The sequence below is a fragment of the Brucella sp. NBRC 14130 genome, from assembly GCF_040371715.1.
GTDB classification, from domain to species: Bacteria; Pseudomonadota; Alphaproteobacteria; order Rhizobiales; family Rhizobiaceae; genus Brucella; species Brucella intermedia.
On sequence record NZ_BAABTE010000001.1, the window covers coordinates 228,450 to 338,764 of the forward strand.

A 110,315-nucleotide genomic window follows, 5' to 3' on the forward strand; every position below is an offset into this window, starting at 1 on the left:
AGCTATCGGCCAACATTGCCGGCGAACATCCTCCGCCTGCTGTCCGATGCACAGCTCGAGACGGTGATCTATGCCGGTGAGGCGCACAGCGATCATCTCACCGGATCATGGACGGTCGATAAGACCTTTGACGTCGTGAAGGCCGCGCCCGCCGACGTGCCCGACACCGTTCGCTTCCGCCGTGGTTTCATGCTCGGCGACGGCACCGGCGCCGGGAAAGGCCGCCAGGCGGCCGGCGTAATCCTCGATAACTGGCTCCAGGGACGGCGCAAGGCCGTCTGGATCTCTAAGTCCGACAAACTGATCGAGGACGCGCAGCGCGACTGGTCAGCGCTCGGCATGGAGCGCCTGCTGGTCACGCCGCTGTCACGGTTCCCGCAGGGCAAGGCCATCACGCTCTCGGAGGGCGTCTTATTTGCAACCTACGCCACGCTGCGCTCCGACGACAAGGCTGAGAAGGTTTCGCGCGTCCGACAGATCGTCGATTGGTTGGGCTCCGATTTCGACGGAGTGATCATTTTCGACGAGAGCCACGCGATGCAGAACGCCGGCGGCGGCAAGGGAGAACGGGGCGACGTTGCCGCCTCACAGCAAGGACGCGCGGGCCTGCGGCTTCAGCACGCCCTCCCGAATGCCCGCGTCGTCTACGTCTCTGCCACCGGCGCGACCACCGTCCACAATCTCGCCTATGCCCAGCGGCTTGGCCTCTGGGGTGGCGAGGACTTCCCCTTCGCCACCCGCGCGGAATTCGTGGAGGCGATCGAGGATGGCGGCGTCGCGGCGATGGAGGTGCTGGCCCGCGACCTGCGTTCGCTCGGCCTCTACACCGCCCGCTCGCTCTCCTATGACGGCGTGGAATACGAGCTGGTCGAGCACGCGCTGACCGATGAGCAGCGCCGCATTTACGACGCCTATGCCGGCGCCTTCGCCATCATCCACAATCATCTCGATGCGGCGATGGAGGCCGCCAACATCACCGGCTCGACGGGGACGTTGAACCGGCAGGCGAAGTCCGCGGCCCGCTCAGCCTTCGAGAGCGCCAAGCAGCGTTTCTTCGGGCATCTGCTGACGTCGATGAAGACGCCAACCCTGATCGCCTCGATCGACCGTGATCTGGCGGCTGGCCATGCCGCCGTCGTGCAGATCGTATCGACGGGCGAAGCCCTGATGGAACGACGCCTGGCCGAGATCCCGACCGACGAATGGAACGACGTGCGCGTCGACATCACGCCGCGCGAATACGTTCTCGACTATCTCGCCCATTCCTTCCCGGTGCAGCTCTACGAACCCTACACGACAAGCGATAGCAATCTGTCGTCACGCCCGGTCTATCGCGATGGCCAGCCTGTCGAAAGCCGCGAAGCTGTCGCGCGCCGCGACGAACTGATCGAACGGCTCGCATCGCTCCCGCCGGTGCCCGGCGCCCTCGATCAGATCGTGCAGCGGTTTGGCACCGACATGGTGGCCGAGGTGACGGGCCGCTCGCGGCGGATCGTCCGCAAAGGCGATCGCCTGACTGTCGAGAACCGCGCGCCGTCGGCGAATCTCGCCGAGACGGCCGCCTTCATGGACGACGTGAAGCGCGTGCTCGTGTTCAGCGATGCGGGCGGCACCGGCCGCAGCTACCATGCGGAGCTGTCGGCGAAGAATCAGCGGCTGCGCGTCCATTACCTGCTCGAACCAGGCTGGAAGGCAGACGCTGCGATCCAGGGGCTTGGCCGCACCAATCGGACGAACCAGGCACAGCCGCCGCTATTCCGTCCGATCGCGACCAATGTGAAAGCGGAGAAGCGCTTCCTCTCAACGATTGCCCGACGCCTCGATACGCTCGGCGCAATCACGCGCGGGCAGCGCCAGACCGGCGGTCAGGGCCTGTTCCGGCCCGAGGACAATCTGGAATCCTGCTATGCTCGCGACGCGTTGCGCCAGCTCTATGTCCTGATTGTGCGGGGCAAGATCGAGGGCTGCTCGCTCCATCGCTTCGAGACCGCCACCGGCCTCAAGCTGATGGACGACAACGGCATCAAAGACGAGCTGCCGCCGATCACGACCTTCCTCAATCGGCTGCTGGCGCTCACCATCGAGTTGCAGGGCATTCTATTCAGCGCGTTCGAACAGCTTCTCGATGCAAAGGTATCGAGCGCGATCGCGAGCGGCGTCTATGACGTAGGCCTCGAAACCCTGACGGCGGAAAGCTTCGTCGTTACCGATCGCACGACGATCTACACCCATCCGGCCTCGGGTGCGCAGACCCGGCTACTGACCATCGCCCAGCGGACCCGCAATCTTCCGCTCTCGCTCGACGACGCGCTCGGCTGGCTTGATGATTGTGGCGCGAAGCTGCTGGTGAACGAACGATCCGGGCGCGCTGCCGTGCAGATTTCCGCACCGTCGCTCATGCTCGACGATGGCGAGATCGAACGTCGCGTTCGCCTGATCCGGCCGATGGAGCATCACCATGCCTCGTTGAAGTCGATGGTAGAGAGCCATTGGCAGGAGGCCGACCGCGACACCTTCGCCGCGGCTTGGTCTCGCGAACTCGCCGATGTGCCCGCCTTCAGCGACAGCACAATTCACATCGTCGCCGGATTGTTGCTGCCGGTGTGGAAACGTCTGCCGAACGAGTCCACCCGCGTTTACCGGCTTCAGACCGACGATGGCGAGCGCATCATCGGCCGCCGCGTCTCGCCAGCCTGGGCCGCGAACGCCGCTTCGACCGGCACGACCAATCTATCGGCCAACGACGCCTATGCGGCTTTGATCGACGGGCGGACGATCCTCGACCTGGCGGAAGGGCTTCAGCTTCGCCGCGTGCGCGTCATGGGCGCGAACCGCATCGAGCTTTCCGGCTTCACCGAAGCCATGCGCGAGCGCCTTCGCGCCTATGGCCTCTTCACGGAGATTATCTCGTGGAAGCTGCGGTTCTTCATGCCGATCGACAGCACGGGACCGGCGGTGCTCGGCAAGCTGCTCGACACCTATCCGGTGGCGCGCATCGGCGAGCGGGAGGCCCCGTGATGGCCCGCCGCGACGCTTCCGATCTCGCATACCGTCTCGGCCGGCAGGCTGAGGCGGTATGCAAACGCTATCTCCCTGCCGGTCGCCGACAGGGCAACTATTGGCAGGTTGGCGATGTTCGTAACACGCCCGGCCGATCCATGTTCGTGCGCCTCAAGGACACCGCCAAAGGCCCCGCTGGCAAATGGACCGACGCCGCGACTGGCGAGCATGGCGACCTGCTCGACGTGATCCGTGATTCGCTGGGCCTCATCGACTTCGCCGACGTTGCCGAAGAGGCCCGTCTGTTCCTCAGCATGCCGCCGCCCGATCCCGAATCGGCGCCGAAACAGCACGCTCGCACGTCAGCACCATCGGGGTCCGCCGAGGCCGCACGTCGGCTCATCGCGATGTGTCAGCCGATCGGCGGCACGCTCGTAGAAGCGTATTTGCGCAGACGCGGAATTACGGCTTTGCACGGATGCGGAAGCCTCCGCTTCCATCCCCGGTGCTACTATCGGCCCGACGAGCACAGCCCGACCGAGACCTGGCCGGCCATGGTCGCCACCGTCACCAATCTCGCCGACAGGATCACCGGCGCGCATCGGACCTGGCTCGCGCCCGACGGTTCAGGTAAGGCGCCGATCGACATCCAGCGCAAAGCGATGGGCGACCTTCTTGGGCACGCGGTCCGCTTCGGGCTCTCAGGCGACGTGCTGGCGGCCGGCGAAGGGATCGAAAGCGTGCTATCTGTCCGTGAGGTCATGCCCGGCATATCGGCGGCGGCCGCGCTCTCCGCGGCGCACCTTGCTGCCATCCAGTTCTACGATGCGCTGCGCCGGCTCTATATCGTCCGCGACAATGATCGCGCCGGAGACGGTGCGAGGAACACGCTGGTCGAACGGGCGAAGGCGGTCGGGATCGAGACGATTGCCCTGTCGCCCATACTCGGGGACTTCAATGAGGATCTCCGCACCTATGGCCGTGATGCCCTGTTGGCGCATATCCGAGTGCAGCTTGCCCCGCAGGACGTCGCCCGCTTCATGGCGTTGGCGGGATAGATCGGGGACTGAACGGTGGCGGCGGGCGTCCGCCGTCATGCTCGCATGTATGTCCGGTCCTTTGCAGAGGACCGCGCCTCGGCCTTCTAGAGGGCGATCGGCCCACAAGCGGTTCGGACAGGCAATGCCTGCGGCCGACTATTTTCCGGCGGCGCGTGCCGCGCCTTTCCATCGCGAAACAAAATAGCCGGCCTCCGGCATCCTCCGCGTTCGCTCCGGCCCGGCGCGCGCGCCGGGTGCAGGTCCGCTCCGCCCGTGGGCTCCGTCGCCATGAAGGCCGCGACGGTCGCGGTCCAGCCAAGGGAGCATCCCATGAACGAGCACGACGACTACGAACCCCACCATGAATCGTCACCCACCGATCACGTCCTCAACGAACTCCAGCTCCACGGCTACCGCCCCTTCGCCGACGAGCCGGATCAGCGTCTCCTGCCAGACGGCAATCAGGTCGCAGGCGCTGTCGCAGACATCTTCGATGCCCTGATCTCGACCCTGGAGGACACGCGCCTCGAACCCGACCTCGACGATCTCCTCTGGTCGACCGTCAACGTCTTCCACCGCGCCACCGAGCGGATCGCCCGCGAACTCGACGACAACGAGCAGGCTCAGAAACGCTCGCAGCGGCAGCAGGACGGCAGCGAGGTGAACTCGGTCGAACTCGAGCGCCAGATCGCCGAGGGCAAGACGCTCATCGAACGGCTGAACGCTTTCGAACTGATGCGCGATCAGGCCGCCGAACACTACGAGCGCCATGTCGGCAAGCCTTGGCTCCCTCGCACCGGCTCAAAGGTCAACCATCGCAACCTGACCTCCGCGATGATCGACAGCCGCGACTTCCTCATGGCGAAGAAGCGCGCCGAGCAAGAAGTCCTTCTCCCTCCCGGCCCAAAGATCGTTGTCACCGGTGGCCTCGACTTCAATGACCACCGGCTGATCTGGGCCAAGCTCGATCAGGTCCACGAGAAGCACCCAGACATGGTACTGATCCACGGCAAATCCCCGAAAGGCGCCGAAAAGATCGCCACGCTCTGGGCGAATAATCGCAACGTACCGCAGATCGGCTTCGCACCCGACTGGACGAAGCATGGTCGCGCCGCCCCCTTCAAGCGCAACGACGAGATGCTCGACATCGTGCCGAAGGGCGTGATGCACTTCCCAGGCACCGGCATCAACGACAACCTCGCCGACAAGGCCAGGAAGCTCGGCATCCCGGTCTGGAGGTTCGGCGGCGCGTGAGCGCCGCCTATCTCAGGTCGATCTTCCAGAACCTCAGCACTTCCTCAACTTCCGCTTTCGGGTAGTGGAGGTAATCGGCATTGGCCAAATCAGACCGCACCTTCGATTTTCGTTTCGCGATCTCGCGTTCGATACGCGATGTGAAGGGAGCAGTGCCCGGTGGCAGAATGCCCGGTCGGTCGGGTGCGGGCCAACTCTTCGGATAATCTGACGGTATCCAGCCCGACCGAACTTGTTCCGCCTGCGTCCCCACAGATTCATGCTCGCATGCCCATCCGTAAAGATGGAACGAACAAACCCGCAGCATTGCCTTGATCTCGGGAAGCGTGTCGGTGAAGCCCTTCAGCGAAGTGGGCAGCCAGACCATGTTCGCAACACATGAGAAGTAGCGCGGGTCCTGCACGACGCTACTGCGCTGCGCGAAGGACGGATCGTCATATCCCCAGATGTGGCAGACGGTCCAATTCTTCGGCTTAGGCGACGCGACGTCGAGAGCGGCCACAAGCGCGTTCAGTGCCGCCACGTTTCCCTCGAACTTCTCGGCAGTCACGCCTGTCGCCTTCCGAGTGTTCGTGTATCGGCGAGACCAACCGGCATCGTAGAGTGGGCGGCCTCGCGCCGTGTGCGGCGCCCAGACCGGCAGCGCGTGGAAAGTGTGCGGATGAACCCACCGTGCCGTTCGCTCGATCAATTCAACGATTGCTGGGATGTCGGCACGAAGCGCCTCGTTGCCGTCGGGCACATGAAATCCACTCGCCACTGTTCCCCCGCCATGATTATCGCCTCCGCTGCGCGAGACGTCCGCTGAAGTCTTGGCACTTGGGCTGTTGAGATATTCATCGACTACCATTTCGGACCGGCTGACGCACCCCCCGCTTTTCTGCGCTGATCCTTGGTCCGACTGATCGCTTGATGCCATCAACCCGTAAAGGGTCGGCTATGCGGGCATGCCGCCGCTGCGGTTTCACCTTCGCGGTGATTGCAGCACTCAGTCCGACACATCGGGCGCCTGTCAGCGGGGGATGGTCCTCCGCTTCAAGCAGGAGCCGGATCAATGTCCCTCAACGACGCTCAAGCCTTCGCCTTCAGCCTCGCCGCAACGCTCATGGCCGCCATCGTCATCTTCCGTGCCGGCGACGGCACGCTCTCGGTCACCCCCGCAGCCGAATACGACGGCGATGCCGCCGAAATCGTCAGCGAGATCGATCCTTTCGCCCCATGACGGGGCGAAGATCGTCATGGCCGAGACGAGAACCTTGCCGGTTTCCGCTCCCGCTGACGGTTATCTTTTGCTATTCTTTGTTTCGTGCCGTGGTGGTGGTGGAGGCGCGACCGTCAGAGCTTTCCTCACGGAGACACCACCATGATCTTTCTCGGCATTCTTCTTTCCATCGCAGCCATCGGCTTCTTCTGCTGGCTTCTGTTCACACTCGCCGTCTTCGCGCTTCCTTTCTTCGCAGGGCTGAGCGTCGGAACCTGGGCTTGGCACACCGGCGCGGGTTGGCTCGGAGCGATCATCATCGGCATTGTCGCCGCGGGGCTCACGCTCAGCATCGGCCAGGTCCTGTTCGTGATCGTCCGTCCCATGTGGGCGCGGCTGCTGATCGCACTGGTCTTTGTCGCGCCCGCAGTGATGGCGGGCTATCACGCCACGCATGGCATCGTGAAACACACCGTGCCGTCGGAGACCTGGCAGATCGCTTTTTCCGTCATCGGCGCGATCGCCGTCGGCATCACCGCACTCACGCGGGTCACGGGCATGGCGGCCGCCGCCCCGGCCGGTCAAGGCACGATGAAGGCCTGATCGTTTCTCCATGCGATGGTTCGCCAGACCAAACGGCTGATCCGCGCCCGCCTCGTCGGCAAAGACGTGGCAAGGTGGCGATGGCAGCGTGGCGGCAAGAGGCCCAGAATCTGCAATCCTGCTGATACGCCTGGACCAACGGCGGCAACGGCCCGACGCAACCAACCATGACGTGATGGCGGGCGCTCATGACGCGGAAGAGCGTGGCGGTGGAGAAGCACATCCGGTCAGCCGGTAGGGAGGGATGAGCCGGTGAGAGATCGAACAATCTCCGTGCCGGTCGTGTCAGGTCGCCATCATCTCCGTGAGACATCCGTCCGCCGACCGCTCCAAACGGCCTCTCCAATGGGCTGATCTGGCCGAAGAACAGCTTCGCCTCGACCGCCTATGCCGCAACGGCGCGTCCCGACTTTCTTCCCCTGTCGGCCAAGGCCGTCATTCCTCGCGAGGCAAGAAACTCTTGCCTGCGCCATCCTCCGCTTCGCTCCGGTCGCAAGCGATGCGTCGTCGGTCGTCTCCGGCCAACCGATCGCCATCGAGGCCGCATGGTGCGGGCTCGAAAACGGAAAACGGAGATTTGAACATGGCAACCATCGGCACCTTCAAGAAGACCGGCTCGAACGAATTCACCGGCGAAATCGTCACCCTCAGCGTCCAGGCCAAGGGCGTGCGCATCGTCCCCGACCAGCGCGCCACCGGCGAGAACGCCCCCAGCCACCGGGTCCTGGTTGGCCGCGCCGAGATCGGCGCCGCCTGGACGAAGCGCTCGGGCGAAGGCCGCGACTATCTGGGCCTCAAGCTCGACGATCCGAGCTTCAACGCCCCGATCTACGCCAACCTCTTCGACGACGAGGAAGGCGACACCCACTCGCTGATCTGGTCCCGCCCCAACCGCCGCAACGGCGACTGAGGCCCGCAGCCGCCCCGCCCGGACAATCCGGGCGGGGCCGAAGCGCTGCTGCCGCAACCGAATCAGTTAAGCCGAAACGACGGCTGAAGCTGGCCAATCAGCAGAAATAGCTTGGCTTGCGGCCTCAAGAACGACTATTATAGTCGTAGTTCTGGCGTGCGTGCCAGCGTGAGTGGGAAGTGATCATGCATGATCACCGCCCGACAATCACGGGCCGCACGCGCGTTGCTGGGTTGGACACAGGAGACGCTCGCTGACAAGGCCCAAGTATCACTGACCGCATTGAAGCGCCTCGAATCCGAAAACGGCCTCGAGGTGTATGAAACGACACGCGATCAGGTTCGTCGGGCCTTTGAAGGCAACGGCATCGTTCTCCTCACATCCGACCAGGGTGAAGGTGTTATGCTCGTCCGTGCGAAAATCGACAGTCGCAAGTCTTCGTGATTTCTGCCCGTTTGAACTGACAGGCGATACAGGCGGCGCATCGCCTGATGTGTGGCGATGCTCGCTGCTTCGCATCCAAATCCAATGGTTAACACCGGGATTTAGAACGGCTATAAATGGGTACTGGGGCACAATATGACGGACATAGATTTTCTCGACGAACCGCCGGAAAGCGCGGTGCTCACGGCATATGACCGTAAGCACATGGTTCTCTATCTGCGCCTGCTCGACGCGGCGACGGACGGCGCCGACTGGCGCGAAGCCGTCATGATCCTGTTCGGCCTCGACCCCACGAACGAGCCAGAACGTGCGCGCCATGTCCATGATACCCATCTGGCCCGCGCGCGCTGGATGACGGAGCACGGCTATCGCTTGTTGGTGCGCGAAGGCCATCTTCATTGATTAATTGCGATGCAGTCACGGCATCGCATGTTGCAACCCTCAGGGCTTCAGACCGGTATTACAATCGGGAATCATCACAGGCCGCGATACGCACGAACGATGCGAGCCTGGAGGTAACATGACTCCCGATATATCGAACTGGAGAGCATCACCGAACTATGACTATATTGATCGCCTTGTGGCGCCCGACCTCGCCTGGGAATGGTTGCGGCGCAACAGCGAGTATCAGCATGACTATTCCAAGGTCGAAGGTCAGACGGATGAGTCCGAACTGCTGGTGAACGCGGTCCGGCGACGCTGGGGCCTGCAATTTCCTTGTCCACCCTATTTTCACCGCCGTTGAGACCCCCGTCTTCTGGTCGCCAGAGGAAGACAGCAGCGTCGTCATCCTGACGGATGTTCCCTCGCTCCTTCCCTCCGACAACATTTTCATCGACGCACTTGATCCGAACGCGCCCCGCCGCGACGAAACCGGCGAGCATTTTCTCCATGATCTCGGCAACGGGCAGTCGCTGCACCTGGTCCGCCTGATTGGCGTCGATGGAGCCCGGCCGCTGGCGGCTCTTGTGCCCCTCGACGCGGACGGCCTTGATCGTGTCGAAGCGGTCAGCCGCCTCGTCAAGGCGCTTCATGGGCGCGCGGTGCCACAAGATGCCCGATTGACCGATCAGCAATTGCGCCGTGCACGCCATATGCTGCAAGCCGTCGATGGCCGGACCAGCGGCGCAAGCTACCGCGAAATTGCCGAGGCCCTCTTCGGCGTGCGTCGCGTCGCCGATCAGCCGTGGAAAACCTCCGCGCTGCGAGACACCGTCAGGGATCTCGTCCGCGACGGCCTTGCCATGATCCAGGGCGGGTATCGTCAGCTTCTTCGTCATCGCCGCCGATCCTAGCGAATTCTCCCTTTTCGGGAGGGGGGAGAATTTAGCCCTTCCATCTTCGCCCTCCCTCCTGCCGGGCCTTCTTCGCCACCGTGCTTTTCGTCCGCCGCCGATCCTCGACGGCTCTAACGAACCCCACGGAGGCTCGATCCATGCGACCCGATCTCGCCGTTTTGCCGCCGCGCTTTCTGCGCACCAAAGAGGCGGCCGAATTTCTCAGCCTGTCAGCCCGAACCCTCGAAAAACACCGGACCTATGGGACTGGCCCGGCCTACCGCAAACTCGGCGGCCGGGTCGTCTACGCGGTCGATGACCTGCAGGCCTGGGCTGAGCGGGGCGCCGTCACCTCGACCTCCGATCCGCGCGGCGCAGTGCTGCCCGCCAAGCGGCAAGAGCCGACGCAGCCGGCCCATGCCGGCCGTTACGCCCGCTGAGCGGTCGGCCATGACGTTTCACCGTCACAGCAACGAGCGCGATCAGCTCGACCTCTTCCGGACGCTGCCGGGCGATCTTGCTCCGCGCGACGCCCAGGATCTCATGGCCTATCCTTTCTTCTCGCTCGCCAAGTCGAAACGCCTGGCGCCGATCGACTTCAAGGCCGGGTCGATCGTCATCCGGGTCGAAGCGGTGGCCGAGCACGGCATGGCAACGATCTGGGATGCCGATGTCCTGATCTGGGCGGCGTCCCAGATCGTGGAAGCGCGCGACCTGGGCCTGCGCCCGTCGCGCCTGATGGCTACGACGCCCTACGAAATCCTGACCTTCATTGGCCGCGGCGTCAGCCTGCGTGATTATGACCGCCTTAAAGCGGCCCTCGATCGCCTTCAGTCGACCACCGTGGCGACATCGATCCGCCAGCCAACCGAGCGGCGGATGCATCGCTTCTCCTGGATCAACGAGTGGAAGGAGAAGGCCGACCATCGCGGCCGTCCGCTCGGGCTCGAACTGATCCTGCCCGACTGGTTCTACGCCGCCGTGCTCGACGACGCGCTCGTACTGACCATCGACCAGGCCTATTTTGATTTGACGGGCGGGCTCGAACGCTGGCTCTACCGGCTTGTGCGCAAGCATGGCGGCCGCCAGGAATATGGCTGGAGTTTCGATCTCCTCCATCTGCACGCCAAGTCGGGGTCGCTCTCGCCCCTGAAGCATTTCGCCTACGACCTGCGAGACATCGTCCGGCGCCAGCCGCTGCCCGGCTACCGGCTCGTGATCGAGCAGCCGTCAGGTCTTCCCGAACGACTTTCCTTCGCTCCGACCGATCCGGTGCCCTTCGGCGTGCCCCGGCTTCGCCGTCGCCGTGCAACCTCTCGCTCTGGGGATAAGCTGTGAATAGTCTCGTGCTATCAGGGACCGCGCCTATCGTGCCATCGGGGACCCGATCCTCGTGCTATCGGGGACCGGAATCGTCGATTCCTTGCCTTGAATCAAAAGCTTGTGGCGCCCGTAACTTATCTAACCAGAATTCCTATGGAATTCTTCTAACGCACTCCGCCGTTTCTACGATTGCGGAAAACCGCTCGCCGACGATCGGGAGCGCGTCATGATCGTCGCGCTGCTCAATCAGAAGGGCGGTGTCGGCAAGACGACGCTGGCGCTGAATCTCGCCGGGGAACTGGCCCGTCGCGGTCAGCGCGTCACCCTGATCGATGCGGACCCGCAAGGCTCGGCGTTGGACTGGTCGCAGCAGCGCAGCCATGAAGGCCTTCCGCGCCTGTTCGGCGTCGTTGGTCTCGCCCGCGACACGCTGCACCGGGAAGCGCCGGAACTGGCCCGCGACGTCGATCATATCGTCATCGACGGTCCGCCGCGTGTCGCCGCGCTGATGCGCTCGGCGCTGCTTGCCGCCGACCTGGTCCTGATCCCCGTGCAGCCGTCGCCACTCGACGGCTGGGCTTCGGCCGAAATGCTGGCGCTCGTCACCGAGGCGCGCATCTACCGCCCCGACCTTGCCACCCGCTTCGTGCTGAACCGTTGCGGCGCGCGCACCGTGCTAGCGCGCGAGACAGCCGAGACGCTGGCCGATCACGATCCGCCGGTGCTCTCCAGCACCATCGGCCAGCGCATCGCTTTCGCAGTCGCCGCGCAGTCCGGCCGCCTCGTCTCCGAACTCGACGACGACACGCCTGCCGCACGCGAGATCGCAGCATTGGCGGACGAGCTCGACCGGCTTGGCATCGGGAGGGCCGCGCGATGAGCGAGCATCCGACGCGCCGTGGCTTCGCTGCCCGTCCAGCCGATCCCGAAGATTGGATCAAGGCGGCCGAAACTCCGCCACGCGACGGTGAGGCCAGCGGTTTCACCGCACGGCTCACGATCGACGTAACGCCAGAGCTGCGCGGGCGGATCAAGATCGCCGCCTTCCGTCGGGGCGTCACGGTCGCTGACATGCTGCGCGACCTGCTCGCGCGCGAATTCCCCCAAACCGAAGGAGACCATCCATGACCAGCGCCGCGGTTCCCTCCGCGCGCGGCGGCCCGGTGCCGCGCGCGCATTCCGCCGACAGCCTTACCCATGTCGAACTGACGCATATCGAGAAGCGGATCGAGAACTGGATCAGGTTCGGCCGCGAGGTGAACGAACAGGTGCTCGACCGCAGGCGGCGCGTCTTCTCCTACCGGCCGGGCAGCATCTTCGCCTTTGTCCGCTGGGCGGCCAACGACTTCGGCACGATCATCTCCCGCATCGACATCGTTCGCGCCGTTGAGCCGGGCGAGCCCTACCAGACGCTCCCCTTCGTGCGTCCCGGCGGCGACATCCTGCTCAAGATCGAGGGCTGGCCCAAGGTCGAACAGGTGCTCCGTCACATCGACGCGGTGGAGACCGCCGGCATCGACGCCTGCGACGTCGCTACCGATCACTGGCGGCATGTCGCCAACCGGATGACCGCCGGTCAGGAGCCTCGCCCCTACACGCTAGAACGCCATCAGGCGTGGCTCAAGCGGCGGGAGATAGAGCAATGACCCGCTTCGGTTATGTCTTGGCGACGTATTTTTCCGTCATGGGCGTCGCCATCGCCGCGTTCATTCCGACGCCGCTGCGCCTCGTCTGGAACGCCTCGGCCAGCGTGCCGATCGGCCTCTATGATCTCGATCTGCCACGTCATCTGGAAATTGGCGATCTGGTCGCCGTCATGCCCGACAAGCCACTCGCCGACTTCATGGTCGACCGCGGCTATATCGGTCGCGGCGTGCCGCTGATGAAGCGTGTCATGGGGCTTCCCGGTCAACGGGTTTGCCGTACCGGCAACGCCGTGACCGTCGATGCCGTGCCGCTCGGCGATGCCCTCGGCCGCGACAGCCAAGGCCGAGAACTACCCGTCTGGCAGGGCTGCCGCCACATCGCGGACGGCGACATCTTCCTGATGAATCCTGACGTGCGCGACAGCCTGGACGGCCGCTACTTCGGCCCGATCCCTGCGCGCACCGTTATCGGCAAGGCGGCGCCGATCTACACCGACGAGGCCGGTGACGGTCGCTACGTCTGGCGTGCCGCCACGCACTGATCGCCTCCCCATCGGCGGAAGCGGTGTCTGCCGATGGGTCTCCCAACGCCACCGCCAAGGAACCCACCATGCCCCAGATCGGCCAATTTACACGCGAGACCTCCGGCTTTGTCGGGCGCATCGAGACGTTCACGCTCTTCCGCGACATCGTCATCGTTTCGGCAGAGCCGTCCGATGCCGAGGACGCGCCGGACTTCCGCATCCATGCCAGCGACGACGGCAAAGCGGAGGCCGGCCCGGAAGTCGGAGCGGGCTGGAAGCGTACCGGCGAACGCGCAGGCGAATATATCGCCTTGCTGATCGACGATCCCGCTTTGAAGCAGCCGATCCGCGCCAACCTGTTCCGCGACGACGATGCCGGCAACGCATGGTCACTGCACTGGAGCCGCCCGCAGGCGCGCGGCGGGAAGGACTGACACCATGCGCCGTCCCGCCCTCCTTCTTCTTTCCGGCCTGATCTTTGCCGCCCCATGGACGGCCTCCGCACTGGCGCAGGCGGAGCCGGTGCGGCGTCCGGCGCCTGCAGACCCCTATGCCGCCCATATCGCGGAGGCCTCGCAGCGCTTCGGCATCCCGACGGCATGGATCAGGGCCGTCATGCGGGTAGAAAGCGCGGGCGACCGCCAGGCAGTCTCGTCGGCCGGCGCGATGGGGCTGATGCAGATCATGCCCGACACCTGGGCGGAACTGCGCGTCCGGCATCGGCTCGGCAGCGATCCCTATGACCCGCGCGACAACATCCTGGCGGGCACGGCTTACCTGCGCGAACTGTACGACCGTTACGGCTCCCCAGGGTTTCTCGCGGCGTACAATGCCGGTCCCGGCCGCTACGAAGCATCGCTTTCCGGTCGCCCGCTGCCCGCCGAAACCCGCGCCTATGTCGCAACCATCGCGCCGATCATCAACGGCAGCGAAACCGCCGAACCTGTCATGGTCGCCTCGGTTGAGCCGCTCGCCTGGACGCGCGCGCCGCTGTTTGTAGCGCAGCGGATAAGCGCTACAGCTGCCTATCCCGTGTCGGCGGATCGTCCACCGACCGACGCGCCGGCAGCAGTTACCGTGCGCGATGTCTCTGCCATCGCGCCGCAGTCCGGCGGATTGTTCGTGCCGCGCCCTACGGAAAGGCCGGTCCCATGACTGCATTGCCTCCCATTCGCATCCTGTCGGGCTCTGGCGCAGCATGGAGGGTGCTGGGGGTGGAGGCAGGCACCACGACCGAAGGAGGGCAGGATAAAAGGGCGCACATTGCGCTTCGGTCGGTTGGTTGTTTTTGCTGGGTTTTCTTGAAGGTTCCGCACCTTGCGGCCTTTATCGGCAATGTGCGCTACACGCCCAAACCGCTGTTTTCCCTAGAGCTTTCGCACATTGCAGAGCCGCGCCATGTCCGATGAGCGCGAATTCCGTGTCCGCCCGGGCCGCATCCGCTCCTCAGGCGCGCAGCGGGCCAAGCCCTTCATCGCGCAGGCATTGGCAGCGGCGAAGAAGGCCGGTGGCGGCGTGTCGCGCTCGGGTCGCATCGTGCCGGGCAATCGCTCGCGCTTCGGACATGGCCAGCGCGAGAGCATCCAGGCGAACCGCCTCATCACTTCGCGCTCGCGCGGAGCCGTCATCAAGGCGCGCGTCGTGCGCCATACGGCCCGGGCCGCACCACTGGCGCAGCACCTCAACTATCTGCGCCGAGAGGGCGTGACCCGCGACGGGGAGAAGGCCCGCCTGTTCGGGCCGGAAACCGAGAATGCCGACGCCAGTGTCTTTGCCGAGCGCTGCCAGGACGACCGGCACCACTTCCGCTTCATCGTCTCGCCCGACGACGCGCTGGAGATGGCCGACCTCAGATCCTTCACCCGCGATCTCGTCGGGCAAATGGAAAAGGATCTCGACACTCAGCTCGATTGGGTGGCGGTCGATCATTGGAACACCGAACACCCGCATGTCCATCTGATCGTCCGCGGCATTCGTGGCGACGGCCAGGACCTCGTCATCGCGCGCGACTACATCAAGGAAGGGATGCGCGACCGGGCGCGCGATCTCATCACCCAGGAACTGGGGCCACGCACCGATCTCGACATCCGCCGCACCCTCGAGCGACAGATCGAAACGGAACGCTGGACCCAACTCGACCGTCAGCTTGCCCGCGACGGGCGCGATACCGGCATCATCGACCTTGCGCCGGTTCCCAGCCAGCAGCCCGACGAGTTCCACGCCCTGAAGGTCGGGCGCCTGCGCAAGCTAGAATCCCTCGGCCTCGCCAGCCAGGTCGGCAACGCGCAATGGTTCATCAAACCCGAGGCCGAGAAGACGCTGCGCGAGCTGGGCGAACGTGGCGACATCATCAAGCGGATGCACAAGGCGCTGACCGAGCGCGGTATCGACCGCGGCTCCACCAACTATGTCCTGGCGGCCGAAAGCCTTGATCTGCCCGTCGTCGGGCGGCTGGTCGAACGCGGTCTCGATGACGAGCTGAACGGCACGGCCTACGCCGTGGTCGATGGCGTGGATGGGCGCACCCATCATATCAAGCTGCCCGACCTCAATGCGGCCGGCGACAGTGCGCCGGGCTCGATCGTCGAACTTAGGAAGTTCGATGACGCGCGTGGCCTGCGCCGCGTCGCGCTCGCCGTGCGCTCCGATCTCGACGTTGATGCTCAGGTCACGGCGTCGGGCGCCACCTGGCTCGATCGGCAGAACATTGCGCGCGAGCCGGTCGCTCTCTCCGAAGGCGGCTTCGGCGCCGAGGTGCGGCAAGCGATGTCTGCCCGCGCTGAGCATCTGATCGAACAGGGTCTTGCCGAGCGGCAGGGCCAGCGCATCAGTTTCGGCCGCAACCTGATCGACACGTTACGCCGCCGGGAACTGGAGGCGGCTGGCGACAAGCTCGCCACCGAGACCGGCCAGCCCTTTAACCGGTCAGGCAGCGGCGAATATGTCGCCGGCACCTATCGCCGACGCCTCACGCTCGCCTCCGGCCGCTTCGCCATGATCGACGACGGACTCGGTTTCCAACTCGTGCCCTGGACGCCCTCGCTCGAAAAGCAGCTCGGCCGCCATGTCTCCGGCGTCGCCCGCGACGATGGCGGCGTCGATTGGAGTCTTGGCCGCAAACGGGGGCTCGGCCTCTAACCCTCATTCCCAAGAAAGGACCGTCGCCATGTCGGCCACCAAAATACTCTGGGGTCAGATCCTCACTGTCTTCCTGATCGTTCTCGCCACCACCTGGGGCGCCACCGAATATGTCGCATGGAAGCTGGGCTTCCAGGCACAGCTCGGGCCGCCGTGGTTCACGGTCTTCGGCTTCCCCTTCTACCTGCCGCCCGCCTTCTTCTGGTGGTGGTACTTCTACGACGCCTATGCGCCTGGCATCTTCACCCAAGGCGCATTCATCGCCGCATCAGGCGGCTTCATCGCCGTGGGCGTCGCCATCGGCATGTCGGTCTGGCGGGCGCGTGAGGCCAAGAAGGTCGAGACCTATGGTTCCGCTCGCTGGGCCGAGACGGAAGAAGTCAAAGCCGCCGGGCTTCTCGACCCGGATGGCGTGGTGCTCGGCAAGCTCGATCGTGACTATCTTCGCCATGACGGGCCGGAGCATGTGCTGTGCTTCGCGCCGACGAGAAGCGGCAAGGGCGTGGGTCTGGTCGTGCCATCGCTGCTGACCTGGCCGGGCTCGGCCATCGTTCACGACATCAAGGGTGAGAACTGGCAGCTTACGGCCGGCTTTCGCGCGCGGCATGGCCGTGTGCTGCTGTTTGATCCGACCAACGCAAAGTCTTCGGCCTACAATCCACTGCTGGAGGTCCGCCGGGGTGAGTGGGAAGTGCGCGACGTCCAGAACATCGCGGACATCCTGGTCGACCCAGAAGGCTCGCTCGAAAAACGGAACCATTGGGAGAAGACCAGTCATGCGCTACTGGTCGGCGCCATCCTCCATGTCCTCTATGCCGAAGAGGACAAAACGCTTGCCGGTGTCGGCGCCTTCCTCTCCGATCCCAAGCGACCGATCGAGTCGACGCTCGCCGCTATGATGAAGACGGCGCATCTCGGCGAAGTCGGACCGCATCCCGTCATCGCCAGCGCCGCGCGCGAGCTGCTGAACAAATCCGACAACGAGCGGTCGGGCGTGCTATCCACTGCGATGTCCTTCCTCGGCCTCTATCGTGATCCCGTGGTCGCCGAGGTGACGCGCCGCTGCGACTGGCGCATCACTGACATCGTGACAGCCAAACAGCCGACGACGCTCTATCTCGTCGTGCCCCCGTCCGACATCAACCGGACCAAGCCGCTGATCCGCCTGATCCTCAATCAGGTCGGCCGCCGCCTGACCGAGGATCTGCAGGCCAAAGCCGGGCGGCACCGGTTGCTCCTGATGCTGGACGAGTTCCCGGCCCTAGGGCGGCTGGACTTCTTCGAATCGGCGTTGGCCTTCATGGCCGGCTATGGGCTGAAAAGCTTCCTGATCGCGCAGTCGCTGAACCAGATCGAAAAGGCCTACGGGGCGAACAACTCCATCCTCGACAACTGCCACGTCCGCGTGAGTTTCGCGACCAACGATGAGCGTACCGCCAAGCGCGTTTCGGATGCTCTGGGCACCGCGACCGAGATGAAGGCGATGAAGAACTATGCCGGACATCGGCTCTCGCCCTGGCTCGGGCATCTGATGGTCTCGCGCTCGGAGACGGCGCGCCCGCTGTTGACTCCCGGCGAAATCATGCAGCTTCCGCCGAGCGACGAGATCGTCATGGTCGCGGGCACGCCGCCGATCCGGGCGAAGAAGGCGCGCTATTACGAGGACATCAGGTTCAAGGAGCGTCTTCTGCCGCCTCCCGCCCTCGCCACACCGAAGCAGGGGCGCCCCGACGATTGGACCTCGCTGCCGCTTCCGCGACCTCCCCAGCTCGCCGAGGCGAAACCGGTCGACGCCACCCAGGATGAAGACCCGACCGAATCCGAGCGCCGCCACCAACCGGAGCTTAATCGTCTGCAGCCGGTCGAGAAAACGCCGCCGATCGAAAACGAGTTCGAGATCGATGCTGATCGCGATGACGAGATGAAGGAAGCCGCCACCCGCAACAGGCGGATGAGCGGGATCATGCAGGGCGTGGCGCGACAGGTCTCGCTCGATCCGAACGACGGCATGGAGCTGTGACCGTCATGGAGACCCGTAAGAAGAAGTCCCAGATATCGGTCTATCTCGATCCGGCGATCATGACGATGCTTGCCGACCATGCCGCGCGCCGGGATCAGTCACAGTCGATGATCGCCGAGGCCGCGATCGCCTCCTTCCTGTCACCGGATGCGGCTGAGCGCCGGGAAGCAGTGATCGCCAAGCGTCTCGATCAGCTCGATCGACGCATGACCCGGCTTGAGCGCGATAGCGGCATCGCGGTGGAGAGCCTGGCCGTGTTCATCAAGTTCTGGCTCGCGACCACGCCTGCGTTACCAGAGCCCGCCGCGCAGGCAGCACGCGCCAAGGCCGGCGAGCGATACGATCAGTTCGTCACTGCGCTCGGTCGGCGTCTCGCCAAGGGACCGAAGCTCAGGCAGGAGATTTCGGAGGATATTGTTCCCCGAACCGATGACGATTTGTGACTGTCAACCGGCTGTCATATTAGCCAAAAAAACTGCCTGGCTGAGCCGTATGGACGATTTCACCCGCAATGCTTTCGAGAAAATGCTCTGGGAGGACGCGTTCCCAGACACTGAGGGAAGCCTTGATCAATGCGAGATATTGATCGTCATCGCCTCCTTCAATGCGCCGCCATGCACTAGGCATGTAACGAGCCATTATCGACAGGGCATATAAGGTTACTGCTACGATTGTCCTATAATCTCTCAGCCCCCCGACAGTCGGCAACAAGAGGGTGCTTCTTGTCCCGAATGGAGACGAATGTGTTGGCAGAACACTCCACCAAACATCATGCCCAGCATGATCGACACGTGCCCTGAATAGGGTTCCCGGTCCGACAAAGTCTTCGACCCGTTGGATCTCTGCGAGGGGCCAGCCTGCTTTGCTCAAGCGCTCGACAGAGATTTCACCCGAGCGGTCATGAAACAAACCATAGGTACTATCGTACTTTTTCTCCGCCATACCATGGACTGAAAACCGCATATTAGTTTTGTCGTCGTAGCGAACAGATAGCCAATTGACCGCCCCGTTGAAAACCTCAGAGAAAAGATCGTCGATCTCCGGCACTGATGAGAATAGGTCGCGGAGCGAGCATACGGTGCCTTGCGGCTGCTTTTCTATATCGCCGAAGGAACGCGCCTTCCGTGTAGGATAATTTGTGATGTCGTAGCCAAGAAAGCTGGCCCATTGCGGAAGGAAGCCGGTTGCCAAGACACCGATGCGAAGGTCTGAGAATACCCCGTTCGGACCGGCGAGCGTGTACAGACCGTGTCCCTGCTTGGTCATTCCTTCGACTTCGTCCAAGTCGATAGGCCCAGAGGGCGATGCGAGCATTTCCGCCTGTGCGAAGGCCATCGTTCCATAGTAGAGCCCCAGAACGCGCTTATTAAGGCGGTCAACCGGCGTTGAAACGATGTAATCAAGCGCACTTCGCAGTGAGAAAGCGATGCCGGTTGATTTGCTGGCAACAACCTCCGGAGTCAGGGCCAAGTCTGCATCCGCCGCGCGGCGTTTAACAAGCTTTGCCGCTAAGTTGACACTTGTGAATTGCTGGAGCCGAGCAAAAACAGCATCGATCGGCTGCTCTGCTGTCAGACGTTTGACGGTCTTCGGGCGTTGAATCGGCAGTTGTGGCGATCGGTCTGGTTCAATTCTCTTATTTAGTGCCACCAAGAACGGGAAAAAGCTACTGAGTGGTACTACCGGGATGGTTACGCCTGCGGCAAACGATTCCAACATATAAGGTTGACCATGAAAAAATATGTGATCGACCTCGTTCCCCAACGCTCTGTATCGTAGATTGGAGATGCCGCTGCTGCTGTAGAGGATAGCAATCCGAACCTTTTCCATTCCGCGTTGTGCAGTAATCTTAATGAGATCTTCATGCGCATATTCGCTGGTGTCCGAGATTGACCAGCCGTGGGTGCGGAAAGGCTTCAGCACACTCTGTTCAACTTCTCGCCGAAGTAAGTCGAGTCTCGGGCTTGATATATCCGATTGATGGGCCATCCGTAGAATCCGTCGTTCTCCTGTATTTACACGCTACACTACTACGCCTCTGATTTCTTGTTGAACGGGCCTAATTTATGGCTCTTTTAATCATCCCCGTCCGGGGACCGCCTGATGTCTCCCCGGCGGACACGGGGATCAGATGGCAGTTTCTCACCACAATTCGGAAGGCTTGGCACGCGGCGCGCGGATGCTGCGCACCGCGCTCGGCCCGGCCATCGCCCGGCTTCTCGAAGACGCCGCGATCGTCGAGGTGATGCTGAACCCGGACGGTCGCATCTGGATCGATCGCCTCTCCGAAGGGCTGTCCGACACCGGCGAACGCCTGTCGCCAGCCGATGGCGAGCGCATCGTGCGTCTGGTCGCGCACCATGTCGGCGCCGAGGTCCATGCCGGCGCCCCGCGCGTCTCGGCAGAACTCCCGGAAACGGGGGAGCGGTTCGAGGGGCTGTTGCCGCCCGTCGTGTCGGCTCCGGCTTTTGCCATCCGCAAGCCCGCCGTCGCTGTCTTCACCCTCAACGACTATGTGGCCGCCGGGATCATGTCCGCCGCACAGGCCGAGGCGCTCCGCCAAGGTGTTGCGTCGCGCGCCAACATCCTCGTCGCGGGCGGCACCTCCACCGGCAAAACGACGCTGACGAATGCGCTCCTGGCCGAGGTCGCAAAGACCTCCGAGCGCGTCGTCATCATCGAAGACACACGCGAACTGCAATGCGCAGCACCCAACCTCGTTGCCATGCGAACGAAGGACGGCGTCGCGTCTCTCTCCGATCTCGTTCGTTCGTCGCTCCGCCTGCGCCCCGACCGCATCCCGGTCGGTGAGGTGCGCGGCTCGGAAGCACTCGACCTGCTCAAAGCCTGGGGCACCGGCCATCCGGGCGGCGTTGGCACCATCCACGCGGGCAGCGCCATCGGCGCGCTTCGCCGAATGGAACAGCTCATCCAGGAAGCCGTCGTCACCGTCCCGCGCGCGCTGATCGCCGAGACGATCGACCTCGTGGCCGTGCTCTCCGGCCGCGGCTCCGCGCGTCGGCTTTCCGAACTCGCCCGTGTCGAGGGCCTCGGCCCGGATGGCGACTACCGCGTCACGCCCGCCGTCACGGCCTTGGCTGTCGAGGGCGACGGCGGTGCGACCTCTCTCACCCCCAGCCCCGAAGGAGAAAACCTGTGATCCAAGCCTCGCGTTCAATGCGCCATCGCCTCGCCATGGTGCTGTCCGTCACCACGCTCAGCGTCGTGATGGCAGCGCCCGCCCACGCATCCGGCTCGTCCATGCCGTGGGAAGCGCCGCTGCAATCCATCCTCCAGTCGATCGAAGGCCCGGTCGCCAAGATCATCGCTGTGATCGTCATCATCTCGACCGGCCTGGCGCTGGCCTTCGGCGACACCTCGGGCGGCTTCCGCCGTCTGATCCAGATCGTGTTCGGCCTGTCGATCGCCTTTGCCGCCAGCTCGTTCTTTCTCAGCTTCTTCAGCTTCGGCGGCGGAGCGCTGGTCTGATGGCGGGCGTCGTCGATCAGGGTGGCGAGGTTCCGGGCTTAACCGTTCCCGTCCACCGGGCGCTGACCGAGCCGATCCTGCTCGGCGGCGCACCGCGCGCTATCGCGATCATGAACGGCACGCTGGCCGGCGCGGTCGGGCTCGGCCTTCGCCTCTGGCTGGTCGGCCTCGCCATTTGGGCGATCGGCCATTTCGCGACGGTGTGGGCGGCCAAGCGCGATCCGCTGTTTGTCGAGGTCGGCCGCCGCCATCTGCGCATCCCCGCGCATCTTTCGGTCTGAGGAGCGCGCAGCGATGATGAACCTCGCCGAATACCGCAATCGCAACAGCCGGCTCGCCGACTTCCTGCCCTGGGCCGCGCTGGTCGGCACGGGCATCGTGCTCAACAAGGACGGCAGCTTCCAGCGCACCGCCCGGTTTCGTGGCCCCGATCTGGATTCCGCCGTGCCTGCCGAGCTGGTTGCAGTCGCAGGACGATTGAACAACGCCTTCCGGCGTCTCGGCTCCGGCTGGGCGATCTTCGTGGAGGCGCAGCGCCATGCCGCAGCGATCTACCCGACGAGTAGATTCCCTGACGCCGCGTCAGCGCTGGTCGATGCCGAACGTAAGGCCGATTTCGAAGAAGCTGGGGCGCATTTCGAGTCCAGCTATTTTCTGACCTTCACCTATCTGCCACCGGCCGAGGATGCCGCCCGCGCCGAGACCTGGCTCTATGAGGGCCGCGAGAAGACCGGAATCGACCCCAACGAGGTGCTGACCGCCTTCGCCGACCGCACCGAACGCCTGCTGCGGTTGATCGAAGCCTTCATGTCGGAATGCCGATGGCTCGATGACGGCGAGACGCTGACCTATCTGCACGGCTGCGTCTCCACGCACCGGCACCGCGTCCGCGTCCCCGAGACGCCGATCTATCTCGACGCGCTGCTCGCCGATCAGCCACTCACCGGCGGGCTGGAGCCGCGACTGGGCACGTCGCATCTGCGTGTGCTGACCATCACCGGATTTCCGACCGCGACCACGCCGGGTCTGCTCGACGAGCTGAACCGGCTGGCCTTTCCCTATCGCTGGTCTACCCGCGCGATCCTGCTCGACAAGACGGACGCCACCAAGCTGCTCACCAAGATCAGGCGGCAATGGTTCGCCAAGCGCAAGTCCATCGCCGCGATCCTCAAGGAGGTGATGACCAACGAGGCCTCCGTACTGGTCGATACCGATGCGGCGAACAAGGCGGCGGATGCCGACCTCGCTTTGCAGGAGCTGGGCGCCGACTATGCCGGAATTGCCTATGTCACCGCGACGGTGACGGTATGGGACGCCGATCCGCGCATCGCCGACGAGAAGCTGCGGCTGGTCGAAAAGGTCGTCCAGGGCCGCGACTTCACGGCGATGGCCGAGACCATCAACGCCGTGGACGCCTGGCTCGGCAGCCTGCCGGGCCATGTCTACGCCAATGTCCGGCAACCACCAATCTCCACGCTCAATCTCGCCCACATGATCCCGCTTTCGGCGGTGTGGGCGGGGCCGGAACGGGACGAGCACTTTGCAGCGCCCCCACTGCTCTTCGGCAAGACCGAAGGCTCGACCCCGTTCCGGTTTTCCCTTCATGTCGGCGATGTCGGTCACACCCTCGTCGTCGGCCCGACCGGCGCGGGCAAGTCCGTGCTGCTGGCGCTGATGGCGCTGCAGTTCCGGCGCTACGCCGGCGCACAGGTCTTCGCCTTCGACTTCGGCGGCTCGATCCGCGCCGCAGCACTCGCCATGCGCGGAGACTGGCACGATCTCGGCGGCGGCCTGACGGACGGCTCGGACACGTCTGTCAGCCTCCAGCCGCTCGCCCGTATCGAGGAGACGAGCGAACGCGCGTGGGCGGGGGACTGGATTGCCGCCATCCTGACACGGGAGGGCGTCGCCATCTCGCCTGATGTGAAGGAGCATATCTGGACGGCACTAACCTCGCTGGCTTCGGCGCCGGTGGGCGAGCGCACCATCACTGGCCTGTGCGTTCTGCTCCAGTCCAATGACCTGAAGCAGGCGCTCCGGCCCTATTGCGTCGGCGGGGCCTGGGGGCGGTTGCTCGATGCCGAAAGCGAGCATCTCGGCACGGCCACCGTTCAGGTGTTTGAAACCGAGGGGCTGATTGGCACGGACGCTGCGCCTGCCGTTCTGGCGTATCTGTTCCACCGCATTGAAGATCGGCTCGACGGGTCGCCGACCCTCATCATCGTTGATGAAGGTTGGCTCGCCCTCGACGATGAGGGCTTCGCCGGCCAGCTCCGTGAATGGCTGAAGACGCTTAGGAAGAAGAACGCCTCCGTCATCTTCGCCACGCAGAGCCTGTCGGACATCGACGGCAGCACCATCGCACCCGCCATCATCGAGAGCTGCCAGACCCGGCTCCTTCTGCCGAACGAACGGGCGATCGAGCCGCAGATCACCGCCATCTATCGCCGGTTCGGTCTCAACGATCGCCAGATCGAGATCCTCGCGCGGGCCATGCCCAAGCGCGATTACTACTGCCAGTCCCGACGCGGCAACCGGCTGTTCGAGCTCGGCCTGTCGGAGGTGGCGCTGGCGCTCTGCGCCGCATCCTCCAAGACCGATCAGGCCGCCATCGCCCGCATCACTGCCGAGCACGGCCCGGATGGCTTCCTCGGCGCATGGCTGCGCCTGCGCGGCGCTGACTGGGCCGCCGACCTCATTCCCAACCTCACCGACCTGGAGAAACTGCCATGAAACTGCGCCGTTCACGCGCGGCATTGCTTGCCGCGTCCATCCTGTCTGTCCCGCTGTCCCTGTCGCCGATCATCACGACGCCGGCCCACGCCATCATCGTGTTCGATCCCACCAACTACGCGCAGAACGTCCTTCAGGCCGCCCGCGCGCTCCAGCAAATCACCAACCAGATCACCTCGCTTCAGAACGAAGCGCAGATGCTCATCAACCAGGCCCGCAACCTTGCGAATCTACCGTATTCCTCGTTGCAACAGCTCCAGCAGTCGGTGAGCCGCACGCAACAGCTTCTGAGCCAGGCGCAGAACATCGCCTACGACGTCCAGCAGATCAACCAGGCATTCCAGCAGAAATACGGGAGTGCCTCACTCTCCGCCTCGGACGCGCAACTCGTCGCCGACGCCAAATCGCGCTGGCAGAACACGGTCGGTGGCTTGCAGGACGCCATGAAGGTACAGGCCGGCGTCGTCGGCAATATCGACACCAACCGCGCCCAGATGTCAGCGCTTGTCGACCAGAGCCAGGGCGCCACCGGCGCGCTTCAGGCAACCCAGGCCGGCAACCAGCTCCTCGCCCTTCAGGCCCAGCAACTCGCCGACCTCACCGCCGTCGTCGCAGCGAACGGTCGCGCACAGGCGCTGCAATCGGCCGAGCAGGCGGCGGCGGCCGAACAGGGCCGCGAACAGCGTCGCCGTTTCCTGACGCCAGGCACGGGCTACCAGCCGGGCAACGCCCGGATGTTCCCCGGCAGCAACTGAACGGGGAGATCGCCATGGACGGCAAGATGCTCGCCCGGCTCGGCGCCGTCGTCTTCGTCGGCGTCGCCATCACCGCCACGGTCATAGAAGTGACCCGCAAGCCCGAGGAGCCGCAGGTCCGCACGCTCGTCCTCGAGCGCGACGACACCGATGCGCTTCGCCAAGTCCTGCGCCGGTGCCGCGACATGGGCGAAGCGGGGACCCGCGATCCCGCCTGCCTCGATGTCTGGGCCAAGGCCCGTGACCGATTTCTGGGTCAAAGCCCGAAACCTTCCCAACCGGGCGGAACGAGGACGCCCGCATCGGAGGCGCCGGTGACGCTCTTCCCAACCGAAGATACGGCCATCAAGGAAAGCGCGCCCACGCCCAAGGACATCGCGCCGGTCGCGCAACCCGAACCCGTCCGGCCGGGAGCGCACTGATATGGGCGGCACCGGCGTCATCGATCATTTCCTCGAGGTCTTCACCCGCTACATCGATGGCGGCTTCGGCCTGCTCGGCGGTGAGGTCGCCTTCATCGCCACCACGCTGATCGTCATCGATGTGTTGCTGGCAGCCCTCTTCTGGTCGTGGGGCGCCGATGAGGACATCATCGCGCGCCTGGTCAAGAAGACGCTCTTCGTCGGCGTCTTCGCCTACATCATCGGCAACTGGAACAATCTTGCCCGCATCGTCTTCGAGAGTTTTGCCGGCCTCGGCCTGAAGGCATCCGGCACGGGCTTTACCGTCACTGACTTTCTTCGCCCCGGCAAGGTGGCGCAGACCGGCCTTGATGCCGGCCGCCCGCTGCTCGACTCGATCTCGAACCTGATGGGCTATTGGTCCTTCTTCGAGAACTTCATCCAGATCGCCTGCATGCTGTTTGCCTGGATGCTGGTGCTGCTCGCCTTCTTCGTCCTCGCCGTCCAGCTCTTCGTGACGCTGATCGAGTTCAAGCTGACGACGCTCGCAGGTTTCGTGCTGATCCCTTTCGGCCTGTTCGGCAAATCCGCCTTCATGGGCGAACGCGTGCTCGGCAACGTGATTTCGTCCGGCATCAAGGTGCTGGTGCTCGCCGTCATTATCGGCATCGGCTCGACGCTGTTCTCCGAGTTCACCGCCGGATTCGGCGGTGCTACCCCTTCTATCGACGACGCCATGGCGATCGTGCTCGCCGCTTTGTCGCTGCTCGGCCTCGGCATCTTCGGTCCCGGCATCGCCAATGGCCTGGTCTCCGGCGGCCCGCAGCTTGGCGCTGGTGCCGCTGTCGGCACGGGTCTCGCCGCTGGTGGCATGGTCGCGGCGGGTGCGGCCACGGTAGGCGCCGTCGCATCTGGTGGCGCTGCCCTTGCCGGCGGCGCTGCTGCCGCTGCCCGTGGCGGGGCTGCGCTCGCGGGCGGCGCCTCGACCGCCTACAGCCTGGGCGCTGCCGGCCAATCCGGCGCATCAGCTGTGGCGTCGGGTCTCGGCAATGTCGCCAGCGCCGGCGCCCAAGCCGCCACCTCGCCGTTGAAACGCGCAGCAACCCAAACCGCTGATGGCCTCAAGTCCAGTTACCAGTCCGGGGCACGCGCAGCCTTCGAAATGACCGGCGGATCGTCCACCGCTGGCACGATCGACGGCGAAGCCGACGCCGCTTCGGCGTCCGCCGCATCCCCATCTCCCGCCACCGACGGCCCACCCGCCTGGGCGAAGCGCATGAAGCGTTCGCAGCAGATGTCCCACGGCGTCCAGGCCGCAGCTCACGCGGTCAAGTCGGGCGACAGCCATGGCGGCGGCTCTTCCGTCAACCTCTCCGAAAGCGACTGACCATGTTCAAACGACCCGCCACTCACTACGGTAAATCACCACAACCCGAGACGCCCTACCAGCGCGCCGCCCAGGTCTGGGACGACCGCATCGGTTCCGCCCGCGTGCAGGCCCGCAACTGGCGCTTCATGGCCTTCGGATCACTGGCGCTCTCAGCCGGATTGTCGGCCGCACTGGTCTGGCATTCGATGAGCGGCTCGATCGTTCCCTGGGTGGTTCAGGTCGACAAGCTCGGCCAAGCGCAAGCCGTGGCACCGGCCGTCGCCGACTATCGCCCGACCGATCCGCAGATCGCCTTTCATCTCGCCCGCTTCATCGAAGAGGTCCGCTCGATCCCGGCCGACGCGATCATCGTCCGGCAAAACTGGCTTCGGGCCTACGACTTCACCACGCAGGCCGGGGCGCTCGCGCTCAACGATTATGCCCGCGCCAACGATCCCTTCACCAAGGTTGGCAAGCAGCAGATCGCCATCGAGGTCTCCAGCGTGATCCGGGCCTCACCAGACTCGTTCCGCGTCGCCTGGATCGAGCGCCGCTATCAGGACGGCTCGCTCGCCTCCACCGAACGGTGGTCCGCCATCCTCACCGTCGCCGTGCAGATACCACGCGACCCCGAAAAACTCCGGGCCAATCCGCTTGGAATCTACGTCAACGCCATCAACTGGTCGAAGGAGCTTGGACAATGACACCGACCTTCCGCGCCGCCGGGAGGCCGGCTTTCCGTAAACCCGCTTTCTTAGCTCTCCTCGTTTGCACCTCGGCGCTTGCCGGCTGCGCAACGATGCAGAAGCCCCCGGAAATCTCCTATGACGATGCCGCGCCCGCCGTGCAGGTAGTCGATCCGCCCGCACCCGTCACGGTGGTCGAACTGCCAAAGCCCCTGCCGCTTCCCGGCCAGATGAAGCCGGTCGAAGCCTCCCGTCGGACGCCGGAGCCGACTGATCCCGCCGCCCGCGTCAATCAGGCAAACGCCGCCGCCCGCATCCAGCCCGTCCGTGACGGCTTCATCAATTCCATGCAGGTCTATCCCTTCACCCAAGGCGCGCTCTATCAGGTCTACACCGCCGTCGGGCAGATCACCGACATCGCGCTACAGCCCGGCGAGACCCTCGTTGGCTCCGGCCCGGTCGCCGCCGGCGATACAGTGCGCTGGATCATCGGTGACACCGAGAGCGGCACAGGCGCGACCAAGCAGATCCACATCCTGGTGAAGCCCACGCGCACGGAGCTGATGACCAACCTGGTCATCAACACCAATATGCGCACCTACCATATGGAGCTGCGCTCGACCGAGAAGACCTACATGGCCTCGGTCTCCTGGCAGTATCCGCAGAACCAGCTCATCGCTCTGCGTCGCCAGAATACAGAGGCGCAGGCCGCACAGCCGGTTGCCAGTGGCGTCGATCTGTCCCGCGTCAATTTCCGATACGAGGTAACAGGCGATCGTGCGCCTTGGCGGCCGCTACGCGCCTTCGACGACGGCAAACAGGTCTTCATCGAATTCCCGCGCGGCATCGGCCAGGGAGAGATGCCGCCGCTCTTCGTCGTCGGCCCCGAAGGCGACACGTCCGAGCTGGTGAACTACCGGGTGCGCGGCAACTACATGGTCATCGACCGGCTGTTCGCCGCCGCCGAGCTACGCTTCGGCGCAGCCAAGAACCAGAAGCGCGTGCGCATCTCCCGGACTGACGGGAGGCCTGCGTCATGAACGAGATCGATCCCGATAAGGAGGAAGGCCGCAAGTCCGGGCTGGAACCCCAGCCGAAGTCCGACGATGATGCCCGGCCGCTGACCGGAGAACCGGCCGCGCCGATGCGGCTGCGTCCCGAGCCGCCACGCATCACCCGGCTCTCGCGCAAGGTGCTGACCGGCCTCGGCCTGATCGCCGGCGTCGGTATCGGCGGCGCGCTGATCTATGCGCTCCAGACCCAGCACGGCGGCCGGTCGAACGAGGAGCTGTATTCGACCGACAACCGGACGACACCCGATGGCCTAAACACGCTTCCGAAGGACTATACCGGTCCGGTCCTCGGCCCACCGCTGCCAGGCGATCTCGGCCGCCCGATCCTCGATGCGCAGAACCGCGGCCAGCCTGTGACGCCGTCACGGATCGGCACCCCCGCCGTGCAGCCCGGCCTCAGCGCCGAGGAACAGCGCCGATTGCAGGAGTTGGAGGCCGCGAGGACCGCGCGTCTCTTCACTTCGACCGAGACGCGCAACGTGGCGTCGCCCGCCACCACGACAACAACCACAACGACGCCCTTGCCGGATCTGACCGGTCTCGGCCTCGCGCCGCAGCCAGCGACGCCTTCAGCGCAGGATCGGCAGCTCGCCTTCCTCAACCAGGCACCCGACAAACGCACCGTCTCGACCGATCGCGTTGCCGCTCCGGCATCGGCAAACATCCTTCAGGCCGGCGCGGTTATTTCCGCCGCGCTCATCACCGGCATTCGTTCCGACCTGCCCGGCCAGATCACGGCGCAGGTGACGGAGAACATCTATGACAGCCCGACTGGGCGCATCCTTCTCATCCCGCAGGGCACGCGCGTCATCGGACAGTATGACAACGGCGTCGGTTTCGGTCAGCGCCGTATCCTGCTCGTCTGGAACCGGCTGATTTTCCCGAACGGCCGTTCGATCGTGCTGGAACGCCAGCCGGGCGCGGATACGCAAGGCTATGCCGGCCTGGAGGATGGCGTCGATTATCACTGGGGAGAACTGTTCAAGGCCGCCGCGCTCTCGACGCTGCTCAGCATCGGTTCGCAAGCCGGTTCGTCGGACGAGGAAAGCGAAATCGTCCGTGCCCTGCGCCAGGGCGCTGGCGATAGTATCAGTCAGACCGGCCAGCAGATCGTTAGCCGCCAGCTCAACATCGCGCCGACGTTGACGATCCGACCGGGTTTCCCCGTTCGCGTCATCGTCACCCACGATCTCGTGCTCGAACCCTATGGAGGCTGACATGGCGAAGTTGAAACTTGGTCCGATCGCAGATGACAAGCCGGTCAAAGTCACGGTGGAACTGCCTGCGAGTCTCCATCGCGACCTCGCCGCCTATGCCGAAATTCTCGGCAGGGAGGGAGGGCACGCGCCCGCCGATCCCGTCCGCTTGATCGTGCCCATGCTGGAGCGGTTCATTGCGACAGACCGAGGTTTTGCGAAGGCCAAGCGCCAACGGTCGTCTGCCTAGAGATTCTTGATTTCGATAGATGCTTGGCCAAGCTCAACAACCTGCGAAAAGCTGGATTGTCGTTCCGAGGGGACCACACCGCACAAAATGGCAGACGTTCTCCTTCAATAGGGCGATAGGCAACGCCAGGAAAGCAGGCAGCTGTCGTGGATTCGCTTGTAACCGTGAGTCCGCGGCCGAATGCCACCAAAGGTAATAGATTATCCCGCCCTACACATTGGGGCTCGATTTGCGGATGATGTCCTAGTTCGGCCAATCGCATCACGAGAAAATCGTGAATTTCCTGGCCTGGCGGCGCGTCACTGACAATAAACGTTGAATCAGCCAGATCAGTCCATTTTACTTCGGTTTTGGCAGTCAAGTGATGATGCTCGGGCAAAGCGACAAACACCTTCTCCGACCACAACTCTGCGGAGTCGTAATCCGGACGTTTGGAAGTTCCAGTTAAAAAGGCCACGTCAATTTCAAGGCGGCGGATAGCTGATAAGTGATCCGCGGGGCTGCCATCAATGAAGTCCATCCGAACCTGAACGTGATTGGTTCCATATGCTTGGAACAAGTCTGCAAGAAATCCCGATGCCAGCGAAGAAAATATGCCGATCCTTACCGATCCCAGGTCGCCTCGCGCGATGACTTGGATGTCTCTAGTTCCCTCCGTCAAGGTTCTGAGAGCCTTACGGGCGGCAGGAAGAAAGCGTTCACCAGCTACGGTAAGAGCTACGCCGGAGCAGTGGCGGTGAAAGAGCGAAGCGCCGATTTGATCCTCGAGATTACGAATTCGTCTACTGACGGAAGACTCCTGCACCGATAAGGATAGCGCCGCTTTGCGGAAGCTCCCTTCCTCCGTTGCGGCAACAAAGTATCGTAGGTGACGTAGCGCGATGGCATTCGGCATCTGTGTCAAGGAGGGACAAAGGGGTACTTCACACACAACTCGCTCCTTTCAGGCCCTGCGTCTACACACAATGCAACCAGCTATTTGGGGTTAGCGTGCGACAGCGAATCCCGGCGGCCCATCATGCAAATGAGCGTTTGCTGACCAATTGCTACGAGCGTTCGGCCATCAGCAGAGTCGGCAAACACTTCCAGTTGACAGATTGTGAGCGTCTTTCCGGCCTTGATCACTTTGCCTAGCGCTTCGAGTTTATCGCCTAGAGCCGGGTTCAGCAGATTGATCTTGAATTCCACGGTGAGAACCGAGCTGAACTCTGGGAAAAGCGTAAAAGCGGCATAGCCGCCGGCAGAATCCGCGATTGCGGAAGTTCCTCCTGCATGGAAATAACCGTGCTGCTGCGAAAGCTCAGGCCGGAAAGGCATCTGGACAGATACCAGTCCCTGGCGAATTTCGGACAGTGTCGCGCCCAAATGGCTCATCAGCCCCTGGCGACGAAAGCTGTCACGAACCCGCTGCTCAACGCTTGCGTCTACGGCACTGCCAATAACCCTTTTCATGACACCTCCGGAGCAATGACCCTTGATGCCAAAACTACCGGGAGGTGACGACATACTGGAGTGAAAAGCCCTGACAGGATGCTGAGAAAAACTCAGGTTCTTTCCGTCCACCATCGTCGTTGAAAGTTCTACTGGAGAGGGAAACCTGCCAGAATTTCGACTGGCGGAAACTGCACAAGCTCGATCGCCGTAATATGACCGTCGTGATGGTCGAAATTGCGCATCGCCGCTTCCAAAGCCATCTCCGGCTTTCCTTTGAGCGTTGCGACCGTGACATGAGGTACCCAACTACCAACCAAATGATGTTCGTGTATTTGCTGCCCTCGAACGGCTTCCGCGATATTCTCATGAAGTGCAAGGAGCGATTGAGTTACGACAGGTGCCAGAAAAACATAGGATGGGATCCCTGAAAATATTCCAAAGTGACTCATTTTTATTTTGAGCTGGCCAGTATTTTGGCAAGCTGCGGCGAGTTGCTGAATCATGGGATCAACGCGTTCACCGTCCTCTATCACTGCCAAGGTGATGTGTGGTGGATAGTCCAGCTGCTTTTCTGCGTTCGGAGCCCGAACGAGGAGATCTTGCCTTAACCGGTCTATTGTCTTGGAAAGGTGATCGTCCAATCGTGCAGCTATAGCCAATGGCATGGGTCCATCTGATCCTTGAAAGCGCTGGAAATTCATTGTGTTCCCGACATCGTGCATTTGGTTGGCCGGTAAGCGAGAGAGAAAGGCTCATCTTTGCATGATGAATTCTCAGCAGCGTCTCTCTCCATTCAATGACAGGTATGTATGGCCATTTTTCAGTATCGAGATGGCCTGCAAACGGATCTCTGGATGGAAACCGCAACACTTACCGGCCTCGCACTTTATGCTTTCGTGATGACGATCACGCCGGGGCCGAACAACCTGATGCTCACCACATCAGGCCTTGTCTTTGGCATGGCACGAACATGGCCACATATTCTCGGAATTCCTTTTGGTGTTGCCGTTCAATTGATGTCGGTCGGAGCTGGCCTTGGGGCTGTCTTTGCACTTGAGCCCCGTATCCAGATTTTTTTGAAAATTATTGGCACGGCTTACCTGCTCTGGCTTGCTTACAAACTCTGGCGTGCCGCCGAGATGCCCGATGCCTCTTTGGCAAAGCCGGTTTCTTTTTTCCAGGCTGCCGCATTCCAGTTCGTAAACCCCAAGGCCTGGCTGATTGCGGTAACCGTCATCGCGGCCTTTATTTCTCCAGATAACGGCTATCTGATCCAGCTTGTCTTTGCCTCAGCGATTTTCACCGTTGTCGGCATTCCATGCTTGGCGGTGTGGGCGGCCTTCGGGGCTGGACTGCGACAAGTGCTTCAAGATCCATCGAAACTTCTTCTCATAAATCGCAGCATGTCCGCGCTCGCGGCACTGACAGCAGGATTGTTTTGGCTATGAATTTTCTTTCACGCAAAGATCTCGAAAATCATGCAACTACATGGATCGAAGCATGGAACCGCCACGACGTCGATGCGGTGATCACACCATTTTCCAAGTCGGTTGTATTCGTTAGCCCGAGGGCGGCAATCGTGACCGGAGACGCAACGGTGCGAGGCCGAGATGCGCTTTATGACTACTGGACGAAAGCCCTCGCCGCCGTTCCCGACCTGGAATTTAGACTTGAATCCATCGCCTGTGACGAGAACGCGCAAACCGTTCTGGTCCACTACGTGTCGCATGCCGGTGGAAAGACTCTTCGAGCATGCGAACTCATGCGGTTCGAGAATGGACTGCAAGTTTATGGCGAGGCGTTTTATGGCGCGGATGTTTCGGAGCCGTCGCAATGAGACCCGTCGAACCTTCAAGCGAGAATTTCTATCGTTGGGGAAACGGCTGTTCGGGCTGGCGCCTGCTCGACCTCGAGCACCTTCAGGTGAGGCAGGAAACAATGCCGCCGGCGACGGCTGAAGAGCCCCATGTACATCGTGAGGCGCATCAATTCTTTTATGTGCTGGATGGGCAAATGACGATCCTCACCCCCATCGGCGTCACTCTCATTGGTCCGGGCCAAGGAATGCATATACCGGCCGGGCAACCGCACTGGGTCAGAAACGACGACGTTTCCGATCTTATATTCCTGCTCTCATCCAGCCCAAGTACATCCGGTGACCGCTACCCCGCCGACCCAACGAATTGGGGGGCTTGAGCTTGGATCGACGGCTATCGTCACGCAAAATTGCCTCTGGTGGTCAGGTTGTGCGATCAGCGACACTGTAAAACGGTCAGCAGCCCCATTTCGATATGCCCTTCGCTGAATTCGTGCACAACCTCGCCTTGTTCAAGAAGCTTGAAGCCTGAGCGCTCGGCAATCGCCTCAATATAGGCGGAGCCGTGGGAAAAACAGCCCGACCTGGCGAGTTCCGGGTTGATGCAGGGACCAAAGTCGAGACGGTCTCCTTTGTCATTTGGATAGACTGTGAAGGCAAACAGGCCTCCGGGATCCATGATATTGGCGACGCTCGGGAGGATTGTGGCCAGGTCTCCGAAATGGATCAGGACGGCCGCAGCCGCGACCGCATTAAACCGAAGCGAGGTGGCGGAGAGAAACGACGCCAGATCGTCACGGACAAGCGTGTCGTAAAGCGATTTTTGTCTCGCGACTGACAGCATCGCCCCGGACAGATCAATGCCCGCCAGATGCGCGGCCCGATCTCGCAGCAGGCCACCGACCAGTCCGGTTCCGCATCCCATGTCGAGGATCCGGTTGCCGTGTCGGGGCAACAGCCGGGCGAGGGCGTCGCCGACATGGCGATGCGCCAGATAACCGTCCGCCCGATCCCAATCGCGCGCCCTGGATGAATAGAGTTGGTCGAGCTGCGCCGCGGAAGCTCTTGAGGGGACCGGCCCCCTGTTCATCTGAGCCAGACGCATCCGGGCGCCATCAACGTCGTCCGGATTTTCGCCCAGATATCTCTCCAGATGGGCGGTGGCCTCTTCATGATCGCCGGCATCGACCAGCAGATCCCCGAGCAGGAAGCGGGCGCCGGCATGGCCGGGCGCGTGTGACAGGCACCGGCGCAAGGGTTCGATTGCCGAGCCTCTGTTGCCCGTATCGGTCAATGCGACAGCCAGGTTGTAAAGAGCGTTCGGATAAGTCGGGCGGCAGGCGACGGCGTTCTCGAACGCGGCGATCGCTTCCGGCAATCTGCCGTGCTTCCGCAGCGCAATGCCGAGATTGTTCCGGGCCGTTGCGTCGTCGGGTTGAAATTTGGTCACCGCTGTCAGCGTTTTGATTGCTGCCGCAGGCCTGCCTTGCGCCATTTCGATCGGGCCGAGAAGGTGCATCGCGTCGACTGGCGACGGGTCTTGCGCACAGATAGTGCGGCAGATGCTTTCGGCCTCGCCGAGGCGACCGGCGCCATACGCCTCCAGCGCAAGGCTCAGATCAAAGATGGCGGCTGCATGGGTCATGGGTGGTTCTCGCCATTGGCAACCCTCAGCTAGCCAGCTCGATCTGGTAGGTCGCCATCGGCCTCAGCGTCGCCACGCGGTCATACAAGTGCCGGGCGGCCGCGTTGTCCTCGGCCGTTTCCCAGTAGAGACGCCGCCAGCCCTCCTGCCTGCCCAGAACCTCCAGATGTTCGATGAGCCTCGTTGCAATGCCCCGGCCCCTGTGCAGGGGAGAAACCCAAAGGTCTTCGAGATAACAGACGAGGCATAGCGAGAATGTGTGGGGATGGAGAATTGTGTGCGCCAACCCGACCGGTTCCCCGGCCCGAAACGCGAGCCAGGCATTCATCGGTGAGGAGGGATCGAGAACGCGCTGCCACAGCCCGGCGATGACCGCTTCCTTCATGTCCCCGGCGCCGAAATGCACGCGGTTTTCTGCCCAGAGTTTTTCCCAGTCGCTTCTGTCTGCGTGGCTTGCGGCCTTGATCGTTATCGTCATGTCGTTGTCCCTGGAGTTGCTTCATCGAGCAGAAGGCCGGGCGCGTCGGCCGGGATCTCGCCCGCGCGCAGCCAGCCAAGCGCGAGTGGCCACAGGCTGTCCCTGAACCGGTCATGGAAAAAGGCGAAGTGTCCGATGGATGATACGCCGATGTCGGCTGGGGCAATGCGCCAATGATGTCGGTGGCTGGACGTGAAATAGGCGAGCAGCCGGTCGAGGGCTGCCGGGGTGCCGTGCGGATCGTCTTCAAGGCCAATCGCGAGTATGGGTGCCGTCACCCTGGCGAAGCGTCTTTGCAGGATGACAGATTCCCGCTCCCCACCGACGAAAAGATCCTGCCGCACGGCGTGCTCGAACCGGGCCTTCATCCGGCTCCAGTCCCGGACCACGCCTGCGGGCGTGTCCTCCATCCAGCCAAGCCGTTCGGCCGGAAAGTAGCCGAACATCCGGGTCAGCAGCGGCATGACGATGTGCCACTTGATATACATGCGCCGGCGTTCGGCCTCGCCGTAATCCCGCCAATAGGCGAATTGGGATCCGACGGTAAGAATGCGTCCTATCCGCCGGCTCGAGGGCGCAAGCCCGATGGCAAAGCCGCCGATCGAATGGCCGACGACATGGATTTCGCGCCCCGGAAAAGTGCGTTCAGCGTATGCGAGCGCTGCCTCCAGATCGTGCGCGCCCCAATCCACCCAGTCGGCACGGAATCCACGCAGGGATTTCGGCCGGGATTCGCCGATCCCCCGGTAATCGAAGGTGAGCACATCGAATCCGTTGAGAAACAGGTAGTCGGCGAAGCGCGAGTAGTAGCGGCACTTTACAGACGTCGCGGCGCTGATGATCACGATCGGCCGCGCGGCCGCAACATCGCTGTGTCGCCATAAAAACCCGCCGAGAAGCCGACCATCGTCCGTTTCCAGGCGCAGAGGCGAGGCCTGGCCTGCCACCTCCCGGACGCTGGCGATTTCTGTCTCATGTCCGGGGTTGATCACGCTCGCGCCCCTCGATTGTTGCTTTCAGGTATCTGTTTTTTCTTCGCCCGGATGGAGATTGTCGAATGAGCATCCCTCCATATGGCGTGAGAAGCACTCATTTGTTTTCGTTCTCGATTGCAGGTTCTTTTGCTGAAAAGCTTGAAATCAGCCAGGGAAAGTCGATGTATCCAATCGTTAGTCTCCGAGAACTGCCGCTTAAGACACAATCGCATGGTGGAGCTTATGAAGCGCACATGGCTGCCGTCGCGGCACCGTTTGGCGCTAAGCGACTTGGCGCTCGCTACGTTGAAATTCCCCCGGGCAAAAAGGCTTGGCCCTTTCATTGTCACCACGCGAATGACGAGCTCTTTGTCATTCTGGCCGGGGCCGGCGTGCTGCGATATGGCGAGGAAGAACACGACGTAAGCGCTGGTGATGTCGTCGTTTGCCCCGCCGGTGGCGTTGAAACAGCTCATCAACTGCGGGCAGGAGGCTCCAAACCGCTGCGCTACCTAGCGGTCAGCACAATGAATGAGCCCGACGTCCTGGAATATCCCGATAGTGGCAAGGTGGCGGTTTTCGCGGGATCCGCGCCGGGTGGTGAAAAAGCAGCCCGAAGCCTGGAACTAACCGTGAAGAAAAATGCTGCTGTCGGATATTGGGAGGGGGAGGAATGAAGCGGAGTCAGAACAAGAGAAGTGCACTTTTCGCCATACCTGCGAGTTGGATGCAGACACTTCTCATTGCGGCCGCTTTGTTGCCGACATCAGCGCTCGCAATGGAAATGACGAGTTCGTCCTTCGAGAATGGAGGAATAATACCTCTGCGCCATGCGCTTAACAGTTTGGGTTGCGAAGGGCAGAATATTTCTCCTGCTTTGCAATGGCGTGACGCTCCTCCAGAAACGAAGAGCTTCGCTGTCACAATGTTTGATCCGGACGCGCCTACAGAAAGCGGTTGGTGGCACTGGATTCTCGTAAACATCCCCGCGGATGTCACCAGCTTGCCGGAGCGATCCCAACCCAGAGAAGCGCTCTCGACAAACACCGACTTTGGCATCTCCGGGTATCGTGGCCCATGCCCACCAGTTGGTGCCCAGCCGCATCGTTACGTGGTTACGGTGTATGCGCTTGATGTCAGCACACTGCCATTGGCGGTTACCTCTTCTGGCGCAATGGCCAGTTACATGATCAATAGCCACGTGCTCGCGAAAGCAAGCATTGCCGGTTATTTTGGACGCTGAGACAATAACCGTTTGAAAAAGGCTGAAGACAGACCGGTGGCGGACTCGCAAGGCGCAACGGCAGGACGTCTGGTCATTCGCCAGCTTTCCAGCCAAGACACGGCGCATCTGGCGCCGCTCCTTAACGCTTATCGCGCAGAGATGTACCCCGCCTCAGAGACAGAGAACCTCCGTCAGGACGCTGCCACCGCCTTGCTGTCGAGCCAGACGGCCGAGGTGATAGGCGGTTTCCTGGACGGCAAACTGTCGGCATTCGCCGTTTTCTTCGATCTGCCGGAAGCAATTTCAAACGGACGCGCCGGACAGCTCGACGACCTCTACGTGGCTGCTGGCGCTCGCGGCCAGCGTCTGGCGCAAGAAATGGTCCAGGCGGTAGCATTGATCGGCAGAGCGCGCGGTTGGGTTCATCTGAGATGGCTTGTGCCAGAGGACAATGCAGCTGCGCTTCGGACCTATGAGCGCTTTGCCAAAGCAGCATCCTGGAAAAGCTACGTGTTGTGGTTGGGCGATGGCGGCTCTTGGTGAGGCAGAGCATCCTCAATCTCCTAGTCACCAGGTTTGCGAGCATCCACCTCATCGGGGCCGTTCGTTTTCACCCCTGCTGAAGGGTCATGATCTTCGCGACAGATAGAACGCCATGGCGGCCGAACTTGCGCCGAAAACACATGTGCCGGTCCAACCCCAGGCGGCATACGCAGCGCCTCCAACGCCGGCGCCGACCGCCCCCCCAGCGAGCATGGTCGCCATGAACACCGTGTTAAGCCGGCTGCGGGCGGTCGGGTCGAGTGCATAGACACGCGCCTGGTTCGCAACCTGCGAGGACTGTACGGCAAGGTCCATAACTAGGATACCGGTTACCAAGCTGATGAGGGAACCTTGCCAAAGCCCGAAGACGATGAAAGCGAGCGTGACGAGGCCAGCGCCAACTGACACGACGACGGCGGGTCCGCGTCGATCCGTAAAGCCCCCGGCAACTGGCGCGGCAAGCGCTCCGCAGACTCCGACAAGCGCCAGAAGGCCAACCGCCGTGCCACCAAGCTGATAAGGCGGTTCGGATAGTAACAGCGCGAGATTCGACCAGAAGCCGATAAAGGCTGCGAAAATCAGGAATTGCACTGCGACTGCTTGCCGGAGAACACCATGCGTTCGGAGAAGCGTCCATAAGGAACCAAGCAGCCGCAGATAGCTCAAGTCAGTTGTTGGCGGCACACGAGGCAGCCAGAGCGCAAGTGCCACCTCAATTACCGTCATCATTGCCGCCGAGAACCAGAACACGAAAGGCCAACCCCAAAGGTCCGAGATTGTGCCACTCACCGTGCGGGCAAGCAGGATGCCGATCAATATGCCGCCCGTCACTTTGCCAAGAATGCGTCCACGCTCGGAAGGTGGGGCAAGATGCACAGCGAGTGGAACAATCTGCTGCGTGACGGTGGTGAATAATCCGACAGCGAGACTGGCGACCGCCAGCCACACAAAACTTGGAGACAAGGCCGCACCAATCAACGCCATCACCAACGCAACGAAAGTACGGAGAATGAGAGATTTGCGCTCCAGCCGGTCTCCGAGTGGGGCGAGAAGCAACACGCCGAAGGCATTACCTGCCTGGGTGAGAACCGGCACGATGGCAGCGGTACCCGCGGCCAGCCCAAAATCTGCCGTCAGATGACCGAGAAATGCCTGATTATAGTAACTGTTGGCGACGGTCGCACCCGCGCTGACCGCGAGAAGGCGTACCAGTGCAGCGGACAAATGTTCAGATAGGGAGCTATTCGGTTTCATAGCAGCCGCTGGCCCGGATGTACTCGATCAGGGTGCGTTCCAGATTTCTGCCCCCAAGTGTAGCAATGTTCGGCATGACAATACGCCGGGTGGTTTTATGTCTGTCTTTACAGAAGGAAGTGATTGGCTGGCGGTTTGGATGAGACCGGAACTCAGCCTTCCGATAGTCCACATTGACGAGGAGAGGTCCTGACCACAGCAGCGTTGGTGTTGAGATATCGACGTCTTTCCAAGGTAAGGGCTTGCCGCCAAAATACCGCCCGACGATGAGGCCGTTGGCCTTAAAAACATACATCGGGCCACGGCTCCGGCGGCACCTGAACACCCCAAGCAGGAGCACCAGCGTCACTGCTATAAAAAAAGCTGTGGGGATGGCCGCCGTTGCAAACTCTGAAAGTGAATTGGCTTTGAAAGAGGCGATGGACATGCTGATCGCACCCAACAGAAACGGCAGCGTAAAGAAAAGAAGCAGCGCCGCCCGCCAATAGGACAAGTAGATCGGAAAATCAGGAAGATGCGTGGCGTTGGCGGGTTCCTCCGGTGCCATTATCGTTTCTCTCGCTCCGCTGGTCGGCATGTCTTTGCGGCCTCTGCCAGCATCCAGGTCCTGACATTCCTGATGCGGCGGTCGCGCTCAAGGGCCGGCGGATAGCAGAGGTAATAGCCTGCGTTTGCCGGCACTTGGTGCGGCATGATCGGGCCGAGCCTTTCGGCGGCTATGTCGCATGCGGCAATTTCGATGCCCGCAAAGGTAATTCCTGCGCCGTCGATCGCGGCCTTGAGGCCAAGGCCCGAAGAGTCGACGATTGTGACTGCCGCAGGGCGGGTCGGACCGCCCGGCAGCGTTTCGTTCCAACGCTGGAAGTCCTCGCGCCGATGCTGGGACAGAAACAGGTTGGTTTGCGAGATGGCTTGGCGAATATCGATTTCGTCATTCGTTTGCCAGTCATCCGGACGGCCGAGCAACGTTACATTTTCGTCGAACAGGCGCTCGGAGAGAACACCAGGCCATTGCCCAGAACCATGACGCACAGCAGCATCTGCAACGCCGGCGCCAAGATCGACGGCGGTTTGGGTCGTAGAGATCAAAAGTTCGAAGCCGGACCTCGCAAATGGATAGGACGCCATCCGTGGCGACAGCCAATGAACCGCGAATGTCGGCAGCATGGACAGGCGCAAGGGACCAAGCTTCCGTTCCTGCTTCACTGTCGCGACAGCCTGAATGATCCGCGTGAAGCCGACGGTGAGATCCGGAGACAACAGTCGTCCGGTCTCCGTCAGTTCAAGGCGCGGTCCGACGCGGCGCATCAACTCTACCCCGAGCAGATCCTCGAGGATCCTGAGTTGATGACTGACGGCGGAGGGCGTCACGCCGATTTCTTCGGCCGCATCCTTGATCGACATGTGGCGTGCGGCGGCCTCGAAAGCGCGCAGGGCATTCAGCGGCACGGACAATCGCATCGTTTCGGTCATGGCGCGCTCGCTCTCGTATTTTCCGTCCTCGCCGGATGCCGCCGTTCTCCTCCTGCACTTGGCATCGAACAACGAAATCTCAGCTTTCTCTGAGGATTGCTCACTCGCCAGGCACGGATGTTGGGTGACAATAGGGTGTCTTTCAAAGGGGCCAAATTGCTATGAGTGACGTGCTTGCTTTCGATGATCGCGATGGCCTGATCTGGCTCGATGGAGCACTCGTTCCCTGGAACGAAGCCCGGCTCCATGTCATGACCCATTCGCTGCATGCCGGCGGGGCCGTATTCGAAGGAATTCGGGCCTATGACGGAGGTATATTCCTGTCCAACGCGCATTTCTCCCGCTTCCAGCGTTCTGCCGAGATCGTCGGGTACACGCTTCCCTATTCTAGCCTTGAGCTCGTCAAAGCATGTGAAGCCGTTCTCTGGGCGAACGAATTGAAGGATGCCTATATCCGTCCCATCGCCTGGCGCGGCAGCGAGAGCGTGACGGTGGCCGCCCGCAACGCCACTATCCACGTTGCGATTGCCGCCTGGGATTGGCCGACGCCGGCCGCCGAGGGAAGGAGCACGACGGGTATTCGCCTTCAGCTCTCCTCCTGGAGGCGTCCGCGTGCCGATACGGCGCCGACGGCCTCCAAATGTTCCGGCCTCTACATGATCGGCACGCTCGCGCGGCATGCCGCAAATGACGAGGGTTTCGACGATGCCCTGCTGCTCGACGTCGACGGAGATGTTGCCGAAACGACCGCGACGAACATCATACTGGTCGAGGGTCGCAAGCTCGTGTCCCCGGTAGCAGACTGTTTTCTCGACAGCATCACCAAACGCCATGTCTTCGCTCTCGCGCAGAAGGCTGGCCTGGAACTCGAGGAGCGAAAAGTCTCGCTGGAGGAGTTGTGCGCGGCAGATGAAGTCTTCGTTGTCGGCACTTCGATCGAGATCCAGCCCGTCGTCGAACTCAAGGGGCCAGCGATTGGAGCCCAATGGAGCGTTGGCCCTCTTACCCAAAGCCTCATCGACAACTTTCAGAACTCGGTTCGCCAACAATGTCCCGCATAGGCGGACACCCTTGCCAAAAGGGCCGGGTTTCGATGCATTCTCCATGTCGTTCTTCTCGGAGCAAAAGATTTTTCGTGATAGCCAATACTATTTGATGTTACACTTCCCGTAAAATGCAAAAGCGTAACATGACACTATCGGGCTACTCACATGCGTCTACAATCACCCTGGCAACCTCGCCTTACTGGTGACATGGACTCTCCATGCGATCGGCTCGTCGCCGCCGTGTCGGAGGACATCGCAGCCGGGCGATTGGAGGTTGGAGACAGGCTTCCGGCCCACCGCGATCTTGCCTGGCGTCTCGGCATCGGCCTTGGCACGGTGACGAAGGCCTACGGAATCTTGGAGCGGCGTGGCCTGCTGCGCTCGGTCAAGGGACGGGGCACGTTCGTGGCCGTTACCGAAGCCCGCAGAGGCGACGTCATCGATCTTTCGCGCAACGCGCCGCCCGCCGTCATCAGCGAGAGGCTTCTGTCCCGATCTCTCAACGCGATCGCCAGGCGTATCGACGCGGATGTTTTCAATACCTATCCGCCCGTAACCGGGCATCAGAGGTTCCGCCAAGAAATGGCGCGCTGGTTTCGCCGTCTCGGTCTGGACGCCGACCCTGCCTGCCTGCTTCTGACCAATGGTGCGCAGCACGCGCTGTCCGTCAGCCTCTCCACGCTCTGTGGTCCCGGCGGTACGCTCTATGTGGAGGATCAGACCTATCCCGGTGTGATCAACGTTGCGCGCCATCTTGGCGTCAAGCTCACTTCAATTGCTATGGATGACGAAGGCATGCTGCCGGATCAGCTTGAACGGGAACTCGCGCCAAGTCGCGGCAACGCGGCAGTCTATCTCACGCCGACGATGCAGAACCCGACCACGAGTTCGATGACCAAAGCGAGAAGGAGCGCGATCGCGCAAATCTGCCGCAAGTTCGGCATCATCGTGATCGAGGACGACGTTTATGCCCTTGCGCCCGACCCTGACTATCCGCCGATCGCGAGCCTTGCGCCTGAGCATGTCTTTTATATCAACAGCCTTTCGAAGACCCTCAACCCGGCTTTGCGGATTGGCGGTCTCGTGGTTCCGCCGGTATGGCTGGATCGCGCGGAAACCGCGATGCATGCCAGCGGGCTGATGATCAGTCCGCTGAGTTGCTCAGTCATGGAACAATGGCTTCTCGATGGAACGGCCGATGCCATCAGCACGGCTATACAGGAAGAAGCCATTCGCCGCCGTGCGATGGCAACGGACTTGTTGGGGCAAGCTGTACGCCAACCTGTCCATGTCGGTTATCATCTGTGGGTTCCGCTAGGCCATTCCCATGCCGGGGCACTCGAGACTGCGGCGAAGGCCTTAGGCATTCTGGTTACGCCGCCGTCTTCAACCTCCGCAAACGGCATTAGCTCCGGAATCCGTCTTTGTATCGGTGCGCCATCCTCTGAAGATCTTGAGCAGGCGCTTCCCGCGATTAGGCGCATAGTCGATCGCTTCAGGATCGAGACCGGAGCAGGGACGGCCAGAAATACCAGACCACTGCTGCCACTACGATAAGACCACCTGCGATCGCCGATTTCCCCGGATCTTCGGCGAAGGCCAACCAAACCCAAAGCGGACCGAGAACCACATCCAGAAGTGCGATCAAAGCCGACTCCGACGAAGCGACATGGCGTCCACCTGCAAGAAATAACAGGAATGCGAGCGCGGTCGTGAGAAAGGCCAGCATGAATATCAATCCGAGCGCACCGCCCCCCGGAAGCTGGCCGGATGAGAATGGGAATGCCGCGATCGCACACAACGCTGCCCCCGCGGCATTCACGTGAATGAGATTCAGGGCTCGATTACGGCGTGTGACGATGAGAAGCGCGCCAAAGCTCAGCGTCATTGCGAAGGCCAGCAAGTTACCCTTGATATCGCTCGCCGCCAGTGCCGTGCCTGCAACGAACACGATCCCGATCATAGATACCGTGCTCGCCATCAACAGGCGTCGCGAGGCCGCTTCCCGACCGACCGCGAAGGCCAATGCGGCTGTCACGAAGGGAAGTGTCGCGTAGATGATCAAAACGTTTGCGACCGTCGTCATCGTGAGTGCGGCGACATAGCAGAACATTGCGGTGGCGGAGAAGTAGGCGGCCAGGCAGAAGCGCCAGTCGAAACGCACCGCTTCCGCCGACCTTGCGATGGCGATGGCAACAAGGCAAAGGCAGGCGAAGAGAGAACGCCACAGGATCATATCCCAAAGCCCAAGATCAATTGCGCGTACGAACAGGCCAGCAAGGCTCCAGAGCACGGTTCCTGCGCCAACCAGTATCAGACCGTAGACGCGCCGCTCCCCACTCTGTTCCTCTGACCGCCGCATCTCAGAAATAGAACCAGGTCAGGCCAAACCCGACGGCAATGACAATGCCGCGCAGGATGGTAGGATTGATCCAGCGAGCGAAGCGCGCACCGAGATAGCCGCCCGCAATAGCGCCTACCAGAACCGCGAATGCAGGCCCCCAGGCTATGATCCCTGTGGCAATGAAAACCGCGACCGCGAGACTCGAGACGATTGTTGCCAGTGCATTTTTTACCGCGTTGGCCTCGTTCACGTCGCTAAGCCCGATCAACGTCAGAACAGCCATGAGCAGGATACCGAGGCCCGCACCGAAATATCCGCCATAGATTGCGACGAGCAGATCTGTCGCAAAGATGACTGGCCTCGGCAGCATTCCGGGGCGGTCCCTTCTTATCCAGGAGCGTAGCCTAGGGCCGAGTGCGAACAGGATCGTCGCGACAAGCAAAAGCCATGGTATAAGCTGGCGGAATATTGCATTCCCAGTGATCGAAAGAAGTACCGCGCCGATAAGGGAACCGAGAACGAAAGCAGGCGCGCTGGATTTCAATCGCCCTGCATTCCGGCGCAATTCCTCCCGATAACCGAACAGGCTGGTCGCATGTCCAGGCCAGATCGAAATCGCACTTGTGGCATTGGCGACGACCGGAGGAACGCCAGCCGCAAGGAGCGCCGGAAAAGTAAAGAAAGTGCCGCCCCCGGCGACTGCATTGCAGGCTCCGCCCACAAGACCGGCGGCGACCAAAAGGGCCGTGGTATTCATATCCATACCTGATCAACCCCGCTCTTCGAAAGCCAGCCGGACACCGAAGGCGATCAGGACCGAGCCAGTCACTCCATCGACGCCACGCGCGAATAGTGAACTATGGAAAACGCGCGTGAATGGCCGCGTCGCCGCCGTGATGGCCGCGAACCAGATGAGCCCCATAAGCGCATGAATAACCGCCAGGGCCATGCTGAACATGACAACCGGGACATCCTGTGGAATGAACTGCGGCAGGAAGCTGACGTAAAACACGCCGACTTTCGGATTGAGAAGATTGGTCATCAGACCGCGCCAGAACCAGTTGGCACTTTTATTGACCGATTTGCCTGCCGGCACGCTGTAAAGCGCCCCTCCCTCCTCGACGGTTCTGCGGATTGCGCTCCGGATCATCCGCGCGCCCAGCCAGATGATGTAGCCAGCGCCGAGATATTGAAGAAGCCGGTAGCCGACTTCCGATACGGTGAGAACGGCTCCGAGACCCGCCGAAGCCAACAGTCCCCACGCCAGAACACCTGTTACGACCCCGGCGCCAGCCTGCATGGCCTGCTTGCCGCCCTCAACGGTGGCAGTGCGCAAGACCATGGCCGTGTCCAGCCCAGGCGTAATTGTCAAAAGAGCGGCGGCGATCGAAAAGGCGGCAACGGCGGAAAAGGAATCCATGTCAGGACCTCAGGCCAGCGCAGAATGCACCGAAGAGCATCCGCCCCTGGTCCCAGATACCGAGGCCGCTTGCGCCGTTGATATGACCGCACGGGCCGATCTCGACGAAACCGGCGTCCCATTCCTCGGCGCGTTCTTTTACATAGCCAGGGGCGGCATAGGGATCGTTGGCGCTTGCGACGATGAGGGCCGGGAACGGCAGACGATGACGTGGCGGATTTGCGAAGCTGGCCGCTGCTGCCGGGAATGCAGCGGAAGCAGGATCAGGGACTGCGACCAGAAAAGCCCCCATAACCCGCCCCGCGATCATCTCTGCCGCGTGCGCGACGAGCAGGCCGGCCAGACTATGCGCGACAAGAACAGGCGGCGATGGCGAATTGTCGATTTGCCGTTCCAGCGCGTCTTGCCAGTCTGCAAGTCCAGGCTTCTCCCAGTCGGAAGGATGGAACCGGGTAAAGCGAGGATCTGACGCTTCCCAATGCGTTTGCCAGTGGGTTTCACCGGAACCGCCGATACCCGGCAATGTGATGAATGAGGTCATTCCGCCGCCCTTCTATTGTTGGGAAAGATCCATGGAGGACTCATAATTGGCGTCGGGAACATCCTTCGTAATCGCCTGCCCGCAAATCACGGCCTGACGCACGCTGTCGTAGGTCAGGACCGGGCTCCCGTGCAGGCTCCAGCCCTGGTTGAGGGCCTCAGTAATGCGGTGACAGAAGGCAGCGTCATCAACGCCGGTCAGCAGACGATAAACTCTCATCGCGAGGATCCCCAGTTTCCTGCTCGAAATCATAAGCATCTCCGGGAAGCGCTAAACTGAAGTCATCTCAGCCGATCCGCAGTATTTCTCATTTCGCCATTTCTTGGACCGGCGAGCAGTGCGTAGTACGCAAGGGACATGAACGAGATGTCCGACGGCTCCGTAAGGGTTACGGCGCTATGCCTTTTGGAAGAGGATCCACTCCTTGCCGCTTCTCTACGGGATTGGCCGGAGGCGGCCGGCGCTCTTGGTTGGCGATGGGAGACATTCGTCGGCGAGGAGCTCATCAATCCATTTTGCGGCAGCCCGACAGATCATGAACTCGACGCCTGCACACGGTGCCTGTTACGATTCGGTCGCCTGAGTTTTCTTTCCTCGGACGCCGAGCCATTCCGCTCGGCCGGCCACCAATTGCTGGAGACTGGTAGTCGACCCGATTTATTAGGCCGTATGCGCAAGCTGCTGCTCAAAGAGCGGCTTTGGCTTGTCTCGGCGGATCATGAAGTTGCGATGAGAGAGGCATATTTTGCCTACGGGCGATGGGACTTCGGACACCAGCCAATGCTGGTGATGGAGAGGGGCACCAAACCCGCCCCAGATGAAGCTGATTTCCTTGTGGGTCTCCTCGCGGGCGACGAACGAAGGTTGCGGAGAAGGCCGCGCGGCATGTTCGCCTGGGTCGCGCCCTTGGTGGATGGCGTCGGCATCCTCATCGCTCCCGCCAGAATCGGGGACCAAGAAAGTCTTGCACGGGATTTCATGGCGGATCACTACACGTGAGGAACGTCTTTCCCACGACCGGACAAAATTTCAGCGATCAAGCAGGTCGCTCGCCCTAGCCGACAGGGGGCACCCCTTCTCTGCAAGCCGTTTGATCGCGTCGCGTGAGATATCCCTGTTGCCCGTGTTGCCGACGAAGCTCGACAGAGAATCCGAAAACTCCAGCACGATGTTGGCCGTCCCGACAGTTTGTCGGTAGTCTACACGGGAAACCACGTCATAGGGTTTCCTGCGCCGCCTGATTACACGGCACTCGATATGGTCGGCGTGCAAAATAAGCGTTGGCTTCAGGTCGCTCGATGACCAGCAAATCCAGGGTACGCTTCGCCAGCCCGAAAATGCGGCGACCAACGGAATATTCGCGACCTCTCCTGCGGTCTCGATCCTGCTGTGCCTCACCGCCGACAGGCGGCTCTTGATGTAGAGAAATATCGTCAGCCAGCCGACACCGATAAGCAAGACGATGGCGAAAATGAAAATCGTGGCTTCCGCTTTGCTCATCCGTGCTGGCCTGCCGTTTTGAGCCTTGGGGGAGACGCGCATTTTAAGGGACGCATCTTCCAGCCGATCATCTCAATAATCGTAGTTTTCATATTCGCGGGTACTCAGTTCATCGTCCGGAATGAATTCTTCTTCATCGAGCGTGAACGCAACCCAAGCCCGCATATGGAATGTGAACAGCGGCTCGTCTACGGCCCTGGCAAGGGCAAGAGCGGCGCTGCGGGCCTCTCTGATCGACCAACCTGTACTGTTGAGGGTCAACCAGGCTTCCTTTAGACGACCGCTTTTAAGGTACTCTCCGAAAACCTGGTTCAGCGGCGCATTCGCGACAAGCCAAGGCGGCAGTTGAGATGCCCCATTTCTCAGCCACGAGCGCCCGTGCTCACTGAGCTCGAAATAGGCGACATCATTTGTATTCTCGTCAGATAAACCGGACAGGCTGATCGCCGACGGCGCAGCCCGTCGTTCGCCGATGCCAATGGGCACGCGTCCAGTATACGCGGCGAGCTTGTCCAGCTTTTCCGGATCGTCACCGAATTCGAGGGTATGTGCGTCTATTTCAGCAAATTGACGACCCGAAATCCCGGCCGCCTTACGAAATGACGCTATTTCTCCCGTCTCATCGTCCCCATCCGTGTAAACGAGCGCCCGGACCAATAGCCAGTTCGCAAATTGCTCATCATCAAGAGCGATCTCCTCCAGCAGGAATTGGTCCTCCGGGCCTGCGCAGACATAGCGTCGGATATCGTCCGGCTCGTCACAGAACCAGCGCATCCAGATCCCTTCATATTCCGGTAAGCTACCATTCGAGGTGATGGGAATGAGAGCGGGCGGGCAACCATAGTATTCGGCAGGCTGACCGATCAGAAAGGTTTCTTTCAGGTATGAACCGAGCCGGTACTGCCGGAGCCACAATGGGGCGCTCAATTTCTGGAGGAGTACGTCATATCGATCGAGCATGAGCATCCACTTTTTACGAAACCCTCAGTTCGATATTGCTAATTCACCTCAGTGAACACTGAAGTCTTCTCAGTTCAGATGAAATAACCCTCATTCACAAATCGAGCGTCAGAAGAGCGCGACGGAACTCCTGTTCGCTGAGCACCACTTCGCTGGCGCCGAGGGCACAGGCGTGGTCCAGCGCGCGCGATGTAAGGCGCTGCGCTGCCTCGACGCTTTGCGTCAGGGGAAATCCGCGTGCGAGCCCCGCGACGATCAGCCCGGCAAACAGATCGCCCGTTCCCGGAAGCGCGACCGGCAGGTGCTCCACCGGATGACGGCTTGCGCCGGCGGCTCCGAAAACGATGCTTTCAATGTGGCCGGCGGCCGTATCGTCGAGCGCGCACCCCGTAGCGATCAGATGGGCTTCCGGCGCGATGTGGAGAAAGGCTCGTGCGGCTTTGAGGTCCGCCATGGTCGCGATCGGCTGTCCGGTCAACCAGCTCAGTTCGAACGGGTTCGGCGTGGCGATGTCGGCCATCGGCAGCAGACGGTCGCGCATGACGTCGGCGATCGCCTCCGGTACATAGAGGCCGGGGCCCGTGTCGCCCATCACGGGGTCGCAGACATACGTGAGGCGCGGATTGATGGCCTTGGCCTCGGCCACGAAATCCGCGACCATCAGCGCTACGTCGAGCGAACCGATATAGCCGGTCAGGATGAAATCCGCGCGTTCCGGCAGGCCGCGCTCGCGTACGCCCTGCAACAGGTCCGAGAAGAATTCCGGCGGCAGTGCCCGGCCACGCAACGTCGGATAGTCGGGCGTGTTGGAGAAGATGACCGTCGGGATCGCCGCCACCTCCAGCCCAGCCGCGAGCATCGGAAACACGGCCGCGGAATTGCCGACATGGCCGAACACGACCTGACTCTGGATCGATATCACGAAAGGTGGAGAGGTCATGGAGTGCCGTCCAGTCTCTTGCGCCAATCCTCCACCCGACCGCTCTTGAGCCGCCGCACCGCATATTTCCGCCAGCCTTCGGCCAGCACGTCGAGGGCTGCGATGCCCTTCAGTTCGTCCAGGTTCAGCCGGTCGACATAAAGCGCATGCCAGAGCCGGTGGAGCGTCCAGTCCGGCGCGACGCGGTCCACCAGTTCAAGCCGATCTCCCGTCTTCACGAGTCCGTCTTCCAGCACGCGATAATACCAGCCGGTGCGGCCGCTCTGCTGCACGCGGCGGGCCATGTCAGGCACCTCGAAACGATGATTGAGTTTCCAGCAGGGCTGTCGCCCCTGCGAGACCTGCAGGAGCGCCGTGCCCAGCCGGAAAACATCCCCCACTGCGACGGTGTTATCGGTCGGGCCCAATGCCGAGATGTTCTCGCCAAATCCGCCGGGAGCGCCAAGCGCCGGCAGATCGCCGAGTTCTTCACGCCAGAGCGGATAATGATCCAACGGGTAATGATGCACGGCCTTTTCCACGCCGCCATGCACCCTTCGATCCGCCTGCTCGTCGCCTTCGAACCCTTCCTGGCCGAGGCGAAGCGGCCTTTCCACCGGAGACTTCATGATGCCGCTTTGCGCGTCGGTTCCCGCCAGCGGACTGGCGCGCCCTGTCAGAAGGGTGATCACGGTCATGCCGGCAAGTCCTGCAGCCATGCCCGGAGCATGGATTGGCCGGCATGCCTCAGCGCCGGACCGTGCGCGATGGCCTCGCGACGCAGGCTGGCCGGGTCGATGCGGGCCTCAGCCAGTTCCACGCTGTGGCCGATGAGCCAGCGCTCGAAGGCGGGCAGTTGGCCTGCTTCGGGGTGGAATTGCAGCCCCAGAACAGTTGCGCCCATTGCAAAGGCCTGGGCCGCGCAGGCGGCGGTGCTGGCGAGACTGTCCGCTCCATCCGGGATATCGAAGGCTTCGCCGTGCCAGTGGAGAACCGGCACATCCCGCAGGTGGCGAAGCGGGCTGTTGATGCCGGCCTCCGTCAGCGCCAGGGCGGAAAAGCCGATTTCCTTGCGGGGCATCGGGGCGACCTTCGCGCCGAGCGCCGCCGCCATGAGCTGCGCGCCAAGGCAGATGCCGAGCGTCGGGCGGCGGCCTGCCAGACGCGGGGCCAGCCACTCAAGCTCTGTCTTCATGCAGGGATAGGTTTGCGTGTCATTCACCCCGATCGGGCCGCCGAGCACCACCACGAGATCGGGGTCGCGCGAATCCGGCAAGGCATCGATGCCAGCTTCGGCATGGTTGAGACGGTAGCCTTCTTCCTCAAGCACCGGGCCAAAGCTGCCAAGGTCCTCGAAAGCGAGATGGCGCAGAATCAGGGCGGATTTCGACATGGGGGCCTCTTGCGTTTTTCCATGTGTCTCGCGAATATCCGGCCTGAACAAAAGTGCCAGTTTCGTAAATTTGGATAGGCCGGTTGTCATGGCATCGGAACCGCTTGCGCTGGATATCGAGAAGGAGCCTTCCGGCCCGCTGTTTCTGGCGATTGCCGACGCGATCACCCGCGACATCATGCGTGGCCGCCTGAAGCCCGGGGCCCGTCTGCCGGGGACGCGGGCGCTGGCGCGCGAGCTCGGCGTTCACCGCAATACGGTTGACGCCGCCTACCAGGAGCTCATGACGCAGGGCTGGCTCCATGCCGAACCCGCGCGCGGCACATTCGTCGCCGAGGATCTGCCCGACCGCTTGGCGGAGCCGGTTTCGGTGTCCGTGCCCCCTGAGCCCGCAACCGTCCGCCCGCGTCTGGCCTTCAGCGATGGTGCTCCCGATCCCAGGCTGGTGCCGGACAAGGCGCTGGCGCGCGCCTTCCGCCGGGCATTGCTGTCGCCGGCCTTTCGCGGCGGGGCGGATTATGGCGATGCCCGGGGCACGCCGGCCCTGCGTCACGCGCTGTCGTCCTATCTCGCCACGGACCGGGGCGTGGTCGCCGATCCGGCGCGGCTGCTGATCACGCGCGGCAGCCAGATGGCGCTGTTCCTGGCGGCCAGGGCGGCGGTGAAGCCCGGTCAGGCGATTGCCGTGGAAGAACCCGGCTACCCGCTGGCCTGGGAGGCCTTCCGGGCCGCGGGCGCTGCCGTCCGGGGCATTCCCGTCGATGCAGGCGGGCTTTCGGTCGCGGCGCTTGAGGCGGCGATTGAAAGCGATCCGCGCATCGCGGCGGTCTATGTCACGCCCCATCACCAGTATCCGACCACGGTCACCATGGGGGCGGCGCGGCGACTGCAGCTTCTGGACGCTGTCGAGCGGTACGGCATCACGCTGATCGAGGATGACTACGATCACGAGTACCGCTTCGAAGGGCGCCCGGTCCTGCCGCTTGCGGCCCGGGCCCCGGCGGGCCTGCCGCTGATCTATGTGGGCTCGCTCTCCAAACTGCTCTCGCCCGGTATCCGTCTCGGCTATGCCATGGCCCCGGAGCCGTTGCTTACCCGCATGGCGGCCGCGCGTGCGGCCATCGACCGGCAGGGCGACGCGCCGCTTGAGGCCGCGCTGGCGGACCTGATCCGCGACGGCGATCTCGGCCGCCATGCGCGGAAGGCCCGTCGCATCTATCGGGCCCGGCGCGATGTCCTGGCGTCGGCACTGTCGGCCCATCTGGGCGGGCGGATCTTCTTCGATCGGCCTGCGGGCGGGCTGGCGCTGTGGCTGCACTGCGAGAATGTCTCCGCCGACGCCTGGGCGGAGCGGGCCGGCGTGGCCGGGCTTGCGCTGCTGCCCGGAACGCACTTCGCCCTTGATCGCGCCGCGCCGCAAGCCCTTCGTCTCGGCTACGCGGCGCTGGACGAGGGGCAGATTGCCCGGGCGGTGGATATCCTCGCCCGAAGCTTGCCTGATTGAGCTACTCGGCCGCCATGGCGGTGTCTTGAGGCCTGGCGGGCGCCACATGCATCCCGAGCCGTTGCAACAGGTCGTGGTCCCTCCAGGACGCAGGATTCCCGGTCGTCAGCAACTGATCGCCAACGAAAATGGAATTCGCGCCGGCAAGGAAGCAGAGCGCCTGCAACTCGTCGCTCATCCCCGTGCGGCCGGCTGAAAGCCGCACCACGGAGGCCGGCATCAGGATGCGCGCGAGCGCCACCAGGCGGACGAGCGCGAATGAATCAACCGGCCTTGCGGTTTCCTGCACCGGCACGCCCTCGACTGCGTTCCACAGGTTGACCGGCACACTGTCGGGATGGGCTGGCAGGGTCGCGAGCGTCACCAGCATGGCAATGCGATCCTCTTCCGTTTCGCCCATGCCGACGATCCCGCCGCAACAGACCCTGATGCCGCCCTTGCGGACATGCTCGACCGTCTCCAGCCGGTCCGCCATCGTCCGCGTGGTGGCGATCTCGCGATAATAGTCCGGCGAGGTATCGATATTGTGGTTGTAGAAATCGAGCCCGGCCGCCTTCAGCCGCGCCACCTGATCCGGTTTCAGCATGCCGAGCGTCATGCAGGTTTCGAGCCCGAGTTCCGAGACGCCCTGCACCATGGCGCAGAGCTTGTCCATGTCGCGGTCCTTGGGGCTGCGCCAGGCAGCGCCCATGCAGAAGCGCTGCGCGCCCGCGTCCCTCGCGCGCCGGGCGGCTTCCAGCACATCGTCGGTCGCCATCAACTTCGTCGCCTTGACGCCGGTCCGGTGGTGGGCAGATTGCGAGCAATAGCCGCAATCCTCGGGGCAGCCGCCGGTCTTGATGCTGAGAAGGCTCGCCGTCTCAATCGCGGTCGGGTCGAAATGGGCCCGATGCACGGTCTGCGCCCGGTGGATCAGGTCGGGAAACGGAAGGGCGTGGATCACCCGCGCCTCGTCCATGGTCCAGTCGGTTCTGATCTTCTCGCCAGTCATGCCACGCGACCCTTGAGGCGGCCGAGGCCGGTGATCAGGGAAACCGCCAGCGCGATCTTGATCAGATCGCCGAGGATGAACGGGGCGAGGCCGGCGGCGATCAGGCCGGTGGCCGGCACGAACAATGCGAGCCATGCCAGGCCGAAGGCATAGACCACGGCGAGACTTGCGAGCATCGCCAGCGCCAGCCGCATCGGGCCATTTCCTTCGGCCAGCCGGCCGATCACGAGGTTCGAGAGCAGGTAGCCCAGCAGATAGCCGCCGGTCGGCCCCGCCATGTAGGCAAGCCCGATCCCGCGCGCCGGCGAGCCGGAAAACACCGGCAGGCCCATCGCCCCGGCGGCTAGATAGGCGGCCATGGCCATAAAGCCGAGACGGGGACCGAGCGCCGCGGCCAGAAAGAACACCGCAAGCGTGTGCAGTGTCATCGGCACGGGCCAGAACGGGATCTGCACCTTGGCGCCGATCGTGATCAGCACAGCGCCGAAGAGCGTAAGGGCTGCACCGCGCCAGAGCGATGCCGGGCGGGTCAGGGTGGGGGTGAGCAAGGCCATGAGGCGGTTCTCCGAAGATAGGTTTCGACGCTATCTATAATTTCGGAGACACCTCCATGCCTTCAATACAGATTATAGATAATCAACCAGGAATCTCATAAGTCTCTCTGAGATCGGCATTTTTTGATGTCGGCTTGCGCTTGCCGATCCAGCCGACATGGCGTGCTAGCGTTGAACAGGCAAACTCGGGTTGACCCTTCCGCAGGGCATCGAGGATGGCACGGTGGTCGTGGTCTGTGCGCGCCTCCCAGTCGCTGCGCCACGCGGCAAACAGGAAGCGTGCGCTTGCCGCCTGCAGGTCGTCGATCGTGCGCAGCAGGCGCGGCATGTGGCACGGCGCCAGGATCAGATGATGAAATCTGCGGTTCGCGGCCTCCCAGTCGCGGACATTGCCGGCGCGATCGCCATGCCGGGTAACCTCTTCTGCCTCATCGAGAATTGCCCGCGTCAGGTTCGGCGCAGCATGGCGTAGGGCTAGCGATTCGAGGCTCGCCCGCATCTCGGCGACCTCGCGCAATTCGGCGATATCGAACTCGGTGACGCGGAACCCGCGCCAAGGCTCGCTCTCCGCCAGCCCCTGCTTTTGCAGCGCGCGAAAGGCCTCGCGCACCGGTACGTGGCTGGCGCTGAACTCCGCCGCGACATGATCCTGCCGCAACCGCGCGCCGGGCCGTATTGCGCCCGATATGATCCGATCCGCGAGAATACGCGCGATCCGGTCGGAAATGGTCTCGTCTGTCTCTTTGGTCATAGATTATAGATAATCGATGTCACATATGAAGTCGACGTTAGTAGCTCGAATTGGACCTAGGGTACGGCGAGCGACGAACTGGCTTCGGTTTGTTGAGGCGCAAGCATTCGACCGTCATCATCGGCCGCGCTATCGGGCACCTTTATGTGCTCTATCCCAACACCAGCGGCTAAATTCGCCCATTCTGGCGGCAAGCAACCCCAAGAGAAGGCCAGGTCCCGATCACTGTTCCGACCTCAGCACGTTGACAGCAGCACTAAGGTCGACTTATACGATGACTTGTATCGGAACGCGGACCAGCGTGGACAGCTAATTTTAAGCTGCTTTTCGTCGATATACTCACAAACATTTCTGAGCCGATCCAGATAGGATATTGATCCATCTGGCCTTGTCGCGAGATCCCTCTCTCGACCCCTCCCACCGTCAATTCATCCCGCCCAAACGCGATCGCGATCGCGAAGACGTATTTTTGTCTGAAACAGCTTCAAAGAGAGCAAGAGACCAATGGTAAGGACATCAGAAAAGACGTCGGAGACGTCCAACCAGCACAGACCCTTTCTCGCTATCCTAGCCTTGGCGGTTTTTTTCGTCGGCGCAAGCGAGTTCATGCTTTCGGCAATGCTTGGACCACTAGCTGAGGCATTCCGCACGTCTCCGGCCCGTGCCTCGTGGCTAATCTCCGGCTACGCCTTCACTTATGCTTTGGCGGCTCCTATTCTGGGATATCTTTCAGACCGTATCGACCGTGTTCGCTTCCTACTCTTTGCACTTCTGGCCTTTGCTATCGATGGAATAGGAATTGCATTTTCCCCGACTATCGAAATTGCAATGGTTCTCAGAGTCTTCGGTGGGTTAGCGTCTGCTGTAATCGTTCCGACGGCGTTCGCCCTGGTTTCCGAAATCGTCCCCAGGGAAAGACAGGCTGGTGCGATGGGCCTCGTCATGCTTGGAATGACGTTCGGCATTGCGCTGGGTCCAGCCCTTGCAGGCGTGCTCACCGAATGGGCTGGTTGGCGACTGCCTTTTCTCACGAGCGCAAGCGGATGTGTTTTGGCGTTCATTATGGGCTCCAGAACGACCCCCGGTAACTATTCACCCTCATTCGCCAGAACTACAGTGCATTTTCATTGGATGAAGAAATGGAATGTAATGCGCCCGCTGATAGCCAAGGGTGCCTGGAATGGAACAGGCGTGGCCGCTTTCCTACTCTCGGGGGAAATGCTCAAGCAACGTTACAACTTGAACACAGCAGAAATTGGCGTCACGGTTACTGCGTTTGGTTTCGGTTTAGGCATCGGAAATCTGTCTGCGGGCTGGATACGCCGTTTATGCGGCAGAGAAGAAATATCACTCATCGCGATAACTGCATTACTTGCGCTGTCGATCGCAGCCTTCACCACAGTCGCTCTCCCTTTCATCGGGGCCGTAACTTGCCTAGTCCTATGGGGATTTGCACTCGGCGCCGGCGCGCCAAGCAGCACAACGATATTGGCGGAGCGATCTGGGCATAGCAAAGGCATGGTACTTGCTTTTGCTGAAACGCTAAATAACGTGACAATTTTTGCAGTGCTCCCCGCAGCAATACGTTCAATCGATCGCGGCGATAATATTTCCCTCATATTTGTATTGGGTACCGGGCTTTTTGTTGGAATAATTCTGACGTTGATTGATGGCTTCCTTTCGCGACCGGTCTCGGCCGAGCAATCAAAGCCCCTCGACCTTTCGGGAACGAATTGATTGAACATCATACGATCAGGAAGACGGCTGGGAACGTGACAGGCGGGCTGCATAACTGCGTGGACGGTTATGGGAGGCGTTTCTTCCAAGATCAATCCGATTTGCACGACATAGCGCGATATTACCGCACAAGCGCCTGCAAGGACTTTTCACATTCAGCTTCTATCGCTTTCTATGGTTCTCATGATGATCGGAGGACATAGAATGAATACTCCAAATTTTCGTCGAACGATTCGGCGCCAGCAGCTACGTGAAATGGTCCCTCTGGCTGACAGCACCATTTATGAAATGGAGCAGCGTGGCGAGTTTCCCCGCCGGTTTGCGCTCTCTCCGCGTTGCGTCGTTTGGGACTTGGCCGAGGTCGAGGCTTGGCTGATGGCACGGCGGGCTGCGCCGATCCGGCGCGCCCAACACCCCGATGTCACCAAGCGTAAAACCCGCCCCGTCAAAGGGCAGGATCAAGCTCCATCAAGGGCATAGCTTGCGGCAAAAGCGTGGGAGCATACTTCCGGCCATCGATCCAGGCATCCACAGTATCCGCCCACTGCTGCATCATATGCCGGCGCTGCACTTCATACTCCGCCTTGTTATAGACGCCGCGCGATGAGCGCCCGTCCTCATGCGCCAGGCACTTTTCGATCCGATCGCTGTTAAAGCCCAATTCGTTTAGCAGCGTCGACCCGGTGCGCCGCAGATCGTGCACGGTGAACGGCTCCAGCGGCAACCCCTCCTTCTTGGCCTGTGCGACGACAGGGTACATGTCCAGCGAAATCCACGGCGCCTACGCCCCGTTCTTCAGGGATTTCCCTGAACCGGAAAAGCAGCGCGCCCGGGAGAAGATCGGGGAGGCCTTCGCGCTTCTCGCCGATCAGATGGGCGACAAGGCATTCCTGATCAGTTCCGAGATGACGATTGCCGACTGCTATCTCTTCTGGGTCCTGATGGTCGCGCCACGGAGCGGCGTTGACCTGCCCGCAAATCTGCAGAACTGCCTCCCCCGCATGAAGGCGATGCCTTCGGTCATGCAGGCGCTTGAGGAGGAGGGATTGAGCTGATCTGACAGCTTTGCGACATCCTCGCCCCGGCGCGCGCATCTTGATTACGATGTGCTCGCCACGGCCATGAGCGGACTGCCTCTCATGGCCGCGTAGCGAGGGTCGTTCAGATTCGCGCGCCGCCGGTCGCATCAATCATCTGGCCCGTCGTCCATCGCGCCTCGTTCGATGCCAGGAAGGCGATGACGTCGGCGATGTCCTCCGGCTTTCCGACACGTGAGAAGACCGAGAGGGCCTCCGCGCCGGCGCGCGCGTCCGGCGATGCCAGCCATGCGGCATTCATGTCCGTTTCCGTCACCCCCGGCAGAACGGCATTGACCGTGATTCCGCGCGTGGCGAATTCCGGCGCCAGTGCCAGCGTCAAGGTCTCCAACGCCCCCTTGGAGGCCGCATAGGCCGGATGCGTCGGCGCCGCGATCCGGGTGAACCCGGTCGACACATTGATGATGCGGCCATTGTCGCGAATATGGTCGGCCACGGCCTGGATCAGGAAGAAAGGCGCCTTGTAATTGATGGCCATGACCTCGTCGAACACGGCTTCATCCGTCTGCTTCAACGGCAGGGCGGGCGCGATGCCGGCATTGTTCACCAGAATGTCGAGAGCGGCGGAACCCGTCTCGGCACGCGCGGCTTCGCCGAACTGCGCCCAAAGGCTGTCGGCCGCCGCCTTGCCCTCTCGCAAGTCAGCCTTGACGCCAACCGCCTTCACGCCGAGCGCCTCGATGTCGCGAAGCGTGGCATTGGCCGCATCGGCATTGGCGGTGTAGTGCACGCCGATCAGCGCCGCGCCTTCCTTCGCCAATGCAAGGGCAACCGCCCGGCCGATGCCGCGCGAACTTCCGGTGACGAGGGCTATCTTGCTTTCCAGTCTCTTGGTCATGGGTCACTCCGTTGCTAAATTAAATAGTGACCACTATAATAACTAATGGGATGCCGTCGTCAATAATTTAATAGGGATCACTATTTAATGTCGAATCCGGCTCGCAAACGTGGCAGACCGCGCGCGATCGAACGCGACGCGGGCCTCGACATCGCAGCTCGCCTGTTCTGGGAACGCGGTTATGAAGGAACCTCGACCGCCGACCTCACGAAGGCCATGGGGATCAATCCGCCAACGCTTTACTCCATGTTCGGCTCAAAGCAGGAACTGTACCAGCAGGCGCTCGAGTTCGGCATTGCCCGTGAAAGCCGCCGCCGGATAGAAATCCTGCAATCCCCCCTTCCGGTTTACGACGCCCTCAGGCTGTACCTCTACGATATCGCTGATGGAGACACGCAGCCCGACAAGCCGCGCGGTTGTATAGTCTCGACGGCTGTCCTGCAGCATGCGGAAGAAAACGGATCCGTCGCACAGATGACGGCGGCCCTGCGGGAAGCATCTATGCAGACCCTCAAAACCCGCTTTGACCGGGCCGTCGAGGAAGGCGAATTGCCGGCGCAAACCGACACCGATACGCTCGCGCGCTTCTATGGCGCGATCATTCAGGGCATGTCGGCACAGGCCTGCGATGGCGCCTGCAATGCGCGGCTGAAGCAACTGATCGATCTCGCACTCACGGCCTGGCCGGGGAAGCGCCAGAGGGTCACGCCTGGTATCGACTAATCACTCCCTTGCCGACGCCCCGCAGCGTCAGCGGAGGATGGCGATCCGGCGGGTTTATCGCCGTGCGAGGAATAGCGGCGCAGCCGACAGGGGAAGAAAATTGACGGGCGTCGTTGCGTCATAGGAGATCGAGGTGCAGCCGGTCTACGGCCAGATCGGCCCATTGAAGAAACCGTTTAGAGCGGTCGGCTCACAGGGATTGTTCAAGGAGAAATTGGCAACGCCGAGCACCCTAGTTCAAATCCGGCGAAGCAATGGAAATCGCCTTACACTGTGCAGGCCAGTCCGCTTCATATCCCATGATGCAACCTGAACCGGAAGCAAGCCGCTCTGCGTTCGGCTCCGGTCGCGCTGTTCGGGGCTCATTACGCCATGCCGTCCGGGCGCGCCGGCTCTCGACCGATATTGTCGATGCGCCTCGCACCGCGCACGCACATTCCTCAGCCTTCGATACGGGCACGGCAACAAGATCTCACCCTTGTCCCGGCTTCGCCTGCAAGGGCGTTCAGATGCTGGCGGGGGTCTGCCCTGCAGGTCCAAAAGCGGCCATGGAGGTCACGCGCACGAAGGCTGTGACGCCGACCGCCACCACACCGATCACGGAGAAGACGGTCTGTCAGGTTTCCGATGGCATCAGATGTTTGGCGATCCCGTGGGTGGCATGAAAGCCTGCGACGGCGGCAGGCGCCACGAAGGCGAGCGTGAACAGCAACCAGCAGAGGACTGCAATTGCCGTGAAGGATCCGAGAATAGCAACAATCGTCGTGGCGTCTCCGTAAGATGAGGTTCGAACGGTCGCGCCTCCACCACCACCTCAGCGCAAGTCAGCAGTATAGCACACTCGTCGACGAGCCTCGAATTGGCTTAACGGCACCAATCTTGCAACGGCATGGGGCGCTCCGCCGGCGCTCTCTGTCGCGGTCAGGTCTCAACTCCTTTGAGCAACTCCGTGAGCGTTTTGTCGTAGTCGTCCTTTGCGCCCGAGACGGCGGAGTTTGACCTATCGCCCATCGCAGCTGCGATAGCCGCGCCGTGGGTGAAGTCGACAAGTATGTTCAGCCAAAGCCTGGAACGTGCCGACGGCAATCCGGCTTCGACCAAGAGTTGGTCAATGTCATCGGTTATCCGCTGTGCCTGCCGGGGAAAGACTGCGGGTTGCCTGAAGATGAGCAATGTAAGGCCAGGGTGGCTTATCACGCGGTCATGATAGGCATTCAGAAGCGATCTGATCCGGTTGTGAAACGTGCCGGAGGCTGGCGCGGAAACCTCTGCATAGACATGTTCGGACAAGGCGTCGATCAAGCCGTCGCGATCCCCGAAATAATGGTAGATGGTCATCGGATTGAACTGAAGACGATCGGCAAGCGCCCGCATTGTGAAGGCTTCGACGCCGCCGGTATCCAATAGTTCAAGCGCGGCCGTCAGAATCTGCTCGCGCGAGGCAGGCGCCTTGTCCCGATGCGGGCGTCCTCGCGGACGAGTCATGTGGCGATCCGGTAGCGTGACTGGACGAGACCGGAGGCGAAGCTCTTGGTGTCCTCGTGCACGAGCGGTATGTCCGAGCCGGTCGCTCCGAACAGAGTGCGCCCCTCACCAAGCAGCACCGGAACGCTCGTGATGGTCATCTCGGCGATCAGCCTCGCGCGCAAGAACGACTGGATGACCTTTCCGCCATCGACATAGACGCGCCGGTGCCCCTCGGCTTCGAGCATCTCCATCACCTGTTCGGGCGATTTCTCTGAAATCCGCACCTTGCCGGCAAGGTCTGCCGGTATGTCCCGGTCTTTCAGCGACGTTGAGAGGACAAGAACCGGGCGTGTGTAGAACCACGGGCGTTCATCGCGCATTTTTTCGAACGTGCCGCGGCCCATCAGGATGATGTCGATCTTCTCGATGAAAGCGTCATATCCGTGATCCTCTGCCGGATCGTCGCGCTCCAGCAACCAGGCGATGTCCCCGTCCTTGCGGGCGATGAAACCGTCCAGGCTGGTGGCGATGAAAACATGCCCGGTGATCATCCCGATCTCCTTATTTATACGCTGTATAATTACATACGCCTCGGACCTCAACGGGTCAATGTGCCGCGTCGGTGAAACCGACTGATGCGGACGCGAACATTGTCGTGTGGGGCGTGGCGGTTCATTCGAACCGCCAAACCGGGATGCCGAGCTTCCTCGCCTTGTCGGCAAGGTTCTCCTGAATCCCGGTGCCGGGGAAGACCATGACTCCGATCGGCAGGACATCGAGCATCTGGTCGTTGCGCTTGAACGGCGCGGCACGCCCGTGCTTGGTTCAATCCGGCGCGAAACCGATCTGCGTGACGTTACGGTGATCGGCCCAGCGGGCCGCTATTCTCGGCACCCTTCTGCGACTTGCCATGAATTAGCACCATGTCTTGTGGCGCGAGTTGAACACGGATCGAGGCCGGAAGGTATCGAGACCATGCAGGCGCGGATCCTCTTTGAGACCTTCCAGCACCGGTGAAATCGGCAGCGCTTCGATGCCGAGCACAACGGCCCGTTCGACGATCCCATCCCATTCGCCGTCGCCCGCCGGATCGTCATCGCGGACTATATAGAGCCAGAGCAACGTATCGGGAGACAGGATGGCGGCAAGATGAGCTGCGGAGAGCGCAGCCGCGATCGGCATCTCGGGCAAAACGCATCGCAGCGATAGCATAGGTTCGATCCCTTCGCCGGCTGCCATAACCTCGCCCGTCACGCTAAACCGTACCGCATGGCCGAGCAGGCCGCGCATCGCCCGACGCGGTTTTTCAATCGGAGCCTTGCCGAGTGGCGCATCGCTGAAGCCGTTCAGATCGAGCCAAGTACGATGGGCGCCGGACTAGTGACCGTCGAGATCGGTGATTGACGCAATCAGGCTGGCAATGTTTTCGTCGGGCTATGCTCGACGGGCCGGTAGTAGCAGCGCAGATGAAAGCGTAGCGATCCGGTTCCGTGCCAATCCGTAACTATAAGCTTACGAAACTACGATTCTCCGAGCGGACCCGCGATCGGCTGCGCCATCGAGAACATTCCCGGCTTTGCGGATTTCAGCAAGGCGGCCAAGCTTCCTTTCTCAAAGTGTGGCTTCATTGATTTTGACCCAGGAAACCTGACCGAACGGCGTGAGGTGGCCCGCCTCCTGCAGGTGCGGCGGACCACCCATGATCGCTTTAGAAATCCATACCCGCGCCGGCGGGCATAGCCGATGCGGTTTCCTTCTTCGGCTTTTCGGCGATCATCGCTTCGGTCGTGACGAGCAGGCCGGCGACAGAGGCTGCGTCCTGGAGAGCGGTCCGCACGACCTTGGCCGGATCGATGACGCCCTGCGCGTAGAGATCGCCATACTCGCCTGTCTGGGCGTTCCAGCCGTAAGAGAACTCGCTTTTCTCCCGCAGTTTTCCGACAATGACAGACCCTTCAGCGCCGGCGTTCTCGGCGATCTGACGGACAGGAGCCTCAATCGCACGGCGGACGATCTCGACGCCGACCTTCTGGTCCTGATTGGCAGTACTGAGATTGTCGAGAGCCTTGACAGCACGCAGCAGCGCAACACCACCGCCCGGCAGGATGCCTTCCTCGACAGCGGCGCGGGTCGCATGCAGCGCATCGTCGACGCGGTCCTTCTTCTCCTTCACTTCGACCTCGGTCGAGCCGCCCACGCGGATGACGGCAACGCCGCCGGCGAGCTTGGCAAGACGTTCCTGCAGCTTTTCGCGGTCGTAGTCGGACGTGGTTTCCTCAATCTGCGCCCTGATCTGGGCGACGCGGCCTTCGATTTCGGACTTCTGGCCGACGCCGTCAATGATGGTTGTGTTCTCCTTCTCGATCGCGACCTTCTTGGCCCGGCCGAGCATTTCGAGCGTGACATTTTCAAGCTTGATACCGAGGTCTTCGGAAATAACGGTGCCACCGGTAAGGATAGCGATGTCTTCGAGCATGGCCTTGCGGCGGTCGCCGAAACCCGGAGCCTTGACGGCAGCGATCTTCAGGCCGCCACGCAGCTTGTTGACGACGAGCGTTGCAAGCGCTTCGCCTTCGACGTCTTCAGCGATAATGAGGAGCGGCTTGCCGGACTGGACGACGGCTTCGAGAACCGGCAGCATCGCCTGCAGGTTGGAGAGCTTCTTCTCATGAATGAGGATATAGGGGTCTTCGAGTTCGACCCGCATCTTGTCCTGGTTTGTCACGAAATAGGGGCTGAGGTACCCGCGGTCGAACTGCATGCCTTCGACGACCTCAAGTTCGGTCTCGGCGGTCTTGGCCTCTTCAACCGTGATCACACCTTCGTTTCCGACCTTTTCCATCGCTTCGGCAAGATAGCGGCCGATCTCCGGATCGCCATTGGCCGAGATGGTACCGACTTGAGCGATCTCGGAATTATTGGTGATCTTGCGGGCGTTAGTCTTGAGTTCCTGGACGACCGCGTCGACAGCGAGATCAATGCCGCGCTTCAAGTCCATTGGGTTCATGCCGGAAGCGACAGCCTTGGCGCCTTCCTTGACGATTGCCTGGGCAAGAACCGTCGCGGTGGTCGTACCGTCGCCGGCCAGATCATTGGTCTTTGACGCCACTTCACGCAGCATCTGGGCGCCCATGTTCTCGAACTTATCTTCCAGCTCGATTTCCTTGGCGACCGAAACGCCGTCCTTGGTGATGCGCGGAGCACCGAAGGACTTGTCGATCACCACATTGCGGCCCTTCGGACCAAGCGTGACCTTCACCGCATTGGCCAACACATCGACCCCACGCAGCATGCGTTCACGGGCATCGGTGTGAAACTTGACTTCTTTCGCAGCCATTTCTTTAACTCCTCAATAGGCAGCTATCTGACTGATGAACGTAGGGTGGATAACTCAGGCGGCCTGTCTTTGCTCGGCCTGGGCTTCAATGATGCCCATGACATCGCTTTCCTTCATGATCAGCAGGTCTTCGCCGTTGATCTTGATCTCGGTGCCGGACCATTTGCCGAACAGGATGCGGTCACCGGGCCTGACGTCGAGTGCCTGGATCTGGCCAGCTTCGTTGCGGGCGCCGGGGCCGACGGCGATGACCTCGCCCTCCTGCGGCTTTTCCTTGGCGGTGTCAGGAATGATGATGCCGCCCCTGGTCTTTTCTTCAGCCTCAATGCGGCGGACCAGAATGCGGTCATGTAGTGGACGGAACGTCATATCGTTCTCCTTCAGGACAAACAGATTAAAGAGAGGTTCCTCCGCTCCGAACCGGTTGGTCCGGAGCGGGGCTCGCGCATCCCTTTCGGCGAAGCGCGGAAAATGAGCTGGGTTCGCCAATTTATCTTTTCAAGAGGGTGAGTTAAAAAATCAGCACTCTGAGGCACGAGGTGCTACGGCCCTGAAATTCTGAGGATATTTCTGTTCCAACGAGTGTCGTTCTGTCTTGAATCACCTCAAAAAAATACCAAAATCACTTTTCCGGCGGGGTAAGTGCTCCGCAAATCCGTCACTGATATTTGTGAGAATGTTGTGTTGGATGGAGAATATCGATGGAAAGGCGAAAGCAATTGACGGGCATTCCGTCATCGCTGCAGTCCGCAACAGACCCGGATCTTGATCGGTTGTTGTCACCGGCGCAGTATTTTTCTCATCCCAACGAGGTGTTAAAAAGCCGGATACTGCATCGGGATGAGAAACGAGCGATTCTGGCGGCGTGGGTTTCCGATGCCTGTGCTATCGAGTCAAACCCGGCGCTCCGACAGCGACCCGGCTCACCTGAGCCAATCCCATTTGACGTCATTATGGAGGCGCTGCAGCGGCTGGACGCACAGGCGCGACCGTGCGGGGCTCGACTGCAGGACGCGAGAGACGACAAAAAGCATAGCGTAGACATGCATGTCTAAAGAGGATGGAAGAAAGTGATTTCGAAAGTCAGCCGGGAATTCCTGATGCAGATGGAAGGTTATGGTTTGACGACGGCGGAGATCCATTATCGAATGCCAGACCATCCCGGCCTTTTGCAACTCTATGTCTGGCAAGATTATGATCTGGCGCCGCACTTTCCGGAACTCCGCGCTTTCTTGGATTTCTGGTCAGAAACGCTACAAGGGCCGCTCCATTCAGTGCGAGTTGCCCACAACCATCTGATTGAACCGTCGGACTGGGTAGCTGTAGACGGGGTCATTTCGATCCAATGAACAAGAAGATCGCCGCGGCGACCCGTGCCGCGGCGACTTGGCCTGGTAGACGCAACGGTCGCCACTCAGGCGCCGTCATCTTCCCTTTCGTCAAGCATGTCGATCAATTCGCCGATTCGTGAGCTGGGGAGAGGGCGCCCGGCTCCAATCAGCGCTTCATCGCTGTTGAACCATGCCCACGCCTCCCTGAGCTCTTCGGCTGATGCACCGGTCGAAATAAGATCGGCGACAAGCACGTCATCGACCGGACCCAGAACGGCTTCAACTTCTTCACGTGTCATCGGCATCAACACTTCCTCCTGTTCGTGTGGAAAGGATGGCGTAGAGCGCGGCTTCTTGGGCGAGAGCCTTTTTCGACCTAAAGCCGAACTCCACCGCAAAAGCATGAAACGTTGATCTTGGGTTACGGGCCGAGCCTCCAAGCACAAATCTGTGAGCGTTTTCGAGCCCAAGGCCGCGGCGGCTCTGCCAAAGCTCTCAGTTGGTCGTCAACACCTTGATCTCTCCCTTTCGTTCGAGAACGTCAACGACCACCTTCGATTGGGTACCGCGCAAAGCGATCTCCACCGATGCCGAACCGAGCCGCAGGTTTCGAAGCACAACTTCATCGGTGAAAGATGGCAGTACAGGCTGGTTCAGCGTCAATTGGCAGGCGCGTGGATCGAAACCGAGACCGATTACTGTCGCCAGCAGGAAGAGCGGTGCTGCGGCAGCCCAAGCCTGCGGGATGCACGAGACGGGGTAGAACGTAGGCCCCTTCCCGCGCTGGCGAACGAAGCCGCAGTAGAGCTCGGGCAGTCGCCTGAGATCGATGTAGGTCGATGCGGCAAACAGTGCTTCGAAGATGCGTGCTGCCTCGGCCCGGTAGCCGTACCGCACGAAACCGGCAGCGATCAGCGCATTATCATGCGGCCAGACCGATCCGTTGTGATAGCTCATCGGATTGTAGCGTGCCTCGGAGGCGGCAATAGTGCGTACACCCCAGCCACAGAAAGATGACTGCGCCATCAGGGTCCGGACGACCTTCTCGGCGCGTTCCGGAAAAGCAATCCCCGTGAACAGCGCATGACCGGCATTCGACGAGCGGACGCGGCAAGGTTTCTTTTCGCCGTCGAGCGCCAGGATATAGGTTTGCAGCTCTTCGTCAAAGAACGCTTTGTCGAAGTTGATGCGCAATGTCTCGGCCATTCGGTCGAAACTCAAGGCGTCATCGTCCTTACCCAGCTGGCGGGCAATGATCGCGGCCGCCCGCCAGGCGCCATAGACATAGGCCTGCACCTCCACCAGGGCGATCGGCCCTGTCGCAAGCCTGCCGTCCTCGTGGAACACGGAGTCGTGACTGTCCTTCCAGCCCTGATTGGCCAGACCCTTCCCGGTGAGGGCGCCATATTCAACGAAGCCGTCACCGTCCCGGTCTCCAAACCGGGTAATCCAATCCAGCGCCGCGCGGATACTGGGCCACAGGCCACGCAAGGTTTCGAGGTCACCTGTCCTTTGCAGGTAGGCGCCCGCCAGCATGACGAAAAGCGGGGTCGAATCAATACTGCCGTAATAGCGACGGAAGGGAACTTCACCAAGTTCCGCCATCTCGCCGAAGCGCGTCTCGTGGAGGATCTTGCCTGGTTCGGCGTCGGCTTCTGGATTGAAATCAACCGACTGGTTGGCGGCGAGATGCTTTAGGACGCCTTGGGCGATTGCCGGGTCAAGCCAAAGCGTCTCGAGGGCGGTTATCAGCGCATCGCGACCAAAGACTGTGCTGAACCAGGGGATGCCGGCATAGGGGTACGGGCCTTCGGGCGTGTCGGTCATGAGCATATAGAGGTCCGCCACGCTGCGGCGGACGGCTTCATTGAAAATTTCGTTGGAGGTCACCACCGATGCGGCACGAGCCGACGAGCGTCGCAGAGCTCGACGCGCCCGACGCAGTGCGGAGAAAAATGTCTTTCGGGGTGGAGTTTTCTCTTCACTGCGCTCGTCACAGATAATCTCGATGAAGAGCGAGCGGGCTTCACGTGGCCCAAGGGTAATCTGATAACGGGCATGATCTCCCGCAATTGACGAGGGTTCGGGGCCGAAACGCAGAATCGTTGCACGTGTTCGCCCATCGAGACCGAGATAGGAAAGGCGGACGCGATCAGCCTCCACCTCAGGCTGGGCCGATTGCCCGCGCTTGGCGCGGGGCTTGCCCCGTATTTCGAACAGGTCGGCGAAATCGGCCGCAAATGCAATATCGAGACGGATCGTGCGTTCCCGGTCATCGAAATTGCGCAGCAGAAGCCGTTCGTAGCAGACTCCGTTTAGAAGAAACCGTGTCCGCCGTATGTGTAGCAAGTCGTGGCGAAGCGTGTCGCCATCAGGCTCGATGACAATGTCAGGATTGGTGAGATCGCAGTTCAGCGTAGCGTTGTCGTCACGCAATGTTGAAGAAAGCAGCAACGGATGGAGCCCGTTGATCGTCAGGCTGAGATAGGACAGGTGCCGCGTATCCCGGTGGAACACACCCTCCGGGTTGCCTGGCCACGAAACTGCATCACCATTATTGTCAAACACGGCGAATGTGTCGCCGTGTTTCAGTGTTCGCGAACCGCGTTCATAGCGGATCGCGGCCTCGGGAACGCCGCTCGTCGGCATGGTGTCGGAGCCGGCGGAGGCCGGCTCCTTTCTGTCGGTCAATGTTAACGCGGAATCCACGGCTGAAAATCCTTTATCAGACGAGGGTCAGGCTGTGTCGCCGATGGCAAAGGTGGCAGCATTTCCATTGGCAGCATGAAGCGGCATTTGTCCGACGTTGTTGTATTTGTTGACGAGTGAGCGGTAGATGTCGACATAGTCATTGGCCATCCTCCTTGCAGTGAAACGCTTGTCGAACGTGTTGCGGACAGTTTTGCGGTCGAGCTGATCGAGTTTGCCGACGGCATCCACGGCTTCATCAATATCGTTGACGATAAAGCCGGATACATTGTCGTCGATGACTTCGGGTACCGAGCCGCATTCAAACGCAATGACCGGCGTACCGCAGGCCATGGCCTCGATCATGACGAGACCGAAAGGCTCGGGCCAGTCTATCGGGAACAGAAGTGCTTGCGCATTTCCGAGGAAGTCGGCTTTCTGCGTCTCATTGATCTCGCCGATATATTCGACATTCTTGTGCTTTTCGATCATGGGTGCGATTTCGTTTTGCCAGTAGGCCTCATCGGCCTTGTCGACTTTGGCGGCAATCTTCAGCTTCATGCCGGTGCGCGCGGCGATCTCGATCGCCCGGTCCGGGCGTTTCTCTGGTGAAATGCGTCCCAGGAAAGCGAGGTAGTCGCCCTCCGGCTTTTGGGCGAACGGCAAGACGTCCGAGGTCAGCCCGTGATAGACGGTACCTGCCCAGTTGACCGGGGGCATGGGCCGGCGCTGATCGTTGGAAATCGAGACCAGCGGCACGTCCGGAAAAGAAGCGTAGAAAGGTTTGAGATCAGGCAAGTCCAGCCGTCCGTGCAGCGTGGTGACTGTCTTGCCAGCGAATGGGCTGATCAGCGGGAAATGCAGAAGATCGATATGAAAATGCAGGACGTCGAACTCGTCGGCGCGCTTGCGCACTTCTTCCAGCATCAGGACGTGATAGGGGATAGGGTCTTGAACGGCGGGGTTAAGCCTTAGGGCCAAATTCGAACACCGCACGAGCTTGGCCGATGTAATGGAATCACCGCTGGCAAACAGCGTGACATCATGCCCCTGACGAACGAGTTCTTCTGTCAGATAGGAGACAATGCGCTCCGTTCCGCCATAGAGCTTTGGCGGAACTCGTTCGGCAAGGGGTGCGATTTGTGCGATTTTCATCAAAACCTCCTTTAAGAAGCGAAGTTCGGACATGAACATCAAAGACCGTTTTTGCGATCTTCGACCCGGGCACCTTTGAGGCCACCCCAAGCCATTTTCTTCAGGAGATTTTGCATGCTACCAGTAGGGCCGTTGCGCCCGCACTGTCGCACCGCCATTCAGAACATGCCAACAAGGCTCAGGCGGATACGTTCGCAAACGCTCCTTCCGATCAATGACAACAATGTTATGAGCACTTCGCAATTTGCGAAGCCGGTGAAGATTTAGGAAGCGGTGGGCTCGCTGCAAGAGAGGTGGAATAATTTTTTTGGCACTCTGGTAGGAGGAGTGCCAGAGTGATATTGAACGCGCCAAAACGCCGCTTACATCTTTCGCGCCACAGAAGAGGACGAGAAAGATGTGCGTGACACACATGACATGTCCTTCGGGTGATGTTTGCAACAAGCAGCCCGATCCACTTGAAGGGCTCATGACCTCGCCGGAGCGCTTCGCGCTGTTTCTGGACATCGACGGTACGCTTCTGGATATCGCGCCGACGCCGGGGGCAGTTGCTGTGCCCGACGATCTCGGCCGCGATCTGGCTGCGCTATCCCGATATCTGGGGGGATCACTTGCGCTGGTGACCGGACGTAGTATCGCGACGGTTGACGCGTTTTTTGCCCCCCAACGCTTTGCCGTTGCCGGCCTTCACGGAGCGGAGATGCGATTCGCGGATGGAACCCGATACGGGACCGCGTCATCAGAGCCCTTCAATGAGGCAAAAGCGCTGCTCAGGTTGCGGCGGCCAGAGCCGGAAAAGGTGATCTTCGAGGATAAGGGCGCCGCTGTGGCGCTCCACTATCGCCTGGCACCCGCAGCGCAACACGCAGTAGAAGCGTTGATGGAAGAGGCTCGGCGCGTGGCCGGTGATGACTGGTACGTCCAACGTGGCAAGATGGTGATCGAACTGCGGCCAGCAAAGGCAAATAAAGGCGATGCGCTCAAAAGTTTCATGGAGACCGCGGAGTTTTCGGGCCGACTGCCTATAGCAATTGGTGATGACCTTACGGACGAAGATATGTTCGTCGCAGCTAAACAAGAGGGCGGCGCGGCAATCCGGGTTGGCAGCGAACCAGGTATTACGTCGGCCGATACCGTATTGCACTCTCCCGCCGACTTGCGTTCTCGTCTGGGCTCTATTGCCTGCTCAAGGCTCTGCAGTCAGGGAACTTCGAGATGAGCCGGCTCATCGTTGTCTCAAACCGGGTCCCGCTACCGGACAAGAACGGCAATCCTCCGCCAGGTGGACTTGCGATAGCGCTCCATTCAGCGCTGCAGAAACATAATGGTCTCTGGATGGGATGGTCGGGCAAACAGAGCGCGGAGACTTATATACCCTCGCTTTCGAGCCAGCGGATCGGAAACATTGAGTACGCGCTCACGGATCTGACGAAGAAAGATATAGCCGAATACTACAATGGCTTTGCCAATCGGGTTTTGTGGCCGACCTTTCATTGTCGGTTGGACCTCAGTGAATACGCCCGTAGTGAGATGTCCGGATACTATCGGGTTAACCGGCTCTTCGCGGATCTGCTTATGCCGTTGATCGAACCGGACGATATCATCTGGGTTCACGACTACCACCTAATTCCGCTGGCGGAAGAATTGCGCATACGCGGTTGCGCCAACAGGATCGGCTTTTTTCTTCATATTCCCTGGCCTCCGGCGGACATCCTGTTTGCCATGCCCGTCTACGACGTGATCCTGCGGGGGCTCTCGTCTTATGATCTGGTTGGCTTTCACACCCGATACGATCTCGACAATTTCGCCGAATGCCTGCGGCGAGAGGGGGCTGGAGAGCTATTGGGCAACGATCTTTGCCGCGCATATGGCAGAGTGTTCCGCTGCGGTGCCTTTCCCATCAGCATTGATACAGCGGAATTCGAGCGCGTGGCAGGCGACGCGACGAACGACCCTCTGGTTGCGCGCACGAAGGCAAGCCTTCGTGGCAGCGATCTCGTGATCGGCGTCGATCGGCTCGATTATTCCAAAGGAATTACTCAGCGTATCGACGCATTTCATCGTTTTCTGCAGATGAATACCATGCGCATGGGGCGGACAACCCTGTTGCAGGTCACGCCAACATCACGTTCGAACGTGCCCGAATATGCGGCCATGCAAAAAGCGGTCGCCGAATTGGCTGGCCGAGTGAACGGAGAACTCGGCACGGTCGATTGGTCACCGGTGCGCTATATAAACCAGTCTCTCGGTCGCCAATCCCTGGCCGGGCTCTATCGCATTGCGAAGGTCGGGTTGGTGACGCCGTTGCGTGACGGCATGAATCTGGTCGCAAAGGAATATGTTGCGGCGCAGAGACCGGAAGACCCGGGCGTTTTGATCCTTTCGCGCTTTGCCGGCGCCGCTCGTGAACTCGACAGCGCGCTGTTGGTCAATCCATATGATCTCGATTCCATGGCCTCGGCGCTCGAAGTTGCGCTCTCGATGCCACGCGACGCGCGCGTGGAACGCTGGCAGGCGATGATGGAAAAATTGCGAACCAACGACATCTTTCACTGGTGCCAGAGTTTTCTCGACACCCTGACGCGCGATTGACATGGTCGGGCTCCTTTCAAGAGACGATTGAATAGACGGACGCAGTATCTTTTCGCCACGGGACAAAAATTTTTTTATGCCGCTATCGAAAACCTCTTGAAGCCGCAACGTACTGAATTAAATGATTATTGTTCGATCGCCCAATCGGGGATCGACTAGTCCAGGAGGCGCCCTGTGCTCTTGGCGTCTCCTTGTATCCATGTTGCTTGTAAGGAGGATATGGTTATGAGGACAAACCTCGATTTTTCTCCCCTTTTCCGGTCAAGCATCGGCTTCGACCGAATGTTGAACGCACTTGAAGCTGCAAGCCGTGTCGAATCGATCGACAACTGGCCGCCCTACGACATTATCAAGACTGGTGAGGACGACTACCGCATTGCCATGGCAGTGGCCGGCTTCACGCAGGACGAGCTGACGATTACCCAGGAGCAGAACATGCTCTTCGTCGCCGGGCAGAAGGCGAATGACGACGATCAGCAGTATCTGCATCGCGGGATCGCCGGTCGTTCGTTCCAGCGCCGGTTCGAGCTTGCCGATCACGTCAAGGTCGTGGGCGCAGGGCTCGTCAATGGTCTGCTGACCGTCGATCTCAAGCGGGAAATCCCCGAAGAGATGAAACCTCGCCAGATCGCGATTTCGACCGACATGGTTCTGCCGAAGGTCGAGACGAAGCAGATCGAAGCGGACAAGCAGGCCGCCTGATTTTTCAAACGACGTTGTCTGCAATCAGGGCGCCGGGCCATGGCTCGGCGTCACGGGCGGATCTTGTCCAATCAACAGATGAGAAGGAGAAAAACCATGAGTGTTCGTGATCTGATCCCCTGGGGCCGCAATAATGGCAACCAGGTTCCGACTGTCCTGCGCGATGACGACCGCGATCCCTTCCTGTCGCTTCATCGCGAAGTGAACCGACTGTTCGATGATGTTTTCCGCGGCTTCGGCTCGGGCCTGCCCACCTTCGGTAGCGGTTCTGCCTTCAGTACCGGCTGGCCGAGCGTTGAGATCTCCGACACCGACAAGGAGATCAAGGTGACGGCCGAAGTGCCAGGCCTCGACGAAAAGGACATCGAAGTCCTGCTCAACGACGGCGTGCTGACGCTGAAGGGCGAGAAGCGCTCCGAGAACGAGGACAAGGATCGTCAGTTCTCCGAGCGATACTATGGCCGCTTCGAGCGCCGCATCCCGCTCGGCGTTGAGATCGCGGAAGACAAGGTCGACGCGCACTTCAAGAATGGTGTCCTGACCGTGATCCTGCCCAAGACCGAGAAGGCGCAGTCGCAGGTCAAGCGCATCGCCATCAAGAGCTGATCGGTTCAACTAACCCTGGCGGCCGGCCTACTGGCGGCCGCCAGTATCCTTCGCCAACCGGGAGGGATGAAGAATGGAGACTGCAAGAGACACAAAACCAGAAATAGAAACCCCTACTGCCGCTGTCTGCGCCTTAAATGACAACCGGCGCAACTTTTCCTTCGGACGCTCGCCATTTCCGGACGACGCGGTTGCGCGCATCTTCAAGCCGTCGCGTTCTGTGACCACCTCAGGGAATGCGCGAACAAAGGGCTGGCGGCTCGTTTTCGAGCGTCGCTCCGCGCCGTTTGTCGAACCCTTGATGGGCTATACTGGCGGCAGTGACACACTTGCGCAGGTGGAACTCGAATTCCCCACACTGCAATCCGCCATCCGCTATGCCAAGCGAGAAGGGCTGACCTACGTCGTGCAACGGCCGGCAGACAAGGCTGTTGCATCGGCCAAGAAGAGGAGTGGTCGCCAATCGGTTAGGCCATCCCATGCCTTTGCTGATGCGACCTTGGAGCGGCTGGGTCTTGCTCGACTTCAGGAAAGGTACGGGCAGGCCATGGATGGCGCGGCAGACCGCGACGATGCGTCCGGCCCGGCCAGCTGGTTCGCCCCGATGGACGTCGTTCGCGATCCGGCGCTATCGCTCGACGCAAAGCGTTCCATCCTGATGAACTGGGCCTGGACGGAATATCTGGCGGATCAGGCGACCAACGAAGGCATGCCGGAGAACGACCGGCCGTCGCGCCTTTACGAGGTTGAGCAGGCGATGCTCGCGCTGGAGCGAGGCGTCGAAAGCGGGCCAGTTCATACAATGAACGATCGCAACGCCGCATGAGGTGAGCCATGGATCCATATGTCATCTTTGATTGTGAGAAGGCTATTCCTAACCGGTTCATGCTGGTGCTTGCTGCAGCAGCGCGAACTCGTGCGCTTAACCGTGGCGCCGAACCGAGACTTGCTTTGCCACACCGGAATGCGAGCGATCTCGCATTGCAGGAGATCGCAGCAGGAGCGTGCAAGGAGGACGAACTGGCGCCGTTCCTGCTCCCCCAAAGGGCCGAAGCGCGTCTCCTGCCGGCCCCGTCAACGACGTCCAATCTTTGCGGCGACGGCGGTTCGGAGGCTGCCGCCGCATCCGCCGCCTCGCCGACCGAGGCGGTCCATTGATGATGCAACCAACCGATGAGGAGAAATGAACGATGCTAAAGTCCCTGAATTCGAATTACCGGACGGCTTTCGATATCGTCAATATCGTTGCCGGTCTTGGCCTTCTGATCTCACCCTGGCTGCTCGGCTTCACCGCAGAGACCTATGCCGCCGGGAACGCATGGGTGGTCGGCGCGGCCGTCGCCCTTGTCGCCGCCTCTGCACTCTACGCTTTCCATGAGGTGGAAGAGTGGCTCAACCTCGTACTTGGCATTTGGGCGCTGGTTTCCCCCTGGGCACTCGGCTTCTCAGCCGTGACTGCCGCCACAGGCGCACATCTGATAGCCGGGATTGTCGTCGTGATCGTGGCCGCCAGCAGTGTCTGGTTCGGCCATAATCGTCCGTGGTCGACGGCGTGAGTTTACTGAACGGGTCCGGACCGCCGGGCCCGTTCTCCCTATCCCTTGATGCGGCAGAAGAGAAGAAAGTCCCCAACCCACGGACTGACTGATGTTTCACATTGCGCGGACATTTCCGGCAATCCTGAACGCTGAACGCTCAACTGCTCATAGTTACGTTGACTAGGTTCAATATATTAGAAGTGCCTTACCCGAAAATGGATCTCGGCATGCTGACGATGACGTGAAATCTATTGAAATGGTTGGAGGTCAGATGGTGCGCTTGCATACCGCAAGCTTGGATTAAAAGGGAGACCGAAATGAAAACAGACTGCTTCAAAAAACCGGTACCCATCTTTGTGGGACTCGGCTACCCCGCGGAAATAGGCTCGGTAATCGACGCTTACAGATATCTGCTGGAATGGCCTGCCCAATCCAGAGATAAGGGCCATTCTGTCGCCCTGAATGCATGCCGTGCCGCACTGCGGGGCGAAGTGGACGCTGAGACCGCGCGCGGTCTTTTTATCGCGTTCGCAAGGAGGCATGACCTACTGGCGCCTGACACCGACATTGCCGGCGCTTCACGAACAGAATACGGTGAAAACCAACGTGTAGGGTGAAGTGGGTGAGCGTTACACGTTGCGCAGTCAACGGCGGACAGATCGAAGCTGGGGTGCCTTGGTTTTTCGCTCCCCGATATGCTCAAATGGAATATCGACGTGGCCGCTACGGGCTCGTGCAGTGTCCCGCGATTCAATGCTGAGCCCGCACTGGGTGAAAGCTGTCCACACGAATGCCGGGATCAGGCGATGATGAAGGACTTATTGTTGTCGCCTGCAGACAGCTGCCACGGTCCCCGAAATTTTCGTCGAACGATTCGGCGCCAGCAGCTACGTGAAATGGTCCCTCTGGCTGACAGCACCATTTATGAAATGGAGCAACGTGGCGAGTTTCCCTGCCGGTTTGCGCTCTCTCCGCGTTGCGTCGTTTGGGACTTGGCCGAGGTCGAGGCTTGGCTGATGGCAAGGCGGGCTGCGCCGATCCGGCGCGCCCAACACCCCGATGTCAACAAGCGTAAAATCCGCCCCGTCAAAGGGCAGGATCAAGCTCCATCAAGGGCATAGCTTGCGGCAAAAGCGTGGGAGCATACTTCCGGCCATCGATCCAGGCATCCACAGTATCTGCCCACTGCTGCATCATATGCCGGCGCTGCACTTCATACTCGGCCTTGTTATAAACGCCGCGCGATGTGCGCCCGTCCTCGTGCGCCAGGCACTTTTCGATCCAATCGCTGTTAAAGCCCAATTCGTTTAGCAGCGTCGACCCGGTGCGCCGCAGATCGTGCACGGTGAACGGCTCCAGCGGCAACCCCTCCTTCTTGGCCTGTGCGACGACAGCGTAGGTGATACGGTTAAAGGTCGCGCGAGACATGGGAGCATCAGCGTCGTACCGGGACGGCAAAAGATATCGGGAGTTGCCGGAGCAGGTCTTGAGCGCAATCATGATGTCCAACGTTTGTCGGCACAGGTAGACATTGTGCGGCTTCGACCGCTTCATGCGTTCCTTTGGTATCGTCCAGACAGCGTTGTCGAAATCGATCTCGTCCCACACCGCGTCCTGCAGCTCGCTCTTTCGGACCATGGTCAGGAGGAAGAGCTTCATACCGAGGCGGATCGTTGGCAGCGTCGCGACATGCTCGAGTTGTTTGAACATGATGCGGATCTCGGCGGGCGACAATGCGCGGTCTTTCGGCGTAAAGGTGGCGATTGAAGCCGGACCGACGTCATCGGCCGGATTGGCGACCTTCTCGCCGTGCAGAATGGCATAGCTGTAGATCTGCTTCAGGATATCCCGCACATGGATAGCCGTTGCAGGCGCACCTCGTTCGACGATCTTGCCGCAGTGGGCACGCAGGTCATCAGGTGTGATCTCCGTCAGAAGACGATTGCGCCAGACGGGCATCAGTTCGCGCTCGAAGATGGAGCGGCGCATCGCGCGCGTACTGTCGGCCATGGTTGCATTGGTCAGCCATTTCTCGCCGAACTGGCCGAAGCTCTTTGCTTCCTTGATCCGGCGCTTCTCCCGCTGCTTCTCGATGGCGGGAGACCGCCCTTCGGCGATCGCACGCCGCGCGTCGATGCATAACTCGCGAGCCCTGGCGAGCGATATCCCGTCACGGGTATACCTACCGAGGTAGAGGGTCTCCCGCCTGCCGTTCAGCCGATAGTCGAGCCTGAACGAGATGGTGCCCGACGGTGCAACGCGCACATACATGCCGTCACGATCAGATACCTTGTACATTTTGTCTTTTGGTTTCAAGCACTTGAGTGCTGCATCGGTCAACATTTAGGGCCTCCTTGCGGAAAAGTACCGTCACGCAGTTTTTGGAGGCCAACGGCGTAGAAAGCGCTTATAATTCAGCGTCTTATATCAGAAAAAGTACCGTCATGAGCCTCATTGCTCCTGACGGTACTTTCGTTTTTCCGGTTGATCAATGGGGGCGAGGCCCGTCAGCGAGGCCGCCAAACGCGATCTATGCCCACCGATAGATGTCGATAGGCACAGAAGGAATTTATTTTTGTTTTCAGTTAGTTATATCGTATTTCAGCGCAAAATCGGCAGCGTTCGGATGGGCCTGAATCATTCCCACTCAATCGTACCCGGCGGCTTTGACGTCACGTCGTAGACGACGCGGTTGATGCCCCGCACTTCGTTGATTATGCGGGTTGCCGCATTGCCAAGGAAGTTCATGTCGTAGTGATAGAAATCAGCGGTCATGCCGTCTACGGAAGTCACAGCGCGCAGCGCGCAGACGAATTCATAGGTACGGCCATCGCCCATCACGCCGACAGTCTGAACCGGCAGCAGAACCGCGAAAGCCTGCCAGATGGCATCGTAGAGGCCAGCCTTGCGGATTTCGTCCAGATAGATCGCATCCGCTTCACGCAGAATTTCCAGCTTTTCGCGCGTGATGCCGCCGGGGCAGCGGATCGCAAGACCCGGCCCAGGGAACGGGTGACGACCGATAAAGCTGTCCGGCAGGCCCAGTTCCTTGCCGAGCAGGCGCACTTCATCCTTGAACAGTTCGCGCAGCGGCTCAACCAACTGCATCTTCATGCGCTCGGGCAAACCGCCGACATTGTGGTGCGACTTGATCGTGACCGAAGGTCCGCCGGTAAAGGAAACGCTTTCGATAACGTCCGGATAAAGTGTGCCCTGCACCAGGAAATCTGCGCCGCCGAGCTTCTTGGCTTCTTCTTCGAATACTTCGATGAAGAGGCGTCCAATCGTCTTGCGCTTCTTTTCCGGATCGGTTTCGCCTTCCAGTTCACCGATGAAACGGTCGGAAGCATCCACGAGGATCAGCGGCAGATTGTAATGTTCGCGGAACATCTCAACGACCTGCTGCGCCTCGTTCTTACGCATCAGGCCGTGGTCGACGAGAATGCAGGTGAGCTGGTCGCCAATGGCTTCGTGGGCCAGAAGGGCTGCAACAGAGGAATCCACGCCACCGGAAAGCGCGCAGATGACCTTTCCGCTGCCGACCTGCTTACAGATCGCTTCGACAGCCTGTTCGCGGTATGCGCCCATCGTCCAGCCCGGCTTCACACCGACGATACGATGAACGAAATTCTGCAACAGCTTGGCGCCATCCGGCGTATGCACAACTTCCGGATGGAACTGCACGCCGTAATATTTGCGCTTTTCGTCGGCGATGGCTGCAAAAGGTGCGTTCGGCGACGTACCGATGATTGTGAAACCATCCGGCAGCGATGTTACCCGATCGCCGTGGCTCATCCAAACCTGGTGACGGGTACCCTTGGCCCAGATGCCTTCGAAAAGCGGGCTGTCTTCCTGCACATCCAGGAAAGCCCGACCAAATTCGCGGTCATGACCACTTTCCACCTTGCCGCCCAGTTGGGCGCAGATCGTCTGTTCGCCGTAGCAGATGCCAAGAACCGGAATACCTGCCTCGAAAACCGCCTGCGGCGCACGTGGCGAGCCGATGTCGGTCGTCGAATGCGGGCTTCCTGAAAGGATGACGCCTTTCGGCTTCAGCCGTTTGAATGCCTCTTCAGCAGACTGGAAAGGAACGATTTCACAATAGACATTGGCCTCGCGCACGCGACGCGCAATCAGCTGCGTGACCTGGCTGCCAAAGTCGATGATAAGGATTGTGTCGGGATGTGCCGTAATACTCATGTGCAGCATCTATTTAAAAAGTGGCCGGGATGCAATGCCTATATGGGGTATGGACGAGATGCTCAACAAGTGTGTTGCGAAAAAAGGGCCCATACTGACACACCATTGTCAGGAGGAGATGAGGCCATCCGCGATTGCAGCTTCCAGTCGCTCGACCGCGTCGGCTAGTTTTTCATCTATAACATGCAGATACTGCGTCCAGTCGCCGACATGCTGCAACTCGCTTGTGCCATCGGAGATACCTCTAAGCCCGAAAAGAGGGACACCTGCAAGTTGGCAGGCTCGCAGGCAGGCGTAAGTCTCCATATCGACCATATCTGCATCAATTGCCGAATAAATATCGCCGGAAACAATGTTTGCGCCGGTTGAAAGCGATGCAGCAGGGATTTCGGGCACATAAATCGGAAGTTCAACCACCGTGGGGAGGTCAAGAAAGGGCGTCGCTCCCTTTTCAAATCCAAGCGGCGAAGCATCCATATCGCGATAAGATACGGAAGATACCTGAAATACTTCCGCCTGGGCTAATTTGGCTGATCCGGCCGAACCCAGCGAGACCACGAGGTCGGGTTTTTTGCCTGCGTGAATCAAGCTGCCGAGAGCATATGCGAGATTGGCCGCCGCTTCGACTGGCCCTACCCCGATCATGACCGGCGTGAAGAGCTTCGCCAGGTGCCGTCCATATTCGGCATCTGCTGCCATAACGTAGAGCAGGCGCTTTCCGGCGACGGTCTTTATCATCCCTGCAAGCCTTTTCTATCCTGCACCACCATCATCGTCCCGGTCATCGTCGCGATGAGACGCACTTCCGTGTCGGTGACCGCAAATGCCTGGCCATCGCTGACCATGATCGTCCGACCGGGTTTGGTCACCTCGCCACGGAACAGAAAGCGTTCGCCCTTGCCCGGAGCAAGCAGATTAACCTTGAATTCGATGGTCAGCACCGCCGCATCGGACGGCATCAGCGTAAGTGCCGCGTAGCCACAGGCGGAATCGAGCGCAGCCGAAATCACGCCTGCGTGGAGAATGCCGTGCTGTTGCGTCAGTTCTTCCCGGAACGGCATCTCGATTTCGACAATACCGGGCTCACACCGTGCCAGCTCAGCACCAATCAGCTTCATCGCAGCCTGCCGCCCGAAACTTTCCTCCACGCGTTCCTTGAAATCCGGTTCGGCTACACGGTGTGCTGACATCGGCTCGGTTCCCCCGTTCCATCCGTTTGCTTTTACACATTGTCCGGCGCAAACCGCTTCGCACTTTTGCCGGGAATGCTCTAGTTCGACCTTTGCAGAATGCTCACATAAAAACCGTCAGTGTCAGTAGACAATGGCGAAAATACCGCGCCGTACTCGGGGAATACCGGCTTGATGTCACCGGCATCTGCAACAACTGCGTCCCACAAGGGCTGCGGGGCGACTTCCGTAAAATCAGCATTATCGCGAAGAAACCGCGCCACTTGCCGGGTATTTTCTTCAGCAAAGAGCGAGCAGGTGACATAAGCAAGCCGCCCACCCTGCTTCACATAGTGCTTGGCCGATTCCAGCACTTCCCTCTGATCCTGAACGCGCCGCTCAAGCTGCTGCTCGTTCAGCCGCCATTTTGCATCGGGACGGCGGCGCCATGTGCCGGAACCGGTGCAGGGCGCATCGGTCAGCACCAGATCCATCTGCCCCGTGAGCGGGTCGAGCGCGTCGAGATTTCCATGCACCTGTGTATTGCGAACCCCTGCACGCTGCAGTCGTTCATGCATGGGTGAAAGCCGCGCACGTTCGGCATCGTAGGCGTGAATTTGACCGCTGTTTTGCATCGCAGCCGCCAGAGCCAAAGTCTTGCCCCCGGCCCCGGCACAGTAATCCAGTACCTGCTGACCGGGTTTCGCACCGGCAAAAAGCGCGGCAAGCTGTGATCCGAGGTCCTGCACCTCGAACCAGCCATCGAGAAAAGCCTGCTCACCCTGTACATTCGGATGGCGACCAAGCGCTTCGATCGGCGGTATGCGCAAGGCTTGTGCAAGGAACGGCGCCGGCGCAGCGCCGGCTTTTTCCAAGGCCGCAAGCGTTTGCTCAGGCTTGGCCTTCAAACTGTTTACGCGCAGATCGACGGGTGGCCGCGTTGCCAGTGCCCTGCCCTCGTCCATCCAGCGCGCACCAAAAAGCTCCTCAAGCGAAGAGGCACACCATTCCGGTATGTCTGCTTGAACGTGCGAGGGCGCTTCGGCAATATCCCGGCTTTCCCAGGCAATACGGCGCGGCTGTTCCAGCGTTTCAGGCGCGAACTTGTCGCCGTCGAGGACCGTATCGATGCCCGCGATATCCATGCCACCATCGGCCAGCAAAGCGCCGAATGCGAGCGCGCGCGCGTCATCAGCATCCATTCGCCACGCAATGGACAGTTTGCGGCGCAGTGCGTCATAGACGATATTGCCGATCACAGCGCGATCGCCTGCGCCTGCGAAACGATGGGTAGCGCCCCAATCCTTCAGCACATCAGAAGCCGGGCGCGTGCCCGCTTCGATCTGATCCAATACCTCGATAGCTGCCTGCAGGCGTCCGCCAAGCCGCATTGTGTCTCCTTCTCGAATGCCTGCTCGGGCATAGCCTTCCTTGCAGGGAAAAGGCAATCGGCAAATCAAAACAAAAAAAGCCGAAGCGGCGAGCTCCGGCTTTTTCAAGCTTACAATGCCAGCTTATTCTGCCGCTGTTGCCTCTTCGCTCAAGGCAATCGTGTTGGCTTCATAGCCATGAGCATCCTTAAGCGCTTTGCGCACCCCGGCTTCATAATCGGGATGGACCAGCTTGAAGTGACCAAGCTGGCGCTCAACGATGAACCCTGGCACTCCCGCCATTGCCGCAGCAATGTTGGAGAACAGGCGCTGCTTCTGACCGTCATCGAACAGATTGAACAGAGCACGTGGCTGCGAATAGTCGTCATTGCCGACACGGTGGTCGTAACGGGCGGCATCGCCGGAAATACGCAGCGGCGGCTCCTTGGCAGCTGGCTGCTCGACCGGCCCGTTGAAGGAATTCGGCTCGTAATAAGCGTCCGGATTGCCGGTCTTGATGCCGCCATAGACATTCATCTGACCGTCGCGGTGATAATGATGGACGCGGCATTTCGGCTGGTTGACCGGAATGCTTTCGTAATGCGTGCCCAGCCGGTGGCGATGAGCATCCGCATAGGAGAAGATACGAGCCTGAAGCATCTTGTCAGGCGAGTAGCCAATGCCCGGCACGATATTCGACGGCGAGAACGCTGCGTTCTCAATCTCGGTGAAATAGTTTTCCGGATTGCGGTTCAACTCCATGATGCCGATGTCGATCGGCGGATAGTCGGCATGCGGCCAGACCTTGGTGAGGTCGAACGGGTTGTAAGGCGTTTTGTCGGCATCGAGTTCCGGCATGATCTGCACCTGAACCTTCCACTTCGGATAATCGCCCTTATCAATGGAAGTGAAGAGGTCTTCCTGTGTAGATTCACGCGTGCGGCCAATCACGGTCTCGGCTTCCGCATTAGTCCAGTGCCTGTGGCCCTGCATGGTCTTGAAATGGAACTTGACCCAATAGCGCTCACCGGCATCGTTCCAGAACGAATAGGTGTGAGAGCCGTATCCGTTGATGTGACGGACGTCCGTAGGCAAGCCGCGATCCGACATCAGGATCGTTACCTGATGCAGGCTTTCCGGTGAGAGCGACCAGAAGTCCCACATGGCTGTCGCTGAACGCAGGTTCGTCTTGGGATGACGCTTCTGGGTATGAATGAAATCCGGGAACTTGACCGGATCGCGCACGAAAAACACAGGCGTGTTGTTGCCGACGAGATCCCAGTTGCCTTCCTCGGTGTAGAACTTCAGGGCAAAGCCGCGCACGTCGCGCTCAGCGTCGGCGGCTCCAAGTTCGCCGGCAACGGTGGAAAAACGCGCCAGCATCGGCGTCTGAGCACCCGGTTGGAGAGCCTTGGCCTTGGTATATTTTGAAATGTCGCCGGTGATGGTCAGTGTACCATAAGCACCCCAACCCTTGGCATGGACCGCACGTTCCGGGATACGTTCGCGATTTTGATGGCTCAGTTTTTCAATGAGCTGGTAATCCTGCATCAAAAGCGGGCCGCGCTCGCCTGCGCTCAGGGAATTCTGGTTGTCCGGTATCGGAGCACCTGCGCTCGTCGTCATTATCGGGCGATCTGCCATGGGAATTCCCTCCTGAAAAGCCAATATTGGAATACGACCAGCGTCCGAGAAGCATGACACGGCTTGTCCGCGTCACACCGGGGCTAGTGAACGGGCGTAGATTAGACCTACTCCAATCATAATCTCCAATTGCTTTTCCGATTATTTCCGATAAGTTTTTCCTATCATGTTTACAGTACGTCAGATGCGCTATTTCGATGCGCTCGCCACCACACTGCATTTTCGCAAGGCGGCCGAACTGGCCCACGTGTCGCAACCGGCCCTTTCGGCTCAGATAGCGGAAATGGAAGCGCTTGCAGGTGCGCCGCTCTTCGAACGCTCGCAGCGGCAAGTGATAATGACAGAGCTCGGCAAGCAACTTTATCCGGGCATTCAGACGGTTTTGCGCGAGCTCCACTCCCTTGAGGAAATAGCAGCGCAGAGCCGGGGGCTTCTGCAGACACGGTTGCGGCTGGGCATAATTCCCACAGTGGCCCCCTATTTGGTCCCGGTTCTGATTCCGCTTCTGCGCGAACGACATCCGTCGTTCCGCCTTCAATTACGAGAAAGCGTGACTGCCAGACTACTGGATGAACTGCATGCAGGCGATATCGATGCGATTGTTGCCGCTCTTCCAATTGACGACGAGCGACTTACCCAAAGGAAGCTCTTCGATGATCGCTTTCTGATCGCGACCTCCACCAACGATCAAACTGTTCTCGCTTCGCCGATGACACAGGACAATGTCGCTCTCGATCGTCTGCTCCTGTTGGAGGAAGGACATTGCATGCGGGATCAGGCGCTTGCCGTTTGCTCGCTACCGTCGCAGCGCCAGCTGGTAAAATATGGCGCCACCAGCATGACCACCCTTTTGCAAATGGTGAGCCATGGCATGGGCCTTACACTCATCCCAGAAATCGCGGTGCGCGCCGAAGCACGCAGCAATCATATGCGTATTGTCCCGTTTGACGGCGAACAGCCGAAGCGGGAGATTGCCCTCTTCTGGCGGCGGCAGAGCATGCGTCGAGAGGATTTCAACGCCCTCGCCGACTGTATCGTCGAAAGCGCACAAAAATTGAAAGTGAACCCGGACGATCTCATCACCCTCGGCTCGTAAGACCTTTGCACTCTTAAGGCTGCATTAAGCTTCGAAGCCTAGCCACCAAACGTTTTGATTCTGAAACGTATTGCCTGGAGGGGATGATGAGGTGGTCTGATTTGACGGCCTATGGCGTGGTCTTTTGCCTTAGCCTGGGATATTTCGCGGCGACGAGCGGCAGTTCGCGATCGTCTGCACCGCCACGTACCAGCAATAGTGTCGCCAAGAGTACGGCGACTGCGCCGCAGAAAGCGGCGACTGCTGCAAACACGCAAAGCGCGCCCGTAAAAGCCGCAGAGACTGAAGAAGCAGCCTGGAACATACCGGATCCAGATACATTGCCTGATGACGCGTGGGGACGCGTTGTGCGCGAAGGCCGTGATCTGATTATTGCGACTTATGCGCATATAGGCCCGGAAGTAGCCGATGAAACCAAACGTTTTGCAGGCAACAATCTTTCCTGCCAGAGCTGCCATCTGGAAGCAGGAACCAAGAAGTATGGATTGCCACTGGTTGGCGTCTACGGGGACTTCCCACAATATCGTTCCCGTGAAGGGCAAGTGGGCACGATTGAGGATCGCGTCAATGGCTGCATGACCCGAAGCCTGAACGGCAAAGCGCTCCCTATCGACTCTGCCGAGATGAAGGCGATGGTCGCATACATCAAATATGTATCCGCTGGCACGATTGTCGGTGAAAACACGAAGGGGCGCGGCTCCGGAAAAATGCCTGAATTGAAGCGCGCGGCGGATCCGGTACATGGCGAGAAACTCTACGCCGAAACTTGCGCCGCCTGTCATGGAGCGGATGGCCAGGGCAAGCGTGTTGGCGTCGTGGGCGATGCAAAGGGCTATGAATTTCCACCGCTTTGGGGCCCGGATAGCTTCAACGATGGCGCAGGCATGAACAGGCTGATCTCAGCCGCGAATTTCATTCACGCCAACATGCCGAACGGCGTATCGCTGGAGGAACCACAGCTGGAGCCGGAAGACGCCTGGGACATCGCTGCTTTCTTCCAGTCCAAGCCGCGTCCGGCGAAAGCGGACCTGGATAAAGACTTCCCGAACCGGTTGGAAAAGCCGGTAGACGCTAGCTACGGCCCTTATGCCGACGACCTGCCCGTTCAAACGCATAAAGTTGGGCCGTTTGACGAAATCAGAGCCGAGATCAAGAAGCTGAAGACAGTGACGAACTGAAAAATGAAAAAGGCGGCGCAACCGAGCCGCCTTTTCCTTTTACCTATGCGAAATGATATTACATACCGCCAGGATAGTTCGGGCTCTCCCGGGTAATCGCAACACCATGCGAATGGCTTTCCCTCAAACCGGCATTGGAAATGCGCACAAAGGTTGCCTTTTCGCGGAATTCTTCCAGCGTCTTCGCCCCCACATAACCCATGGAAGCGCGCAGTCCACCAGCAAGCTGGTGAAGAACCGCGGAAATCGGACCCTTGTAGGCAACCTGTCCTTCGATACCTTCCGGTACGAGTTTCAGCTCATCGCGCACTTCCGCCTGGAAATAACGATCAGCCGAACCACGCGCCATGGCTCCGACCGAGCCCATGCCGCGATAGGCTTTAAACGAGCGGCCCTGATGCAGATAGACTTCCCCGGGGCTTTCCTCGGTACCGGCCAGCAGCGAGCCTGCCATCGCGGCGACTGCTCCGGCGGCCAGAGCCTTGGCAAAATCACCGGAGAACTTGATGCCACCGTCTGCGATCACCGGGATATTTTGCTTCTGCGCCGCCTCGACCGCTGACATTATGGCTGAAAGCTGCGGAACGCCGACGCCCGCAACGATGCGAGTGGTGCAGATGGAGCCCGGCCCGATACCAACCTTGACCGCATCCGCTCCGGCATCGATCAGCGCCTTGGTACCGGCAGTGGTTGCCACATTGCCTGCAAGAATTGCGACATTGGGATAGGCTTTCTTGATGCGCGCCACAGCATCCAGAACGCGCTGTGAATGGCCATGTGCCGTGTCGACGACCAGAAGATCAACACCCGCTTCGATCAGGCGCTCGGCGCGTTCGTATCCGTCTTCACCGACGCTTGTTGCAGCAGCGGCGCGCAGGCGACCTTGCGCATCCTTCGCGGCGTTGGGATTGAGCTGCGACTTTTCGATATCCTTGACCGTCACCAGACCGACGCAACGTCCCTGATCGTCGACGACAAGAAGCTTTTCAATGCGATGTGCGTGCAGGAGGCGCTTTGCTTCGTCCTGATTGACATTCTCACGGACCGTAATCAGGTTTTCGCGGGTCATCAGTTCGTGGATTTTCTGCTTCGGATCGGAAGCAAAACGCACATCGCGATTGGTCAGGATGCCAACAAGACGTCCGGGCCCCTTGGCTGCATTCTCGACAACCGGAATGCCGGAAATTCCGTGCGCCTTCATCAATGCCTGCGCATCGGCCAGAGTGGCGTCCGGTCCGATGGTAACCGGGTTCACAACCATGCCGGACTCGAATTTCTTCACCTGGCGGACTTCCTCCGCCTGACGCTCCGGCGTCAGATTGCGGTGGATGACCCCGATGCCCCCGGCCTGTGCCATTGCGATGGCCAGACGGGACTCCGTTACGGTGTCCATGGCCGCCGAAAGAAGAGGAAGATTAAGCTCGATGTCCTTGGCGATGCGCGTGCGCAGATCGACCTGCCCCGGCATTACTTCGGAATGGCCCGGCTGAAGCAGCACATCGTCGAATGTGAGAGCGAGCGCGCCAGTGGGCGATTCCACGATTTTAGCCATTGCCAATTCCTTTGCCGGTTTTATCGAATGAGAAAAGCCGCCTCTCCGGAATAGGTCCGGGAGCAGCGACGAGTCTGATTTGCTAGGTTGAATTGGCACCGGCTGGTAACACGGTTATGACCAAATGGGAAGCCTTTTGCAGACAAGTTTCAGTTACCGATAAGGATTTGGGTGATAAATCTTCGCTCATCGCAATCCGGGAGTGACAGATTTGCAGGCAAAGTGAAAAATTCCGCCAGCGAATTCGCCTTTATCCGCGGCCCAAAACTATGTGAAACATCGCATAGCAACCATAAGAACGATGTCCGCGACGCTCGGCACGCTAAAGAATATGCACTCACCACAGAGTGAAAATGGAGGAGAAAACTGTTCATGGATCGCAGAAGATTTGCCATGTCGCTTGCAGGACTTGGAGCAATGCCCCTTGTCGTCAATGTAGCGTCCGCTGCCAACAAGGGAGGAGAAAGCGTGCTGGAACTCATGGGTGGAAGTATTACGGATGTGCCCGGAATTAAGCTGGGTCATCATACGCTGACAAAGCGCCCGACCGGATGCACGGTTCTGCTTTGCGAGGAAGGCGCTTCTGCCGGGGTTGATGTGCGCGGTTCCGCACCCGGTACGCGGGAAACCGATCTGCTCGATCCGATCAATTATGTGCAGCAGGTTCAGGCTATCCTACTATCCGGCGGCAGCGCCTATGGTCTGGCGGCCGCCACCGGGGTGATGCGATATCTCGAAGAGAACAATCTCGGTTTCAAGATTGGCAAGGGCGTTGTTCCGATTGTACCGGCGGCAATCCTGATGGACCTTGGTGTTGGCGATTTTTCTGTCCGCCCCGGAGAGGAAGACGGCTATCTTGCCTGCAAGGCAGCCAAGGCGGAACCATCGGGCGAAGGCAATATCGGCGCGGGTGCAGGAGCAACTGTCGGCAAGATGTTCGGCATGGACTATGCCATGAAGGGCGGGCTTGGCACGGCGAGTTACAAGGTCCCTGGCACCGAAATCGTGGTCGGCGCCATTGTTGCCGTCAATGCTGTCGGTGACGTCTATGCCCCTAACTCACGCCGGATACTGGCCGGCGCGCGTACCGAGGACGGCAAGGGATTCCGTGATACGATGTCAGCCATCATGCAGGGTTACGGCGTGGTTAAATCGGGTGGCGCGAACACAACGATCGGCGCGATAGCGACCAATGTCCCGTTCGACAAAGCGCAGCTTAAGAAGATCGCCGGCATGGCGCATGACGGCTTTGCGCGCACGATCAACCCGATCCATACGATGTGGGACGGTGACACGATCTTCGCTCTTTCCACAGGCAAGGCGAAGGGGGTGGAGGCCGACGTAACGGCAATAGGCGCGATTGCAGCAACCGTGATGGCAGAAGCCGTGGCCCGTGCAGTTATCAATGCGGATAGCCTCAAGGATTTGAACCTGCCCGCACACAAGGATTACGCAAAAGAATAAGCTGACTATCGGGATGACGCTGGCAGGCGGATTTTGGCAATTCCTCCCAATGCGCATAGGCGAGTCTTGGCGGGCGATAGAAGCGTGTTCTTTACGGAAGCGAATCCTTTTATAGTCCGCCCATGCCCATTCGACACTTAAGCGAAACCATCATCAACCAGATCGCGGCGGGTGAAGTCATCGAGCGCCCCGCCAGCGTCATCAAGGAACTTGTCGAAAACGCCATCGACGCCGGAGCGACCCGCATCGAGGTCGTAACGGGGGGCGGCGGCAAGACCTTGTTGCGGGTAACGGACAATGGGTCCGGCATTCCCGTTGACGAACTTCCCTTGGCAGTTTCCCGCCACTGCACCTCCAAGCTTTCAGACGATGTGCACGACATCCGTGCTCTGGGATTTCGTGGCGAGGCCCTTCCATCAATCGGCTCGGTGGCCAAGCTGGTGCTCAAATCCCGTCCGCAAGACGCCGACTCCGGCTTCGAAGTTTCTGTTTCCGGCGGGCATCTGGACGGGCCCCGCCCCTCAGCGCTCAATCGCGGAACGATAGCGGAGGTGCGTGACCTTTTTTATGCGACGCCGGCCCGCCTCAAATTCATGAAGACTGACCGCGCGGAAGCTTCCGCCATAACCGATGTCATCAAACGCATCGCGATTGCCTTTCCGCATATCCGCTTTTCCCTTGCAGGCAGCGACAGGACGCCGCTGGAGCTTGCGGCAACGGGCAGCGGCGCCGAAGCAACGCTTGAGCGCATCAATCAGGTATTGGGAAAAGAGTTCGGCGAAAATGCGCTGGCCATAGATGCCGAGCGCGACGGTGTGCGGCTGGCGGGTTTCGTCGGCATTCCCTCTCATAATCGCGGCAATGCCTTGCATCAGTTCGCCTATGTGAACGGTCGCCCGGTGCGTGACAAGCAGCTTTTCGGTGCATTGCGCGGAGCCTATGCAGACGTGATGGCGCGGGATCGCCATCCGGTTGCCGTATTGTTCCTGACGCTGGATCCCGCGCTGGTCGACGTCAACGTGCATCCTGCCAAGGCCGACGTGCGTTTCCGGGATCCGGGTCTTGTGCGCGGGCTGATCGTCGGCGCGATCAAGCAGGCACTGGCGCAATCGGGCATAAGGCCCGCGACGAGCGGCGCCGATGCCATGCTGCAAGCCTTCCGCGCCGAAGGGTTGCAGCCCTCGCCGTCCTCCTTTGCCTCGCGTTCTTCCTCTACAGGTTACGCCTCCGGCGGCTGGCGTCCTGCACCTCCCGCCCCGCGGACGGAATGGTCTCCGCAGACTGCGCATCCAGCCCATAGGCCACTCGATTTCGCAACCTCGCCATCTTTTCAGGAGAGCGAGCAGGCGACGCTTGCAGCCGTCAATGTGCTCGCGGCGGATGCCCGTGCAACAGTTCACGAAGCGCCAGCGGAACTACAGCAGAAACCACTGGGAGCAGCCCGCGCACAAATCCACGCCAACTACATCGTGTCACAGACGGAAGACAGTCTCGTCATCGTGGACCAGCACGCTGCACACGAACGCCTTGTTTACGAAGCCTTGAAAAACGCATTGCATTCCCGCCCGATACCGGGACAGATGTTGCTTATTCCTGAAATCGTCGACCTTCCGGAGGAGGACGCCGAACGGCTGGCAACACACGCGGAAACGCTTGCTCGCTTCGGCCTCGGGATCGAGCAATTCGGGCCGGGCGCTATCGTCGTGCGTGAAACGCCAGCCATGCTCGGAGAAATGAATGTGCAGCAATTGATCCGCGATCTGTCGGACGAGATTGCGGAGCACGACACTTCCGATGGGCTGAAAGCAATGTTGAACCATGTGGCGGCGACGATGGCCTGTCATGGTTCCGTGCGCTCTGGACGGCGGTTGAAGCCTGAAGAAATGAATGCGCTTCTGCGTGAAATGGAATCCACTCCCGGCTCAGGCACCTGCAACCACGGTCGTCCGACCTATATCGAACTGAAGCTGACTGACATCGAACGGCTTTTCGGCAGGCGCTGACAGAATTACGACAGAGCAAAATGCGGTACTGCTGGACGCAACGCGCGACGCTTGCTAGAGTCCGTTACAAAGGTTTTAGACACATGAATAAATTTGAATCGCCCCGTTCCTCCGAAGCTGTTCTGCGCTATCTCGACGGTGACTACGAGATCGTCCGGCATGGTGCCTATGTGGCATGTGCAGTGACCGGCGCTCACATCCCGCTCGATGAACTGAAATATTGGAGCGTAGCCCGGCAGGAGCCTTATGCAACGGGGCTGATTTCTTTTGAACGGGAGTTGGAAGTCAATCCCGAGCTGCGCAGCCGCAGGAAGGCTTAAACTAGCTCGTCACGCGGCTTTTGAAGCGCTCTGTGACCGTATCCAGAATTCGGCCGAGCGCATCCTTGCGATCAAATTTAAGGTCGACGTCGAGGACAGCAAGTTTTTCCAGAAATCCGGCGGGGACTCCAACCATCGTTGCCAGGCGCACCTGATCCTTCGCCGTGGTGATCAGACCCAGGCCTTGGCGGCGGGCAGCATCTGTCAGGTTGCGGATATCATCCGCTTCGAAACTGTGATGATCAGGAAACGAGCGCGTTTCCACAATCTCACCTCCTGCTTCAGCAACACTTGCATAGAATTTTTCAGGGTTGCCGATACCGGCAAATGCAAGCCAGCGATTACCCGCGACCGGTGCTGTAGACGAGGGCTCAAGACGCGCTTCATATATGGGTCGGCCCGCTCGCGCTGCCTGACGGATCACGAAGTCGGCGCCGTCGCCCTTGCCAATGCGCAGCAAGGCATCGGTCTTGCGCATCTGGTCGGTCAGCGGAGCCCGCAACGGGCCTGCCGGTATGACTTTCCCATTTCCAATGCCGCGTGCCGCATCCACCACCAGCAGCGAAAAATCGGCAAAAAGCCGCGCGCTCTGAAAACCGTCATCCATGATGATGAAATCGCAGCCGAGCGTCTGCAGATGTCGCGCTCCCTTCAGTCGATCAGGACAGAGAGCTACCGGGGCATGGCGCGCTAATAGCAGCGGCTCGTCCCCAACGTAGCGCGCACTGTCATGTGCGGCATCGACAACGTGCAATCCCCTGTAAGCGCCACCATATCCCCGCGAGACGATACCGGGGCGCAAACCCCGCGCTTTTGCGCCATTGGCAAAGGCGATGGCGGTCGGGGTTTTTCCAGCTCCCCCCACCGTGAAATTGCCAATGCAAAGTACGGGCAGGGAAATTCGCGGCGGATCCGCCTTCAAAAGCCGACGCCCGGCCACCGCTCCGTAAAGCAGGGCAGCAGGCGCCAGAGACATCGCACGCCAATCAGGCTTTTCCCACCAGAAAGGCGGCGCCTCACTCGCCATGGTCAGTGTCCGCCCGACTGATATGCAACCTCATTGCGATTGCCGGGCAATTGTGCCTGCAGGATCAATGGCTGGATGAAAGGCTCAAGTGCTACGAGCGTCCGGTCCAGCGCACCGCGCATGTCTTTCACCGTATTCACACCGGCATTGATCATGCCACGCAGATGCTGGGGATTGTTGAACAGGAAGTTGATCGCCCCTGCCAGCATGTTGCGATCCTTCACAATGCGCGCACCGCCATTCTTGATGAGACGCTGGAAGGATTCCCGGAAGTTCTGGACATTCCGCCCTGTCAGTACGGCGGTCCCCATCATTGCTGGTTCCAGCGGATTATGCCCGCCTTCCTTGGTCAGGGAGTTGCCAATGAATGCAATCTCCGTGAGCTGGAGATAAAGCCCCATCTCCCCGATCGTGTCACCCAGAAGGATATCCGTGTCGGCTTCAATCGGCTCACCGGCGCTCCTGCGTGCAACCTTCAGGCCTTTTTCAGCAAGCATGGCTTCAATGGTGGGAGCGCGATCCGGATGGCGCGGCACGATGATCGTGACAAGATGCGGATAACGGACTTTCAGCATCTGGTGGACTTCGGCGGCAATCGCTTCTTCACCATCATGGGTCGAAATGGCAGACCATGTCCGCCGTCCGGCGATCTGGCGTTGCAATGCAGCTAGCGCCTGCAGATCGGCTGGTGGTGGATTCGTATCCACCTTCAGATTTCCTGAAACGCTTACCGGCCGTGCACCCAGCGCCCGGAAGCGATCTGCGTCGAGTTCCGATTGTGCGACCACATAGGCAAAATTTTCAAAGAGCGCTTCTGCCAGGGCCGGTCTTTTCTGCCAGGCGGCAAAAGAGCGATCAGACATGCGCCCGTTGACCAGAACCTGCGGCGTATGGCGGCTGCCTAGTGAAAGGACTGTTGCCGGCCAGACTTCGGATTCACAACCAATCGCAAGATCAGGCTTCCAGTGGTTGAGAAACCTGTTGACCGCAGGCTGCAGGTCCAGCGGTGCATATTGGTGGATAACCTTGTTACCCAATTGTTCCGCAACAACTTTCGCCGACGTCACCGTGCCGGTTGTCAGAACGATATGAATACCCGTTGCAGCTATCCGCTCAATCAACGGTGTGATTGCAACTGTTTCTCCGACGCTCGCCGCATGAGCCCAGATGACTGGCCCCTGGGGACGCGCGATAATGGATTTGCCGTAGCGCTCGCCACGACGCATGCGTTCTTCCTTGCCGCGAGAAGCGCGGTAGGCAATGTAAGGCCCCATGAGAGGATAGGCCGCGGAGCCGAGTACGCGGTAGGCAGACAACATATTGCGCGCCCAGCGTTCGCTCATTTCGCTTTCTCCAACGCTGCATAGGCCTTGGCGGTCGCGTCGTTGAGTTGGCGCGTTAGCTCCATGCGTTTTTCTTCCAGTTGCGTTTCATCGGCATCCGCGTCGACCCATACATTGTCGCCGCGCACGATAATCGAACGCCCGAAGGGCAGCGGAATCGCCGTTTTATCCCACGACTTTTCCAAAACATGGTTCCGGGAGAAGGCATAAGCAACCGGTATTATCGGACGGCCGGATAATTTCGCCAACAAAATGATACCTTCTCCTGCCTCACGCGGCTTCCCGTGAGCAATATCCGCTATCATTGACGCCGATTGCCCTTTCTTGAGAGCATTCTTCAGCGTCAGAAGTGCCCGTGCCCCGCCCTTTTCAGGTTTTGAGCGAGAACCGCGACCGCCAGACCCGCGCACCGTCACCAATCCGAGCTTCTCCGCCACACGCGCATTCAGCTCCGCATCCGCGCTGCGCGAAAACATGGCAACCAATTCGATTCCCCGGGGACAGATGAACGGCCCCATAAGATGCTGCCCATGCCAGAAAGTCACGATGAATGGATCGTCCTTGCCGACGAGTGCTTGCGGATCGGCAGATTCCTTCAGGCGCGAATTGGTGAGATAGACGAATTTGAAGTATGCGGTGATCAGCCACACAAGCACAGATCTGACCACGGCAGACTGCGCCAGCGGTCCGCGAATGCGCCGCCATAAGCGCTTCGCGAATCCCTGTTTTTTCCGTCCGGTTGCCTGACCTGAGCTGTTTTCACTGTGCATCCGGTATGGGCCGCTGCTCAATCCGCCTTCAATGTCACACCTTCGGGATCGAGCAACCGATGCAGGTGCACGATGAAGTAGCGCATGTGGGCATTATCTACCGTTTGCTGGGCCTTGGACTTCCACGCGGTCTTGGCCGATTCGTAATCCGGGTAGATGCCAACGATATCGAGGTTTTCAAGATCACGGAATTCAACGGTACCGAGCTTTTTCAGCTCGCCGCCAAACACCAGATGAAGAAGCTGCTTTTTGTCGCCTTCGACGCTCATGACAATTATCCCTGAACAAATTTGGTTCGCGGCATGATTAACCCAAGGGTCAGCCCGCGACAACACTCAACATTTCTTGCAGAAGGTTCCCGCTGGCGGCAACGAGAGCGCCATGGCTCCGCGTTGGTCCACCATATGCGATCGGCAAGGCATCGCTTGTCAGGATTGCCCCGCCCGACTCACCGAGGATCAGATCAGCTGCTGCCAGATCCCAATCATGCGAATTGGGCCGAATGAAGGTGCCAGCTATATCTCCACGCGCCACCATTGCAATTCGGTAAGCAAGAGACGGAACATAGGGATGAACCTTTGCGCGGCCTCGCCAGCTTTCCGGAAGTGCCGTCACCATGTTGCGCGCAGATGCTATTGTCACCTGTTCATCGGGCGATGGTAATCTGACACGAATGGCAGCGCCGTTCTGCGAAGCGCCGACACCTTTTCCCGCCACGATGAGTTCCGCTCGCGCCGGACATTCCAGCACACCCGCCAAAGGACGACCATTTTCGATGACGGCAATGCTCACACACCATTGATCCTGTCCGGCGATATAGGCACGCGTGCCGTCGATTGGATCGACCACAAAGGCACGGCTGCGTTTGGCCGCCGCCCGATCATCGACAGTTTCTTCCGATATCCAGCCATAATCCGGCCGCGCGTTCAAAAGAACCTCTTTCAAATAGCGGTCAACGGCAAGATCCGCTTCACTCACCGGCGACACGCCATCCTTCAGCCAAACCTCCGGCGACCTGCCAAAGTAGCGCATCGCGATGCGGCCTGCTTCGCGGGCCGCATCTCTTAACAGGGCCAGTTCTCCAGAAACGTCGTTGTGCTTGTCAATTTCCGGCAAGGGTCATGCCTTCGATTACGAGTGTCGGCGCCGCCATTCCAAAGTTCCTGTCAATATCGGACGCAGGCGTCATATTGAGGAACATATCCTTGAGGTTCGAAGCAATCGTCACTTCGCTTACAGGATAGGCAAGTTCCCCATTCTCGATCCAGAAGCCCGACGCGCCACGGCTGTACTGGCCGGTAATCATGTCCACGCCCTGCCCGAACACTTCCGTCACGTAAAAGCCTGTGCCGACGGAACGAATTAACTCTTCCGGCGATTGCGAACCGGGCTCTATCGCAAAATTGGTGGATGCTGGCGAAACACCAGAGCCGGAACGAACGCCCCGGCCATTGCCTTGCAGTCCAAGTTCACGGGCGCTCGATCCTGAAAGCAGCCAATAATTGAGAACGCCGTCCTCGACCATCATCAACGGCTGTCCTTCAAACCCCTCACCGTCGAACGGACGCGAGGAAGAGCCGCGCACACGCAGCGGATTATCGGTAACATTTATACCGGACTTGAGAACCTGTTTGCCGAGACTGTCACGAAGAAAACTGGTCTTGCGCGCTACCGAAGCGCCGTTGATGGCGCTGGCAAGATGCCCGGCAATACCACGGGCAAGCCGGGGATCATAAACGACTGTGACGGGACCGGTTTTTGCCTGACGCGCACCCAGTCTCCGCACAGCGCGTTCTCCCGCGCGGCGGCCTATTTCGCTAGGTGTATCCAGATCGGAAAAATGCAGCCGCGAACTGAAATCGTAATCGCGCTCCATTTTCGTGCCCTCGCCAGCAATGGCAGAGACCGACCGGCCAAATCGTGTAGCCGCATAGTGCCCCGAAAAACCTGTTGATGTGACGAGCACCAGGCCACCCAGACTGCGCGAAGCGCCAGCCCCGCCCGAATTCGACACGCCTTTAACCGCAAGCGCCGCCTCTTCCGTCGCAAGGGCATCCTGAGTCAAACGTTCGGTATCGATTTCCGTTGAATCGAAGAGATCAAGATCGCGAGGCGAGACCACGAGCAGCGAGGGATCGGCGAGTTGCTCATAAGGGTCTTCCGGTGCAACACGCGCCATGGCTACAGCCCGCTCAGCGAGCCGGTCAGGGTCGGCACTCGCATTCGCGGAAACACTGGCAATGCGGCGACCTACAAAAACCCGCAAGGAGAAGTCATCGCTCTCCGACGATTCGGTTCCCTCAACCTTGCCAAGTCTCACCGACACGCTGACAGAACGCGCCCGCATCACGACTGCGTCAGCGTGATCGGCACCTGCCCGCCTAGCAGCGGCCACGAGCACGGCGGCTCGATCGACAAGTTTTTCCGCCGAATTATCTGAAATCATTATATAATCCGAGTTTCCCAAGCGCTTCGCGGTTCGACCACGCACCATAGTCTGCGGCATGATCGAAACCGGGACTTGTCAAAAAATATCGTCAAATTGTTCGACATCGGGCTGATTACAGCCATATCTTGTTTCTATATTGACGAAATCCAAGGGCTTCAAGGCAAGTCCTCCCACATTTCTCCAAATTCCAAGAGCTTGGCATGGTTGCGACTGGCGGAAACCTCTACCTACAGTGCCTGATGATTCTGGGCGGCGCGATTATCGCGGCACCGCTGTTCAAGCGATTAGGGCTTGGCACGGTCCTCGGCTATCTTGCGGCAGGCATTACGATAGGCCCCGTGGCAAGCCTTGTCGCCGATGGAGAGGAATTTCTGCATTTCTCCGAACTCGGCGTCGTGTTCCTGCTCTTTATCATCGGTCTCGAGCTGAAGCCGTCAAGGCTTTGGGCTCTCCGCCATTCGATTTTCGGCCTTGGAAGCGCGCAGGTACTGCTTTGCGGAGCCGCACTTACTGCCCTTGGCATCTACTTTGCCGGTCTCAGCACAGAAGCAGGAATCATCATCGGTTTCGGCCTCGCGCTCTCTTCCACGGCATTTGCCATGCAGGTGCTGGAGGACCGGGCTGAAACCAACCAGAAACACGGGCAGCGCGCCTTTGCGATTCTGCTGTTTCAGGACCTGGCGATCGTACCAATTCTTGCAATCATTCCAGCGTTATCCCCGAACGAGCCTTCCCAGGCCAGTGCTGGTTTTCATCTCGCCACTGCCATCGCAGCCATTGCAGCGCTGGTGATTGCGGGACGCTATCTCATCAATCCCATGTTCCGCATCATCGCCAATACCGGCGCTCGTGAAGTCATGATCGCCGCCGCGCTCTTTGTGGTGCTTGGGTCGGCCAGTCTGCTTCAGGCTGCTGGCCTTTCGATGGCCATGGGCGCATTCATTGCAGGGGTCTTGCTGGCGGAATCATCCTACCGGCACGAACTTGAAGCCGACATCGAACCATTTCGCGGAATTTTCCTTGGCTTGTTCTTTGTCGCAGTCGGCCTGTCCCTGAACCTTTCGGTAATCCTTCAATACTGGAAAATAATCCTTCTTGCTGTTCCCGTCTTCATGGCAGCCAAGATTGGGATCATTTACCTTCTATGCCGCGCCTTCCGGTCCAGCCATAATGATGCCGTGCGGATCGCTTTTCTTCTTCCGCAAGGCGGCGAGTTTGCGTTCGTACTTTTCTCTGCGGCCACTGCGGGAGGCATAATCTCCAGCGCTCTCGGTTCAGAGCTTGTGGCCGCGGTTACCGTTTCCATGGCACTCACCCCGCTTTCTGTCGCACTCGGCTCGAAACTGCTCATCAAGGACAAGACGGTCGATGTCATCGAGGAGAATTTTGACGGCGCCGGTTCCGACGTGCTGATGATCGGTTTCTCGCGTTATGGCCAGATCGCCGCTCAAATCCTGCTTGCTGGCGGTATCGACGTAACGGTGATCGACAGTTCTCCCAATCGCGTCCGCGCAGCCGGAAAATTCGGTTTCCGTATCTATTTCGGCGATGGCACCCGCAAAGACGTGCTGGAAGCATCAGGAATCCGAAAGGCGAAGATCGTCGCCGTCTGTACCCACAAACGGGAAACGACCAACCACATCGTCAATCTCATCCAGTCGGAATATCCAGACGTAAGGCTGTTCGTTCGTTCATATGATCGCGAACATACATTGCAATTAAGGGCCCAGGGCGTGGAATACGAACTGCGCGAAACGTTCGAGTCCGGTCTGCTTTTCGGTCAGCGCACGCTCGAAGGGCTCGGCATGGCCGAAGCGCAAGCCTATGGAATTCGCGAAGACGTGCGTCAGCGGGACGAGGACCGGCTCCACGTACAGGCTTCGGAAGGCATCATGGCTGGTCGACATTTGTTGTTCAATAAGCCTGTAACGCCTGAGCCGCTGGTCAAACCCACTCGCGAAGGCCAGCGTATCGACAAGGCGGTGGAAGATGCAACGGCCTCGTCAGCACAGGCCGTCCCGGCAGAATAGCTCTGCGCTACGGCGGCGATAGACTCAATTCGCCAGAGTTGAGCCTATCGGCGCCGCTTTCCCCTCGATCGTCAGTTCTATGGCGCGCTTCAGTTCGTCGCGAACACTGGCACTTTGCGACAGGATCTGTTCGAACTTCAGGAAATCCAGAAGCCCGATCCGTTCGACATTGGGACGGATAAAAATGTGCGGCGGACGGATGCGAAACTTGTTCTCGATGATGGAGCACATAGTCAATTGGTTGGCGCCGATCACTGCTTCGAACGTAGTGGGCATATAATCGTCCGGGCCAACAGGCGTGCCGACAACGTCGATACCGATAACGATATCGGCCTTGTCGAATAACAAATCAAAAGGCACGGGATTGAACAAGCCGCCATCGACCAGAATTCGACCTTCCCGGCGCACGGGTGCGAAAACCGGCGGTATTGCACAAGATGCCGCTATCGCTGAATGCAGATCGCCATCGCGGATATGAATCTCCTGAGCGGCGTGAAAATCCGCCGCCGTGATGCTCATGGGAATTTTCAGCTCTTCCACATTGGCGGGCAGGCTCTCAGGCAGAAAAACGTCCAGCACCTTTTCGATATTGAACTGGCTGACACGCAGGCCGCCCTTGAGCAATTCGACCCAACGGGCCGGACGGGTTTGCCACATGCGCTTTGCGACTTCCGAACGGCGATTGAAAATCGCCGCCATATATTTGTGTATCTCGTGGCCGGTCATGCCACTCGCCATTCCTGCCCCGACGATCGAGCCTATCGAAGAACCCGCAATGGCGACCGGCTTGATGCCCAGTTCATCGAGCACTTCGACGATATGGAGATGAGCAATACCCCGCGCCCCGCCACCGCCGAAAGCGACGGCAATTCGGGGCGATGACGGCACTGCCTTTTCCAATCTGCCACCTGTTAGCTTTGGGCCGGACCGAAGATCAGAATAGCTGGTTCTGCTTCAAGAAGTTTCCTGGCGATGGCTTTGACCTGATCCAGCGTCACTGCCTCAATCAACTCTGAGCGCCGGTCGATATAATCACGCGGGAGCCCTGCTTCCTGCAAGCTTACCAGAGTTTCAGCAATTGCCGCGGACGAGTCCAGATTATTAACGGCATAGGACCCCTTGAGGAAGCTCTTCGCAGCAGCAAGTTCTTCTTCGGTCGGTCCATCGGCGGCCATCGCGGCAACTTGCTCGCGAATGATTTTCAGAGATTCCTGCGCCTTGTCGGGACGGGTTGCCGTCGAAATCATCAATGCCGAAACATGGTCGCGCAGAACCATGGACGAGGAGACAGAATAGGCAAGACCACGCTTTTCACGCACCTCGGCATAGAGACGCGAAGTGAAGCCACCACCCAGAATGTGATTCATGAGGTAGGCCGCGAAAAACTCCGGATCCTTGCGCGGAATCGCAGGATATACAAAGCTGATCGAGGTCTGTGGCATATCGAAATTGAGGCTGGTCGTTGTACCGAGCGCCAGTTTGGCATCAGGAACGGGAACCAGTTCAGCCATCGCTGGCAGTTCGCCGAACACCTTGTCCAGCAACGCACCCAGATCCTGCGCATTGATGGCTCCCACGACGCCTATCGTCAGGTGGTCACGCGCAAAATTCCTGCGATGAAAGTTCACCAGATCGTCACCCGTGATCAACTGCAACGACTTCACCGTGCCGTCATTGGGCCGCGCATAAGGATGATTGCCGTAGAGAACTTCGGAAAACTTGCGCGATGCTATCGTTGAAGGATCGCGTTGCGAAGCTTCGATACTGGCAACGACCTGCTGACGAATGCGATCAACCGCGTCCTGATCGAAACGAGGCTTGTTGACGGCGAGAGCGAGTAGGCTGGTTACCGCATCGCGATTTTCGGCAAGCATCCGAATGCCGCCAGAAACCGAATCCTGCGTTGCGGAAAAGCTCATTTCCGCGCCAAGATTATCCATCCGTTCCTGAAAGGCATCCGATTTCAGATCGCCTGCGCCTTCATCGAAAAGCCCCGTCATCAGATTGGCTAAACCTTCCTTGCCGGAAGGGTCCTGCGACGTGCCGCCCTTGAACGAAAACCGCATTGAAATGAGCGGAACCGAGTCATCCTCTACCAGCCAGGCTCTAATGCCCTTTGGCGAGACGACCTCCTGAATTTCAATCGCGCGCGCGGGCAATGCGCACACGATCAAGACTGTCATTGATGCCACGAACATGCCAACCACAGAGCGGGCATAGCGAAATGCGAGAACACGTTGGAATTTCAGCATAAGAATGTTCTTCACTGGATCGCTCCTCCCGAACCATTGGCCCCGACGCCTTCAGGTGATGCATCCGGGTTTTCCCGAGCACTTTGCGGCTCTGCATTCGGTGGAAGCAGGTAGCTTGTTACCGATTGGTCCTCGACAAGGTAACGTGTCGCAACATCTTTAACCTGGTCGACGGTAACGCGCTTGATGACTTCTGGCCACTTCTGGATATCGTCGACCGTTTGTCCAACGGACAGTGACGAACCATAAATTCGCGCCATGCCTGTCTGGCTATCGCGTGCAAAAATAACCGCTTTGAGGAAACGGTTACGAGCCTGATCAAGCTCGGTCTGGCTCACACCTTCCTTGATGATCCGTGCGACTTCGGCTTCGACGGCCTTTTCCACGTCACCCAGCGTGGCCCCATTGCGTGGTGCGCCATAAACGGAGAACGTGCCGTCATCGAGCGCGTCACCGCCATAGCTCGCACCTGTATTGGCGGCGATGCCCTGCCTCACTATCAGTTCCTGATAAAGGCGTGAACGCAACGAACCGCCGAGAATTTCGCTCAGGAGATCAAGCGCGGGCGCATCCCCCGGCTTTGCATTCGGAAACCGCTTTTCATTCGCATAAGACGGCACCAGCCAGGATACACGAAATGAAGGCGTGCTCACGCGCTCATCATGCAGCGTCACTATTCGGGCGGCATGTTTCTTGGGCTCCTGTGGACGTTCGCGCGGTAGGACTTCAGCGCGTTTCGGAACGTTTGCCCAGGTTTTCAGGGTCAGTTCGCGCACGCGTTCCGGCGAAACGTCTCCGGCGATCACGAGCGTCGCGTTGTTCGGTGTGTAATATTGCTGATAAAAGTCGATAGCGTTCTTCAGGCTCAGCTTTTCCATCTCCTGCTGCCAGCCGATGACGGGCTTGCGATAAGGATGGTTATAGAAAAGAACAGCATCGGTATTTTCCATCAGCATGGAAGCGGGATTGGAATCGACCCGCATGCGACGCTCTTCCAGAATAACATCCCGTTCCGTTTTCACGGCTTCTTCGTTGAGTACCAGATTCTCCATCCGGTCCGACTCGAACTGCATCACCATTTCCAGAGCTTCAGGAGATACGCGCTGGAAATAGGCCGTATAATCGTAAGAAGTGAATGCGTTTTCCTGCCCGCCAATGGAGGCAACTTTTGCTGAAAACTCACCGGCGGGGTGATTTTTCGTTCCCTTGAACATCAGATGTTCGAGGAAATGCGCAATGCCTGAAACACCGGGCGCTTCGTCCGCCGATCCGACATGGTACCAGATCATCTGTGTAACCACGGGCGCGCGATGATCGGGAATGACGATTACTTCCAAGCCATTCGGCAAAGTGAAATGGCTGACCCCGTCCGACTGGGAAATTTCGGGAAGTGCTGTCTGCTCAGCGGCTGCCGGTGCTGCCGGCGCGGGCTGTGCTTCAGCAGTGGCGGCAGCGGGTTGGCTTTCTGCCCGCACGGCACCGCCTGCCAAAGGCAAAGCCAGTACGAAACCCAACGCGGTGGACAATAGCAAGCGCCGGAGTGAGGGGTTCTTCACCAAGCGACATCTCCAATCGGTTTCATTACTGCCCGGTTCTTCCGGACAGCATATCAATTTGATGCGGACCATATTTGTCCGCGAATTCAAGCGGCGACTTTCAGCCGGATCAGCCGAATGCTCGTGCCCCCGTAGTTGCGCTCTTCCAGGATGACGAATCGTTCATCAAGCTCAAGTGCCGCCTCGCCATCTTCTTCAAGCACCAAAAGTGCGTCAGGATTAAGCCAACCGCCTTGAAGTGCTGACAAAAACGCCTTTTCTCCCATGCGCCGTCCATAAGGCGGATCGGCAAAAACGAGATTGAAGGGCTCCATCGTGCCAACGATACCCAACTGGCAGGCGTCGCGCCGCAATATCTTGGTATGTCCCTGCAGACCGAAGGCCTCGATATTCTGGCGCAGCAAACCACGGCCCTCAGCAGATTCTTCCACAAAGGTCGCATAGCGCGCACCACGCGACAAAGCCTCCAGGCCAAGCGCGCCAGTCCCTGCAAACAGGTCGAGGACGCGTGCGCCCTCCACCTTGTCGGGGAAATTATGCGCAAGAATGTTGAAGAGGCTCTCGCGCGTACGGTCGGTGGTGGGGCGAATGGCGTTGGTTGAAGGCGTTACAAGTGCACGCCCGCGCAGCTTACCGCCGACGATCCGCACCGCCGCCTCCAGTTCTGCCACCACCCGGCTTGCCGCCGCCCGGTTTTCCGCCCGGCCCGCCGCCTGACTTGCCTCCCGGCCCGCTACTACGTGGGCCTGAGCGCGTATCACGGTCGGAAGCGCTAAAACGTCCTTCCCCCCGCGGCGCGCCCGGCTTACCAGACTTGCGGCCTTCGAAACCGCCCTTGCCGCGTTCACCTACGCGGCCTTCTGCATCGCGCAATTCTGCACGCTCGCGTTTTCCGGGGCGGCGTTCCTTGCGTCCATCCTCACGCGGCTCGCGACGCTCTGGACGCCCCTCTTCCGAACGATTTCCTTCCGGGCGCGGCCGCTGTGGACGGGAATCCTTGTCGAAACGACCTTCCGGGCGCTTGTTGTAACGACGCTCACCGCCTTCTTCGCGACCCTGCTCCTCTTCGCCAGCCCGGCGTGGGCGCATCTGCAGATCGCCACTGAACTTTGCGGAACGGTGCGGAACCTGATGTTCGACGCGGGGCGGCTTTGCGGCAGCCTTTTCTCCCTTGGGGCGAGCGCCCGGAGCCATCCAGACATTGGCATTCCCGCGACGGCGAGGCTCGACCTTTTCCGTCTTGTCTTCGCGTCCGCGACGGCGTTCGGGGCGGCTGGAAATCCACTCACGCTCCCGCGGTGCCCGACGGGTCTCGCCGTCCTGCTCCGGCTGACCTTCCTCCATCTCGCGGCGAGTGCGTCCCTGAACCGCGGCATTGGAAAATTCGTTCAGGACAGGCGCATCAAAATCTGCTCCCGATTCCTCAATCAGCTTGTCACCCAACTGGTCTCGCAGGGTGCGTCCCTTGATTTCGCGGACAGCACCTTCTTCAAGATCGCCAAGCTGGAACGGACCGAATGAAACACGGATAAGTCGTCCGACCGTCAGCCCAAGGGCACCCAGAATGTTCTTCACTTCACGGTTCTTGCCTTCGCGCAACCCGATGGAGATCCAGACATTCGCGCCCTGCACGCGCTCAAGTTCGGCCTCTACGCTGCCGTAGAATACGCCATCAACCGCGATCCCGTTCTTCAGCTCATCCAACTGCTGTTGCGTCACCTTGCCGTGCGCGCGCACGCGATAGCGGCGCAGCCAGCCCGTGGATGGCAATTCGAGAACACGCGACAACCCACCATCATTGGTGAGCAGCAGGAGACCTTCGGTATTGATATCGAGACGACCAACCGAAAGTACGCGCGGCATTTCGGCAGGCAGCGCCTCGAACACGGTTGGACGCCCTTCAGGGTCACGATTGGTCGTCACAAGGCCAGCCGGCTTGTGATACAGCCAAAGGCGAGTGCGCTCTGTCTGCTTCAAAGGTTTGCCGTCAACCGTGATAATGTCCGTGCGCTTGACATTGACTGCCGGGCTTTCGAGCACCTTGCCATTCACAGCAATACGGCCGGCTGCAATCATCGTCTCCGCTTCGCGGCGGGAGGCTATGCCAGCGCGCGCCATACGCTTGGCTATACGCTCGCTCGCATCCTCCTGCGCTTCGGCATTGCGAGGTCCGAATTTACGCGGCTTGTCACGGGCACCGTCGTCGCGGCGCGGACGGCTGTCGCGGTCTTTGTCACGATCTGGCCGGCCCGGGCGATCACAGCGCCCTCCACGGCCATGGGGACGCTTGCCGTCCTTGTTGTCGTCATCTGTAGTCATCTGGTATTGGCCTTTCAGCAGCGCTGCCGTGTCATCTTACACCCTTAAGCACAGGTAAGAGACAGCCGGAAACAGGAACGCCGTATAAATCCGTTCGCAAATCGGTTTCGATTTCGAGAATTATGCAGTAACAAATCGCTCCATGGCTTGCGAGCGAAATTTCCCAAAGAACGCACGAAATGGAGCAGGCATGAGCAAGGGGGTCGAGGTCCTGAACCAGAATGATACCACTCCCATGGAGATCGCGCTCGAAGAAGCGCGAGCTGCAGGCGCACGTGGAGAAGTCCCCATCGGTGCAGTCATCGTCCATCAAGGCACGATCATCGCGCGGGCGGGCAACCGGACACGCGAACTCAATGACGTGACCGCTCACGCCGAAGTGCTGGCCATCCGCGAGGCCGGAGAGACCCTGCAATCGGAACGTCTGGTTGGTTGCGACCTTTATGTAACGCTGGAGCCGTGTGCGATGTGCGCAGCCGCCATTTCATTCGCCCGCATCCGTCGCCTCTATTATGGCGCAACTGATCCCAAAGGAGGCGGCGTCGAACATGGGCCGCGCTTTTACACGCAGCCCACCTGCCATCATGTGCCGGAGATTTATGCCGGTTTCTCCGAAGGAGATTCGCAGAAAATCCTGCGGGAATTCTTCCGCGACAGACGATAGCTTCAGTTCAGAGCCTTTCTTCCGGTCATATAGCGCAACGTATCGTCACGCAGTGCAAAATGATGGATAAAGGCCATCACAACATGCCCGACGATTACGGCGAGCAAAACCCAACCCAGCAAACCGTGCAATGCGCTCCCCGGTGCAGTCAACGCGGCGTTCTGCACGCCCGTTTGTTCGAAAATCTGGATACCGAGGAAGGAAAACCCGCGCCCGCTGCCATATGTACGCAGCAAGGCCAGTGCGGGGACTACAAACATAAGCCCGTAAATAACGATATGCCCAAGCGCTGCCAATTTGCCCACATGGCCTGACTTGTGCGGGCGGCGGCTCAGGTTCAGCAGCCCCCACGCCCCGCGCAATAACACCAGCACGAGAAGGGCAAAGCCAAGCTGATAGTGCGCCGACCAGAAGATGCTATAGATTGCTGTGTCTTTAGCCGCGACCCGCAGCAATGCAGACGCAAACTGCCAAATAAACAGGAGAGCCATCAACCAATGCAGGGCTCGACTGATAAGGCCATATCCCGAGGGCCTATCCCATATAGTGTTTGTATTGTTCATCAGATCATACCTTCCATCCCGAGTTGGCATGATGACGAACTGCACCAAAGAAATCTTTGATTGAAATCAAATATTCGTCAGATTCCAAAACATTAAAAATATTTAATCTTTTGCTTCAATTATGGGATTTATGCGCTCAACCTCGCCCAATCAAGTATATGGTATAATAAAAAATAGGTCGCAGTAAATTTCCTTCACTGCGACCTATTGTTAAGAATAATAAATTCAGGCGACATTAGTTCCAAGGCAGGTAATCGCGCCAGCCCTTGGACTTACCAGAGGCCTTCTTGCGTTCACGCTCTTTCTGCGCCTCGTCTGTTCCCAACTCGCCAACTGCAGCGGTGGAGGCAGGCTGACGATAGGTAAGTGGCGGCTCGCTCAAATAACGGCGCGTCGAGGAAGATCCCTGAACCTGCTGCTGACGCATTGCCTTATAGGCTGCGACCTTTGCCGGATCGAACGTTGGCGTGCGGGATTCATAGTCTTCGCGGCGGCTGTTACCGCGCGGCAACGCTGCCTGAATATTGGACGCGACGGGCACATCCTGAACGACCGGCGACACGAAATTCGGATCGTCACGGTTCGCGGTAATCTCGTCGCGCAGGCGCTTGCGGCGCTGCTCGGGCGATTCCGGCCAATTTGGATCGTTAGCGCTGGCAACACTCTGCTGCGGAGCAGGCAACTGGCCTTTTTCGCCCGGTGCCGGACGGACAAGATCGGGACGCGGCTTGTAGTCAATCCGCTCTTTCTTGTTCTTACCCTGTCCGAAACTTGCTAAATTCGACACATCGTCCAGGAGCTGTGCTCCCGCCGTTTTGTCGGTTCCGTAGGTTGGCGAAGAAACGCAGCCGGATAGCGAAACTCCCGCTATCGCTGTCATAAGCACCAGAACTCGTCCTTCAATCTTCATTAGCGCCACTTCTTTTACGCTTGCCGATTTTATCTTCACCAAGATTTGCTCAGGCGAGCCTTGAATGAAGAAACCGGCAACTCCAAGGCAGATCTTGAAATTATCCGAGGAATGCCTTGTACATGAGTGCAACTCATGCGGCAATCCGATGTTAACCGCTATTTCACCATGTCCGAAGCGGAGATTGCAACCCCATTTCCCCTCCCGAAGCTCCCGGCATATGAACTGCCGAGAGCAAGATCGTCAGAATTCGATCAAACTTCGAGCTTGCCCAAAGACTTGAGTTCGCGAAGTGCAACAGCATCACGCGCCGACACTTCCGGAAACTCGGGATCTGAGCCAACATCCGTCGTATACCGCCATGAGCGGGCACACTTTTCGCCCTCTGCACGTGCGGGCACGACAGCCACGCCTTTCACATCGCCAAGCGTGAATGCTCCTTCGGGCGCATCGGCGTCACTGAACGAAATGCCGCTGGTGATGCAGATTTCCGCAAAATCTAGACCTTCGAGCGAATCGGTCAGGCTCTTGTCGGAAACATAGACGACCGGAGAAGCTTCCAGCGACGAACCGATGCGCTTGTCGGCGCGTTCCAGTTCCAGTGCGCCGGTTACTACGCGGCGAACAGCACGAACCTTGCGCCACTTTTCGGCCAGCACATCATCCCGCCATTCGGCTGGCGTCGGGCGGAACTGCTCGGCATGAATCGAAACCGAAAGCGGATATCGGTCAAGCCAGGCTTCCTCCATGGTGAAAGGCAGCATTGGAGCGAGCCAGGTCGTCAGGCGATCAAAGATTTCACGCACGGTCTGCAGCGCCGCCTTGCGGCGAACACTCGACGGCGCATCGCAATAAAGGGCGTCCTTGCGGATATCAAAATAGAACGCCGAAAGCTCGACATTCATGAAATCGATCAGCGTGCGGGCAATGCGCTTGAAATCGAATGCGTCATAGCCGGAGCGGACGATCTCATCCAGTTCCGTCAGACGGTGCAGCATCAGGCGTTCGAGTTCCGGCAGTTCCGCATGAGCGACGTTTTCGCCTTCATCATGAGCAAGCGTGCCCAACATCCAGCGGATCGTGTTGCGCAGCTTGCGATAGGCGTCGATATTGGTCTGGATGATGCTCTTGCCGAGGCGCTGATCTTCCCAGTAATCGGTCGTCATAACCCACAGACGCAGAATATCCGCCCCGGATTCCTTGATGACGTCCTGCGGCGTGACCGTATTGCCGAGCGACTTCGACATCTTCTTGCCGTGCTCGTCCATGGTGAAACCATGAGTCACGACGGCGTTATATGGCGCCCGGCCGCGCGTGCCGCAGCTTTCCAGAAGCGAAGAATGGAACCAGCCACGATGCTGGTCCGAGCCTTCCAGATAGACGTCAGCCGGCCATTTCATGTCCGGACGATCTTCCAGCGTGAAAGTATGCGTCGAACCAGAATCGAACCAGACGTCCAGGATATCGCGTACCTGCGTCCAGCCTTCATTGGCGCGGCTGCCGAGGAACCGCTCGCGCGCACCTTCGGCAAACCACGCATCGGCGCCTTCTGCCTCGAACGCTTCAAGGATGCGCTTGTTGACGGCATCATCCTGAAGGATGTTGCCTTCCTCATCCACGAAAACGCAGATCGGCACGCCCCACGCCCGCTGGCGCGAAAGTACCCAGTCCGGCCGGCCTTCGATCATCGAGCGCAGACGCGTCTGACCAGACGCTGGCACAAAACGAGTGTCGTCAATGGCTTTCAGCGCGCGTGAGCGCAAGGTTGTGCCGTCACCAAGGTTCTTGTCCATATAGACGAACCACTGCGGCGTATTGCGGAAGATGACCTGCTTTTTGGAACGCCACGAATGCGGATAGGAATGCTTCAGGCGACCGCGCGCGAAGAGCTTGTCGCGGGCGATCAACTGATCCATGACGGACTTGTTGGCATCGCCCTTCTTGCCGTTGTCATCGATAACACGCGCAGGTCCACCTTCGCGGTCCGGGCCGAATCCGGGCGCGTCCTTGGTATAGAAGCCGGCATCGTCAACGGGGAACGGGATGCTTGGATCGATGCCCCGCGCTTCCAGTTCGCGGGCATTGTTCATCCAGGCTTCAAAGTCTTCGCGACCGTGGCTTGGCGCGGTATGCACAAAGCCCGTACCGGCATCGTCGGTCACATGATCACCGTCGAGCATCGGTACAACGAATTCATAACCGCCGCCAAACCCCTTGAGCGGGTGATCGAGTACGACTTTGCCCAATTCGTCAGCCGCAATACCGCGCAGGCGCTTGAACTGAAGCTTTGCCTTCGCGAAGCTTTCTTCGGCGAGCTTGTCAGCGAAGATGAGCTTCTCCCCCGGGCGCGGCCCAAAGTCGTTCTCGGCTTCCGTGACTTCATAAAGTCCATATTCGATACGCGAGGAGTAGGACACAGCGCGGTTGCCGGGAATGGTCCACGGCGTGGTCGTCCAGATCACTACTGCGCTACCGGCAAGATCGTTCTGGCCAGCGACAGGGAACTTGACCCAGATCATGTCGGACTCGACGTCGTGATATTCGACTTCGGCTTCCGCCAGCGCGGTGCGTTCCACAACCGACCACATCACCGGTTTGGAGCCGCGATAAAGCTGACCGGATGCAGCGAACTTCAGGAGTTCCCCGGCGATCCGCGATTCAGCGTGGAAATTCATCGTCGTGTATGGATTTTCAAAGTCGCCGAGAATTGCAAGGCGTTTGAATTCTTCCGTCTGAACCTTGATCCAGCCGGCAGCAAAATCCCGACATTCCCTGCGGAATTCGTTGATCGGCACTTCATCCTTGTTCTTGCCTTCGGCGCGATATTTCTCCTCGATCTTCCATTCGATAGGCAGGCCGTGGCAATCCCAGCCCGGAACGTAGTTCGAATTGTATCCGCGCATCTGGAAGGAGCGCGTGATGACATCCTTGAGGATCTTGTTCAGCGCATGGCCGATATGGATATTACCGTTGGCGTAAGGCGGGCCATCGTGAAGCACATAAAGCGGACGGTCCTTCGCCTGCTCACGCAACTTCTTATAGAGGTTCATGTTCTCCCATCGCTCGACGAAAAGCGGCTCGCGCTGCGGAAGCCCGGCGCGCATGGGAAATTCGGTCTGCGGAAGATAAAGGGTTTTGGAATAATCGATTTTGGTCGTCTCAGTCATGAGGGTATTCGCCTGTGAAGCCCTGGCCAAAGATGGCGGGCATGTGGATCAAAGAAAACAGGGGACTGTAGAGCACAGCCGGTCGCTCCCGGACCTCCGCGCCGTATATTGCCTGGCAAAACAGCCGTTCAGGCAAAGCGGGAGGCCGGGCCAATAATTCGTATGGCCGTCATGATAAGCCGAAAATCCGTCATCATGGGCACGCTTTTAACAATGAGCTTCACAGGAATAAAGAGGTGAAGGGGCAAAGACGCAATAAAACTGCATCCCTGCCCCGGAAAATGTTTACATTGATGCGGCTCAAATCAGTCCAGCGAGAAATCGAAACGATAAGTTGCCGAGACACCGACCATGAACTGAT

119 protein-coding genes and 2 pseudogenes (2 of these 121 cut by a window edge) are annotated in these 110,315 nt (G+C 60.0%); 65 read left to right on the forward strand and 56 right to left on the reverse strand.

Annotated elements, in window-relative coordinates:
* The 3 genes from ABWW28_RS01030 to ABWW28_RS01040 form a co-directional block, all read left to right on the forward strand.
* Window positions 1-3,018 carry the 3' portion of a strawberry notch-like NTP hydrolase domain-containing protein gene (locus ABWW28_RS01030; protein ID WP_353389875.1) on the forward strand. 1,290 nt of this gene lie to the left of the window's left edge, so only the last 3,018 of its 4,308 coding nucleotides appear in the window; the start codon falls outside the window, past its left edge; the stop codon is at window positions 3,016-3,018.
* A complete protein-coding gene (locus tag ABWW28_RS01035; RefSeq protein WP_353389878.1) occupies window positions 3,018-4,058 on the forward strand; it encodes a DUF7146 domain-containing protein in 1,041 nt (346 codons plus the stop codon). Before ABWW28_RS01030 ends, ABWW28_RS01035 begins: the two co-directional genes overlap by 1 nt.
* A gap of 312 nt (window positions 4,059-4,370) precedes the next feature.
* Entirely contained in the window at window positions 4,371-5,294 is a 924-nt protein-coding gene (locus tag ABWW28_RS01040) for a DUF2493 domain-containing protein (protein WP_353389881.1), read from the forward strand.
* Between the two features lie 7 nt (window positions 5,295-5,301).
* On the opposite strand, the gene ABWW28_RS01045 is transcribed toward ABWW28_RS01040, so the two are convergent.
* Entirely contained in the window at window positions 5,302-6,144 is an 843-nt protein-coding gene (locus tag ABWW28_RS01045; protein ID WP_353389884.1) for a hypothetical protein, read from the reverse strand.
* A 204-nt stretch (window positions 6,145-6,348) separates the two neighbouring features.
* Here ABWW28_RS01045 and ABWW28_RS01050 point away from each other — a divergent pair, with 204 nt between their 5' ends.
* From ABWW28_RS01050 to ABWW28_RS01135, 18 genes are all read left to right on the forward strand, one after another.
* The gene (locus ABWW28_RS01050; RefSeq protein ID WP_200334599.1) at window positions 6,349-6,516 is read left to right on the forward strand and encodes a hypothetical protein; all 168 of its coding nucleotides are present in this window, start codon (window positions 6,349-6,351) and stop codon (window positions 6,514-6,516) included.
* 141 nt (window positions 6,517-6,657) lie between these two features.
* Window positions 6,658-7,098, forward strand: a complete 441-nt coding sequence (locus ABWW28_RS01055; protein ID WP_353389888.1) for a hypothetical protein — start codon at window positions 6,658-6,660, stop codon at window positions 7,096-7,098.
* A 583-nt stretch (window positions 7,099-7,681) separates the two neighbouring features.
* Window positions 7,682-8,008: a DUF736 domain-containing protein gene (locus ABWW28_RS01060; RefSeq protein WP_173186699.1), complete on the forward strand. Its 327-nt coding sequence runs from the start codon at window positions 7,682-7,684 to the stop codon at window positions 8,006-8,008.
* Between the two features lie 189 nt (window positions 8,009-8,197).
* Window positions 8,198-8,452 carry a helix-turn-helix domain-containing protein gene (locus ABWW28_RS01065; RefSeq protein WP_114215823.1) on the forward strand — a complete coding sequence of 85 codons (255 nt, stop codon included), beginning with the start codon at window positions 8,198-8,200 and terminating at the stop codon, window positions 8,450-8,452.
* Between the two features lie 135 nt (window positions 8,453-8,587).
* On the forward strand, window positions 8,588-8,854 hold the full coding sequence (locus tag ABWW28_RS01070) for a DNA -binding domain-containing protein (RefSeq protein WP_200334603.1): 267 nt from the start codon (window positions 8,588-8,590) through the stop codon (window positions 8,852-8,854).
* Between the two features lie 118 nt (window positions 8,855-8,972).
* Entirely contained in the window at window positions 8,973-9,197 is a 225-nt protein-coding gene (locus tag ABWW28_RS01075; protein ID WP_201766666.1) for a transcriptional regulator domain-containing protein, read from the forward strand.
* Between the two features lie 223 nt (window positions 9,198-9,420).
* Window positions 9,421-9,747, forward strand: a complete 327-nt coding sequence (locus ABWW28_RS01080; RefSeq protein WP_353389893.1) for a DUF2285 domain-containing protein — start codon at window positions 9,421-9,423, stop codon at window positions 9,745-9,747.
* 140 nt (window positions 9,748-9,887) lie between these two features.
* Window positions 9,888-10,169: a helix-turn-helix transcriptional regulator gene (locus tag ABWW28_RS01085; RefSeq protein WP_097622901.1), complete on the forward strand. Its 282-nt coding sequence runs from the start codon at window positions 9,888-9,890 to the stop codon at window positions 10,167-10,169.
* A gap of 10 nt (window positions 10,170-10,179) precedes the next feature.
* Window positions 10,180-11,067, forward strand: coding sequence for a replication initiator protein A (locus ABWW28_RS01090; RefSeq protein ID WP_234187069.1), 888 nt, complete (start codon window positions 10,180-10,182; stop codon window positions 11,065-11,067).
* Window positions 11,068-11,278: 211 nt separating this feature from the next.
* Window positions 11,279-11,932: a ParA family partition ATPase gene (parA, locus tag ABWW28_RS01095; protein WP_234186986.1), complete on the forward strand. Its 654-nt coding sequence runs from the start codon at window positions 11,279-11,281 to the stop codon at window positions 11,930-11,932.
* On the forward strand, window positions 11,929-12,180 hold the full coding sequence (locus ABWW28_RS01100) for a ribbon-helix-helix protein (RefSeq protein ID WP_353389898.1): 252 nt from the start codon (window positions 11,929-11,931) through the stop codon (window positions 12,178-12,180). The genes parA and ABWW28_RS01100 overlap by 4 nt, the downstream gene beginning before the upstream one ends.
* Entirely contained in the window at window positions 12,177-12,698 is a 522-nt protein-coding gene (locus ABWW28_RS01105) for a DUF2840 domain-containing protein (RefSeq protein WP_234186988.1), read from the forward strand. Before ABWW28_RS01100 ends, ABWW28_RS01105 begins: the two co-directional genes overlap by 4 nt.
* A complete protein-coding gene (locus ABWW28_RS01110) occupies window positions 12,695-13,240 on the forward strand; it encodes a S26 family signal peptidase (RefSeq protein ID WP_353389901.1) in 546 nt (181 codons plus the stop codon). The genes ABWW28_RS01105 and ABWW28_RS01110 overlap by 4 nt, the downstream gene beginning before the upstream one ends.
* Before the next feature lie 68 nt (window positions 13,241-13,308).
* Complete coding sequence (locus ABWW28_RS01115; RefSeq protein ID WP_353389904.1) at window positions 13,309-13,656, forward strand: DUF736 domain-containing protein; 348 nt, start codon at window positions 13,309-13,311, stop codon at window positions 13,654-13,656.
* A 4-nt stretch (window positions 13,657-13,660) separates the two neighbouring features.
* On the forward strand, window positions 13,661-14,377 hold the full coding sequence (locus ABWW28_RS01120) for a lytic transglycosylase domain-containing protein (RefSeq protein ID WP_353389906.1): 717 nt from the start codon (window positions 13,661-13,663) through the stop codon (window positions 14,375-14,377).
* A gap of 243 nt (window positions 14,378-14,620) precedes the next feature.
* A complete protein-coding gene (locus ABWW28_RS01125) occupies window positions 14,621-16,360 on the forward strand; it encodes a relaxase/mobilization nuclease domain-containing protein (protein ID WP_353389909.1) in 1,740 nt (579 codons plus the stop codon).
* Between the two features lie 28 nt (window positions 16,361-16,388).
* Window positions 16,389-18,380, forward strand: a complete 1,992-nt coding sequence (locus ABWW28_RS01130; RefSeq protein WP_353389912.1) for a conjugal transfer protein TraG — start codon at window positions 16,389-16,391, stop codon at window positions 18,378-18,380.
* A gap of 5 nt (window positions 18,381-18,385) precedes the next feature.
* Window positions 18,386-18,823: a CopG family transcriptional regulator gene (locus ABWW28_RS01135; RefSeq protein ID WP_234186994.1), complete on the forward strand. Its 438-nt coding sequence runs from the start codon at window positions 18,386-18,388 to the stop codon at window positions 18,821-18,823.
* 19 nt (window positions 18,824-18,842) lie between these two features.
* Here ABWW28_RS01135 and ABWW28_RS01140 read toward each other — a convergent pair whose 3' ends face one another.
* Window positions 18,843-20,369, reverse strand: coding sequence for a YaaC family protein (locus ABWW28_RS01140; RefSeq protein ID WP_353389915.1), 1,527 nt, complete (start codon window positions 20,367-20,369; stop codon window positions 18,843-18,845).
* A gap of 142 nt (window positions 20,370-20,511) precedes the next feature.
* Between ABWW28_RS01140 and trbB the strand changes: the two genes are divergently transcribed.
* Genes trbB through ABWW28_RS01195 form a run of 11 tightly spaced genes read left to right on the forward strand, consistent with a single transcriptional unit; the run spans window position 20,512 to window position 30,332 of the window.
* Window positions 20,512-21,540: a P-type conjugative transfer ATPase TrbB gene (trbB, locus tag ABWW28_RS01145; RefSeq protein ID WP_353389918.1), complete on the forward strand. Its 1,029-nt coding sequence runs from the start codon at window positions 20,512-20,514 to the stop codon at window positions 21,538-21,540.
* Window positions 21,541-21,557: 17 nt separating this feature from the next.
* Complete coding sequence (locus ABWW28_RS01150; RefSeq protein WP_097622889.1) at window positions 21,558-21,869, forward strand: TrbC/VirB2 family type IV secretion system protein; 312 nt, start codon at window positions 21,558-21,560, stop codon at window positions 21,867-21,869.
* Complete coding sequence (locus ABWW28_RS01155; protein WP_353389921.1) at window positions 21,869-22,150, forward strand: VirB3 family type IV secretion system protein; 282 nt, start codon at window positions 21,869-21,871, stop codon at window positions 22,148-22,150. Before ABWW28_RS01150 ends, ABWW28_RS01155 begins: the two co-directional genes overlap by 1 nt.
* 13 nt (window positions 22,151-22,163) lie before the next feature.
* Window positions 22,164-24,602, forward strand: coding sequence for a conjugal transfer protein TrbE (gene trbE / locus ABWW28_RS01160; protein ID WP_353389924.1), 2,439 nt, complete (start codon window positions 22,164-22,166; stop codon window positions 24,600-24,602).
* Complete coding sequence (gene trbJ, locus ABWW28_RS01165; protein WP_353389927.1) at window positions 24,599-25,357, forward strand: P-type conjugative transfer protein TrbJ; 759 nt, start codon at window positions 24,599-24,601, stop codon at window positions 25,355-25,357. The genes trbE and trbJ overlap by 4 nt, the downstream gene beginning before the upstream one ends.
* Window positions 25,358-25,371: 14 nt before the next feature.
* Window positions 25,372-25,779: a putative entry exclusion protein TrbK-alt gene (gene trbK-alt, locus ABWW28_RS01170; protein ID WP_353389930.1), complete on the forward strand. Its 408-nt coding sequence runs from the start codon at window positions 25,372-25,374 to the stop codon at window positions 25,777-25,779.
* Between the two features lies 1 nt (window position 25,780).
* The gene (gene trbL, locus ABWW28_RS01175; RefSeq protein WP_353389933.1) at window positions 25,781-27,145 is read left to right on the forward strand and encodes a P-type conjugative transfer protein TrbL; all 1,365 of its coding nucleotides are present in this window, start codon (window positions 25,781-25,783) and stop codon (window positions 27,143-27,145) included.
* Between the two features lie 2 nt (window positions 27,146-27,147).
* Window positions 27,148-27,831, forward strand: coding sequence for a conjugal transfer protein TrbF (gene trbF, locus ABWW28_RS01180; RefSeq protein ID WP_353389936.1), 684 nt, complete (start codon window positions 27,148-27,150; stop codon window positions 27,829-27,831).
* On the forward strand, window positions 27,828-28,853 hold the full coding sequence (gene trbG / locus ABWW28_RS01185) for a P-type conjugative transfer protein TrbG (protein ID WP_353389939.1): 1,026 nt from the start codon (window positions 27,828-27,830) through the stop codon (window positions 28,851-28,853). Before trbF ends, trbG begins: the two co-directional genes overlap by 4 nt.
* On the forward strand, window positions 28,850-30,103 hold the full coding sequence (locus tag ABWW28_RS01190) for a TraB/TrbI/VirB10 family type IV secretion system protein (RefSeq protein ID WP_353389942.1): 1,254 nt from the start codon (window positions 28,850-28,852) through the stop codon (window positions 30,101-30,103). The genes trbG and ABWW28_RS01190 overlap by 4 nt, the downstream gene beginning before the upstream one ends.
* A 1-nt stretch (window position 30,104) precedes the next feature.
* Window positions 30,105-30,332, forward strand: coding sequence for a DUF2274 domain-containing protein (locus ABWW28_RS01195; RefSeq protein WP_292059632.1), 228 nt, complete (start codon window positions 30,105-30,107; stop codon window positions 30,330-30,332).
* On the opposite strand, the gene ABWW28_RS01200 is transcribed toward ABWW28_RS01195, so the two are convergent.
* The 3 genes from ABWW28_RS01200 to ABWW28_RS01210 all read right to left on the reverse strand — a co-directional run bounded on the left by ABWW28_RS01200 (window position 30,277) and on the right by ABWW28_RS01210 (window position 32,467).
* Complete coding sequence (locus ABWW28_RS01200; RefSeq protein ID WP_353389946.1) at window positions 30,277-31,263, reverse strand: LysR family transcriptional regulator; 987 nt, start codon at window positions 31,261-31,263, stop codon at window positions 30,277-30,279. The genes ABWW28_RS01195 and ABWW28_RS01200 overlap by 56 nt on opposite strands.
* Window positions 31,264-31,307: 44 nt before the next feature.
* Window positions 31,308-31,784 carry a PaaI family thioesterase gene (locus ABWW28_RS01205; RefSeq protein WP_159599678.1) on the reverse strand — a complete coding sequence of 159 codons (477 nt, stop codon included), beginning with the start codon at window positions 31,782-31,784 and terminating at the stop codon, window positions 31,308-31,310.
* 128 nt (window positions 31,785-31,912) lie between these two features.
* Complete coding sequence (locus ABWW28_RS01210; protein WP_353389950.1) at window positions 31,913-32,467, reverse strand: 2'-5' RNA ligase family protein; 555 nt, start codon at window positions 32,465-32,467, stop codon at window positions 31,913-31,915.
* Between the two features lie 108 nt (window positions 32,468-32,575).
* Between ABWW28_RS01210 and ABWW28_RS01215 the strand changes: the two genes are divergently transcribed.
* Genes ABWW28_RS01215 through ABWW28_RS01225 form a run of 3 tightly spaced genes read left to right on the forward strand, consistent with a single transcriptional unit; the run spans window position 32,576 to window position 33,962 of the window.
* Window positions 32,576-33,214: a LysE family translocator gene (locus ABWW28_RS01215; RefSeq protein ID WP_353389953.1), complete on the forward strand. Its 639-nt coding sequence runs from the start codon at window positions 32,576-32,578 to the stop codon at window positions 33,212-33,214.
* Entirely contained in the window at window positions 33,211-33,603 is a 393-nt protein-coding gene (locus ABWW28_RS01220; protein WP_200334634.1) for a nuclear transport factor 2 family protein, read from the forward strand. The genes ABWW28_RS01215 and ABWW28_RS01220 overlap by 4 nt, the downstream gene beginning before the upstream one ends.
* Complete coding sequence (locus ABWW28_RS01225; protein ID WP_200334636.1) at window positions 33,600-33,962, forward strand: cupin domain-containing protein; 363 nt, start codon at window positions 33,600-33,602, stop codon at window positions 33,960-33,962. Before ABWW28_RS01220 ends, ABWW28_RS01225 begins: the two co-directional genes overlap by 4 nt.
* Window positions 33,963-34,018: 56 nt before the next feature.
* Here ABWW28_RS01225 and ABWW28_RS01230 read toward each other — a convergent pair whose 3' ends face one another.
* Genes ABWW28_RS01230 through ABWW28_RS01240 form a run of 3 tightly spaced genes read right to left on the reverse strand, consistent with a single transcriptional unit; the run spans window position 34,019 to window position 36,697 of the window.
* Window positions 34,019-35,227, reverse strand: a complete 1,209-nt coding sequence (locus tag ABWW28_RS01230; protein WP_353389956.1) for a tetratricopeptide repeat protein — start codon at window positions 35,225-35,227, stop codon at window positions 34,019-34,021.
* A gap of 25 nt (window positions 35,228-35,252) precedes the next feature.
* Window positions 35,253-35,705, reverse strand: coding sequence for a GNAT family N-acetyltransferase (locus ABWW28_RS01235; RefSeq protein WP_353389959.1), 453 nt, complete (start codon window positions 35,703-35,705; stop codon window positions 35,253-35,255).
* Window positions 35,702-36,697 (reverse strand): alpha/beta hydrolase family protein, encoded by a 996-nt coding sequence (locus ABWW28_RS01240; RefSeq protein WP_353389962.1) that lies wholly within the window; start codon window positions 36,695-36,697, stop codon window positions 35,702-35,704. Before ABWW28_RS01240 ends, ABWW28_RS01235 begins: the two co-directional genes overlap by 4 nt.
* A gap of 65 nt (window positions 36,698-36,762) precedes the next feature.
* Between ABWW28_RS01240 and ABWW28_RS01245 the strand changes: the two genes are divergently transcribed.
* From ABWW28_RS01245 to ABWW28_RS01255, 3 genes are read left to right on the forward strand one after another with little or no spacing between them, the layout of a single operon-like run.
* Complete coding sequence (locus ABWW28_RS01245) at window positions 36,763-37,356, forward strand: cupin domain-containing protein (RefSeq protein ID WP_353389965.1); 594 nt, start codon at window positions 36,763-36,765, stop codon at window positions 37,354-37,356.
* The gene (locus tag ABWW28_RS01250; protein ID WP_234187011.1) at window positions 37,353-37,922 is read left to right on the forward strand and encodes a YbhB/YbcL family Raf kinase inhibitor-like protein; all 570 of its coding nucleotides are present in this window, start codon (window positions 37,353-37,355) and stop codon (window positions 37,920-37,922) included. The genes ABWW28_RS01245 and ABWW28_RS01250 overlap by 4 nt, the downstream gene beginning before the upstream one ends.
* A gap of 36 nt (window positions 37,923-37,958) precedes the next feature.
* A complete protein-coding gene (locus ABWW28_RS01255) occupies window positions 37,959-38,447 on the forward strand; it encodes a GNAT family N-acetyltransferase (RefSeq protein ID WP_247870312.1) in 489 nt (162 codons plus the stop codon).
* Window positions 38,448-38,531: 84 nt separating this feature from the next.
* Here ABWW28_RS01255 and ABWW28_RS01260 read toward each other — a convergent pair whose 3' ends face one another.
* Genes ABWW28_RS01260 through ABWW28_RS01270 form a run of 3 tightly spaced genes read right to left on the reverse strand, consistent with a single transcriptional unit; the run spans window position 38,532 to window position 41,246 of the window.
* Window positions 38,532-39,701, reverse strand: coding sequence for an MFS transporter (locus tag ABWW28_RS01260; protein WP_353389968.1), 1,170 nt, complete (start codon window positions 39,699-39,701; stop codon window positions 38,532-38,534).
* Complete coding sequence (locus tag ABWW28_RS01265) at window positions 39,688-40,248, reverse strand: hypothetical protein (protein WP_353389971.1); 561 nt, start codon at window positions 40,246-40,248, stop codon at window positions 39,688-39,690. Before ABWW28_RS01265 ends, ABWW28_RS01260 begins: the two co-directional genes overlap by 14 nt.
* The gene (locus ABWW28_RS01270; RefSeq protein ID WP_353389974.1) at window positions 40,248-41,246 is read right to left on the reverse strand and encodes a LysR substrate-binding domain-containing protein; all 999 of its coding nucleotides are present in this window, start codon (window positions 41,244-41,246) and stop codon (window positions 40,248-40,250) included. The genes ABWW28_RS01265 and ABWW28_RS01270 overlap by 1 nt, the downstream gene beginning before the upstream one ends.
* Window positions 41,247-41,335: 89 nt before the next feature.
* On the opposite strand from ABWW28_RS01270, the gene ABWW28_RS01275 reads away from it, so the two are divergent.
* Entirely contained in the window at window positions 41,336-42,235 is a 900-nt protein-coding gene (locus ABWW28_RS01275) for a branched-chain amino acid transaminase (RefSeq protein ID WP_353389977.1), read from the forward strand.
* A 192-nt stretch (window positions 42,236-42,427) separates the two neighbouring features.
* Window positions 42,428-43,777: an aminotransferase-like domain-containing protein gene (locus ABWW28_RS01280; protein WP_353389980.1), complete on the forward strand. Its 1,350-nt coding sequence runs from the start codon at window positions 42,428-42,430 to the stop codon at window positions 43,775-43,777.
* On the opposite strand, the gene ABWW28_RS01285 is transcribed toward ABWW28_RS01280, so the two are convergent.
* Genes ABWW28_RS01285 through ABWW28_RS01305 form a run of 5 tightly spaced genes read right to left on the reverse strand, consistent with a single transcriptional unit; the run spans window position 43,716 to window position 46,744 of the window.
* Window positions 43,716-44,582, reverse strand: a complete 867-nt coding sequence (locus tag ABWW28_RS01285) for a DMT family transporter (protein ID WP_353389983.1) — start codon at window positions 44,580-44,582, stop codon at window positions 43,716-43,718. The two genes, ABWW28_RS01280 and ABWW28_RS01285, sit on opposite strands and share 62 nt — an antisense overlap.
* Before the next feature lies 1 nt (window position 44,583).
* Window positions 44,584-45,321 (reverse strand): sulfite exporter TauE/SafE family protein, encoded by a 738-nt coding sequence (locus ABWW28_RS01290; RefSeq protein WP_353389986.1) that lies wholly within the window; start codon window positions 45,319-45,321, stop codon window positions 44,584-44,586.
* 12 nt (window positions 45,322-45,333) lie between these two features.
* Window positions 45,334-45,984, reverse strand: a complete 651-nt coding sequence (locus ABWW28_RS01295; protein WP_353389987.1) for a LysE family translocator — start codon at window positions 45,982-45,984, stop codon at window positions 45,334-45,336.
* Window position 45,985: 1 nt separating this feature from the next.
* The gene (locus ABWW28_RS01300; RefSeq protein ID WP_021238932.1) at window positions 45,986-46,525 is read right to left on the reverse strand and encodes an RBBP9/YdeN family alpha/beta hydrolase; all 540 of its coding nucleotides are present in this window, start codon (window positions 46,523-46,525) and stop codon (window positions 45,986-45,988) included.
* Between the two features lie 12 nt (window positions 46,526-46,537).
* Window positions 46,538-46,744 carry a DUF1737 domain-containing protein gene (locus ABWW28_RS01305; protein WP_353389991.1) on the reverse strand — a complete coding sequence of 69 codons (207 nt, stop codon included), beginning with the start codon at window positions 46,742-46,744 and terminating at the stop codon, window positions 46,538-46,540.
* 138 nt (window positions 46,745-46,882) lie between these two features.
* Between ABWW28_RS01305 and ABWW28_RS01310 the strand changes: the two genes are divergently transcribed.
* Window positions 46,883-47,524 (forward strand): hypothetical protein, encoded by a 642-nt coding sequence (locus ABWW28_RS01310; RefSeq protein WP_353389994.1) that lies wholly within the window; start codon window positions 46,883-46,885, stop codon window positions 47,522-47,524.
* A gap of 30 nt (window positions 47,525-47,554) precedes the next feature.
* Here ABWW28_RS01310 and ABWW28_RS01315 read toward each other — a convergent pair whose 3' ends face one another.
* The 5 genes from ABWW28_RS01315 to ABWW28_RS01335 all read right to left on the reverse strand — a co-directional run bounded on the left by ABWW28_RS01315 (window position 47,555) and on the right by ABWW28_RS01335 (window position 51,297).
* Window positions 47,555-48,025: a hypothetical protein gene (locus tag ABWW28_RS01315; protein ID WP_353389997.1), complete on the reverse strand. Its 471-nt coding sequence runs from the start codon at window positions 48,023-48,025 to the stop codon at window positions 47,555-47,557.
* Window positions 48,026-48,097: 72 nt separating this feature from the next.
* A complete protein-coding gene (locus ABWW28_RS01320) occupies window positions 48,098-48,985 on the reverse strand; it encodes a hypothetical protein (protein ID WP_353389999.1) in 888 nt (295 codons plus the stop codon).
* 94 nt (window positions 48,986-49,079) lie between these two features.
* A complete protein-coding gene (gene pdxY, locus ABWW28_RS01325) occupies window positions 49,080-49,925 on the reverse strand; it encodes a pyridoxal kinase (protein WP_353390002.1) in 846 nt (281 codons plus the stop codon).
* Complete coding sequence (locus ABWW28_RS01330) at window positions 49,922-50,623, reverse strand: MOSC domain-containing protein (protein ID WP_502904568.1); 702 nt, start codon at window positions 50,621-50,623, stop codon at window positions 49,922-49,924. The genes pdxY and ABWW28_RS01330 overlap by 4 nt, the downstream gene beginning before the upstream one ends.
* Complete coding sequence (locus ABWW28_RS01335; protein WP_353390008.1) at window positions 50,599-51,297, reverse strand: glutamine amidotransferase; 699 nt, start codon at window positions 51,295-51,297, stop codon at window positions 50,599-50,601. The genes ABWW28_RS01330 and ABWW28_RS01335 overlap by 25 nt, the downstream gene beginning before the upstream one ends.
* Window positions 51,298-51,385: 88 nt before the next feature.
* Here ABWW28_RS01335 and pdxR point away from each other — a divergent pair, with 88 nt between their 5' ends.
* Window positions 51,386-52,801 (forward strand): MocR-like pyridoxine biosynthesis transcription factor PdxR, encoded by a 1,416-nt coding sequence (pdxR, locus tag ABWW28_RS01340; RefSeq protein WP_353390011.1) that lies wholly within the window; start codon window positions 51,386-51,388, stop codon window positions 52,799-52,801.
* A gap of 1 nt (window position 52,802) precedes the next feature.
* On the opposite strand, the gene bioB is transcribed toward pdxR, so the two are convergent.
* The 3 genes from bioB to ABWW28_RS01355 all read right to left on the reverse strand — a co-directional run bounded on the left by bioB (window position 52,803) and on the right by ABWW28_RS01355 (window position 55,097).
* Entirely contained in the window at window positions 52,803-53,792 is a 990-nt protein-coding gene (gene bioB / locus ABWW28_RS01345; RefSeq protein ID WP_353390013.1) for a biotin synthase BioB, read from the reverse strand.
* Window positions 53,789-54,346 carry a biotin transporter BioY gene (locus ABWW28_RS01350; protein WP_353390016.1) on the reverse strand — a complete coding sequence of 186 codons (558 nt, stop codon included), beginning with the start codon at window positions 54,344-54,346 and terminating at the stop codon, window positions 53,789-53,791. Before ABWW28_RS01350 ends, bioB begins: the two co-directional genes overlap by 4 nt.
* Before the next feature lie 82 nt (window positions 54,347-54,428).
* Entirely contained in the window at window positions 54,429-55,097 is a 669-nt protein-coding gene (locus ABWW28_RS01355) for a GntR family transcriptional regulator (protein WP_353390019.1), read from the reverse strand.
* Window positions 55,098-55,601: 504 nt separating this feature from the next.
* On the opposite strand from ABWW28_RS01355, the gene ABWW28_RS01360 reads away from it, so the two are divergent.
* A complete protein-coding gene (locus ABWW28_RS01360) occupies window positions 55,602-56,834 on the forward strand; it encodes an MFS transporter (RefSeq protein ID WP_353390022.1) in 1,233 nt (410 codons plus the stop codon).
* 204 nt (window positions 56,835-57,038) lie between these two features.
* The gene (locus ABWW28_RS01365; RefSeq protein ID WP_292059682.1) at window positions 57,039-57,314 is read left to right on the forward strand and encodes a helix-turn-helix transcriptional regulator; all 276 of its coding nucleotides are present in this window, start codon (window positions 57,039-57,041) and stop codon (window positions 57,312-57,314) included.
* Here the strand turns inward: ABWW28_RS01365 and ABWW28_RS01370 are convergent.
* Window positions 57,280-57,591: pseudogene (locus tag ABWW28_RS01370) on the reverse strand (tyrosine-type recombinase/integrase); the annotation flags it as partial. The gene ABWW28_RS01365 and the pseudogene ABWW28_RS01370 overlap by 35 nt on opposite strands.
* Before the next feature lies 1 nt (window position 57,592).
* On the opposite strand from ABWW28_RS01370, the gene ABWW28_RS01375 reads away from it, so the two are divergent.
* Complete coding sequence (locus ABWW28_RS01375) at window positions 57,593-57,889, forward strand: glutathione binding-like protein (protein WP_353390026.1); 297 nt, start codon at window positions 57,593-57,595, stop codon at window positions 57,887-57,889.
* Window positions 57,890-57,995: 106 nt separating this feature from the next.
* On the opposite strand, the gene ABWW28_RS01380 is transcribed toward ABWW28_RS01375, so the two are convergent.
* Entirely contained in the window at window positions 57,996-58,769 is a 774-nt protein-coding gene (locus ABWW28_RS01380) for an SDR family NAD(P)-dependent oxidoreductase (protein WP_353390028.1), read from the reverse strand.
* Between the two features lie 87 nt (window positions 58,770-58,856).
* Between ABWW28_RS01380 and ABWW28_RS01385 the strand changes: the two genes are divergently transcribed.
* Complete coding sequence (locus tag ABWW28_RS01385; protein WP_353390031.1) at window positions 58,857-59,492, forward strand: TetR/AcrR family transcriptional regulator; 636 nt, start codon at window positions 58,857-58,859, stop codon at window positions 59,490-59,492.
* 299 nt (window positions 59,493-59,791) lie between these two features.
* Window positions 59,792-60,157 (forward strand): hypothetical protein, encoded by a 366-nt coding sequence (locus ABWW28_RS27590; RefSeq protein ID WP_502904569.1) that lies wholly within the window; start codon window positions 59,792-59,794, stop codon window positions 60,155-60,157.
* A gap of 256 nt (window positions 60,158-60,413) precedes the next feature.
* On the opposite strand, the gene ABWW28_RS01395 is transcribed toward ABWW28_RS27590, so the two are convergent.
* The 5 genes and pseudogenes from ABWW28_RS01395 to ABWW28_RS01415 all read right to left on the reverse strand — a co-directional run bounded on the left by ABWW28_RS01395 (window position 60,414) and on the right by ABWW28_RS01415 (window position 64,665).
* Window positions 60,414-60,977, reverse strand: coding sequence for a TetR/AcrR family transcriptional regulator (locus ABWW28_RS01395; RefSeq protein WP_353390034.1), 564 nt, complete (start codon window positions 60,975-60,977; stop codon window positions 60,414-60,416).
* Window positions 60,974-61,510, reverse strand: coding sequence for a dihydrofolate reductase family protein (locus ABWW28_RS01400; protein ID WP_353390036.1), 537 nt, complete (start codon window positions 61,508-61,510; stop codon window positions 60,974-60,976). Before ABWW28_RS01400 ends, ABWW28_RS01395 begins: the two co-directional genes overlap by 4 nt.
* A gap of 121 nt (window positions 61,511-61,631) precedes the next feature.
* Window positions 61,632-62,228 (reverse strand): annotated as a pseudogene (locus ABWW28_RS27595) (SLOG family protein); the annotation flags it as partial.
* Between the two features lie 439 nt (window positions 62,229-62,667).
* The gene (groL, locus tag ABWW28_RS01410; RefSeq protein WP_353390039.1) at window positions 62,668-64,296 is read right to left on the reverse strand and encodes a chaperonin GroEL; all 1,629 of its coding nucleotides are present in this window, start codon (window positions 64,294-64,296) and stop codon (window positions 62,668-62,670) included.
* A gap of 54 nt (window positions 64,297-64,350) precedes the next feature.
* Entirely contained in the window at window positions 64,351-64,665 is a 315-nt protein-coding gene (locus tag ABWW28_RS01415) for a co-chaperone GroES (RefSeq protein WP_353390041.1), read from the reverse strand.
* Between the two features lie 332 nt (window positions 64,666-64,997).
* Between ABWW28_RS01415 and ABWW28_RS01420 the strand changes: the two genes are divergently transcribed.
* Window positions 64,998-65,351 carry a hypothetical protein gene (locus ABWW28_RS01420; protein ID WP_353390044.1) on the forward strand — a complete coding sequence of 118 codons (354 nt, stop codon included), beginning with the start codon at window positions 64,998-65,000 and terminating at the stop codon, window positions 65,349-65,351.
* 45 nt (window positions 65,352-65,396) lie between these two features.
* A complete protein-coding gene (locus tag ABWW28_RS01425; RefSeq protein ID WP_112831529.1) occupies window positions 65,397-65,645 on the forward strand; it encodes an usg protein in 249 nt (82 codons plus the stop codon).
* Window positions 65,646-65,710: 65 nt separating this feature from the next.
* Here ABWW28_RS01425 and ABWW28_RS01430 read toward each other — a convergent pair whose 3' ends face one another.
* From ABWW28_RS01430 to ABWW28_RS01440, 3 genes are all read right to left on the reverse strand, one after another.
* The gene (locus ABWW28_RS01430) at window positions 65,711-65,932 is read right to left on the reverse strand and encodes a hypothetical protein (protein WP_353390047.1); all 222 of its coding nucleotides are present in this window, start codon (window positions 65,930-65,932) and stop codon (window positions 65,711-65,713) included.
* A 190-nt stretch (window positions 65,933-66,122) separates the two neighbouring features.
* Window positions 66,123-68,276, reverse strand: a complete 2,154-nt coding sequence (locus ABWW28_RS01435) for an amylo-alpha-1,6-glucosidase (protein WP_353390307.1) — start codon at window positions 68,274-68,276, stop codon at window positions 66,123-66,125.
* 87 nt (window positions 68,277-68,363) lie between these two features.
* A complete protein-coding gene (locus ABWW28_RS01440) occupies window positions 68,364-69,470 on the reverse strand; it encodes a glycosyltransferase family 4 protein (RefSeq protein ID WP_353390050.1) in 1,107 nt (368 codons plus the stop codon).
* Window positions 69,471-69,939: 469 nt separating this feature from the next.
* On the opposite strand from ABWW28_RS01440, the gene otsB reads away from it, so the two are divergent.
* The 9 genes from otsB (at window position 69,940) to ABWW28_RS01485 (ending at window position 76,029) form a co-directional block, all read left to right on the forward strand.
* The gene (gene otsB, locus ABWW28_RS01445; protein WP_353390053.1) at window positions 69,940-70,689 is read left to right on the forward strand and encodes a trehalose-phosphatase; all 750 of its coding nucleotides are present in this window, start codon (window positions 69,940-69,942) and stop codon (window positions 70,687-70,689) included.
* The gene (gene otsA / locus ABWW28_RS01450) at window positions 70,686-72,062 is read left to right on the forward strand and encodes an alpha,alpha-trehalose-phosphate synthase (UDP-forming) (RefSeq protein ID WP_353390056.1); all 1,377 of its coding nucleotides are present in this window, start codon (window positions 70,686-70,688) and stop codon (window positions 72,060-72,062) included. The genes otsB and otsA overlap by 4 nt, the downstream gene beginning before the upstream one ends.
* 225 nt (window positions 72,063-72,287) lie before the next feature.
* Complete coding sequence (locus ABWW28_RS01455; RefSeq protein WP_353390058.1) at window positions 72,288-72,764, forward strand: Hsp20 family protein; 477 nt, start codon at window positions 72,288-72,290, stop codon at window positions 72,762-72,764.
* Window positions 72,765-72,860: 96 nt separating this feature from the next.
* Window positions 72,861-73,370, forward strand: coding sequence for an Hsp20/alpha crystallin family protein (locus ABWW28_RS01460; protein ID WP_353390061.1), 510 nt, complete (start codon window positions 72,861-72,863; stop codon window positions 73,368-73,370).
* A 73-nt stretch (window positions 73,371-73,443) separates the two neighbouring features.
* Window positions 73,444-74,196 carry an NADH dehydrogenase ubiquinone Fe-S protein 4 gene (locus ABWW28_RS01465; RefSeq protein WP_353390063.1) on the forward strand — a complete coding sequence of 251 codons (753 nt, stop codon included), beginning with the start codon at window positions 73,444-73,446 and terminating at the stop codon, window positions 74,194-74,196.
* 8 nt (window positions 74,197-74,204) lie between these two features.
* Window positions 74,205-74,528 (forward strand): DNA-directed RNA polymerase subunit omega, encoded by a 324-nt coding sequence (gene rpoZ / locus ABWW28_RS01470; RefSeq protein ID WP_353390066.1) that lies wholly within the window; start codon window positions 74,205-74,207, stop codon window positions 74,526-74,528.
* A gap of 32 nt (window positions 74,529-74,560) precedes the next feature.
* Entirely contained in the window at window positions 74,561-74,926 is a 366-nt protein-coding gene (locus ABWW28_RS01475) for an SPW repeat protein (protein WP_353390068.1), read from the forward strand.
* Window positions 74,927-75,225: 299 nt separating this feature from the next.
* Window positions 75,226-75,525 (forward strand): DUF982 domain-containing protein, encoded by a 300-nt coding sequence (locus ABWW28_RS01480; protein WP_353390071.1) that lies wholly within the window; start codon window positions 75,226-75,228, stop codon window positions 75,523-75,525.
* A 192-nt stretch (window positions 75,526-75,717) separates the two neighbouring features.
* A complete protein-coding gene (locus tag ABWW28_RS01485; protein ID WP_353390309.1) occupies window positions 75,718-76,029 on the forward strand; it encodes a helix-turn-helix transcriptional regulator in 312 nt (103 codons plus the stop codon).
* On the opposite strand, the gene ABWW28_RS01490 is transcribed toward ABWW28_RS01485, so the two are convergent.
* From ABWW28_RS01490 to katA, 6 genes are all read right to left on the reverse strand, one after another.
* Window positions 75,995-77,251: a tyrosine-type recombinase/integrase gene (locus tag ABWW28_RS01490; protein WP_353390073.1), complete on the reverse strand. Its 1,257-nt coding sequence runs from the start codon at window positions 77,249-77,251 to the stop codon at window positions 75,995-75,997. The genes ABWW28_RS01485 and ABWW28_RS01490 overlap by 35 nt on opposite strands.
* 294 nt (window positions 77,252-77,545) lie before the next feature.
* Window positions 77,546-79,108, reverse strand: a complete 1,563-nt coding sequence (guaA, locus tag ABWW28_RS01495) for a glutamine-hydrolyzing GMP synthase (RefSeq protein ID WP_176587962.1) — start codon at window positions 79,106-79,108, stop codon at window positions 77,546-77,548.
* 108 nt (window positions 79,109-79,216) lie between these two features.
* Window positions 79,217-79,846 (reverse strand): 5'-methylthioadenosine/S-adenosylhomocysteine nucleosidase, encoded by a 630-nt coding sequence (locus ABWW28_RS01500; RefSeq protein ID WP_006468526.1) that lies wholly within the window; start codon window positions 79,844-79,846, stop codon window positions 79,217-79,219.
* Window positions 79,843-80,298 carry a PaaI family thioesterase gene (locus tag ABWW28_RS01505; RefSeq protein WP_006468525.1) on the reverse strand — a complete coding sequence of 152 codons (456 nt, stop codon included), beginning with the start codon at window positions 80,296-80,298 and terminating at the stop codon, window positions 79,843-79,845. Before ABWW28_RS01505 ends, ABWW28_RS01500 begins: the two co-directional genes overlap by 4 nt.
* Window positions 80,299-80,378: 80 nt before the next feature.
* Window positions 80,379-81,668, reverse strand: coding sequence for an RsmB/NOP family class I SAM-dependent RNA methyltransferase (locus tag ABWW28_RS01510; protein ID WP_006472760.1), 1,290 nt, complete (start codon window positions 81,666-81,668; stop codon window positions 80,379-80,381).
* 123 nt (window positions 81,669-81,791) lie between these two features.
* Complete coding sequence (gene katA / locus ABWW28_RS01515) at window positions 81,792-83,291, reverse strand: catalase KatA (RefSeq protein ID WP_006472759.1); 1,500 nt, start codon at window positions 83,289-83,291, stop codon at window positions 81,792-81,794.
* A gap of 166 nt (window positions 83,292-83,457) precedes the next feature.
* Here katA and ABWW28_RS01520 point away from each other — a divergent pair, with 166 nt between their 5' ends.
* A complete protein-coding gene (locus ABWW28_RS01520) occupies window positions 83,458-84,387 on the forward strand; it encodes a hydrogen peroxide-inducible genes activator (protein ID WP_006468522.1) in 930 nt (309 codons plus the stop codon).
* An 86-nt stretch (window positions 84,388-84,473) separates the two neighbouring features.
* Window positions 84,474-85,565, forward strand: a complete 1,092-nt coding sequence (locus tag ABWW28_RS01525) for a c-type cytochrome (protein WP_006472757.1) — start codon at window positions 84,474-84,476, stop codon at window positions 85,563-85,565.
* A 58-nt stretch (window positions 85,566-85,623) separates the two neighbouring features.
* Here the strand turns inward: ABWW28_RS01525 and guaB are convergent, their stop codons facing one another.
* Window positions 85,624-87,117, reverse strand: a complete 1,494-nt coding sequence (guaB, locus tag ABWW28_RS01530) for an IMP dehydrogenase (RefSeq protein WP_006472756.1) — start codon at window positions 87,115-87,117, stop codon at window positions 85,624-85,626.
* Window positions 87,118-87,489: 372 nt separating this feature from the next.
* On the opposite strand from guaB, the gene ABWW28_RS01535 reads away from it, so the two are divergent.
* The 3 genes from ABWW28_RS01535 (at window position 87,490) to ABWW28_RS01545 (ending at window position 90,904) form a co-directional block, all read left to right on the forward strand.
* Window positions 87,490-88,581 (forward strand): P1 family peptidase, encoded by a 1,092-nt coding sequence (locus ABWW28_RS01535; RefSeq protein WP_006468518.1) that lies wholly within the window; start codon window positions 87,490-87,492, stop codon window positions 88,579-88,581.
* A gap of 122 nt (window positions 88,582-88,703) precedes the next feature.
* Entirely contained in the window at window positions 88,704-90,584 is a 1,881-nt protein-coding gene (gene mutL, locus ABWW28_RS01540; protein ID WP_006468517.1) for a DNA mismatch repair endonuclease MutL, read from the forward strand.
* A gap of 83 nt (window positions 90,585-90,667) precedes the next feature.
* A complete protein-coding gene (locus ABWW28_RS01545; RefSeq protein ID WP_006472755.1) occupies window positions 90,668-90,904 on the forward strand; it encodes a DUF2093 domain-containing protein in 237 nt (78 codons plus the stop codon).
* Between the two features lies 1 nt (window position 90,905).
* On the opposite strand, the gene lpxK is transcribed toward ABWW28_RS01545, so the two are convergent.
* Genes lpxK through ABWW28_RS01575 form a run of 6 tightly spaced genes read right to left on the reverse strand, consistent with a single transcriptional unit; the run spans window position 90,906 to window position 96,490 of the window.
* Entirely contained in the window at window positions 90,906-91,931 is a 1,026-nt protein-coding gene (gene lpxK, locus ABWW28_RS01550; RefSeq protein WP_006468515.1) for a tetraacyldisaccharide 4'-kinase, read from the reverse strand.
* 2 nt (window positions 91,932-91,933) lie between these two features.
* Window positions 91,934-93,274 carry a lipid IV(A) 3-deoxy-D-manno-octulosonic acid transferase gene (gene waaA, locus ABWW28_RS01555; protein WP_006468514.1) on the reverse strand — a complete coding sequence of 447 codons (1,341 nt, stop codon included), beginning with the start codon at window positions 93,272-93,274 and terminating at the stop codon, window positions 91,934-91,936.
* Window positions 93,271-94,044, reverse strand: a complete 774-nt coding sequence (locus ABWW28_RS01560) for a lysophospholipid acyltransferase family protein (protein WP_006472754.1) — start codon at window positions 94,042-94,044, stop codon at window positions 93,271-93,273. Before ABWW28_RS01560 ends, waaA begins: the two co-directional genes overlap by 4 nt.
* A gap of 17 nt (window positions 94,045-94,061) precedes the next feature.
* Window positions 94,062-94,313, reverse strand: a complete 252-nt coding sequence (locus tag ABWW28_RS01565) for a DUF4170 domain-containing protein (protein WP_006472753.1) — start codon at window positions 94,311-94,313, stop codon at window positions 94,062-94,064.
* Between the two features lie 49 nt (window positions 94,314-94,362).
* Window positions 94,363-95,160 carry a 3'(2'),5'-bisphosphate nucleotidase CysQ gene (locus ABWW28_RS01570; protein ID WP_006468511.1) on the reverse strand — a complete coding sequence of 266 codons (798 nt, stop codon included), beginning with the start codon at window positions 95,158-95,160 and terminating at the stop codon, window positions 94,363-94,365.
* Window positions 95,147-96,490 (reverse strand): TldD/PmbA family protein, encoded by a 1,344-nt coding sequence (locus ABWW28_RS01575; RefSeq protein WP_006472752.1) that lies wholly within the window; start codon window positions 96,488-96,490, stop codon window positions 95,147-95,149. The genes ABWW28_RS01570 and ABWW28_RS01575 overlap by 14 nt, the downstream gene beginning before the upstream one ends.
* Before the next feature lie 203 nt (window positions 96,491-96,693).
* Between ABWW28_RS01575 and ABWW28_RS01580 the strand changes: the two genes are divergently transcribed.
* Window positions 96,694-98,523, forward strand: coding sequence for a monovalent cation:proton antiporter-2 (CPA2) family protein (locus tag ABWW28_RS01580; RefSeq protein WP_025092075.1), 1,830 nt, complete (start codon window positions 96,694-96,696; stop codon window positions 98,521-98,523).
* A 24-nt stretch (window positions 98,524-98,547) separates the two neighbouring features.
* Here ABWW28_RS01580 and ABWW28_RS01585 read toward each other — a convergent pair whose 3' ends face one another.
* The 5 genes from ABWW28_RS01585 to ABWW28_RS01605 all read right to left on the reverse strand — a co-directional run bounded on the left by ABWW28_RS01585 (window position 98,548) and on the right by ABWW28_RS01605 (window position 104,650).
* The gene (locus ABWW28_RS01585; RefSeq protein ID WP_025092076.1) at window positions 98,548-99,423 is read right to left on the reverse strand and encodes a patatin-like phospholipase family protein; all 876 of its coding nucleotides are present in this window, start codon (window positions 99,421-99,423) and stop codon (window positions 98,548-98,550) included.
* Between the two features lie 11 nt (window positions 99,424-99,434).
* Window positions 99,435-100,775: a M16 family metallopeptidase gene (locus tag ABWW28_RS01590; protein WP_025092077.1), complete on the reverse strand. Its 1,341-nt coding sequence runs from the start codon at window positions 100,773-100,775 to the stop codon at window positions 99,435-99,437.
* 11 nt (window positions 100,776-100,786) lie between these two features.
* On the reverse strand, window positions 100,787-102,331 hold the full coding sequence (locus tag ABWW28_RS01595; protein ID WP_025092078.1) for a M16 family metallopeptidase: 1,545 nt from the start codon (window positions 102,329-102,331) through the stop codon (window positions 100,787-100,789).
* Between the two features lie 86 nt (window positions 102,332-102,417).
* Window positions 102,418-102,981 carry a 16S rRNA (guanine(966)-N(2))-methyltransferase RsmD gene (gene rsmD / locus ABWW28_RS01600; protein ID WP_353390082.1) on the reverse strand — a complete coding sequence of 188 codons (564 nt, stop codon included), beginning with the start codon at window positions 102,979-102,981 and terminating at the stop codon, window positions 102,418-102,420.
* On the reverse strand, window positions 102,962-104,650 hold the full coding sequence (locus ABWW28_RS01605) for a pseudouridine synthase (RefSeq protein WP_006468503.1): 1,689 nt from the start codon (window positions 104,648-104,650) through the stop codon (window positions 102,962-102,964). The genes rsmD and ABWW28_RS01605 overlap by 20 nt, the downstream gene beginning before the upstream one ends.
* Before the next feature lie 190 nt (window positions 104,651-104,840).
* Between ABWW28_RS01605 and ABWW28_RS01610 the strand changes: the two genes are divergently transcribed.
* Window positions 104,841-105,314 (forward strand): nucleoside deaminase, encoded by a 474-nt coding sequence (locus ABWW28_RS01610; protein ID WP_006472514.1) that lies wholly within the window; start codon window positions 104,841-104,843, stop codon window positions 105,312-105,314.
* A gap of 2 nt (window positions 105,315-105,316) precedes the next feature.
* On the opposite strand, the gene ABWW28_RS01615 is transcribed toward ABWW28_RS01610, so the two are convergent.
* The 4 genes from ABWW28_RS01615 to ABWW28_RS01630 all read right to left on the reverse strand — a co-directional run.
* Window positions 105,317-105,877, reverse strand: coding sequence for a cytochrome b (locus tag ABWW28_RS01615; RefSeq protein WP_006472513.1), 561 nt, complete (start codon window positions 105,875-105,877; stop codon window positions 105,317-105,319).
* Window positions 105,878-106,112: 235 nt separating this feature from the next.
* Complete coding sequence (locus tag ABWW28_RS01620) at window positions 106,113-106,787, reverse strand: hypothetical protein (protein WP_006472512.1); 675 nt, start codon at window positions 106,785-106,787, stop codon at window positions 106,113-106,115.
* Window positions 106,788-107,041: 254 nt separating this feature from the next.
* Entirely contained in the window at window positions 107,042-109,954 is a 2,913-nt protein-coding gene (gene ileS, locus ABWW28_RS01625; RefSeq protein WP_021588163.1) for an isoleucine--tRNA ligase, read from the reverse strand.
* A gap of 305 nt (window positions 109,955-110,259) precedes the next feature.
* Window positions 110,260-110,315 carry the 3' portion of a MipA/OmpV family protein gene (locus ABWW28_RS01630; RefSeq protein WP_006468498.1) on the reverse strand. The gene runs 805 nt beyond the window's last position, so only the last 56 of its 861 coding nucleotides appear in the window; its start codon lies off the right edge, out of view; it ends in the stop codon at window positions 110,260-110,262.

Excerpts from the sequence above, each read along its gene's own strand:
- ABWW28_RS01375 (WP_353390026.1), top strand. The coding sequence starts at position 57,593 with ATGTCCAGCGAAATCCACGGCGCCTACGCCCCGTTCTTCAGGGATTTC.
- ABWW28_RS01425 (WP_112831529.1), top strand. The coding sequence starts at position 65,397 with ATGCAGATGGAAGGTTATGGTTTGACGACGGCGGAGATCCATTATCGA.
- ABWW28_RS01365 (WP_292059682.1), top strand. The coding sequence starts at position 57,039 with ATGAATACTCCAAATTTTCGTCGAACGATTCGGCGCCAGCAGCTACGT.
- ABWW28_RS01140 (WP_353389915.1), bottom strand. The coding sequence starts at position 20,369 with ATGGCCCATCAATCGGATATATCAAGCCCGAGACTCGACTTACTTCGG.
- trbK-alt (WP_353389930.1), top strand. The coding sequence starts at position 25,372 with ATGGACGGCAAGATGCTCGCCCGGCTCGGCGCCGTCGTCTTCGTCGGC.
- otsA (WP_353390056.1), top strand. The coding sequence starts at position 70,686 with ATGAGCCGGCTCATCGTTGTCTCAAACCGGGTCCCGCTACCGGACAAG.
- trbE (WP_353389924.1), top strand. The coding sequence starts at position 22,164 with ATGATGAACCTCGCCGAATACCGCAATCGCAACAGCCGGCTCGCCGAC.
- guaA (WP_176587962.1), bottom strand. The coding sequence starts at position 79,108 with ATGAGTATTACGGCACATCCCGACACAATCCTTATCATCGACTTTGGC.
- ABWW28_RS27590 (WP_502904569.1), top strand. The coding sequence starts at position 59,792 with ATGATGCAACCTGAACCGGAAGCAAGCCGCTCTGCGTTCGGCTCCGGT.
- waaA (WP_006468514.1), bottom strand. The coding sequence starts at position 93,274 with ATGAGCGAACGCTGGGCGCGCAATATGTTGTCTGCCTACCGCGTACTC.
- ABWW28_RS01440 (WP_353390050.1), bottom strand. The coding sequence starts at position 69,470 with ATGAAAATCGCACAAATCGCACCCCTTGCCGAACGAGTTCCGCCAAAG.
- parA (WP_234186986.1), top strand. The coding sequence starts at position 11,279 with ATGATCGTCGCGCTGCTCAATCAGAAGGGCGGTGTCGGCAAGACGACG.
- ABWW28_RS01590 (WP_025092077.1), bottom strand. The coding sequence starts at position 100,775 with ATGCTGAAATTCCAACGTGTTCTCGCATTTCGCTATGCCCGCTCTGTG.
- ABWW28_RS01075 (WP_201766666.1), top strand. The coding sequence starts at position 8,973 with ATGACTCCCGATATATCGAACTGGAGAGCATCACCGAACTATGACTAT.
- trbF (WP_353389936.1), top strand. The coding sequence starts at position 27,148 with ATGTTCAAACGACCCGCCACTCACTACGGTAAATCACCACAACCCGAG.
- ABWW28_RS01070 (WP_200334603.1), top strand. The coding sequence starts at position 8,588 with ATGACGGACATAGATTTTCTCGACGAACCGCCGGAAAGCGCGGTGCTC.
- ABWW28_RS01105 (WP_234186988.1), top strand. The coding sequence starts at position 12,177 with ATGACCAGCGCCGCGGTTCCCTCCGCGCGCGGCGGCCCGGTGCCGCGC.
- ABWW28_RS01430 (WP_353390047.1), bottom strand. The coding sequence starts at position 65,932 with ATGCCGATGACACGTGAAGAAGTTGAAGCCGTTCTGGGTCCGGTCGAT.
- ABWW28_RS01330 (WP_502904568.1), bottom strand. The coding sequence starts at position 50,623 with ATGGCTGCAGGACTTGCCGGCATGACCGTGATCACCCTTCTGACAGGG.
- ABWW28_RS01420 (WP_353390044.1), top strand. The coding sequence starts at position 64,998 with ATGGAAAGGCGAAAGCAATTGACGGGCATTCCGTCATCGCTGCAGTCC.
- ABWW28_RS01280 (WP_353389980.1), top strand. The coding sequence starts at position 42,428 with ATGGACTCTCCATGCGATCGGCTCGTCGCCGCCGTGTCGGAGGACATC.
- ABWW28_RS01060 (WP_173186699.1), top strand. The coding sequence starts at position 7,682 with ATGGCAACCATCGGCACCTTCAAGAAGACCGGCTCGAACGAATTCACC.
- ABWW28_RS01300 (WP_021238932.1), bottom strand. The coding sequence starts at position 46,525 with ATGACCTCATTCATCACATTGCCGGGTATCGGCGGTTCCGGTGAAACC.
- ABWW28_RS01305 (WP_353389991.1), bottom strand. The coding sequence starts at position 46,744 with ATGAGAGTTTATCGTCTGCTGACCGGCGTTGATGACGCTGCCTTCTGT.
- ABWW28_RS01385 (WP_353390031.1), top strand. The coding sequence starts at position 58,857 with ATGTCGAATCCGGCTCGCAAACGTGGCAGACCGCGCGCGATCGAACGC.
- ABWW28_RS01055 (WP_353389888.1), top strand. The coding sequence starts at position 6,658 with ATGATCTTTCTCGGCATTCTTCTTTCCATCGCAGCCATCGGCTTCTTC.
- ABWW28_RS01045 (WP_353389884.1), bottom strand. The coding sequence starts at position 6,144 with ATGGTAGTCGATGAATATCTCAACAGCCCAAGTGCCAAGACTTCAGCG.
- ABWW28_RS01245 (WP_353389965.1), top strand. The coding sequence starts at position 36,763 with ATGAGCATCCCTCCATATGGCGTGAGAAGCACTCATTTGTTTTCGTTC.
- pdxY (WP_353390002.1), bottom strand. The coding sequence starts at position 49,925 with ATGACCTCTCCACCTTTCGTGATATCGATCCAGAGTCAGGTCGTGTTC.
- ABWW28_RS01085 (WP_097622901.1), top strand. The coding sequence starts at position 9,888 with ATGCGACCCGATCTCGCCGTTTTGCCGCCGCGCTTTCTGCGCACCAAA.
- ABWW28_RS01215 (WP_353389953.1), top strand. The coding sequence starts at position 32,576 with ATGGCCATTTTTCAGTATCGAGATGGCCTGCAAACGGATCTCTGGATG.
- ABWW28_RS01100 (WP_353389898.1), top strand. The coding sequence starts at position 11,929 with ATGAGCGAGCATCCGACGCGCCGTGGCTTCGCTGCCCGTCCAGCCGAT.
- trbL (WP_353389933.1), top strand. The coding sequence starts at position 25,781 with ATGGGCGGCACCGGCGTCATCGATCATTTCCTCGAGGTCTTCACCCGC.
- ABWW28_RS01230 (WP_353389956.1), bottom strand. The coding sequence starts at position 35,227 with ATGACCCATGCAGCCGCCATCTTTGATCTGAGCCTTGCGCTGGAGGCG.
- ABWW28_RS01545 (WP_006472755.1), top strand. The coding sequence starts at position 90,668 with ATGAATAAATTTGAATCGCCCCGTTCCTCCGAAGCTGTTCTGCGCTAT.
- ABWW28_RS01560 (WP_006472754.1), bottom strand. The coding sequence starts at position 94,044 with ATGCACAGTGAAAACAGCTCAGGTCAGGCAACCGGACGGAAAAAACAG.
- ABWW28_RS01090 (WP_234187069.1), top strand. The coding sequence starts at position 10,180 with ATGACGTTTCACCGTCACAGCAACGAGCGCGATCAGCTCGACCTCTTC.
- ABWW28_RS01310 (WP_353389994.1), top strand. The coding sequence starts at position 46,883 with ATGAACGAGATGTCCGACGGCTCCGTAAGGGTTACGGCGCTATGCCTT.
- ABWW28_RS01135 (WP_234186994.1), top strand. The coding sequence starts at position 18,386 with ATGGAGACCCGTAAGAAGAAGTCCCAGATATCGGTCTATCTCGATCCG.
- ABWW28_RS01615 (WP_006472513.1), bottom strand. The coding sequence starts at position 105,877 with ATGAACAATACAAACACTATATGGGATAGGCCCTCGGGATATGGCCTT.
- ABWW28_RS01120 (WP_353389906.1), top strand. The coding sequence starts at position 13,661 with ATGCGCCGTCCCGCCCTCCTTCTTCTTTCCGGCCTGATCTTTGCCGCC.
- ABWW28_RS01285 (WP_353389983.1), bottom strand. The coding sequence starts at position 44,582 with ATGCGGCGGTCAGAGGAACAGAGTGGGGAGCGGCGCGTCTACGGTCTG.
- ABWW28_RS01295 (WP_353389987.1), bottom strand. The coding sequence starts at position 45,984 with ATGGATTCCTTTTCCGCCGTTGCCGCCTTTTCGATCGCCGCCGCTCTT.
- ABWW28_RS01380 (WP_353390028.1), bottom strand. The coding sequence starts at position 58,769 with ATGACCAAGAGACTGGAAAGCAAGATAGCCCTCGTCACCGGAAGTTCG.
- ABWW28_RS01315 (WP_353389997.1), bottom strand. The coding sequence starts at position 48,025 with ATGAGCAAAGCGGAAGCCACGATTTTCATTTTCGCCATCGTCTTGCTT.
- ABWW28_RS01190 (WP_353389942.1), top strand. The coding sequence starts at position 28,850 with ATGAACGAGATCGATCCCGATAAGGAGGAAGGCCGCAAGTCCGGGCTG.
- ABWW28_RS01260 (WP_353389968.1), bottom strand. The coding sequence starts at position 39,701 with ATGAAACCGAATAGCTCCCTATCTGAACATTTGTCCGCTGCACTGGTA.
- ABWW28_RS01110 (WP_353389901.1), top strand. The coding sequence starts at position 12,695 with ATGACCCGCTTCGGTTATGTCTTGGCGACGTATTTTTCCGTCATGGGC.
- ABWW28_RS01065 (WP_114215823.1), top strand. The coding sequence starts at position 8,198 with ATGATCACCGCCCGACAATCACGGGCCGCACGCGCGTTGCTGGGTTGG.
- ABWW28_RS01220 (WP_200334634.1), top strand. The coding sequence starts at position 33,211 with ATGAATTTTCTTTCACGCAAAGATCTCGAAAATCATGCAACTACATGG.
- ABWW28_RS01610 (WP_006472514.1), top strand. The coding sequence starts at position 104,841 with ATGAGCAAGGGGGTCGAGGTCCTGAACCAGAATGATACCACTCCCATG.
- ABWW28_RS01505 (WP_006468525.1), bottom strand. The coding sequence starts at position 80,298 with ATGTCAGCACACCGTGTAGCCGAACCGGATTTCAAGGAACGCGTGGAG.
- ABWW28_RS01155 (WP_353389921.1), top strand. The coding sequence starts at position 21,869 with ATGGCGGGCGTCGTCGATCAGGGTGGCGAGGTTCCGGGCTTAACCGTT.
- trbJ (WP_353389927.1), top strand. The coding sequence starts at position 24,599 with ATGAAACTGCGCCGTTCACGCGCGGCATTGCTTGCCGCGTCCATCCTG.
- ABWW28_RS01265 (WP_353389971.1), bottom strand. The coding sequence starts at position 40,248 with ATGGCACCGGAGGAACCCGCCAACGCCACGCATCTTCCTGATTTTCCG.
- ABWW28_RS01525 (WP_006472757.1), top strand. The coding sequence starts at position 84,474 with ATGAGGTGGTCTGATTTGACGGCCTATGGCGTGGTCTTTTGCCTTAGC.
- ABWW28_RS01500 (WP_006468526.1), bottom strand. The coding sequence starts at position 79,846 with ATGATAAAGACCGTCGCCGGAAAGCGCCTGCTCTACGTTATGGCAGCA.
- ABWW28_RS01485 (WP_353390309.1), top strand. The coding sequence starts at position 75,718 with ATGAAGGACTTATTGTTGTCGCCTGCAGACAGCTGCCACGGTCCCCGA.
- ABWW28_RS01535 (WP_006468518.1), top strand. The coding sequence starts at position 87,490 with ATGGATCGCAGAAGATTTGCCATGTCGCTTGCAGGACTTGGAGCAATG.
- ABWW28_RS01455 (WP_353390058.1), top strand. The coding sequence starts at position 72,288 with ATGAGGACAAACCTCGATTTTTCTCCCCTTTTCCGGTCAAGCATCGGC.
- katA (WP_006472759.1), bottom strand. The coding sequence starts at position 83,291 with ATGGCAGATCGCCCGATAATGACGACGAGCGCAGGTGCTCCGATACCG.
- ABWW28_RS01195 (WP_292059632.1), top strand. The coding sequence starts at position 30,105 with ATGGCGAAGTTGAAACTTGGTCCGATCGCAGATGACAAGCCGGTCAAA.
- bioB (WP_353390013.1), bottom strand. The coding sequence starts at position 53,792 with ATGACTGGCGAGAAGATCAGAACCGACTGGACCATGGACGAGGCGCGG.
- ABWW28_RS01050 (WP_200334599.1), top strand. The coding sequence starts at position 6,349 with ATGTCCCTCAACGACGCTCAAGCCTTCGCCTTCAGCCTCGCCGCAACG.
- ABWW28_RS01335 (WP_353390008.1), bottom strand. The coding sequence starts at position 51,297 with ATGTCGAAATCCGCCCTGATTCTGCGCCATCTCGCTTTCGAGGACCTT.
- ABWW28_RS01605 (WP_006468503.1), bottom strand. The coding sequence starts at position 104,650 with ATGACTACAGATGACGACAACAAGGACGGCAAGCGTCCCCATGGCCGT.
- ABWW28_RS01290 (WP_353389986.1), bottom strand. The coding sequence starts at position 45,321 with ATGAATACCACGGCCCTTTTGGTCGCCGCCGGTCTTGTGGGCGGAGCC.
- ABWW28_RS01035 (WP_353389878.1), top strand. The coding sequence starts at position 3,018 with ATGGCCCGCCGCGACGCTTCCGATCTCGCATACCGTCTCGGCCGGCAG.
- ABWW28_RS01620 (WP_006472512.1), bottom strand. The coding sequence starts at position 106,787 with ATGAAGATTGAAGGACGAGTTCTGGTGCTTATGACAGCGATAGCGGGA.
- ABWW28_RS01320 (WP_353389999.1), bottom strand. The coding sequence starts at position 48,985 with ATGCTCGATCGATATGACGTACTCCTCCAGAAATTGAGCGCCCCATTG.
- ABWW28_RS01205 (WP_159599678.1), bottom strand. The coding sequence starts at position 31,784 with ATGAAAAGGGTTATTGGCAGTGCCGTAGACGCAAGCGTTGAGCAGCGG.
- otsB (WP_353390053.1), top strand. The coding sequence starts at position 69,940 with ATGACCTCGCCGGAGCGCTTCGCGCTGTTTCTGGACATCGACGGTACG.
- ABWW28_RS01350 (WP_353390016.1), bottom strand. The coding sequence starts at position 54,346 with ATGGCCTTGCTCACCCCCACCCTGACCCGCCCGGCATCGCTCTGGCGC.
- ABWW28_RS01465 (WP_353390063.1), top strand. The coding sequence starts at position 73,444 with ATGGAGACTGCAAGAGACACAAAACCAGAAATAGAAACCCCTACTGCC.
- ABWW28_RS01480 (WP_353390071.1), top strand. The coding sequence starts at position 75,226 with ATGAAAACAGACTGCTTCAAAAAACCGGTACCCATCTTTGTGGGACTC.
- ABWW28_RS01435 (WP_353390307.1), bottom strand. The coding sequence starts at position 68,276 with ATGCCGACGAGCGGCGTTCCCGAGGCCGCGATCCGCTATGAACGCGGT.
- ABWW28_RS01400 (WP_353390036.1), bottom strand. The coding sequence starts at position 61,510 with ATGATCACCGGGCATGTTTTCATCGCCACCAGCCTGGACGGTTTCATC.
- ABWW28_RS01250 (WP_234187011.1), top strand. The coding sequence starts at position 37,353 with ATGAAGCGGAGTCAGAACAAGAGAAGTGCACTTTTCGCCATACCTGCG.
- groL (WP_353390039.1), bottom strand. The coding sequence starts at position 64,296 with ATGGCTGCGAAAGAAGTCAAGTTTCACACCGATGCCCGTGAACGCATG.
- ABWW28_RS01360 (WP_353390022.1), top strand. The coding sequence starts at position 55,602 with ATGGTAAGGACATCAGAAAAGACGTCGGAGACGTCCAACCAGCACAGA.
- trbG (WP_353389939.1), top strand. The coding sequence starts at position 27,828 with ATGACACCGACCTTCCGCGCCGCCGGGAGGCCGGCTTTCCGTAAACCC.
- pdxR (WP_353390011.1), top strand. The coding sequence starts at position 51,386 with ATGGCATCGGAACCGCTTGCGCTGGATATCGAGAAGGAGCCTTCCGGC.
- ABWW28_RS01565 (WP_006472753.1), bottom strand. The coding sequence starts at position 94,313 with ATGAGCGTCGAAGGCGACAAAAAGCAGCTTCTTCATCTGGTGTTTGGC.
- lpxK (WP_006468515.1), bottom strand. The coding sequence starts at position 91,931 with ATGGCGAGTGAGGCGCCGCCTTTCTGGTGGGAAAAGCCTGATTGGCGT.
- ABWW28_RS01235 (WP_353389959.1), bottom strand. The coding sequence starts at position 35,705 with ATGACGATAACGATCAAGGCCGCAAGCCACGCAGACAGAAGCGACTGG.
- ABWW28_RS01490 (WP_353390073.1), bottom strand. The coding sequence starts at position 77,251 with ATGTTGACCGATGCAGCACTCAAGTGCTTGAAACCAAAAGACAAAATG.
- mutL (WP_006468517.1), top strand. The coding sequence starts at position 88,704 with ATGCCCATTCGACACTTAAGCGAAACCATCATCAACCAGATCGCGGCG.
- ABWW28_RS01130 (WP_353389912.1), top strand. The coding sequence starts at position 16,389 with ATGTCGGCCACCAAAATACTCTGGGGTCAGATCCTCACTGTCTTCCTG.
- ABWW28_RS01580 (WP_025092075.1), top strand. The coding sequence starts at position 96,694 with ATGGTTGCGACTGGCGGAAACCTCTACCTACAGTGCCTGATGATTCTG.
- ABWW28_RS01040 (WP_353389881.1), top strand. The coding sequence starts at position 4,371 with ATGAACGAGCACGACGACTACGAACCCCACCATGAATCGTCACCCACC.
- ABWW28_RS01520 (WP_006468522.1), top strand. The coding sequence starts at position 83,458 with ATGTTTACAGTACGTCAGATGCGCTATTTCGATGCGCTCGCCACCACA.
- ABWW28_RS01575 (WP_006472752.1), bottom strand. The coding sequence starts at position 96,490 with ATGATTTCAGATAATTCGGCGGAAAAACTTGTCGATCGAGCCGCCGTG.
- ABWW28_RS01125 (WP_353389909.1), top strand. The coding sequence starts at position 14,621 with ATGTCCGATGAGCGCGAATTCCGTGTCCGCCCGGGCCGCATCCGCTCC.
- ABWW28_RS01510 (WP_006472760.1), bottom strand. The coding sequence starts at position 81,668 with ATGCGGCTTGGCGGACGCCTGCAGGCAGCTATCGAGGTATTGGATCAG.
- ABWW28_RS01475 (WP_353390068.1), top strand. The coding sequence starts at position 74,561 with ATGCTAAAGTCCCTGAATTCGAATTACCGGACGGCTTTCGATATCGTC.
- ABWW28_RS01225 (WP_200334636.1), top strand. The coding sequence starts at position 33,600 with ATGAGACCCGTCGAACCTTCAAGCGAGAATTTCTATCGTTGGGGAAAC.
- ABWW28_RS01460 (WP_353390061.1), top strand. The coding sequence starts at position 72,861 with ATGAGTGTTCGTGATCTGATCCCCTGGGGCCGCAATAATGGCAACCAG.
- trbB (WP_353389918.1), top strand. The coding sequence starts at position 20,512 with ATGGCAGTTTCTCACCACAATTCGGAAGGCTTGGCACGCGGCGCGCGG.
- ABWW28_RS01355 (WP_353390019.1), bottom strand. The coding sequence starts at position 55,097 with ATGACCAAAGAGACAGACGAGACCATTTCCGACCGGATCGCGCGTATT.
- guaB (WP_006472756.1), bottom strand. The coding sequence starts at position 87,117 with ATGGCTAAAATCGTGGAATCGCCCACTGGCGCGCTCGCTCTCACATTC.
- ABWW28_RS01115 (WP_353389904.1), top strand. The coding sequence starts at position 13,309 with ATGCCCCAGATCGGCCAATTTACACGCGAGACCTCCGGCTTTGTCGGG.
- ABWW28_RS01275 (WP_353389977.1), top strand. The coding sequence starts at position 41,336 with ATGAGTGACGTGCTTGCTTTCGATGATCGCGATGGCCTGATCTGGCTC.
- ABWW28_RS01395 (WP_353390034.1), bottom strand. The coding sequence starts at position 60,977 with ATGACTCGTCCGCGAGGACGCCCGCATCGGGACAAGGCGCCTGCCTCG.
- ABWW28_RS01415 (WP_353390041.1), bottom strand. The coding sequence starts at position 64,665 with ATGACGTTCCGTCCACTACATGACCGCATTCTGGTCCGCCGCATTGAG.
- rpoZ (WP_353390066.1), top strand. The coding sequence starts at position 74,205 with ATGGATCCATATGTCATCTTTGATTGTGAGAAGGCTATTCCTAACCGG.
- ABWW28_RS01150 (WP_097622889.1), top strand. The coding sequence starts at position 21,558 with ATGCGCCATCGCCTCGCCATGGTGCTGTCCGTCACCACGCTCAGCGTC.
- ileS (WP_021588163.1), bottom strand. The coding sequence starts at position 109,954 with ATGACTGAGACGACCAAAATCGATTATTCCAAAACCCTTTATCTTCCG.
- ABWW28_RS01210 (WP_353389950.1), bottom strand. The coding sequence starts at position 32,467 with ATGAATTTCCAGCGCTTTCAAGGATCAGATGGACCCATGCCATTGGCT.